This is a genomic window from Stenotrophomonas sp. 62841_Sma (genome assembly GCF_056482945.1).
This window is the reverse complement of record NZ_CM151224.1, coordinates 1-115343: the sequence shown is the minus strand read 5'-3', so window position 1 is coordinate 115343 and position 115343 is coordinate 1. Positions and strand designations below refer to the sequence as shown.

At 66.5% G+C, this 115343-nt stretch carries 97 protein-coding genes (1 of these 97 running past the window's edge); 40 read left to right on the top strand and 57 right to left on the bottom strand.

Annotated elements, in window-relative coordinates:
• The 3 genes from ACZK5G_RS00485 to ACZK5G_RS00475 all read left to right on the top strand — a co-directional run.
• Positions 1–1391, top strand: the 3' end of a protein-coding gene (locus ACZK5G_RS00485) for an indolepyruvate ferredoxin oxidoreductase family protein (protein ID WP_478464953.1). Its footprint begins 2296 nt before the window's first position; 1391 of the gene's 3687 nt are visible here — the last part of the coding sequence; the start codon falls outside the window, past its left edge; the stop codon is at positions 1389–1391.
• A gap of 157 nt (positions 1392–1548) precedes the next feature.
• Positions 1549–1806 carry a helix-turn-helix domain-containing protein gene (locus ACZK5G_RS00480; protein WP_004134030.1) on the top strand — a complete coding sequence of 86 codons (258 nt, stop codon included), beginning with the start codon at positions 1549–1551 and terminating at the stop codon, positions 1804–1806.
• A gap of 3 nt (positions 1807–1809) precedes the next feature.
• Positions 1810–3132, top strand: a complete 1323-nt coding sequence (locus tag ACZK5G_RS00475) for a type II toxin-antitoxin system HipA family toxin (RefSeq protein ID WP_049462867.1) — start codon at positions 1810–1812, stop codon at positions 3130–3132.
• On the opposite strand, the gene ACZK5G_RS00470 is transcribed toward ACZK5G_RS00475, so the two are convergent.
• On the bottom strand, positions 3133–3747 hold the full coding sequence (locus ACZK5G_RS00470; protein ID WP_049462868.1) for a DUF938 domain-containing protein: 615 nt from the start codon (positions 3745–3747) through the stop codon (positions 3133–3135). It lies immediately after the preceding gene.
• Between the two features lie 692 nt (positions 3748–4439).
• Here ACZK5G_RS00470 and ACZK5G_RS00465 point away from each other — a divergent pair.
• The 9 genes from ACZK5G_RS00465 to ACZK5G_RS00425 are packed head-to-tail and all read left to right on the top strand — an operon-like array spanning position 4440 to position 16797.
• Entirely contained in the window at positions 4440–6071 is a 1632-nt protein-coding gene (locus ACZK5G_RS00465; protein ID WP_478464951.1) for a TldD/PmbA family protein, read from the top strand.
• A 30-nt stretch (positions 6072–6101) separates the two neighbouring features.
• Positions 6102–7736, top strand: a complete 1635-nt coding sequence (locus ACZK5G_RS00460) for a TldD/PmbA family protein (RefSeq protein ID WP_180844550.1) — start codon at positions 6102–6104, stop codon at positions 7734–7736.
• A 21-nt stretch (positions 7737–7757) separates the two neighbouring features.
• Positions 7758–9092, top strand: a complete 1335-nt coding sequence (locus tag ACZK5G_RS00455; RefSeq protein ID WP_019336350.1) for a TldD/PmbA family protein — start codon at positions 7758–7760, stop codon at positions 9090–9092.
• The gene (locus ACZK5G_RS00450) at positions 9092–9799 is read left to right on the top strand and encodes a DUF4159 domain-containing protein (protein WP_014035491.1); all 708 of its coding nucleotides are present in this window, start codon (positions 9092–9094) and stop codon (positions 9797–9799) included. The genes ACZK5G_RS00455 and ACZK5G_RS00450 overlap by 1 nt, the downstream gene beginning before the upstream one ends.
• Positions 9800–9815: 16 nt before the next feature.
• Positions 9816–10799: an AAA family ATPase gene (locus ACZK5G_RS00445; RefSeq protein ID WP_478464949.1), complete on the top strand. Its 984-nt coding sequence runs from the start codon at positions 9816–9818 to the stop codon at positions 10797–10799.
• Positions 10800–10806: 7 nt separating this feature from the next.
• A complete protein-coding gene (locus ACZK5G_RS00440; protein ID WP_182267002.1) occupies positions 10807–11703 on the top strand; it encodes a DUF58 domain-containing protein in 897 nt (298 codons plus the stop codon).
• Positions 11700–12821 (top strand): BatA domain-containing protein, encoded by a 1122-nt coding sequence (locus ACZK5G_RS00435; RefSeq protein WP_478464947.1) that lies wholly within the window; start codon positions 11700–11702, stop codon positions 12819–12821. Before ACZK5G_RS00440 ends, ACZK5G_RS00435 begins: the two co-directional genes overlap by 4 nt.
• Positions 12818–14992, top strand: a complete 2175-nt coding sequence (locus ACZK5G_RS00430) for a hypothetical protein (protein ID WP_478464945.1) — start codon at positions 12818–12820, stop codon at positions 14990–14992. The genes ACZK5G_RS00435 and ACZK5G_RS00430 overlap by 4 nt, the downstream gene beginning before the upstream one ends.
• Positions 14989–16797, top strand: a complete 1809-nt coding sequence (locus ACZK5G_RS00425; protein ID WP_478464943.1) for a hypothetical protein — start codon at positions 14989–14991, stop codon at positions 16795–16797. The genes ACZK5G_RS00430 and ACZK5G_RS00425 overlap by 4 nt, the downstream gene beginning before the upstream one ends.
• Before the next feature lie 99 nt (positions 16798–16896).
• On the opposite strand, the gene ACZK5G_RS00420 is transcribed toward ACZK5G_RS00425, so the two are convergent.
• Together ACZK5G_RS00420 and ACZK5G_RS00415 are read right to left on the bottom strand one after the other, a co-directional pair.
• The gene (locus tag ACZK5G_RS00420) at positions 16897–17571 is read right to left on the bottom strand and encodes a hypothetical protein (protein WP_478464942.1); all 675 of its coding nucleotides are present in this window, start codon (positions 17569–17571) and stop codon (positions 16897–16899) included.
• A 39-nt stretch (positions 17572–17610) separates the two neighbouring features.
• Positions 17611–18129 carry a hypothetical protein gene (locus ACZK5G_RS00415; RefSeq protein WP_012509660.1) on the bottom strand — a complete coding sequence of 173 codons (519 nt, stop codon included), beginning with the start codon at positions 18127–18129 and terminating at the stop codon, positions 17611–17613.
• 212 nt (positions 18130–18341) lie between these two features.
• On the opposite strand from ACZK5G_RS00415, the gene ACZK5G_RS00410 reads away from it, so the two are divergent.
• The 3 genes from ACZK5G_RS00410 (at position 18342) to ACZK5G_RS00400 (ending at position 22234) form a co-directional block, all read left to right on the top strand.
• Positions 18342–20831 (top strand): DEAD/DEAH box helicase, encoded by a 2490-nt coding sequence (locus ACZK5G_RS00410; RefSeq protein WP_049461564.1) that lies wholly within the window; start codon positions 18342–18344, stop codon positions 20829–20831.
• Positions 20828–21853 carry a ribonuclease H-like domain-containing protein gene (locus ACZK5G_RS00405; RefSeq protein WP_478464940.1) on the top strand — a complete coding sequence of 342 codons (1026 nt, stop codon included), beginning with the start codon at positions 20828–20830 and terminating at the stop codon, positions 21851–21853. The genes ACZK5G_RS00410 and ACZK5G_RS00405 overlap by 4 nt, the downstream gene beginning before the upstream one ends.
• A gap of 66 nt (positions 21854–21919) precedes the next feature.
• The gene (locus ACZK5G_RS00400; protein WP_049461562.1) at positions 21920–22234 is read left to right on the top strand and encodes an I78 family peptidase inhibitor; all 315 of its coding nucleotides are present in this window, start codon (positions 21920–21922) and stop codon (positions 22232–22234) included.
• Positions 22235–22301: 67 nt separating this feature from the next.
• Here the strand turns inward: ACZK5G_RS00400 and ACZK5G_RS00395 are convergent, their stop codons facing one another.
• The 5 genes from ACZK5G_RS00395 to ACZK5G_RS00375 form a co-directional block, all read right to left on the bottom strand.
• The gene (locus ACZK5G_RS00395) at positions 22302–24377 is read right to left on the bottom strand and encodes a M56 family metallopeptidase (RefSeq protein WP_478464938.1); all 2076 of its coding nucleotides are present in this window, start codon (positions 24375–24377) and stop codon (positions 22302–22304) included.
• A 3-nt stretch (positions 24378–24380) separates the two neighbouring features.
• Entirely contained in the window at positions 24381–24767 is a 387-nt protein-coding gene (locus ACZK5G_RS00390) for a BlaI/MecI/CopY family transcriptional regulator (protein WP_004133922.1), read from the bottom strand.
• Positions 24768–24871: 104 nt separating this feature from the next.
• Positions 24872–27127 (bottom strand): TonB-dependent receptor, encoded by a 2256-nt coding sequence (locus tag ACZK5G_RS00385; protein ID WP_478464937.1) that lies wholly within the window; start codon positions 27125–27127, stop codon positions 24872–24874.
• A 17-nt stretch (positions 27128–27144) separates the two neighbouring features.
• Positions 27145–28365, bottom strand: coding sequence for an MFS transporter (locus tag ACZK5G_RS00380; RefSeq protein ID WP_478464936.1), 1221 nt, complete (start codon positions 28363–28365; stop codon positions 27145–27147).
• Positions 28355–28747, bottom strand: a complete 393-nt coding sequence (locus tag ACZK5G_RS00375) for a hypothetical protein (RefSeq protein ID WP_478464934.1) — start codon at positions 28745–28747, stop codon at positions 28355–28357. The genes ACZK5G_RS00380 and ACZK5G_RS00375 overlap by 11 nt, the downstream gene beginning before the upstream one ends.
• A 127-nt stretch (positions 28748–28874) precedes the next feature.
• On the opposite strand from ACZK5G_RS00375, the gene ACZK5G_RS00370 reads away from it, so the two are divergent.
• Positions 28875–29822 (top strand): helix-turn-helix transcriptional regulator, encoded by a 948-nt coding sequence (locus tag ACZK5G_RS00370; RefSeq protein WP_478464932.1) that lies wholly within the window; start codon positions 28875–28877, stop codon positions 29820–29822.
• A gap of 144 nt (positions 29823–29966) precedes the next feature.
• Entirely contained in the window at positions 29967–31088 is a 1122-nt protein-coding gene (locus ACZK5G_RS00365) for a serine hydrolase domain-containing protein (RefSeq protein WP_478464931.1), read from the top strand.
• On the opposite strand, the gene ACZK5G_RS00360 is transcribed toward ACZK5G_RS00365, so the two are convergent.
• The 3 genes from ACZK5G_RS00360 to ACZK5G_RS00350 all read right to left on the bottom strand — a co-directional run bounded on the left by ACZK5G_RS00360 (position 31023) and on the right by ACZK5G_RS00350 (position 34480).
• Entirely contained in the window at positions 31023–31835 is an 813-nt protein-coding gene (locus tag ACZK5G_RS00360; RefSeq protein ID WP_478464930.1) for a hypothetical protein, read from the bottom strand. The genes ACZK5G_RS00365 and ACZK5G_RS00360 overlap by 66 nt on opposite strands.
• Positions 31836–31838: 3 nt before the next feature.
• The gene (locus ACZK5G_RS00355; protein WP_478464928.1) at positions 31839–33254 is read right to left on the bottom strand and encodes an XVIPCD domain-containing protein; all 1416 of its coding nucleotides are present in this window, start codon (positions 33252–33254) and stop codon (positions 31839–31841) included.
• Positions 33255–33373: 119 nt separating this feature from the next.
• The gene (locus ACZK5G_RS00350; RefSeq protein ID WP_478464926.1) at positions 33374–34480 is read right to left on the bottom strand and encodes an SDR family oxidoreductase; all 1107 of its coding nucleotides are present in this window, start codon (positions 34478–34480) and stop codon (positions 33374–33376) included.
• 195 nt (positions 34481–34675) lie between these two features.
• Between ACZK5G_RS00350 and ACZK5G_RS00345 the strand changes: the two genes are divergently transcribed.
• A complete protein-coding gene (locus tag ACZK5G_RS00345; protein ID WP_004153470.1) occupies positions 34676–34984 on the top strand; it encodes a hypothetical protein in 309 nt (102 codons plus the stop codon).
• Here ACZK5G_RS00345 and ACZK5G_RS00340 read toward each other — a convergent pair.
• Positions 34962–36017: a DNA topoisomerase IB gene (locus ACZK5G_RS00340; protein ID WP_478464924.1), complete on the bottom strand. Its 1056-nt coding sequence runs from the start codon at positions 36015–36017 to the stop codon at positions 34962–34964. The genes ACZK5G_RS00345 and ACZK5G_RS00340 overlap by 23 nt on opposite strands.
• Positions 36018–36128: 111 nt before the next feature.
• On the opposite strand from ACZK5G_RS00340, the gene ACZK5G_RS00335 reads away from it, so the two are divergent.
• From ACZK5G_RS00335 to ACZK5G_RS00325, 3 genes are all read left to right on the top strand, one after another.
• Positions 36129–36518 carry an I78 family peptidase inhibitor gene (locus ACZK5G_RS00335; RefSeq protein ID WP_004133799.1) on the top strand — a complete coding sequence of 130 codons (390 nt, stop codon included), beginning with the start codon at positions 36129–36131 and terminating at the stop codon, positions 36516–36518.
• A 175-nt stretch (positions 36519–36693) separates the two neighbouring features.
• Positions 36694–41148, top strand: coding sequence for a glutamate synthase large subunit (gene gltB / locus ACZK5G_RS00330; protein WP_478464923.1), 4455 nt, complete (start codon positions 36694–36696; stop codon positions 41146–41148).
• Between the two features lie 89 nt (positions 41149–41237).
• Entirely contained in the window at positions 41238–42683 is a 1446-nt protein-coding gene (locus tag ACZK5G_RS00325) for an FAD-dependent oxidoreductase (RefSeq protein WP_478464921.1), read from the top strand.
• Here the strand turns inward: ACZK5G_RS00325 and ACZK5G_RS00320 are convergent.
• Complete coding sequence (locus ACZK5G_RS00320) at positions 42669–45077, bottom strand: ATP-binding protein (protein ID WP_478466553.1); 2409 nt, start codon at positions 45075–45077, stop codon at positions 42669–42671. The genes ACZK5G_RS00325 and ACZK5G_RS00320 overlap by 15 nt on opposite strands.
• A gap of 167 nt (positions 45078–45244) precedes the next feature.
• Here ACZK5G_RS00320 and ACZK5G_RS00315 point away from each other — a divergent pair, with 167 nt between their 5' ends.
• Entirely contained in the window at positions 45245–46111 is an 867-nt protein-coding gene (locus tag ACZK5G_RS00315) for a methylglyoxal synthase (protein WP_032128693.1), read from the top strand.
• A 449-nt stretch (positions 46112–46560) separates the two neighbouring features.
• On the opposite strand, the gene ACZK5G_RS00310 is transcribed toward ACZK5G_RS00315, so the two are convergent.
• From ACZK5G_RS00310 to ttcA, 3 genes are read right to left on the bottom strand one after another with little or no spacing between them, the layout of a single operon-like run.
• Positions 46561–47340, bottom strand: coding sequence for a M48 family metallopeptidase (locus ACZK5G_RS00310; protein ID WP_032128692.1), 780 nt, complete (start codon positions 47338–47340; stop codon positions 46561–46563).
• Positions 47341–47399: 59 nt separating this feature from the next.
• Positions 47400–48305, bottom strand: coding sequence for a recombination-associated protein RdgC (locus ACZK5G_RS00305; protein WP_005411825.1), 906 nt, complete (start codon positions 48303–48305; stop codon positions 47400–47402).
• A 36-nt stretch (positions 48306–48341) separates the two neighbouring features.
• Positions 48342–49262 carry a tRNA 2-thiocytidine(32) synthetase TtcA gene (gene ttcA / locus ACZK5G_RS00300; RefSeq protein ID WP_180843176.1) on the bottom strand — a complete coding sequence of 307 codons (921 nt, stop codon included), beginning with the start codon at positions 49260–49262 and terminating at the stop codon, positions 48342–48344.
• 91 nt (positions 49263–49353) lie between these two features.
• Between ttcA and ACZK5G_RS00295 the strand changes: the two genes are divergently transcribed.
• The gene (locus tag ACZK5G_RS00295) at positions 49354–49557 is read left to right on the top strand and encodes a YdcH family protein (RefSeq protein WP_005421068.1); all 204 of its coding nucleotides are present in this window, start codon (positions 49354–49356) and stop codon (positions 49555–49557) included.
• 100 nt (positions 49558–49657) lie between these two features.
• Here the strand turns inward: ACZK5G_RS00295 and plsB are convergent, their stop codons facing one another.
• The 4 genes from plsB to ACZK5G_RS00275 form a co-directional block, all read right to left on the bottom strand.
• On the bottom strand, positions 49658–52294 hold the full coding sequence (gene plsB, locus ACZK5G_RS00290; protein ID WP_032128690.1) for a glycerol-3-phosphate 1-O-acyltransferase PlsB: 2637 nt from the start codon (positions 52292–52294) through the stop codon (positions 49658–49660).
• Complete coding sequence (locus ACZK5G_RS00285; RefSeq protein ID WP_478464919.1) at positions 52294–53247, bottom strand: hypothetical protein; 954 nt, start codon at positions 53245–53247, stop codon at positions 52294–52296. The genes plsB and ACZK5G_RS00285 overlap by 1 nt, the downstream gene beginning before the upstream one ends.
• A gap of 424 nt (positions 53248–53671) precedes the next feature.
• On the bottom strand, positions 53672–54397 hold the full coding sequence (gene pyrF, locus ACZK5G_RS00280; protein WP_071228639.1) for an orotidine-5'-phosphate decarboxylase: 726 nt from the start codon (positions 54395–54397) through the stop codon (positions 53672–53674).
• Positions 54394–55317 carry a 5'-nucleotidase, lipoprotein e(P4) family gene (locus ACZK5G_RS00275; RefSeq protein WP_032128687.1) on the bottom strand — a complete coding sequence of 308 codons (924 nt, stop codon included), beginning with the start codon at positions 55315–55317 and terminating at the stop codon, positions 54394–54396. Before ACZK5G_RS00275 ends, pyrF begins: the two co-directional genes overlap by 4 nt.
• 101 nt (positions 55318–55418) lie before the next feature.
• Between ACZK5G_RS00275 and ACZK5G_RS00270 the strand changes: the two genes are divergently transcribed.
• A complete protein-coding gene (locus ACZK5G_RS00270) occupies positions 55419–56069 on the top strand; it encodes a YceH family protein (RefSeq protein WP_478464918.1) in 651 nt (216 codons plus the stop codon).
• Positions 56070–56167: 98 nt separating this feature from the next.
• Here ACZK5G_RS00270 and ACZK5G_RS00265 read toward each other — a convergent pair whose 3' ends face one another.
• From ACZK5G_RS00265 to ACZK5G_RS00245, 5 genes are all read right to left on the bottom strand, one after another.
• On the bottom strand, positions 56168–56695 hold the full coding sequence (locus ACZK5G_RS00265; RefSeq protein WP_478464916.1) for a GNAT family N-acetyltransferase: 528 nt from the start codon (positions 56693–56695) through the stop codon (positions 56168–56170).
• 91 nt (positions 56696–56786) lie between these two features.
• The gene (locus ACZK5G_RS00260) at positions 56787–57035 is read right to left on the bottom strand and encodes a DUF3592 domain-containing protein (RefSeq protein WP_336684551.1); all 249 of its coding nucleotides are present in this window, start codon (positions 57033–57035) and stop codon (positions 56787–56789) included.
• Positions 57032–57253 (bottom strand): DUF3592 domain-containing protein, encoded by a 222-nt coding sequence (locus ACZK5G_RS00255; protein WP_336684552.1) that lies wholly within the window; start codon positions 57251–57253, stop codon positions 57032–57034. The genes ACZK5G_RS00260 and ACZK5G_RS00255 overlap by 4 nt, the downstream gene beginning before the upstream one ends.
• A gap of 37 nt (positions 57254–57290) precedes the next feature.
• Positions 57291–58055: a DUF3592 domain-containing protein gene (locus ACZK5G_RS00250; protein ID WP_071228643.1), complete on the bottom strand. Its 765-nt coding sequence runs from the start codon at positions 58053–58055 to the stop codon at positions 57291–57293.
• A gap of 83 nt (positions 58056–58138) precedes the next feature.
• Positions 58139–60115, bottom strand: coding sequence for a UvrD-helicase domain-containing protein (locus ACZK5G_RS00245; protein ID WP_110710649.1), 1977 nt, complete (start codon positions 60113–60115; stop codon positions 58139–58141).
• A gap of 101 nt (positions 60116–60216) precedes the next feature.
• On the opposite strand from ACZK5G_RS00245, the gene ACZK5G_RS00240 reads away from it, so the two are divergent.
• Both ACZK5G_RS00240 and ACZK5G_RS00235 read left to right on the top strand, forming a co-directional pair.
• The gene (locus ACZK5G_RS00240; protein ID WP_008264720.1) at positions 60217–60837 is read left to right on the top strand and encodes a thymidine kinase; all 621 of its coding nucleotides are present in this window, start codon (positions 60217–60219) and stop codon (positions 60835–60837) included.
• A 95-nt stretch (positions 60838–60932) separates the two neighbouring features.
• Complete coding sequence (locus ACZK5G_RS00235) at positions 60933–61637, top strand: SEL1-like repeat protein (protein WP_032128680.1); 705 nt, start codon at positions 60933–60935, stop codon at positions 61635–61637.
• 42 nt (positions 61638–61679) lie between these two features.
• Here the strand turns inward: ACZK5G_RS00235 and ACZK5G_RS00230 are convergent, their stop codons facing one another.
• The 4 genes from ACZK5G_RS00230 to ACZK5G_RS00215 form a co-directional block, all read right to left on the bottom strand.
• Positions 61680–63284 carry an OpgD/OpgG family glucan biosynthesis protein gene (locus tag ACZK5G_RS00230; protein WP_012509627.1) on the bottom strand — a complete coding sequence of 535 codons (1605 nt, stop codon included), beginning with the start codon at positions 63282–63284 and terminating at the stop codon, positions 61680–61682.
• A gap of 105 nt (positions 63285–63389) precedes the next feature.
• Positions 63390–64202: a bifunctional DNA-formamidopyrimidine glycosylase/DNA-(apurinic or apyrimidinic site) lyase gene (gene mutM / locus ACZK5G_RS00225; protein WP_049422377.1), complete on the bottom strand. Its 813-nt coding sequence runs from the start codon at positions 64200–64202 to the stop codon at positions 63390–63392.
• Positions 64203–64221: 19 nt separating this feature from the next.
• Entirely contained in the window at positions 64222–64554 is a 333-nt protein-coding gene (locus ACZK5G_RS00220) for an EF-hand domain-containing protein (RefSeq protein ID WP_478464913.1), read from the bottom strand.
• Entirely contained in the window at positions 64551–65753 is a 1203-nt protein-coding gene (locus tag ACZK5G_RS00215; RefSeq protein ID WP_197617053.1) for a DesA family fatty acid desaturase, read from the bottom strand. The genes ACZK5G_RS00220 and ACZK5G_RS00215 overlap by 4 nt, the downstream gene beginning before the upstream one ends.
• Positions 65754–65904: 151 nt before the next feature.
• On the opposite strand from ACZK5G_RS00215, the gene ACZK5G_RS00210 reads away from it, so the two are divergent.
• Positions 65905–66726, top strand: coding sequence for an ABC transporter ATP-binding protein (locus tag ACZK5G_RS00210; RefSeq protein WP_049398997.1), 822 nt, complete (start codon positions 65905–65907; stop codon positions 66724–66726).
• Between the two features lie 143 nt (positions 66727–66869).
• On the opposite strand, the gene ACZK5G_RS00205 is transcribed toward ACZK5G_RS00210, so the two are convergent.
• Entirely contained in the window at positions 66870–68072 is a 1203-nt protein-coding gene (locus ACZK5G_RS00205; RefSeq protein WP_478464911.1) for a DUF4785 domain-containing protein, read from the bottom strand.
• A gap of 11 nt (positions 68073–68083) precedes the next feature.
• Entirely contained in the window at positions 68084–68962 is an 879-nt protein-coding gene (locus ACZK5G_RS00200; RefSeq protein WP_478464909.1) for a hypothetical protein, read from the bottom strand.
• Between the two features lie 262 nt (positions 68963–69224).
• Between ACZK5G_RS00200 and ACZK5G_RS00195 the strand changes: the two genes are divergently transcribed.
• Positions 69225–70064 (top strand): acid phosphatase, encoded by an 840-nt coding sequence (locus ACZK5G_RS00195; RefSeq protein ID WP_049399001.1) that lies wholly within the window; start codon positions 69225–69227, stop codon positions 70062–70064.
• A 112-nt stretch (positions 70065–70176) separates the two neighbouring features.
• Here ACZK5G_RS00195 and ACZK5G_RS00190 read toward each other — a convergent pair whose 3' ends face one another.
• Complete coding sequence (locus tag ACZK5G_RS00190) at positions 70177–72450, bottom strand: TonB-dependent receptor (RefSeq protein ID WP_071228650.1); 2274 nt, start codon at positions 72448–72450, stop codon at positions 70177–70179.
• 159 nt (positions 72451–72609) lie between these two features.
• Here ACZK5G_RS00190 and ACZK5G_RS00185 point away from each other — a divergent pair, with 159 nt between their 5' ends.
• Together ACZK5G_RS00185 and ACZK5G_RS00180 are read left to right on the top strand one after the other, a co-directional pair.
• Entirely contained in the window at positions 72610–73626 is a 1017-nt protein-coding gene (locus ACZK5G_RS00185; protein ID WP_032129262.1) for a TIGR00266 family protein, read from the top strand.
• A 234-nt stretch (positions 73627–73860) separates the two neighbouring features.
• On the top strand, positions 73861–74853 hold the full coding sequence (locus ACZK5G_RS00180) for a patatin-like phospholipase family protein (protein WP_019337382.1): 993 nt from the start codon (positions 73861–73863) through the stop codon (positions 74851–74853).
• A 39-nt stretch (positions 74854–74892) separates the two neighbouring features.
• Here the strand turns inward: ACZK5G_RS00180 and ACZK5G_RS00175 are convergent, their stop codons facing one another.
• Positions 74893–76893, bottom strand: a complete 2001-nt coding sequence (locus tag ACZK5G_RS00175) for a hypothetical protein (RefSeq protein WP_478464907.1) — start codon at positions 76891–76893, stop codon at positions 74893–74895.
• 87 nt (positions 76894–76980) lie between these two features.
• On the bottom strand, positions 76981–77463 hold the full coding sequence (locus ACZK5G_RS00170; protein ID WP_004153377.1) for an Lrp/AsnC family transcriptional regulator: 483 nt from the start codon (positions 77461–77463) through the stop codon (positions 76981–76983).
• A gap of 125 nt (positions 77464–77588) precedes the next feature.
• Between ACZK5G_RS00170 and phhA the strand changes: the two genes are divergently transcribed.
• Positions 77589–78482: a phenylalanine 4-monooxygenase gene (gene phhA, locus ACZK5G_RS00165; RefSeq protein WP_478464906.1), complete on the top strand. Its 894-nt coding sequence runs from the start codon at positions 77589–77591 to the stop codon at positions 78480–78482.
• Positions 78483–78587: 105 nt separating this feature from the next.
• Here phhA and ACZK5G_RS00160 read toward each other — a convergent pair whose 3' ends face one another.
• Positions 78588–79643 carry a LacI family DNA-binding transcriptional regulator gene (locus ACZK5G_RS00160; RefSeq protein WP_032129266.1) on the bottom strand — a complete coding sequence of 352 codons (1056 nt, stop codon included), beginning with the start codon at positions 79641–79643 and terminating at the stop codon, positions 78588–78590.
• Positions 79644–79882: 239 nt separating this feature from the next.
• Here ACZK5G_RS00160 and ACZK5G_RS00155 point away from each other — a divergent pair, with 239 nt between their 5' ends.
• The 4 genes from ACZK5G_RS00155 (at position 79883) to ACZK5G_RS00140 (ending at position 82880) form a co-directional block, all read left to right on the top strand.
• On the top strand, positions 79883–80473 hold the full coding sequence (locus tag ACZK5G_RS00155) for a cysteine dioxygenase family protein (RefSeq protein ID WP_293799116.1): 591 nt from the start codon (positions 79883–79885) through the stop codon (positions 80471–80473).
• A gap of 116 nt (positions 80474–80589) precedes the next feature.
• Positions 80590–81228, top strand: coding sequence for a bifunctional 4-hydroxy-2-oxoglutarate aldolase/2-dehydro-3-deoxy-phosphogluconate aldolase (eda, locus tag ACZK5G_RS00150; protein ID WP_164079659.1), 639 nt, complete (start codon positions 80590–80592; stop codon positions 81226–81228).
• Positions 81229–81324: 96 nt separating this feature from the next.
• Positions 81325–82353 (top strand): alcohol dehydrogenase AdhP, encoded by a 1029-nt coding sequence (adhP, locus tag ACZK5G_RS00145; RefSeq protein WP_182266977.1) that lies wholly within the window; start codon positions 81325–81327, stop codon positions 82351–82353.
• Between the two features lie 128 nt (positions 82354–82481).
• On the top strand, positions 82482–82880 hold the full coding sequence (locus ACZK5G_RS00140; protein ID WP_478464904.1) for a hypothetical protein: 399 nt from the start codon (positions 82482–82484) through the stop codon (positions 82878–82880).
• Between the two features lie 54 nt (positions 82881–82934).
• Here the strand turns inward: ACZK5G_RS00140 and ACZK5G_RS00135 are convergent, their stop codons facing one another.
• Positions 82935–83333: a hypothetical protein gene (locus tag ACZK5G_RS00135; RefSeq protein ID WP_049399009.1), complete on the bottom strand. Its 399-nt coding sequence runs from the start codon at positions 83331–83333 to the stop codon at positions 82935–82937.
• Between the two features lie 146 nt (positions 83334–83479).
• Here ACZK5G_RS00135 and ACZK5G_RS00130 point away from each other — a divergent pair, with 146 nt between their 5' ends.
• Positions 83480–83824, top strand: a complete 345-nt coding sequence (locus ACZK5G_RS00130; RefSeq protein WP_032129273.1) for a hypothetical protein — start codon at positions 83480–83482, stop codon at positions 83822–83824.
• Positions 83825–84052: 228 nt separating this feature from the next.
• Here ACZK5G_RS00130 and ACZK5G_RS00125 read toward each other — a convergent pair whose 3' ends face one another.
• Complete coding sequence (locus ACZK5G_RS00125; RefSeq protein ID WP_478464903.1) at positions 84053–86143, bottom strand: TonB-dependent receptor family protein; 2091 nt, start codon at positions 86141–86143, stop codon at positions 84053–84055.
• A gap of 171 nt (positions 86144–86314) precedes the next feature.
• Between ACZK5G_RS00125 and ACZK5G_RS00120 the strand changes: the two genes are divergently transcribed.
• The 3 genes from ACZK5G_RS00120 (at position 86315) to ACZK5G_RS00110 (ending at position 89638) form a co-directional block, all read left to right on the top strand.
• Positions 86315–87517, top strand: coding sequence for an amino acid aminotransferase (locus tag ACZK5G_RS00120; RefSeq protein ID WP_478464901.1), 1203 nt, complete (start codon positions 86315–86317; stop codon positions 87515–87517).
• A gap of 286 nt (positions 87518–87803) precedes the next feature.
• Positions 87804–88820 carry a class 1 fructose-bisphosphatase gene (locus tag ACZK5G_RS00115; protein ID WP_014035428.1) on the top strand — a complete coding sequence of 339 codons (1017 nt, stop codon included), beginning with the start codon at positions 87804–87806 and terminating at the stop codon, positions 88818–88820.
• Between the two features lie 107 nt (positions 88821–88927).
• Complete coding sequence (locus ACZK5G_RS00110) at positions 88928–89638, top strand: 2OG-Fe(II) oxygenase (RefSeq protein ID WP_121504967.1); 711 nt, start codon at positions 88928–88930, stop codon at positions 89636–89638.
• A 62-nt stretch (positions 89639–89700) separates the two neighbouring features.
• Here the strand turns inward: ACZK5G_RS00110 and ACZK5G_RS00105 are convergent, their stop codons facing one another.
• The 8 genes from ACZK5G_RS00105 to cls all read right to left on the bottom strand — a co-directional run bounded on the left by ACZK5G_RS00105 (position 89701) and on the right by cls (position 100870).
• Positions 89701–90171, bottom strand: a complete 471-nt coding sequence (locus ACZK5G_RS00105) for a hypothetical protein (RefSeq protein WP_478464900.1) — start codon at positions 90169–90171, stop codon at positions 89701–89703.
• Positions 90168–90458 (bottom strand): hypothetical protein, encoded by a 291-nt coding sequence (locus ACZK5G_RS00100; protein ID WP_049399015.1) that lies wholly within the window; start codon positions 90456–90458, stop codon positions 90168–90170. The genes ACZK5G_RS00105 and ACZK5G_RS00100 overlap by 4 nt, the downstream gene beginning before the upstream one ends.
• 1040 nt (positions 90459–91498) lie before the next feature.
• Positions 91499–93730, bottom strand: coding sequence for an RHS repeat-associated core domain-containing protein (locus ACZK5G_RS00095; protein WP_478464899.1), 2232 nt, complete (start codon positions 93728–93730; stop codon positions 91499–91501).
• A 15-nt stretch (positions 93731–93745) separates the two neighbouring features.
• Complete coding sequence (locus tag ACZK5G_RS00090; protein ID WP_478464897.1) at positions 93746–96961, bottom strand: DUF6531 domain-containing protein; 3216 nt, start codon at positions 96959–96961, stop codon at positions 93746–93748.
• Positions 96962–97153: 192 nt separating this feature from the next.
• Positions 97154–98245, bottom strand: coding sequence for a PA0069 family radical SAM protein (locus ACZK5G_RS00085; protein ID WP_024958794.1), 1092 nt, complete (start codon positions 98243–98245; stop codon positions 97154–97156).
• 101 nt (positions 98246–98346) lie between these two features.
• Positions 98347–99090, bottom strand: coding sequence for a pyridoxine 5'-phosphate synthase (locus tag ACZK5G_RS00080; RefSeq protein ID WP_478464895.1), 744 nt, complete (start codon positions 99088–99090; stop codon positions 98347–98349).
• Between the two features lie 9 nt (positions 99091–99099).
• The gene (locus tag ACZK5G_RS00075) at positions 99100–99369 is read right to left on the bottom strand and encodes a hypothetical protein (protein WP_032129280.1); all 270 of its coding nucleotides are present in this window, start codon (positions 99367–99369) and stop codon (positions 99100–99102) included.
• Between the two features lie 40 nt (positions 99370–99409).
• Entirely contained in the window at positions 99410–100870 is a 1461-nt protein-coding gene (cls, locus tag ACZK5G_RS00070; RefSeq protein WP_032129285.1) for a cardiolipin synthase, read from the bottom strand.
• 139 nt (positions 100871–101009) lie between these two features.
• On the opposite strand from cls, the gene ACZK5G_RS00065 reads away from it, so the two are divergent.
• A complete protein-coding gene (locus ACZK5G_RS00065) occupies positions 101010–102212 on the top strand; it encodes an ISL3 family transposase (protein WP_049422456.1) in 1203 nt (400 codons plus the stop codon).
• A 75-nt stretch (positions 102213–102287) separates the two neighbouring features.
• On the opposite strand, the gene ACZK5G_RS00060 is transcribed toward ACZK5G_RS00065, so the two are convergent.
• The 12 genes from ACZK5G_RS00060 to dnaA all read right to left on the bottom strand — a co-directional run bounded on the left by ACZK5G_RS00060 (position 102288) and on the right by dnaA (position 115343).
• Positions 102288–102701: an ExbD/TolR family protein gene (locus ACZK5G_RS00060; protein ID WP_032129281.1), complete on the bottom strand. Its 414-nt coding sequence runs from the start codon at positions 102699–102701 to the stop codon at positions 102288–102290.
• 3 nt (positions 102702–102704) lie between these two features.
• Positions 102705–103130, bottom strand: a complete 426-nt coding sequence (locus ACZK5G_RS00055; RefSeq protein WP_012509603.1) for an ExbD/TolR family protein — start codon at positions 103128–103130, stop codon at positions 102705–102707.
• A gap of 57 nt (positions 103131–103187) precedes the next feature.
• Entirely contained in the window at positions 103188–103949 is a 762-nt protein-coding gene (gene exbB / locus ACZK5G_RS00050) for a TonB-system energizer ExbB (RefSeq protein ID WP_004132614.1), read from the bottom strand.
• A gap of 94 nt (positions 103950–104043) precedes the next feature.
• The gene (locus ACZK5G_RS00045) at positions 104044–104712 is read right to left on the bottom strand and encodes an energy transducer TonB (RefSeq protein ID WP_049399022.1); all 669 of its coding nucleotides are present in this window, start codon (positions 104710–104712) and stop codon (positions 104044–104046) included.
• Positions 104713–104855: 143 nt separating this feature from the next.
• Positions 104856–106043 (bottom strand): tetratricopeptide repeat protein, encoded by a 1188-nt coding sequence (locus ACZK5G_RS00040; protein ID WP_032128511.1) that lies wholly within the window; start codon positions 106041–106043, stop codon positions 104856–104858.
• The gene (locus ACZK5G_RS00035; RefSeq protein ID WP_279943429.1) at positions 106030–106179 is read right to left on the bottom strand and encodes a hypothetical protein; all 150 of its coding nucleotides are present in this window, start codon (positions 106177–106179) and stop codon (positions 106030–106032) included. The genes ACZK5G_RS00040 and ACZK5G_RS00035 overlap by 14 nt, the downstream gene beginning before the upstream one ends.
• Positions 106180–106185: 6 nt before the next feature.
• A complete protein-coding gene (locus tag ACZK5G_RS00030) occupies positions 106186–106992 on the bottom strand; it encodes a M48 family metallopeptidase (RefSeq protein WP_032128510.1) in 807 nt (268 codons plus the stop codon).
• A gap of 71 nt (positions 106993–107063) precedes the next feature.
• Positions 107064–107909 (bottom strand): lysostaphin resistance A-like protein, encoded by an 846-nt coding sequence (locus tag ACZK5G_RS00025; RefSeq protein ID WP_478464893.1) that lies wholly within the window; start codon positions 107907–107909, stop codon positions 107064–107066.
• Positions 107910–107976: 67 nt separating this feature from the next.
• A complete protein-coding gene (gyrB, locus tag ACZK5G_RS00020; RefSeq protein WP_032128508.1) occupies positions 107977–110436 on the bottom strand; it encodes a DNA topoisomerase (ATP-hydrolyzing) subunit B in 2460 nt (819 codons plus the stop codon).
• A 112-nt stretch (positions 110437–110548) separates the two neighbouring features.
• Complete coding sequence (recF, locus tag ACZK5G_RS00015; RefSeq protein ID WP_032128507.1) at positions 110549–111643, bottom strand: DNA replication/repair protein RecF; 1095 nt, start codon at positions 111641–111643, stop codon at positions 110549–110551.
• Between the two features lie 992 nt (positions 111644–112635).
• On the bottom strand, positions 112636–113736 hold the full coding sequence (dnaN, locus tag ACZK5G_RS00010) for a DNA polymerase III subunit beta (RefSeq protein WP_005411731.1): 1101 nt from the start codon (positions 113734–113736) through the stop codon (positions 112636–112638).
• A gap of 275 nt (positions 113737–114011) precedes the next feature.
• Positions 114012–115343: a chromosomal replication initiator protein DnaA gene (gene dnaA, locus ACZK5G_RS00005; RefSeq protein WP_005411730.1), complete on the bottom strand. Its 1332-nt coding sequence runs from the start codon at positions 115341–115343 to the stop codon at positions 114012–114014.

The window sequence follows — 115343 nt, the reverse complement described above, 5'->3', positions numbered from 1 at the left end:
TGCTCGACCAGACCGGCCTGGCACAGAAGGGCGGCGCGGTGACCACGCATATCCGCATTGCCCGTCGCCCTGAAGACATCCACGCCGTGCGCATCGCCGCCGGCGAAGCCGACCTGGTGGTGGGCTGCGACATGGTGGTGGTCAACGACTACTGGGCCCTGTCGAAGGTGCGTGCCGGCCGTTCGCAGGTGGTGCTGAACACCTACGAAGCGATGCCCGGAACCTTCACCACCCGCCCGGACATGCAGTTCCCCGCCGCCGACATCGTGGCCGGTGTGCGCGTGGCGCTGGGCGGCCAGGAGCCGTTGCTGCTGGATGCCACCCAGCTGGCCACCGCGCTGCTGGGCGATGCGATCGCCGCCAACCTGTTCATCCTCGGCTATGCCTGGCAGCAGGGCCTGGTGCCGCTGTCGTTCGAGTCGCTGATGCGCGCCATCGAGCTCAACGGTGCGGCCGTGGCGATGAACCAGCAGGCCTTCGCCTGGGGCCGCCTGGCCGTGGTCGACCCGCAGGCCGTGCAGCAGGCCGCCGGCCTGGTGCGCAACCGCCACACCGATACCGAATCCACTCCGGGCCCGCTGCACCCGCTGCCGCCGGGCGAGTGGGAGGGCAACGAATGGGGTGCCACCGCCGCACCGCGCAACACCGGCGACGAACGCGAACTGCGTGGCCTGCCCTCGCACGGTGGCGATGTTGCGTTCCTGCCGCTGGACGACGCCCGCCTGTCGCGCTCGCTGGATGAAATGATCGAGCGCCGCGCCGCGTTCCTGGTCGAGTACCAGGACGCTGCCTACGCCAACCGCTACCGCAGCCTGGTCGAGCGCGTGCGCGCCGCCGAAGCCGACCGCATCGGCGGTTCCACCGCGCTGACCGAGACCGTGGCCCGTTACCTGTTCAAGCTGATGGCCTACAAGGACGAGTACGAAGTGGCCCGCCTGTATACCAGTGGCGACTTCCAGCGCCGCCTGCAGCAGCAGTTCGAGGGCGATTACCAGCTGCGCTTCCACCTGGCACCGCCGCTGTTCGCCAGGAAGGACGAGCAGGGCCGGTTGCTGAAGAAGGAATACGGCCCGTGGATGTTCAAGGCCTTCGGCCTGCTGGCCAAGCTGAAGTTCCTTCGCGGCGGCCGGCTTGATGTGTTCGGCCGCACCGAGGAACGCCGCATGGAGCGCAAGCTGATCGGCGATTACGAGGCCACCGTGCAGCTGCTGCTGGACGGCCTGTATGACGACCGCCTGGCGCTGGCGGTGGAAATCGCCAGCGTGCCCGAGCACATCCGCGGCTTCGGCCACGTCAAGGAAGCGCATTTCGAGCAGGCCAAGGCGCGCGAAGCCGCCCTGCTGGCGCAGTGGCGGAACCCAAAGGCGCTGCACATCGTGCAGGTGGCTTGAGCACCGCTGACGGCACGAAAGCAACCTATTGATTGCATATTGAGATAGCAATCGATAGGTTGCCTCCAGCGAAGGAAAGAGATAGGTTGCTTGTCGTAATGCAACCTATCCTTTGCGTACACGTTCGCGTACGGTCACTTTCTAGGGGACTGCCGATATGGACAGGCCGCTGCACACGGTGAGGACACCTCAACAACTGGCACCGCTGATGCGTGCGTTCAGGCGCCAGGCGGGCCTGAGCCAGGCGCAGTTGGCGGCACAGCTCGGCATAAGCCGCCAGGCAGTAGGCGCATTGGAGCGCGACCCGGCATCGGCAAGCTTCGAACGGCTGATGCGGGTCTGGGCAGTGCTGGGTCTGGAAGTCAGATTGCAGCAGCGAAGCCCCCCGGAGACAACGTCAACGTTGGAGTGGTGAGCCATGGGTACGCTGCGGGTCTGGATGAATGGTGTCGAGGTCGCGCTCTGGGATGATGTCCGGAGCGGCTCTTCCCGGCTTTCGTACGTCGACTCGTGGATCAGCTCCGCCCAGTCCCGGCCGTTGTCACTCTCACTGCCCCTGCTCCCGGAGGGTGAGAGCCATCGGGGCGATGTCGTCAACAACTACTTCGACAACCTTCTTCCCGACAACGCCGTCATCCGCAACCGGATCCGCGACAGGTTCTCCACGCGCAGCAGCGACACATTCGATCTTCTCGAAGCCATTGGCCGGGATTGCGTCGGCGCAGTGCAACTGCTGCCGCTTTCGCATACACCGGGGGACATCCAGCAGATTACGTGCGAAGCGTTGGACGAATCAGGCGTCGCTGCGATCCTGCGTCAGGTGACGGCAGGGAATCTACCTGGCGCACCCACCAGTGATGATGCGTTCCGCATATCCATCGCCGGTGCGCAGGAGAAGACGGGACTTCTGCTGCATGCTGGCCAGTGGTGCATTCCCACCGGCAGTACCCCATCCACCCATATCTTCAAGCTGCCGCTTGGCATTGTGGGCAACATGCGGGCGGACATGCACCAATCCGTCGAGAACGAATGGCTGTGCATGCAACTGCTTTCCGCCTTTGGAATCCCCGTTGCGAATACGCAGATGGGACGCTTCAAGGACGAACGCGCGCTTATTGTGGAGCGATTCGACCGCCGCCTTTCTGCGGATCGCCGGTGGTGGCTGCGGCTGCCGCAGGAAGACATGTGCCAGGTCTTCGGTCTACCCGCTGCCAGGAAGTATGAATCCGATGGCGGCCCAGGCATCGTGACCATCATGGATCTGCTTCGACAATCCGAGCATTTCGAGGATCGGGCGACCTTCTTCAAGACGCAGATTCTTTTCTGGATGTTGGCTGCAACCGATGGACATGCCAAGAACTTCAGTGTTTACCTCGAAGCCGGTGGACGCTTCCGCCTGACACCCGTCTACGACGTATTGTCGGTGCATCCCATCCTGGGTAGGGGGCCAAACCAGCTCGACCCGCGGAATGCACAGCTCGCCATGTCCGTCCAGGGCAAGAATCGCCACCGGAAGCTGCACCTTGTGCGACGACGCCATTGGAACGAAACCGCACGCGCCTGTGGTGTCGCTGATGGTGCGGAGCCGTGGATCGAAGCGCTGATCGCAGCCGTCGAACCCGCCATCGAGCAGGTCGCGCGTCAGCTCCCAAGTGATTTCCCCGTAAACGTGTCCGAACCCATTTTCAACGGGCTGCGCGCTGCGGCGGCACGCCTTTCCAGCATGTCGCCGGACGCCTGATCACCCCAGCCGCCACAGCAGCAACCGGTTGTTGGCCGGCATCGCCACATCACCCAGGCGGGTGAAGCCGTTGTCCGCCGCCAGCGCCTGCACCGCTTCCACATCGCGGATGCCGCTGCGTGGATCACGCGCCTTAAGCCAGGCATCGAACTGCGCGTTGCTGTCGCTGGTGTAGCGGCCGCCGTAGTTGAACGGGCCGTACACCGCCAGCAGCGCACCATGCCGCAGCACCGACGGCAGCGCGGCGAACAGCGCCTGCACATGCTCCCAGCCCATGATGTGCAACGTGTTGGCACTGAATGCGGCATCGAACGTGCTGCCCTCGGGCAACGACAGGCCCGGCGCCGGGGGGAGTTCCACCTGCAGTGCCACCGGCGGCAGCAGATTCAGCAACGCCGCCTCCGCGCGCCAGGCCTCGATGCCCGGCAGATGGTCCGGATGATCGCTGGGCTGCCAGCGCAGCCAGGGCCAGCGCTCGGCGAAGAACGCCGCGTGCTGGCCGGTGCCACTGCCGATCTCCAGCAGCCGATGGCGGTCGCCCATCCACGGGTCGAGTGCGGTGGCGATGGGTTCGCGGTTGCGCTCGCAGGCTTCTGAATACGGCTTGCTCGACATCAGGGACGGTGTCCAGGCGGGGTCGGCCCCATTGTGCACGAGGGGGTGTTGCTCGGCAGGGCTTGCAGCCCTGCACCTGCTTCAGGCCAGGACAACGTCAACGTCAGAAGCGGGCATTCCGTGGGATGGCGGGGCGGTGTGGGTGGTCAGGACACGCCGTAAACCCATCCATGGGGGCTCGATGGCGCCATCCATGGCGCCAACGGTCCTGCCCACCCACACCGCCCCGCCTCTGACAGATTTCGTGTGCTGTTGGTAGGTGTCGACCGTTGGTCGACACATCTGTCAGATATCAATTTTTAAGACGTGATCCGACCGCGTGCCGACCAACGGTCGGCACCCACCAACAGCAGCAGGTTCCAACAGCTCGCAGGAAACCGTCGAAGGCGGGGTGGGTCCGGTTGCGGGGGCGTGAGCGCCATGGATGGCGCGACCGAGCCTCCATGGACGGATTTACGGCGTCCCCCGCAACCGGACCCACCCCGCCAACCCACGGATGGCCAGCTTTCGACGTTGACCTTGACGTTGCCTTGGCTTGTAGCCTCTGCGGGTGCAGGGCGCAGCCCTGCCGAAACCCACCCAACCATGACTGCAGTCACTTGCCCGGACGCGCCGCGCTGGCGAAAGTCGAGGAGTTGACGTGATCGGTCCGGCCCGTTGCCAACCGCACGCAAGCGAGAGAGAGAAACGCTGTGCAACGACGTGAGTTCCTGGCTTTTTCCGGTCTGGGCCTGGCGGGCCTGCTGCTGCCGCATTCCCGTGCCATCGCCGCCGAGCAGCTGCTCGCCCCGGTCGATACCGCCCAGCGCAGACGCCTGGCGGACGTTGCGCTCGCCGCCGCACGCAACGCCAAGGCCAGCTACTGCGACGTGCGCATCGGCCGCTATCTCAACCAGTCGGTCATCACCCGCGAGCACCAGGTCGGCAATGTGACCAACCGCGAATCGTCCGGTGTCGGCGTGCGGGTGATCGTCAACGGCGCCTGGGGCTTTGCCGCTACCCACCAGCAGACCGAGGCTGCCGTGCGCGCGGCGGTCGAGCAGGCCGCAGCGATCGCCCGCGCCAACGCCGGCATCCAGACCCGGCCGGTGCAGCTGGCACCGACGCCGTCGGTGGGCGAGGTGCGCTGGCAGACCCCGGTGCGCAGGAACGCGATGGCGGTGCCGATCCAGGACAAGGTCGAGCTGTTGCTGGCACTCAACGCCGCCGCGCTGAATGCGGGCGCCGACTACATCAATTCCACCCTGTTCCTGGTCAATGAACAGAAGTACTTCGCCTCCAGCGACGGCTCGTTCATCGACCAGGACATCCATCGCATCTGGCTGCCGTTCACTGCCACCGCCATCGACAAGGCCAGCGGCAGGTTCCGCACTCGTGCCGGCCTGTCCTCGCCGATGGGCATGGGCTACGAGTTCCTCGATGGCGATGCGCGCGGCAAGGTGCAGCTGCCCGGTGGCATCACCGCCTACCGCGATTCCTACGACCCGGTCGAGGACGCCATCGCCGCCGCCCGCCACGCGCGCGAGAAGCTGAAGGCGCCGTCGGTGAAGCCGGGCAAGTACGACCTGGTGCTGGACCCGTCCAACCTGTTCCTGACCATCCACGAGAACGTTGGCCACCCGCTGGAGCTGGACCGCGTGCTCGGCTACGAAGCCAACTACGCCGGCACCAGCTTCGCCACGCTGGACAAGCGCGATGCCGGTTTCCGCTGGGGCAGCGACATCGTCACCTTCTTCGCCGACAAGACCCAACCGGGCAGCCTCGGTGCGGTCGGCTACGACGACGAAGGCGTGAAGACCCAGCGCTGGGACCTGGTGCGCGACGGCATCCTGGTCGATTACCAGGCCACCCGCGATGAGGCCCACATCCTCGGCCGCGATGCATCGCATGGCTGCAGCTATGCCGATTCCTGGTCCAGTGTGCAGTTCCAGCGCATGGCCAATGTCTCGCTGGCGCCGGGCAAAAAGCCGCTCAGCGTCGAGGACATGATCAAGGACGTGGAGAACGGCATCTACATCCACGGCCGCGGGTCGTATTCGATCGACCAGCAGCGCTACAACGCGCAGTTCGGTGGTCAGCTGTATTACCAGATCAAGGACGGAAAGATCGCCGGCATGGTCGAGGATGCGGCCTACCAGATCCGCACGCCGGAGTTCTGGAACGCGTGCACCGCGATCTGCGATGAGCGTGACTTCCGCCTGGGTGGTTCGTTCTTCGACGGCAAGGGCCAGCCCGGCCAGGTCTCGGCGGTCTCGCACGGTTCGTCCACCACCCGCTTCAACGGCATCAACATCATCAACACCGCGCGCAGTCTCGGCGCTTGAGCCACCCATCCTTCGACATGGAGAGCAGCCTTGCAAAGACGTGACTTCCTGGCCCTGACCGGGCTTACCGCGGGCGGGCTGATCGTGCCTTCCTTCTTCGGCAAGGCGATTGCCGCCGAACAACTGCAGAGCACGCTGGACCTGGGGCTGAAGAAGCGCCTGGCCGATGCAGCGCTGGCCGCTGCCCGCCAGGCCGGTGCCACCTACTGCGACGTGCGCATCGGCCGCTACCTGCGGCAGTTCGTGATCACCCGCGAGGACAAGGTGCAGAACGTGGTGAACACCGAGTCCACCGGCGTGGGTATCCGCGTGATCGTCAACGGTGCGTGGGGCTTCGCCGCCACCAATGCGCTGGGTACGGCCGATGTAGCCAAGGCCGCGCAGCAGGCCGCAGCAATCGCCAAGGCCAATGCCGGCGTGCAGACCGCACCGGTACAGCTGGCCAAGGCGCCGGGCGTGGGTGAGGTGAGCTGGCGCACGCCGATCCGCAAGAATGCGATGGAAGTGCCGATCAAGGACAAGGTCGGCCTGCTGCTGGACGTCAACGCTGCGGCGATGGGCGCCGGCGCCAGCTTCGTCAATTCGATGCTGTTCCTGGTCAACGAGCAGAAGTACTTCGCCTCCACCGATGGTTCCTATATCGACCAGGACGTGCACCGCATCTGGGCACCGATGACGATCACCGCCATCGACAAGTCCAGCGGCAAGTTCCGTACCCGCGAAGGCCTGTCCTCGCCGATGGGCCTGGGCTACGAGTATCTGGACGGCGCGGCTGCCGGCAAGGTGGTCAGCCCGAATGGCGTGGTCAACTACAGCTCTTCCTACAACATGAAGGAAGATGCCATCGCCGCCGCCAAGCAGGCACAGGAAAAGCTGAAGGCCCCGTCGGTGAAGCCGGGCAAGTACGATCTGGTGCTCGACCCGTCGCACACCTGGCTGACCATCCATGAGTCGATCGGCCACCCGCTGGAGCTGGACCGCGTGCTCGGCTACGAAGCCAACTACGCCGGCACCAGCTTCGCCACCCTGGACAAGCGCGAACAGCATTTCCAGTACGGCAGCGAGCTGGTCAACATCTTCGCCGACAAGACCCAGCCGGGCAGCCTCGGTGCGGTGGCGTACGACGATGAAGGCGTGAAGTGCAAGCGCTGGGACCTGATCAGCAACGGCAAACTGGTGGATTACCAGACCATCCGCGACCAGGCCCACATCCTCGGCAAGACCGAGTCCGACGGCTGCTGCTACGCCGACTCGTGGTCCAGCGTGCAGTTCCAGCGCATGGCCAACGTGTCGATGGCACCGGGCAAGAAGCCGCTGAGCGTGCCGGACCTGATCAAGGACGTGGAGAACGGCATCTACATCATCGGTGATGGTTCGTTCTCGATCGACCAGCAGCGCTACAACGCGCAGTTCGGCGGCCAGCTGTTCTACGAGATCAAGAACGGCCAGATCACCCGCATGCTGGAAGACGTGGCCTACCAGATCCGCACACCGGAGTTCTGGAACGCCTGCACCGCCGTGGCCGACGAGAGTGACTACCGCCTGGGCGGTTCGTTCTTCGACGGCAAGGGCCAGCCGGGCCAGGTTTCGGCGGTCTCGCACGGTTCGTCGACCGCGCGCTTCAACGGCATCAACGTCATCAACACCGCACGCAGCCTCGGCTGATCGGTCAGGAGCCCTTACACCATGAGTATCTTCACCGAAGCCCAGGCCAAGGCCATCCTCGACAAGGTCATCGCCCTGTCCAAGGCCGACGAATGCACCGCCGTGCTGGCCGGCGCGATCAGCGGCAACATCCGTTTCGCGCTGAACAACGTCTCAACCAGCGGCATCGTCGACAACACCGAGCTGGCGGTCACCGTCGCCTTCGGCAAGCGCGTGGGTACCGCCTCGATCAACGAGTTCGACGATGCCGCGCTGGAGCGCGTGGTACGCCGCGCCGAAGACCTGGCGCGCCTGGCGCCGGAGAACCCGGAGTTCATGCCGGCCATCGGCAAGCAGAGCTATCGCGCCAGCCCGACCTTCAGCGAATCCACTGCAGCGATCGATCCGGCGTTCCGCGCCAAGGTCGCCGCCGATTCGATCGCCCCGTGCCGTGGCCACGGCCTGATCGCCGCCGGCTTCCTCGAGGACGGCCAGGGCTTCCAGGCCACCGCCAACAGCAACGGCAACTTCGCCTACCAGCGCACCACCAACTTCGACTACACCTGCACCGTGCGTACCGAAGATGGCCGCGGTTCGGGCTGGGTCGGCCGCAACCTGAAGGATGCCGCCGACTTCAAGGCTGACCAGGACATCCGCATCGCCATGCGCAAGGCCACCGAATCGGCCGAAGCCAAGGCGCTGGAGCCGGGCAAGTACACGGTGATCCTGGAACCGGCCGCGGCCGCGGGCCTGATCAGCTTCATGATGAACTTCTTCAGCGCACGCTCGGCCGATGAAGGCCGCAGCTTCCTGTCGAAGAAGGGCGGTGGCAACAAACTGGGCGAGCAGGTCTACGACCCGCGCGTGACCATGATTGCCGATCCGTGGCACCCGGACGCACCGGTGCTGCCGTGGGACGGCGAAGGCATGCCACGCGAGCGCATGGCGATCATCGAGAACGGCAAGATCGCCAACCTGGACTACTCGCGCTTCTGGGCGCAGAAGCAGGGCAAGACCGCCAAGGCAACGCCGGGCAACCTGCTGATGAGCGGTGGTGACAAGAGCACCGCCGAGCTGGTGCGCGGCACCCAGAAGGGCATCCTGGTCACCCGTACCTGGTACATCCGCATGGTCGATCCGCAGACCGTGCTGCTGACCGGCCTCACCCGCGACGGCACCTTCTACATCGAGAACGGCCAGATCAAGCACCCGGTGAAGAACTTCCGCTTCAACGAGTCGCCGGTGATCATGCTCAACAACATCGAAGAGCTGGGCAAGCCGGTGCGCGTGGCCGGTGATGAATCCAGCTACGTGATGATGATCCCGCCGATGAAGCTGCGCGATTTCACCTTCACCTCGCTGTCCGACGCGGTCTGATGGATCGCCGGGCCTGCCTGCGCTGGTTGGCCGCTGCCGCTTCGGCGGCGGCGCTGCCAGCCTGGGCGCAGTCAGGCCCGCGCAGTTCGCGCTACGACTTCTGGTTCACCCGCCTGCAGTACGACTCCGGTGACTGGGACGTGGACGCGCGCATGCCGTCCAACCTGATCACCTCGCTGATCGACTACACCTCGCTGCGCGTGGATCCGCAGGAGCATGTGGTGGCGCTGGCCGACCCGCGCATGCTGGAAGCGCCGTTCTGCTACCTGGCCGGGCACACACTGGTGGAGTTCAACGCCGCCGAGCGGCAGAACTTCGTGCGCTACGTGCGCAATGGCGGCTTCGTCTTCGTCGACGACTGCAACCATGATATCGACGGGCTGTTCGCCACCTCGTTCGAGGCACAGATGGGTCGCCTGTTCGGTCCCAAGGCATTGCAGAAGCTGCCTAACAGCCACGCGCTGTACCGCAGTTTCTTCCGCTTCCCCGACGGGCCACCGGCCACCAGTTTCGAGCTCAACGGCTGGGGCGACGACCTGGTGCACGACTATCTGAAGGGCATCGAGGTCGATGGCCGCCTGGGCCTGCTCTACAGCAACAAGGACTACGGCTGCGAGTGGGACTACGACTGGCGCAACAAGCGCTTCCTGGCCGAAGACAACACCCGCTTCGGCGTCAACATCGTGATGTACGCGTTGAACAATTGATAGGACCTGCACGCCCATGACCACCGCTGACCTCGACTCCCTGCTGCCGCGCCTGCACGATCTGCGCGCTGCGCTCGCACGCGCGGTGGTGGGCCAGAACACCGTGGTCGAACAGCTGCTGATCGGCCTGCTGGCCGGCGGCCACTGCCTGCTGGAAGGCGCCCCGGGGCTGGGCAAGACCCTGCTGGTGCGCTCGCTCGGGCAGGCGCTGGAGCTGCAGTTCCGGCGCGTGCAGTTCACCCCGGACCTGATGCCCAGCGACATCCTCGGCACCGAGCTGCTGGAGGAAGACCACGGCACCGGCCATCGCCACTTCCGTTTCCAGCAGGGCCCGATCTTCACCAACCTGCTGCTGGCCGACGAACTCAACCGCACCCCGCCCAAGACCCAGGCCGCGCTGCTGGAAGCGATGCAGGAACGCACGGTCAGCTACGCCGGCACCACCTACGCATTGCCCGCGCCATTCTTCGTGCTGGCTACGCAGAACCCGATCGAGCAGGCCGGTACCTACCCGCTGCCGGAGGCACAGCTCGACCGCTTCCTGCTGCACGTGCTGGTGGATTACCCGAGCGAGGACGAAGAGCGGCAGATCCTGGAACAGACCACCGGCGGTGCCACCGACGCGGTGCCGAAGGTGATGGATGCCGAAGCGGTGATCGCGCTGCAGGCCGCAGTACGCCAGGTGCATGTCAGCCCTGATGTGCTGGCCTGGATCACCCGCCTGGTACGCGCCAGCCGCCCAGGCGAAGGCGCACCGGCGGCGATCAACCAGTGGGTGAAATGGGGTGCCGGCCCGCGCGCCGGGCAGTCGCTGGTGCTGGCGGCGAAGGCACGCGCATTGCTGCAGGGCCGCTTCGCCGCCACCCGCGAGGATGTGCAGGCACTGGCCGCACCGGTGATGCGCCATCGCCTGCTGCTGTCGTTCGCCGCCGAGGCCGAGCAGAAGCGTGCCGACGACGTGGTCGCCACCCTGCTGCAGGCCGTGCCGTTCCCGGGTTGAGCCACGCGTGAACGCAGGTGCCCCGCTGACGTTGCCACCGGAACTGCGTGCGCGCCTGCGCCTGCTGCGGTTGCGGCCGCGCCTGGCCAGCGGTGCGAGCGGCATTGGCCAGCACGCCAGCCGCAGCCGTGGTGCCGGCCTGGAGTTCGCCCAGTACCGGGCCTACGAGCCGGGCGACGAACTGCGCCAGATCGACTGGAAGCTGTATGCACGCTCGGACCGCTTCTTCGTGCGCGAATCCGAACGCGAAAGCCCGATCACGGTCTGGCTGCTGCTCGATGCCACCGCCTCGGCCGGCCAGGCCGATCGCGCGGCACCACAGCGCACGCGCCTGGACCACATGCGCGGCGTGGCCGCCTGCGTGGTCGAACTGGCCCTGCAGCAGGGCGACCGTTTCGGCCTGCTGGCGATCAACGGCGATGGACTGCAACTGGTGCCCGCAGCGAACGGCGCACGCCAGCGTGACCGCGTGCATCTGCAACTTCATGCGCTGCAGGCGCGCGGTGGCTGGCCTGCGGCCGATCGCCTGCGCCCGCTGTGGGAACGCGTACGCCCCGGCGACATGCTGCTGGCCATTGGCGATGGCTTTGATGAAGCCGGCATCGTGCTGCTGGAACAACTGGCCAGCGCGCGCCGTGAAGTGGCCCTGCTGCAGATCCTGACTGCCGACGAACGCGACTTCCCATTCGACGCCAGCCACCGCTTCCGCGATCCGGAGACCGGCGAGGAACTGCTGGGCGATGGCGCGGCGATCCGCGCCGACTACCTGCAACGCTTCGCCGACGCACGTACCGCATTGCAGTCGCGGCTGCAGGCCAGCGGGATTGCCAGCGCAGCCGGCTGGCTCGACCAACCGCTGGACCAGCCGCTGCAGGCGCTGTTTGGCCGTGGGGGCGGTGCATGACCCTGCTGTTCCCATTGGGTCTGGCCGCGCTGGCCGCGTGGCTGCTGCCACTGCTGATCCACCTCGCCCGCCGCCATCCGTACACACCGCTGGATTTCGCCGCGCTGCGCTGGCTGCGCGCACAGATCCGGCCACGCCAGCGCATCCGCTTCGATGACTGGCCATTGCTGCTGGTGCGCCTGCTGTTGCTGGCCGCGCTGGCCTTGTTGCTGGCACGGCCTGCGTTGACCGGCCCCGTGCCGGCCCCCAGTGCGTGGACGGTGGTGGCCCCAGGACTGGATGCCACGGCGCTGCGTGGCACGGCCAAGGATGGCAACTGGCATTGGCTGGCGCCCGGCTTCCCGGCCATTGATCAGGCGCCACCTGCAGCCAGCGCATCCCTGCCCAGCCTGCTGCGCGAACTGGACGCGCAGCTGCCCGTTGGCACCGCATTGACCGTGCACGTTCCCGATCCCCTGCCCGGCCTGGATGGCGCCCGCCTGCAGCTGTCGCGTGAGGTGCAGTGGCGCCCGCAGCCGATGCCGGTCACTGCGCAACCGCGTGCCGCAACGTCGCCGCACCTGCGCGTGCACAGCGATGCTTCGGCCGCTGCCCAGCACTGGTTGAATGCACTGCAGCGCGCGTGGGGCGTACAGGCGCCGCTCGCTCCTCTGGTGGCGGATGCCCTGCCCGAACGCGGCGAGATCGGCGTATGGAGCCGCAACGACGCACTGCCGGCGAACTGGCAGGCGTGGCTGCGCGACGGCGGCAGTGTGCTGATCGCCGCCAAGCCCGCCACGGAAGCCCAGGTCCTGCTGCGCAGCGCCGAAGGCGTGCCGCTGTTGTGGCAGCAACGTGTCGGCCTTGGCCGCCTGCTGTCACTACCGGGTGATTGGGATGCCGCCAGCAACACCGCGCTGCGCGATCCACAGCTGCCGCGTGCCCTGCTGCTGGCCCTGCAACCGCCTCCGCTGCCACGCCTCGGCGATGCCCAGGATCAGGCACCTCACCATGCAGCACTGCCTGCGGCAACGCCGCCACTGCGCGAGCTCACACCATGGTTGCTGCTGGCAATCGTGCTGCTGTTCGCACTGGAACGCTGGATGGCCAGCAGCGCGCGGCGCAGGGCGATCGCATGAAGACGCTGCAGCATGCCTGGCAACGTGCGCGTCGTCGCCGCGCCGCCATCACCCTGCTGCTGGGCCTGCCGTGGGCGCTGGCTGCGACGGCGCTCGCACTGCGGCTGTCCGGTTTCGATATCGCCTGCGTGGTCGCCACGGTCAGCCTGCTCGCCTGCGCGGCCTTCGCCACTGCACGTGCCCGCCAGCTGGACCGCCAGTGGCTGCAGCGCCAACTCGATGGCAGCGGTACGAGCGAAGACAGCGCCGATCTGCTGTTCGCCGACGCCACCACGCTCAATCCGCTGCAGCAGCGCCAGCGTGTGCATGTGCTGGCCACGCTGGAACGCGCGATGCCGGAACTGCGTCCGCGCTGGCCGCGTGGGGCATTGGCGCTGTGCTGGATCGCAGGCCTGGCCATCGTTGCGCTGGCACTCGGCTGGCCGCGTTCGAATCCCGGTTCCGCGCCTGCTCGCACGTCGGCGCCAGGCAGTACGGCTGCCGCGGGCCCACTGCACCTGCAGTCCACCCGCCTGCGCATCGACGCACCGGCTTATACCGGCCAGTCCACGCTCACCCAGAACGCACTGGATGCCAAGGTCGCCGCCGACAGCCGGCTGTCGTGGTCGTTGCGCTTCGACCACGCACCGGCCAAGGCATGGCTGCAGTTCCACGATGGTCGACGGCTGCCGCTGAGCGAGCGCGATGGGCAGTGGCAGGCACAGGATGTGGCGCGCACGCCGGTGCTGTACCGCGTGGTGAGCGAACCGGCGCTGGCCGAAACCCGCCTGTACCGGCTGGATGTAGTGGCCGACCGCGCGCCCAGCGTGCGCGTGCTGGAGCCGGCCGCCAGCCTGGTGCTGGGCACGCCCGGGCAACGGCAATGGGCGCTGCGCTTCGAGGCCAGCGACGATTACGGTGTCGCGGCGCAGGCAACGCTGTCGATCACCACCACCCAGGGCAGCGGTGAGAACATCACCTTCGTGAAGCGCAGCGTCACGCTTGCCGGCAGCGGCGAAGCCACCGCGCGGCGTTTCGCCCATACCCTTGATCTTGCTGCGCTGGGCGCACAGCCCGGCAACGATGTCATCGCCCAGCTGGAAGTGCGCGACAACCATGCGCCCACGCCGCAGACCGGGCGCAGCAGCAGCGTGATCCTGCGCCTGCCCAGCACCGAAGTCGCACTCGGTGCAGAGCTGGAAGGCCGCATCAAGAAGACCCTGCCGGCCTACTTCCGCAGCCAGCGGCAGATCATCATCGATGCCGAAACGCTGATCCGACAGCGCCGCACTCTTGCCGCCGAGGACTTCGTGAAGCGCAGTGATGCGATCGGTGTCGACCAGCGCATCCTGCGCCTGCGCTACGGTCAGTTCCTGGGTGAGGAAAGCGAAGGTGCGCCGAAGCCACCGCCGACCAGCGACCTGCCCACCAGCGATACGCCCGCCGCAGACGACCACGATCACGACGACGATCACGATCACGACCATGGCGCCGAGGCCGGAGCGCACGATGAGCATGGCCACGATCACGGCGGCAAGGCGTCCAATGCCGATACGCCACCGGTGTTCGGCAGCGCCACCGACGTGCTCTCGGAATACGGACACACCCATGACCACGCCGAGGCGGCCACCCTGCTCGATCCGCAGACCCGCGCCACGCTGAAGGCCGCGCTGGACCAGATGTGGTCGGCCGAAGGCGAGCTGCGCCAGGGCCGTCCGGAGCAGGCATTGCCCTTCGCCTACAAGGCATTGGGCTTCATCAAGCAGGTGCAGCAGGCCGAACGCATCTATCTGGCACGTGTCGGACCGGAGCTGCCACCGATCGATGAAGGCCGCCGCCTCGGCGGTGACCGTGCCGGGCTGGCCAGTCGTGAACTGCCGCTGGCCGCCCGCACCCCGCCCGATCCGGCCATCGTCGAAGCCTGGCAGCGTCTCGGCGACGACACCGGCGCGCCGGATCTGGACGCGCTCGCGACCTGGCAGCAGCGCAACGCGGCCTACCTGCCCGATGCACTCGATCTGGCTGCGGCCATCGAGCAGCTGCGCATCGAGCCCGGTTGCCAAGACTGTCGCCAGCGCCTGCGTGCACAGTTGTGGCGGGCGCTGCAGCGTCCGCTGCCGCAGGCGATGCGGCGCAGTGCCGCCGATGCGATGGGCCAGCGCTACCTCGACGCGCTGGAGGCGCAGCCATGAACGCCTCCGCTGTGAACCTGTGGATTGCGCTGGCACTCGCCCTGATCGTGGTCATCGCCAGCGTGCGCCAGCTGCGTGGAGACACCGCGCACCCCGGCCGCCGGTGGATCGTGATCGCACTGCAGATCATCGTCGCCGCGCTGCTGTATTTCTGCCTGGTACCGCCCACCCGCCAGCAACCTGCAGGCGGGCTGGTGGTGCTCGGAACCGATGCCGGCAAGGCCGGCGCACTCCCGGGCAGCGAAGGCCCGCTGTTGCTGTTGCCGGAAGCTGCCGATGTGCCCGGCGCACAGCGCGTACCCGACCTGGCCACCGCGCTGCGCCAGCATCCGGCCGCCACGCTGACGCTGGTCGGTGCTGGCCTCGCCGCACGTGATCGCGACGCGGTGTTGCCGCCGGATGTACGTTGGCAGGCCGCACCGGAGCCGCGCGGCTGGATCGCACTGCAACCACCGGCCGATGTCGCTCCCGGTGCTCGTTTTGACGTCCAGGCACAGGCGCGTGGCGCGGCCAAAGCGAAAGCAGTGCTGCTTGACCCCGCCGACAGCGTGGTTGATCGCACGGACGTTGCCGAGGACGGGCGCGTGAAGCTCAGCGGCATCGCCCGCGCCGAGGGCCGCAGCGTGTTCCAGCTGCGCCTGCTCGATGCCGACGGCCATGTGGTGGACAGCGTACCGGTGCCGCAGCAGACCCTGCCGGCCGCACCGCTGCGCCTGCTGGTGCGCGCCAGTGCGCCGGGTCCAGAGCTGAAGTACCTGCGGCGTTGGGCGGCCGATGCCGGCATCCGCGTGCAGGTGCAGGCCGATACCGGGGCGGGTGTCAGCGTGGGAGATGGCGCGGTCGCGCTGGATGCGGCGTCACTCGCGCGCAGCGATCTGCTGTTGCTGGACGAGCGCAGCCTGGCCGCATTGAGTGCCGGCCAGCTGGCTGCCGTGCGGCAGGCGTTGCGCGAGGGACTGGGCGTGCTGGTACGCAGTGCGGGCGCACCTTCGGCCAGCGCGCGCCAGCGCCTGCAGGATCTTGGTCTACCGGTGCAAGGCGATGGCAGCAGCCACGCCCTCGAACTTCCCGGCGACGGCGACAGCGCGGTCCTCGCCGCACGACGTGGCCCGCTCGCCGCGGGTACGCTGCCGACCGGCTACGGCGAAGAGGCTGACCGCAGCTCGCACAATGCTCCCCTGCCTGCGCTGGAAGCACTCGCGCTGCAGGCACCGGGCAGCACCGCCCTGCTGCAGGATGGCACGGGCAAGGCTGTCGGTGGCTGGCGCGCTGCCGGCAAGGGCCGCATCGGCCTGCTGCCGCTGACCGACAGCTGGCGCTGGGTACTGGCCGGGCGCGACGACCGCCACGGCGAACTGTGGAGCGGCGTGGTGGCCACGCTGGCACGTGCACAGGGCAGCGCTGATGCGCTTTGGTCACCGCAACCGATCGGCTGGGCAGGCGAACGACAGACGCTGTGCGGTGTGCAGGCGCCGCTGCAGGTCTTCAACAGGCGTGGCGACGATGTACCCCTGATCGTCGATGGCGCGACGTCGGCGCTGCGCTGCGCTGGCTGGTGGCCCCGCGAACCGGGCTGGCAGCGCCTGCAGCACGGCGACATCGTTGTCTGGCGCTATGTGTTCGATCCGAAGGATGCACCGACGCTGCATCGGCAGACGATGATCGATGCGACCACACGTGCACTGGCTGCCAGCACGCCGGCAGATGCGTCAGTGATGCAACCCGTGGCAGGCCTACGCTGGCCGTGGTGGCTGGCATTCGTGTTGTGCGCATCGCTGCTGTGGTGGCTGGAACGGCGACGCTGAGCCCATCGATTGGATCGCGGACAGCATCCACGCATGGCGTGGATCTACTGGCCGGTTGCCCTGGTAGATGCCAACCTTGGTTGGCGCCTTTCCGCGAGGTCAACGCGTGCCCGCGCGCCGGTACACGCCGTTGAAGCGCACGTTCATGCCACCGCATTCGCTGTTGTCGGCCACGATCAGCACCTCCCCCAGCGAATGCACGCGCACCTTGCAGGTGTCCTCTGCAAACTCGACATCGGCACCACGCGGCGCCGCGCGCGCTTCCACCTGGCCCATGTTCGGCCCGTAGGGGCGCTGCTCCGGCGTGGGGTTGGCGGAGGGCCAGTAGGCGTCACCCTCCACATGTAGTTGCCCGCCCTGCATGGTGATGCGCAGGCCGTTGTCGCCGTCCTTCCAGTGGCCCGCCCAATCCTGCAGCGACGGCACGACCACCGGCAACGCCTGCAGCTTGCTGCGGTCCACCCAGCCAGCACTGCCACCCACCTTGTTCGGGAAGAACGCGCAGCGGTAGCGGCCAAGATCACGCCCGGTCACCACGGTATCGCCATTGACCACATAGCTGCGCTGTCGGCAGGCCGGTTCGCCCTTCGCCGGGCAGCCGTCCATGTCGCCAAGCAGGTACAGACGGGGCGCATCGACCACCCGCGCCAGAGCGAACCGGCTCTGTTCAGAGGGAAACGCGCCATTGCGGCAGGCGCCATCACCGGCGATGCCATCGGCGAAGGCGGACGCCGGCAGCAATGCGGCCAGCAGGCAGATCGAACGCAGGAACATGGCAGCACTAGCGGTGGGGAGCCGGCAGGATATACCGGCCTACTTCACCGGCGGTGCATCGCCGGCATCCTGCTCCTGGGAGAACCGCAGCGCACGCTGCTGCTGTTCGGCACTGAGCTCCGGCGGTGGCCGCGCCACGGCGGCCTGGATCTGCGCCGGTCCGCCGGTGAGTTTGTTGATCCCCTTGGCCGCCGCCATCACACCCTTGACCACGCCCATCATGATGTAACCACCGCCCATGCTGACCTGCTCCGGCGACGGCGGTTCGCTCCAGTCGCGACTGAAGCGGTTGTCGCCGAACTTCACCGGGTTCTTGAAACGGTACAGATCCAGCGGCTCGTCTTCGGGCTTGAGCGCACGCACTTCGCCAAGGGTGGTGACGTTGTCCTGCGGCAGGGTGGTGGAGATCGGCGCGGTGGTTGCCGCCGGCGCATCTGCAGGAGGTTCGGGCGCTGGGTCGGGCACCGCTACCGGCGTGGCCTGCTGCGCCTGCGCGATACCGGCCAGCAGCATGCTGGCCAGGACGGCTCCCTGCGTTCCACGTCGTGCCACAGCCATCCACCCTGTTGGTTGCGTCCAGCGCCCAAGGATACGGATACCGGCTTCAGATTTCGTTGCTGCACTGGCAGCTGTTCAGCCAGGGGAGATGCGGCGACGCCACGGGACGCGAGCACTGAACGGTTCATGCCCTTGGTGTGCGGTGTCTCACATCCTGAGACGTGAGTGTGGTGCCATGTGACCCCTCGCAATCCGTCCCGGCTCCACTTTCCATGGCTTACGAACTCGCCAAGCGCACCGCCGATGCCGAGCAGAAGCTCGCCACCCGCGATGGCCTGCCCGCCCGCGACGGCGCACTGCTCAGCGCGCGCCTGCAGCGCCGCTACCAGGACCGCATCACCGGCAGCTTTGCCATTCCCGGCCGCGAAGGCCGCTATGCGCCCATTCCCGATTCGGTTCCGCCGGCCCTGGCTGCCGCCCTGAAGGCGCGTGGCATCGAACAGCTCTACAGCCACCAGGCCGAGGCCTGGAACGCCAGCCAGCGCGGCGAGCACGTGGCCATCGTCACCCCCACCGCCAGCGGCAAGTCGCTGTGCTACACCCTGCCGGTGGTCAGCGCGGCGATGCAGGACAAGGCCAAGGCGCTGTACCTGTTCCCGACCAAGGCACTGGCCCAGGACCAGGTGGCCGAGCTGCTGGAACTCAACCGCGCCGGCGACCTCGGCGTGAAGGCCTTCACCTTCGATGGCGACACTCCCGGCGATGCGCGCCAGGCCATCCGCCTGCACGGCGACATCGTGGTGTCCAACCCGGACATGCTGCACCAGGCGATCCTGCCGCATCACACCAAGTGGGCGCAGTTCTTCGAGAACCTGCGCTACATCGTCATCGACGAAGTGCACACCTACCGTGGCGTGTTCGGCAGCCACGTCACCAACGTGCTGCGCCGGCTCAAGCGCATCTGCGCGTTCTACGGCGTGCAACCGCAGTTCATCCTGTGCTCGGCCACCATCGGCAACCCGCAGGCGCATGCCGAGGCGCTGATCGAGGCACCGGTCACCGCCATCACCGAATCCGGCGCGCCCAGCGGGCCCAAGCAGGTGCTGCTGTGGAACCCGCCGGTGATCAATCCGGACCTGGGCCTGCGCGCCTCGGCACGCTCGCAGAGCAACCGCATCGCACGCATTGCGATCAAGTCCGGGCTGAAGACCCTGGTGTTCGCGCAGACCCGCTTGATGGTCGAGGTGCTGACCAAGTACCTGAAGGACATCTTCGACCACGACCCGCGCAAGCCGCCGCGCATCCGCGCCTACCGTGGCGGCTACCTGCCCACCGAACGCCGCGAGACCGAGCGTGCGATGCGCGCGGGCAACATCGACGGCATCGTCAGCACCTCGGCACTGGAGCTGGGCGTGGATATCGGCAGCCTGGACGTGGTCATCCTCAACGGCTACCCCGGCAGCGTGGCCGCCACCTGGCAGCGCTTCGGCCGTGCCGGCCGCCGTCAGCAGCCGGCGCTTGGGGTGATGGTGGCTAGTTCGCAGCCGCTGGACCAGTACGTGGTGCGGCATCCGGACTTCTTCGCCGAGGCCTCGCCCGAGCACGCGCGCATCGCGCCGGACCAGCCGCTGATCCTGTTCGACCATATCCGCTGCGCGGCCTTCGAGCTGCCGTTCCGGGTTGGCGATGGCTTCGGCCCGATCGACCCGGAAGTGTTCCTGGAAGCGCTGGCAGAGACAGAAGTGATCCACCGCGAAGGCGAGCGCTGGGAATGGATCGCCGACAGTTACCCGGCCAACGCAGTGAGCCTGCGTGCGGTGGCCGATGGCAACTTCGTGGTGGTCGATCGCAGCGATGGCCGCCAGCAGATCATCGCCGAGGTCGACTATTCCGCTGCCGCACTCACCCTGTACGAGGGTGCCATCCACATGGTGCAGTCCACGCCCTACCAGGTGGAGACGCTCGACTGGGACGGCCGCAAGGCCTATGTCACCCGTACGCATGTGGATTACTACACCGACAGCATCGACTTCACCAAGCTCAAGGTGCTGGACCGCTTCGACGGCGGCGTGGCCGGGCGGGGTGATTCGCATCATGGCGAGGTGCACGTGGTGCGCCGCGTGGCCGGCTACAAGAAGATCCGCTACTACACCCACGAGAACATCGGCTACGGCCCGGTGAACCTGCCCGACCAGGAACTGCACACCACTGCGGTGTGGTGGCAGCTACCGCAGGCACTGCTGCTGCGCGCGTTCGCCAGCAAGCAGGATGCGCTGGATGGCTTCCTCGGCGCCGCGTATGCGCTGCACATCGTCGCCACCGTGGCGGTGATGGCCGATGCGCGTGACCTGCAGAAGTCCGTGGGCAACGGCGATGGTTCCTGGTTCGCGATTGCCGACCAGAGCGGCCGTGGCCAGCTGCGCGGCAGCGAGGGCGATCCCGGTGTGGTGGAACTGCTGCAGGAGTTCGTGCCCACCGTGTATCTGTACGACAACTTCCCCGGCGGCGTCGGCCTCAGCGAACCGCTGTGGCAGCGCCAGGCCGAGCTGGTGCAGCGCGCGCGCGAACTGGTGCAGCGCTGCGACTGCAAGGCCGGCTGCCCGGCCTGCGTGGGCCCGGTGCTGGCCGCGCAGGAAGAGGATGACACCTCGCCGCGCGCGCTGGCGCTGCGTGTGCTGGACCTGTTCGATGCCGAGGCCTGCCAGCACGTGCCCGACGTGGTGGTGACCACCCGCGACCCGATGGAGCTGCTGGCCCCGTGAGCCTGAGCCTGGACAAGCTGCGCCTGCTGCGGAAGCAGGCCGGTGACCCGAAGGCAGTCACGCCGGCTGCGCCCGAGCCGCCGCCCGCAGCACCTGCGGCACCGGTTGCCGCCAACGATGCGCGGCAACCACCGGCCGAGCGTTCGGTGTTCGCCTGGGTCGAGCAGGAGATCCGCCACAAGCCGACCGGCGCTGCCGCCTCCACACCGGCACCCGCGCCGCTGCGTCGGCCGGAAGTGGGCAGCCTGCATCGCCTGCTCGGCCTGCGTTCGCGGGGTGGAGCCGCGCCGGCACGCGCCAGCGCGCAGGATCGCCAGCTGCCCGGCGAGGAAATCGCACCGGGCCTGTTCCTGATCGAGTCGCTGCAGCCACAGCCGATTCCGTCGCAGCCGCTGTCGCTGGATTTCGCCCGCCGCGAAGGCGAACACGTATCCCCGCTCGACCTGCTGTTCTTCGATACCGAAACCACCGGCCTGGCCGGCGGCACCGGCACCCGCGCCTTCATGATCGGGGCCGCCGACTGGCATGTGTGCCCGCAACGCGGCGAAGGCCTGCGCATCCGCCAGCTGCTGATGGCGACGATGGCCGCCGAGGACGCGATGCTGGCCACCTTCGCCCGCTGGCTGCAGCCGTCCACCGTGTTCTGCAGCTACAACGGCCGCAGCTACGATGCGCCGCTGCTGAAGGCGCGCTACCGGCTGGCCCGCCAGTGCTGCCCGATCAGCGCGTTGGATCACGTCGACCTGCTCTATCCGACCCGCCGCCGCTATCGCGGCACGTGGGAGAACTGCAAGCTGTCCACCATCGAACGCCAGCTGCTGCGCGTGGTGCGCGAGGACGACCTGCCCGGTTCTGAAGCGCCGGGCGCATGGCTGCGCTTCCTGCGCGGCGGCGACGCGGTGAACCTGCGCCGGGTGGCCGACCACAACCACCAGGACGTGGTGACCCTGGCCCTGCTGCTGCAGCGGCTGGTACGGGAAGAACAACGTGAGCGCGAAACCCTGGCGCTGGTCGGGCAGTAGGCGTTGACGCAGCCTGACGGTGGCAGCGGTGACACTGCCGCCACCATCCACGCCTGGAGCCCGACGATGCGCCTCAACCCTCTGGTCCTGCTCGCCATCCTGCCCTTGGCCGCCTGCAGTCACGCCGGCAGCAGCACCACCCACGATCCCGCGCCGGCACCCGTGGCCGATGCTGCGCACGAATGCAGGCCGGAGGCGCTGGAGGCCTTCACCGGCAAGACCGCCGACGAAGCCACGATCAAGAAACTGGTGGCTGACAGCGGCGCGCGCGGTGCACGGGTAGTCAAACCCGGCATGGCGGTGACCATGGACTTCCGCCAGGACCGCGTGACCGTGCAGGTGGATGCGCAGAACCGCATCGAGCGCGCCAGCTGCGGTTGATCGCCTCAGGGTAGTGCCGGCCGCTGGCCGGCACCCCACATTGCCGGCCAGCGGCCGGCACTACCGCTCAGAGGCGCTCGGCCTTGCCGCTGGCCAGTGCGCGCGCGATCACCTGCTGTGCCTGCTGCGATGCCTGCGCATGCACGCGTGCCTGACGCTCGCCCAACGCGGCCTGTTGGCTGCCCAGTGCCGCCTGTCGGCTGGCCAGTTCAGACTGCTGGCTGGCCAGGCGCTGCATGTCACGGGTGCGGCCGGATTGCGCGGCCTCGCTGCGGGCTTCCTGCATTGCACGACGTGCCTCGGCGGCGGCCTCGCGTGCGCCCGCCATGTCGTTGGTCACGCTGCGCGCCGCCTCACGCACACCGGCCACGTCTACGGTCAAGCCACGCACCGCCTTCACCGCTTCCGCGGCAGCAGCCGCATCGTGGGCCGCACCGCGCGCCGCCTTCGCCGCTTCCGCCGCCGCTTCGCGGTTGATGTCATGCGCGGCCATCGCGCTGCGCGCAGCCTCGGTGGCGGCCAGTGCGATGCGACGCGCCTCCTCGCCCTGCAGGCGGCCCATCTCGCCCATCTGCCTGCCGAGTTCGCCCTGCTGGCGACCCAGCACACTCTGCTGGCGGCCCAGTTCGCTCTGCTGGCGGCCCAGATCCACCGCGCCGCTGTAGGCACGCTGCAGGGTCTGGATCATCATCGGGTCACGCACCACGTAGCGCTTGTTGCCCTGGCGGAACCACAGCGCCGGCCCCTTGCCGAGCTGCCTGCGGGCCACCGTTACATCGTCGATGCCGCCATTGGCGAAGGTCGAATCACCATCGACCAGCACGTAGGCCTGCAACGGCGACTTGCCGAGATCCAGGCGCCCGTAGGTGGTGATGGAGGTGGTGTGGGAAGTCGAATGTTCACTGTGCATGTCGGTATCCACATCGACATCCACGTCGACCGCCACATCGGCATCGTCCGGGCCTGACAGCGCTTCGACATCGGCCGGCTCGGCAGGCGGCGCGGGCGCCACCGGCACGGCCGGAACGCGCGCGGCCGAAGGCGCTGCGGGCGGCGCGTTCGGAGCCTTCGGCGGCGGCGGCACCACGGCCTTCGGTGCGGCCGGCGGCGCGGGCGGGGCCGGCGGCACCGGCGCAGCGACCAGTCGCATCGGCGCCACGCCCACCAGCACCACCACAGCGGTCAACGCCATCGCCAGGATGCGCGGGCAAGACCGGCGCGACTGCAGCGAGAGCAGGCGACGCTTGAGGCTGGTGGTGTTCGGCGCGGCGCTGGCCACGCCCAGGTGTGGCTGCGGTGCCACGCCAAGCTGCAACAGCAGGCGACCGTAGGCTTGACGGCTCGCGCCATGCTGGCCAACCACGGCCGCATCCACCGCTTCTTCGCGGGCCTGTGCGTATTCGCGCACCGACAGGCGCAGCAGCGGGTGGAAGAAGAACAGGTGCTGGGCCAGTGCGGGCAGCAGGCCCCACTGCAGGTCACGCCGCTGCAGGTGTTGCAGTTCGTGGGTCAGTGCCAGGTCCAGCGCATCACCCTGCAGGGCGTTGTCGCCGGCCGGCAGCAGCAGCACCGGGCGGAACGGCCCGACCAGCTGCGGTGCGTCCACCTGCGTGCTCATCCACAACCGCGGCGCAGGACGCACGCCGTGCGCATCGGAGGCCAGTTGCAGGGCCTGCACCAGCGCTTCGTCCTCGCAGGGATAGGCGGCGGCCAGCAGCGCCCGGCAACGGCGCCACTCACCAAAGGTGCGCAGGGCCATCAGCAGCACACCGGATGCCCACAGCGCAGCCAGTGCAACGGCCCACCACGCCACTGCCGGCACGTCCGCTGCAGGCACCGGCATCGTCGCCAGCAGCTGCGCCGAGGCTTCCGGCGCCAGCGGGTAGACCAGATCTGCGGCAACGTCAGTGGCGGTCATCGCCACCGCCTGCGGTGCCGGCAGCCAGGCCAGCTGCAACGGCTGGCTCCAGAACAGGCCGAGCACGGCCTGCAGCGATACCAGCCACCACAGGCGGCAGCGGGTGGCCGCCGACAGCGACGGCAGTGCGCGGCACACGCCGTACACCAGGGCCACCAGCAGCACGGTCTGCAGGCTGGTCCAGCCCAGCCGTTCCAACAACGGGATCAGCATCGTGGTGTCCATGGCTCAGCCCTCGTGGCGGCGCGATTGGAGTTCGGCGACCAGCGCTTCCAGCTCGGCCAGCTCGTTGTCGCTGACCTGCTGGCGCTGCGACAGGTAGGCCACGAACGGCGACACCGAGCCCTGCAGGGTGTTGTCGACGAACTGGGCCACTGCACCCTGCAGCACGCTTTCCGGGCCACGCGTGGCCTGGTAGCGGTAGACGCCGTCCTGCTGCTGGCGACGAAGATACCCCTTCGCCCGCAGCCGCTCCATCATCGTCAGCACGGTGGACCGGGCCAGGCCACGGGCCTCGCCGTAGCCACTGGCGACCTCACCGACGCTGGCCGGCGCATGTTCATCGATGTACTGCAGCAGGGCCAGTTCCTGGTCCCCGATCGTCTTGCCACGCATGACACCACTCCCTTGACTACACGTGTCGCCACTTTCTGCGTGACGACAACTGTAGTCAACCCCCCGGAAGTCATGGGCCGACGAACGGTAGGGGGGCGTGCCCCTCAGTACTCCACCCGATACCCGATCGAGAAGGTGCGCCCTGCCGCGGGCAGGCTGGACATCTTCCCGTAGGTCGCCTCGGCCTGCTGGCCATAGACCGTGCGGTAGTCACGATCAGCCAGGTTGTAGATGCCGACACTGAAGCGGCCGCCTGCCAGCGGCAGCTCGCCGATCAGGTCGAACACCGCATAGCCGTGGATCTTCGCCGCCGGGGTAGCGCGGATGCTGGGACTGATCGCTGCGAGTGGCGCATCGCGCCAGGCACGATCGGTGCCGCCCACCACTTGTCCCTGCAAGCGCAGCAGGCTGTCATTGGCGAAGCGCCACTGCCCATGCACACCCGCCTTCAAGGGTGAAACGCGGAACGCATTGAGCTCACGCCAACGCCCGGCAGCATCGCGGTACTGGCCCCGGGTGCTGGCAAGGCTCGCACCCAGCTCCAGCTGCGCCGTCGGCGTGTAGCGCAGGTTGGCCTCCACGCCCCACACGCGCTCGTCGGTGTCGGCCACCGACACGCTGTAGTCGCGGTTGAACTGCACGGTCTTGTCCGAGCGGTTGTAGAACGCGGTCACCGCGCTCTGCAGCGATGCATCGCTGCGGCGCCAGCCCAGCTCATAGCTGTCGACCTTGATCGGGCCGACGTTGCGGCTGTCGATGACGAAGCTTGCCGGTACATCGCGCAGCATGCGCTGGGTGTCGGGCAGGCTGAAACCCTGCGAGACGTTGGCGAACAGCTGTTGCGATGCATCCATCCGGTACACCACGCCGGCATTGAACAGGGTCTGCGAGTGGCGCACACGGCCCCCCCGCAGCAGGCGCGGCGTGTACCCCGCAACGGCATCGGCGGTGATCGCTTCGGTGTAGGGAAGCGAGTCTTCTACGCGGTTGCGCAGGATCTGGTGGCGCACGCCGGCCTGCACGCTGAAGCGCTCACTCAGCGAATGGTCGGCCTGCAGGAACAGGCCGGTGGTATCCACGCGCACGTCCGGCCCCATCGCGTACTGCGCGGTGGGCTGGTAATCGAGACCGTTGCTGGCGATGAAGCGGTTGATGTCATACATCTGCCCACGCTGGCTGTCCTGCTCGCGCTCGTGGTCCACGCCGTACGACAGCTGCAGGCTGCGGCCCGCCACGTCGAAACCCTTGTGCAGCGCTGTGCGCAGGCCCCACACATCGATATCGGTATTGGACTGCATCGCCACATAGGCGAAGCCACCGCGCAGTGCCGGGTGCACCAGCGTCGACACCGACGGGAACCAGCGCCCCTGCTCGTTGCGGTAATAGGCTTCCACGCTCAGTTCCTGCCCGCCCAGTACATCGCGGTTGCGGTACTGCGCATTCACTCCCTGGTGCCGGGTACGTGGCTGCGCCTCCAGCTGCAGGCCGGGCAGCGCCTGGTGGCTGGGCGTGAATGCAGGGTTGAACAGCGCAGCCAGGCGCGGGCCATAGTCGGGGCCATGATCACTGTCCTGCTGATCGTCGAACCAGCGCACGCCCACGCTCAACTGCTGGCTGTCCGTCGGGGTCCAGTCGAAGCGCGCATTGAGTTCGCGGGTCTCGGTGTCCTGCCGATCGGTCTGCGCGATCTCCGGACCGATACGGCGGCCATGCGCATCCAGCGATGCGCCCTGCCGGCCATAGGCGAAGCCGAACGCGCCACTGAACTGATCGCCGCGCACGGTCATGGTCTGCGCGGCGTTCCAGGCCAGCGTGTCACTGGACAGATGCGAGGGGCTGCGCAGGCCGAACTGGCTGGCCAGCTGCACCGGCTGCTCACCGGGCTGCAGGGTGATGATGTTGATGATGCCGCCACTGGCACCGGCGCCATACAGCGCGGTGGCGCCGGAGATCACCTCGATGCGCTCGATCATGGTCGGCGAGATGCTGTTGAGCTGGCGCGACCCATCGCGTGCGCCGGTCAATGGCACGCCATCGATCATCACCTGCACGCTGCGGCCACGCATGGTCATGCCGTAGTTGCTGGTGGTCCCGCTGGCCGGCGCCAGCGACGGCACCAACTGGCCGAGGATGTCGGCGGTGCTGCGCCCGGCGGTGATCTGCTGGGCAATCTGCTCGCGCTCGATGGCATACACGGTGCCGGCGATCTCGGCCACGCTGCGTGCGCCTCGCACGGCGGTGACACTCACCGCATCCAGTTGCCGGGTGCCAGCCGTAGCGGACGTACTCTGCGCCGCCAGCTGGCCACTGATGGCCAACGCCAGCATCGCCAGCGGAAAGGTTGCTGCGGTATGCCGCATGGTGTCCTCGTTGCGTATCAGGGGGAGTTCGTGGGTGCTGCGAAGCGGCGCATCAGCGGCCGGCACAGCAGCAACCCGAGCGCCGAAACTGCCGCCAGCGCGATGTAGTAGATGGGGTAGCCCAGTCCCTTGGCGAGGAAGCCGGACAGTGCACCGCCGATGAAATTGACCAGCAGCTCGAAGCACACCAGCAAGGTGAAGTCAGTGCCGGCCTGGGCACGCGAACTGACCCGCATGAACAGGGCATACAGGCTGGTCATCGCCACATAGCGCAGCGCCAGCAGCGCGATCACCAGCGCGCCCAGGCCCCACCGTGACGACGCCATCGCACCGCTGTAAAGCATCAACGCCAGCAGTACATACAACACGGTGCGCCACCAGCCAGCGTGCATCAGCAACTGCTCGGCCCGGCGCTGCTTGAGCAGCCAGGCGGCGCCCACCGCAGCCAGCATGCCGGTACCGGCGCCGCCCACCGAGATCAGCAACCCGATCTCGGTCAGGCTGAACTGCTGGTCGACCAGCAGCGGGTTGATCATCGCCATGGCCGGCGCTTCCACCAGCCGGTACAGCACGATCAGCAGCAGCGCCCAGCGCAGTTCGGGGCGACGCAGCGCACGCAGGATGCTCGGCCGCGGCGCGTCGGGCCTGGCAGGCGTTTCATTGATCTGCTGAACTGCCAGCAGGGTCAGTGCGCTCATTGCCGCCAGGCTCAGCAGGGCCACGCTCCAGCCGCGGGTTTCATACAGCCACAGCACACCGGCACCACCGATCATGCTGCCCAGGGCCACGCCCACGCTCTGCGCCATGCTGCCCAGCCGGTGCTCGGCCGGCGCCAGCGCCTCCACGGTATAGCCGTCGATGGCGATGTCCTGGGTGGCGGCAATGGTCGAGATCCACATGCCGACCAGCACGAACACGACCAGGCCATGATCCAGGCCGGTGAACGCCAGCACCAGGATGCCTGCCAGCAGCAACAGCTGGGTCAGCCACAGCCAGCTGCGGCGGCGACCGAGGGCCGGCAGATGCCAGCGGTCGACCAGTGGTGCCCACAGGAACTTCAGCGCCCACGGCAGGTAAAGCAGCGACAACATGCCGATCCAGCGCAGATCCACGCCCTGGCTGCGCAGGATGGCCGGTACCGCCACGTTGTAGAAATACAGGGGCAAGGCATGTGCCATGTACAGCGCGACGATCACACCCAGGCCAAAGGGCGACGCGGCAGAACGATCAGTGCGCATCGGCCTGCTCCAGCCGTTCGCCGATCCAGCGCATTCCGGCGCCGGCATCGGTAGTGACGAAGTACGGCACGGCCCAGGCCGCGTGCAGCGCCGGGGTGTCCAGCCGTTGCTGCTCGGCGGCATCGCTGGCGATGCGCACCAGGCCCCGGCAGTACTGCCGGAAAGCGGCCTTGTACTGCTTGTACCAGACCGCCTGCAGGGCACGGTAATCGTCGCAGAAGATGGCACCGGGCGCGGTGCTGGCAACGAAGTAGAAGGGACGGTGGGCATCGATCAGCGCCTGCACACGGTCCAGCCAGTACCGGATCTGGTGCGCATCCACCGCGCCATGGAAGACGGCACGCAGCACCACCGCCTCGTTGATCACCAGACCCATCGCCATCGACCTTCTTGCTGAACAGGGGAAAGGGGCAGCGAGCCCCCGCAAATGAGAATAATTTGCAATACCATTGAAAGTTTAGGCGCGACGAAAGAAAATTTAGGCACGACAGCATTCGCGGGTGCCTTGCATGCAGGTCTATTCCTGCGCCGAACTGATGAGCGCCGCCCACGCGCTGGGCGGCCGGGTCGACTTTGAATCGGGCCTCCCCGATGCGCTGCCGGTGCTGGCCGGCTGGCAGCAGGTGCAGTCGATGGACAGCGGCCTGGTGCTCTACCTCAGCCGCAGCCAGGACATGGTCGGCGGCCGCAGCCAGAACTGCCTGCCTGCGGGTCTCACCGCCAGCTTCCTGCTGCAGGGGCAGGCCGAAGTGGTCATCGCCAACCAGCGCCTGCAGATGGACAGCCGCCGGACCGGGAGCCCGGCGATGCTGGTCCACCTTCGTGAGGAGGAAGCGTTCCAGCGCCATTGGCAGGCGGGTCGTGAGGAAACCAAGGTCAGCCTGCACCTCGGCCAGGACTGGTTGTCGCGCCAGCTCGATGGTATTGCATCGGCCGGACTCACCCGCCTGCGACTGAGCCACGCACGCAACCAGGCGTGGCAACCGCCTGCGCCACTGCTGCGGCGGGCCGCAGCGTTGTTCGGGGCGGAAACGGCGGAGCCGCCTCTGCTGGCCAACCTGCAACGCGAGAGCTTTGCGCTGGAAGTCGCGGCCAGCGTGGTTCGATCCGTGATCGCCGAACGCGAGGCGCCTGCCCCCAGCGCACATCTGCGGCGTTGCGTGGACCAGTTGCAACAGTGGCTGCAGAGCGGCGAAGCCGATGGCCTGACCATCAACCAGATGGCGCGCAGGCTGGGTACCAACGCCGTCGACCTGCAAAGCACCTTCCAGCAGCTGCACGGCATCAGCATCGCCGCCTGGCTGCGTGCACTGCGCCTGCAACGGGCGCACGATGCCCTGCTGCAACGACGGGTGTCAGTGGACGTGGCGGCCAGCGTGGCCGGGTACGCCCATACCAGCAGCTTCAGTGCCGCGTTCAAGCGGCAGTTCGGAAGGTCTCCTTCCCGGATCCGCTAGCCGCAGCAGGCACGTCCCGCGCACACAACCAGTACCTGCCTCGCAGCGCAGGTACTGCTTAAACCTTTTGCGCACCCGCTGCATCCGATCCTCGACGCCCCGCCGGAATCCCGCATGTTCCGCCCAACGCTTCGAGTCGTGCTCATGCTCATCACTGCCCTGCCCTTCGCCGCCATCTCCGCCAGCCAGGACCAGGCCAACGACCAGACCCGCCGCCTGATCCGCCAGATCATGCTGGAGCAGCGCATTCCCGGGCTGCAGGTCGCGGTGATCAAAGACGGGCAGATCGTGTTGTCCGAGGCCTACGGCCTGGCCAATGTCGAGAACGGTGTGCTTGCCTCGCGCGACACCCGCTTTCCGCTCAATTCGGCCACCAAGGCGTTTACCGGCGTGGCTGCCGCGCAGCTGGCCCAGCAGGGGCAGCTGGATCTGGACGCGCCGGCCTCGCGTTACCTGGATGATCTTCCACCAGCGTGGAGAGACGTACGCGTACGCCAGTTGCTTGCGCATACCTCAGGCCTTCCGGACATCCTTGATGCGAATGGGCTGTTGGGCGGTGGCTCCGAAGCGCAGGCGTGGACAGCCGTCACTGCGCGGCCGGTCGAAGCCGTACCCGGGCAGCGCTTCGCCTACAACCAGACCAACTACGTACTGCTGGCACGGATCATCGCGCAGCAATCCGGCATGCCCTACGAACGTTTCCTCGCCACCGGCCAGTTCAGCAGCGCGCGCATGGCCCGCACCACCTTCGGCGACAGCTACGACCTGATTCCGGATGCGGCGACGATGTACAGCTTGGCCCCGCGTGCCACCGACGCTGCGGATGCACCGTCCCGCCTGTCGCATTGGTTCTACGACATGCCGCCTTCGCTGTGGGCCGGCGGCGGCATCCTCACCACCGCCGACGACACCGCGCGCTGGCTGGTCGCGCTGACCGACGGGCGCCTGCTTCAGGATGCAGCTCGGAAGAGGATGTGGACCGCAGAGCGCCTCACCGATGGCCGTGCCGGCCCATGGGCGGGTGGCTGGCCGGTGCTGCGCGCATCGCCCGACCTGCAGGTGGCCGGCATCGGTGGCGCGCGATCGGCCTTCATCGTCTACCCCGACCGCGGCGTGGCGGTGGTGGTGCTGACCAATCTGGTCGGTGCCAATCCACAGCAGTTCATTCCGCGCATTGCCGATTTCTATGCGCGCGCGGCCTCAACGCCCGCTCACGAACGGGTCGCCCTTGCACGGCAGCAACGGGCTGTCATCGCAGGGCCATAGCGCGGCGGGTACGGTCCTGGCCACTTCGAAGTGATCCTGGTTCCAGCGCAGGAAACCGCCGTGGATGGCATTGCCATGGTCGAAGCTGCGCGCATCGGCGGCCAGTGGCTGTTCGGGGTCTGCTTCGGCCACCCAGCGCAGCACCGGCACCTTGTCCAGCGCCCCGATGAAGGCGAACAGATCACCCGCGCCCTTGTCCTGGTAAGCCGTCATGGTCGCCGCGTCGGGCAGCTCGGCCTGCGCCAGCAACGACGCGGTGACATCCTGCAGCGGTGCGGCTCCCTGTGCGATGTAGGCGCGCATGCCCGTGGTGGTTGCCGGGCAGTCCTGCAGCTGCACCAGATACCCGGTGGTACCGCCACGGCCGGAGAACGACCGCATCCAGTAGCGGAAGCGCGGCCCGCTGCGATCGGTGACCATGAAATCCTGCTGGCCATCCTGCGCGGGAGTGGAAAGCACCTGCACCTTGCTGGCGCCCTCCACGTTGCACTTCAACTGCGCCAGCACCTGCCTGGCAGGTTCGGGCAGCGCAGCGTAGCGACCGCCGGGATGGGCGCTGCCGGAGGCATCTGGCAGTGCGGGCAATCCCCGATCAGTGGGCAGGGTCTGCGCAGGCAAGGTCTCCGGTTTCGCCGACGAGCTGGCGGTGGGTGCTACCGGCGCGACGCGCTCTCCAGCGGGCGCGCAGGCGCTGCAGGCCAGCAACAGCATCAACGAAACGCCCGGCATCAGGTGTGATCGGATCATCGCTCAACGCCCTCCCATCGCCGGCGCTTCCTGCAGGTGTGCAGGCGCGGGTGTGGGTGCCGCCTGTTCGCGCGATTGCTGCTGCAGCTGGCGCAGGCTGGATTCCAACGAAGTTTCGCGCACCTCGGCTGCATTGACCCCTGCGCGCAGCGCCGCAGGATCGCCCGGACTGCCCTGCACAAGGAACAGCGTCTCACCGGCTGCACGACCCGCGCTGGGGTTGCTGGCCACGATCTGGTCGACATGGGTGATGCCTGCGGCCTTCGCTTCGCGCAGCATCACCAAGCTGTAGGCATCGGCATGCTCGGCGTAGCGTCCGCCCAACGCCTGCAGGCGCGTACTGATCTGCTGCTGCAGGGCATGGTCGCGATGCTGGGGCTGGCGGGGGTCGTCATTGGCAGCAAGCGGGGCGTCCTGCCCCAGCTCACGCGCCTGCCCCGGTGCGACCGAGGTCAGCACGTACTGCCAGCGGTTCTGCCCGGGCGTGCCGCGCACCGTCGCCACGAAGTCGTCGTACTCGCCGCCACCGATGGTCTGGCAACCTGCCGAATCGGTGTTTGCCCGGCTGCCGCGGTGGATCTTGAAGGTGTCGTTGAGGTCCTGCACGCCCTGGGTATCGCGCGCGTCGAACCAGCCATCGCCATTGCTGTCCCGCTCCACCCGGCCGGCACCGGCGGTTACCGCGTCCTGCGAGGGACGCAGCGCGAACTCATCGGCGTGGCCGTGGCGCGGGTGGGTGGTCGCGCGCATTTCGGTGGTGCCTTCGCCCAGTCGCCCCAGATCCTTGACCCGGTCGCCATTGACGTCCTCGCCCTCGGTCTTGGTACGCGGTGCCACGTTGCCGAAGCCCGGGCTGCGCGGCGTGGTCTTGGCATGGCCGTCGTACTGCGCGGTCGGCTCGGTCGTGGCCTGGTTGAACTCGCGCACATGGCCTTGGCCCTGCGCATCCTTCCACAGCACCACGATGCGGTCGTCGTAGACACCACGCCCGCGCGCCTCCGTGGTGCGGTTCTCGTCGCGCAGCCCCAGCACCACGCGGTCCTGCGTCGCCATTGCTTCGTTCGCTGCCGTGTTGCCGCGCTGGGCCACGATGCTGCCGTAGACGTCGTACTGCTGGGCCTGGCTCAAGCCCGCGGTCTCTGCCGCCTCGGGCATCCGCGGTGGGCGCGTCGCCTCACCCAGGCGATCCAGCATCGGGTTCACTGTGGCCGCATCTGCTGCGGCAACACCACCATTCCGGCGCAACGCCTCAAGCTCGGTGGCGGCACGCGCCGAGATGTAGCGATCCAGCGATTCCTGCACCACAACACTCTGGCCGTCGTGCAGGGCCTCCAGGCGGGCGGCGGCACCGCGCACGTCGTTCTGCCGCAACAGGGCGACGACTTCGTTGGCCGCCGCATTGATATCCATCTCGGGCATGGTCGGTCCTTGAACGTGATCGGTTGGGAGTCAGCCTACCCCAGCTGCCCGACGGAGCTTTTGACACAGCGCACACCCCAGCACCTGCCCCATTCAGGCGGCACATGCCGCGCCCGGCCTCACCCCCACGGCCCGCCCATCACCGGCAGGATCACCCCGCTGATGTAACTGGCACAGACCGGCGAAGCCAGAAACACATAGGCCGGCGACAGTTCTTCAGGCTGTGCGGGCCGCCCCATGTCGCTGTCCTTGCCGAACTCCGCCACGTCCTCCGCCGGCTTGTCGGCCGGGTTCAGCGGCGTCCACACCGGTCCCGGCGCCACGCAGTTGACCCGGATGCCACGTGGTAGCAATTGGCTCGCCAGCGATTTGGTGAACGCATGGATCGCGCCCTTGGTGGCCGAGTAATCGATCAGCGCCTTGCTGCCGAAGATTCCCGTTTCCGATCCTGTGTTGATGATGCTGGCACCCTCGCCCAGATGCGGCAGTACCGCGCGCGCCATCTGTATGTAACCGCCGATGTTGGTCTGCAGGGTTTCCTGCAGATGCGCGTCTTCCAGGTCTTCCAGCCGCTCGCAATGCAGCTGGAACGCGGCGTTGTTGACCAGGATGTCGATGCCGCCGAACGCCTTGGCCACCTGCTTGACCGCCTTGTTGCAGAAGCGCGGATCGCGCACGTCACCGGCGATCACCACGCAGCGACCGCCTTCGCGCTCCACGTGCTGGCGGGTGATGTCCGCGTCCTCGGCCTCGTCCAAATGCAGTACCGCCACATCGGCGCCTTCGCGTGCGAACAGTACTGCCACCGCACGGCCGATACCAGAATCGCCACCGGTGATGATCGCGCGCATGCCCTGCAGCTTGCCGCTGCCGGCGTAGTCCGGTGCAAGGAAACGCGGCGCCAGCTCCAGTTCGTGTTCATGCCCAGGCTTGGCCAGCTGCTGCGCCGGCATCGCCTCCGGCTGACGGCGTGCGCCTGCCTGGGTCGCGGTCTTCTTTGTCGCCTTCTTCGCCGCGCGCACATCCTTGGCCTTTTCCTGGTCCTGCAGGCGCCGCTGCCGGGCCGCGACGCGCGCTGCGCGTGGATCGCTGGCGGCCGCCTTACGGGTGGCGGTCTTCACCACGCGCGGGCGATCGGGGTCGGCGACGGTCTTGGTTGCGGTGCTGCCTTTGCGCACCTTCGGCGATGCCTTGAGGCGAACGGGGGATTTCTTGGTGGTGGCCATGCAGGTCTCCTCGGGAGGGAAGGGGGCTGCCGGCCAGCGGCCGGCACTACCGGGGGCGGCGCACGCCGCTCCTGCAGTGTCTCCACCTATGCTGTTGGCGGCAGTGAGCGCACCGTGTCCACGATGTGCACGGTATTCATTCCGCCACCACGTGCGGCGTCGCACGCTGCACGCAACCACACAAGGAACGCCACCATGAAACATGCCATCGCCACCACCGCCGTCTGCTTCGCCCTCGCCGCCTGCAGCAGCACACCGATGGCCCAGGTGCAGCCGATCGACGGCGTGATTTCCGGACAGTGCCACAGCGACATGGTGCGCGGCGCACTGGGCTTGGCCGCTTCGGACGCCACCGTGGCCCGCGCACGCGTGGACAGCGACAGCCTGCATGTGCGGGTGCTGCGCCATGACGGTCCGCGGGTACCGCCGGCCAGCGAAGGCGGCGACCGCCTGACCATCGAAAAGGGCCGCACCAACAACATCACCGCGATCTACTGCGGCTGAGCCTGCGCGCCCTGCGCAGCACGCGCAGGGTGGCCTGTTCCCACTGGCGCGGCCCACGCAGGCCGGCCAGCTTGGCCAGTTCACCGCGCTCCCAGCCGGCGAACACGCACGGGTCGATGTAGGCCTTGCGGCACACCGCCGGAGTGTTGCCCAGCAGCGATGCCACTTCGCACACCACCGCGCGCTGCGCCTGCGCCAGCGCGCGCTGACTGGCCGGTTCCGGCAGTTCGGTGGCGGCAAACGCCTGCACCGCCGCCACCGTGCCACCCCAGGTGCGGAAATCCTTGGCAGTGAAGTCCTCGCCCATCACCTCGCGCAGGTAGTCGTTCACCGCGCCGGAATCCACCGGCTGCAGCGCACCGTCGTCATCGCGGTACTGGAACAGCGCCTGCCCCGGCAGCTGCTGCAGGCGCCGCACCAGCAGCCCCAGCTTGCGGTCGCCCACGGTCACCTCCTGCAGCTGCCCGGACTTGCCGCGGAAGCGCATGCGCACCCGGCCGCCGCGCAGCAGCTCCAGGTGGCGGTTGCGCAGTGTGGTCAGTCCGAACGAACGGTTCTGTTGTGCATAGGTTTCATTGCCGACCCGCACCAGGGTGTCCGCCAACAGCGCCACCACCATGGCCAGCACCTTCTCCTGCGGAAACCCAGGTCGCTTGAGATCCCGCGACAACCGCCGCCGCAGCGTAGGCAAGGCCTCGCCAAAGGCGATGATGCGGTCGAACTTGCCGGCGTCGCGCTCCCTGGCCCAGTCGGCGTGGTAGCGGTACTGCTTGCGTCCGCGTGCATCGCGGCCGGTGGCCTGCAGGTGGCCGGTGGCGTGGGCGCAGATCCATACGGCGGTATACGCCGGCGGAATCGCCAGCGCACGGATGCGTTGCAGGGTGGTGGCGTCGCGTATCGCGTGACCATCGGCATCGCGGTAGCTGAAACCCTTGCCGGCGCGGCGCCGGCTGATGCCCGGCTGGGTGTCGTCGACATAGCGCAGGCCGGCCGCGCGTGCGGCCTGTCGTTCGGGAGTAGAGGGGGTTGGCATGTCGGTAGTGTCGCCGTCGCCATGCCGCGATCCTGTCGATAACACAAGACAAACACGTGAGGGCCGGTTCGCCGCTATGCTCGGGTCTTCACAACCCCTTCCGGAGTCATGATGTCGTTCCCGATTCGCGCCCGTTCGCTCTCCGCCCTGTTGCTGCCGGCCGTGCTGGCGCTGACCGCCTGCCAGGCACCGGCGCTGGATGAACAGGATTCGGCCACGGCCCACGCCCAGCAGGCCGCCGAAGCCGCCAAGGCGCCGGCCGACGAAGCCGGCAAGGCCACCGAGGCTCCGCCGGTCGGCACCTGCGATGCCAGCCAGGTGCAGAGCCTGGTCGGCCAGACCTACACCGACGCGCTGGGCAAGCAGGCGCAGGAAGATGCCGGCGCCAACCAGGTGCGCGTGCTCAAGCCCAACGACGTGGCCACGATGGAGTTCCTCGGCGACCGCCTGAACATCGAAGTGGACGCCAAGGGCGCCGTCAGCGGCGCGCGCTGCGGCTGAGTCCGGCCCCGCGCCGGCACTGGGTTGCCGGCGCGTTCTGTTGCACCTGCAACCGTGTATTGCGGCGTTGCAGCAACCTGTGATCTAGTCGAGGCATCCGGTGGCCTCACGATGCGCTCCAGGGATTGAGCGGGCTTGAGTGTCCCCGTTCAATTCATTCCGCATCGAGGTAGAGATGGCCCCCCGCAACCGCCAAGGGCTTTACGACCCGCGCTCCGAGCGCGATGCCTGTGGATTTGGCATGGTCGCCCAGCTCGACGATCAACCATCGCGCCTGTTGGTTGATACCGCCATCGCAGCGCTTTCGCGCATGACCCACCGTGGCGGTGTCGCCGCAGATGGCCTGACCGGCGATGGCTGCGGCCTGCTGCTGCGCCGCCCCGATGCGTTCCTGAAACTGCTGGCCAGCGAAGCCGGCATCGCGGTCGCTGCGCGTTTCGCCGCCGGCCTGGTGTTCCTGCCGCACGACGCCGACGCGGCGCAGGCCTGCCGCGCGCAGCTGCAGGCGCAGGTGGAAGCGGTGGGCTGCAAGGTCGCCGGCTGGCGTGAGGTGCCCACCGATGACAGCGTCTGCGGCCAACTGGCGCGCGACACGCTGCCGGGCATCGAGCAGGTGTTCGTCGACGCCGGCATCGGCCAGGACGATGTCGGCTTCGCGCTGGCGCTGTTCCTGGCCCGTCGCCGCAGCGAACAGCAGCTGCGCGAACACGCCGACTTCTACGTCACCACCCTCACCCCGGATGCGATCAGCTACAAGGGCATGGTGCTGCCGGACAAGCTCAGCCGTTTCTTCCCGGACCTGCAGCGCCGCGAGCTGGCCTCCAGCGCGATCGTGTTCCACCAGCGCTTCTCCACCAACACGCTGCCGCGCTGGCCGCTGGCGCACCCGTTCCGCATGCTCGCCCACAACGGCGAGATCAACACCATTGAAGGCAACCGGCGTTGGGCGCAGGCGCGCAGCAAGGTGTGGAAGACACCGCGCTTCGACATCGGTGAATTCGACCCGGTCATCTCCATGCATGGCTCCGATTCGCAGAGCCTGGACAACATGCTGGAGCTGATGGTGGCCGGTGGCATGGAGCTGATCCAGGCGCTGCGCATCCTGGTGCCGCCGGCCACCCAGTCGCTGGAATTCAAGGACCCGGACCTGGCCGCGTTCTACGAATTCCACGGCCTCAACAGCGAGCCGTGGGACGGCCCGGCCGGCATCGTTGCCTGTGACAGCCGCTACGCCGTATGTACCCTCGACCGCAACGGCCTGCGCCCGGCGCGCTGGATGCTGACCGCCGACCGCCATTTCCTAGTCGCCTCCGAAGCGGGCGTATGGGAAGTGCCGACCGAGCGCGTGGTGCGCAAGGGCAAGCTCGGCCCCGGCGAAATGGTGGCCATCGATCTCAAGCGCGGTGACCTGCTCGACTCCGATGCGGTGGATCGCATCAACCGCGGTCGTGCGCCGTACAAGCAATGGCTGCAGCAGGGCGTGACCTACCTGCAGACCGAACTGATCGATCCCTCGCTGGTGGAGGAACCCTTCGACGAAGGCACGCTGCGCAGCTACCACAAGCTCTACCAGCTCAGCAGCGAGGAAGTGGAACAGGTGCTGCGGCCGCTGGCCGAGACCGAGCAGGAAGCCACCGGCTCGATGGGCGACGACACGCCGATGGCGGTGCTGAGCCAGCGCAGCCGCCCGCTGTACGACTATTTCCGCCAGGCGTTCGCGCAGGTCACCAACCCGCCGATCGATCCGCTGCGCGAAGACTGTGCGATGTCGCTGTCCACCCAGCTCGGCAGGGAGACCAACATCTTCCACGCCGGCCCGGAGACGGTGAACCACGTCATCCTCAACTCGCCGGTACTGAGCCAGCGCAAGCTGCGCCAGCTGCTGAAGATGGACCAGTACGTGCAGGCCAACCGCCTGCTGGACCTGTCCTACAGCGAAGACGAGGGCCTGCGCGCCGGCATCGAGCGTATCTGTGCCGAGGCCGAACAGGCCGCGCGCGAGGGTATGGTGATGCTGCTGCTGTCCGACCGCTACCCGGTGGCCGGGCGGCCGATGGTGCATGCCCTGCTCGCCACCAGCGCCATCCACCACCACCTCTCGCGGCTGGGCCTGCGCTGCGACGTGAATCTCATCGTCGAGACCGGCACCGCGCGCGACCCGCACCACATGGCCTGCCTGCTCGGCTTCGGCGCTACCGCGGTGTACCCGTACCTGGCCTACCAGACCCTGTTCGACCTGGGCCGACGCGGCATCCTCAAGCTCAGCAAGGGCGGTGAGCAGTCGCAGATCGGCCGCCGCTACCGCAAGGGCGTCTACAAGGGCCTGTCGAAGATCATCTCGAAGATGGGCATCTGTACCGTGGCCAGCTACCGCGGCGCGCAGCTGTTCGAGATCATCGGCCTGGAACCGGAAGTCGTGGACCTGTGCTTCCCGGATACCGCTTCGCGCATCGGTGGTGCCGGTTTCGCGCGCCTGGATGCCGACGCACGCGAGCTGTGCGCGCAGGCCTGGGACGCGCAGCAGGACGTGGATGTCGGCGGCCTGCTGAAGTACGTGCACGGCGGCGAGTACCACATGTACAACCCGGACGTGGTGACCACCCTGCAGCGCGCGGCGCGCAGCGGTGACCCGCGTGCCTGGCAGCAGTACTGCGATGCCGTGCATGCACGGCCGCCGTCGGCGCTGCGCGACCTGCTGGAACTGGTGCCGGCGGCCACGCCGGTAGCGCTGGACGAGGTGGCTCCGGCCAGTACCCTGTTCCCGCGCTTCGATACCGCGGCGATCAGCCTGGGCGCACTGTCGCCGGAAGCACATGAAGCATTGGCCATTGCCATGAACCGCCTCGGCGGCCGCAGCAATTCCGGCGAAGGCGGTGAGGATCCCGCCCGCTATGGCACCGCAAAGCGCAGCAAGATCAAGCAGGTCGCCTCGGGCCGCTTCGGCGTCACCGCCGAATACCTGGTCAACGCCGAAGTGCTGCAGATCAAGGTCGCGCAGGGCGCCAAGCCCGGCGAGGGCGGCCAGTTGCCGGGCCACAAGGTGAACGAACTGATCGCGCGCCTGCGCTATGCCCGGCCTGGGATCGGCCTGATCTCGCCGCCGCCGCACCACGACATCTATTCGATCGAAGACCTGGCGCAGCTGATCTACGACCTCAAGCAGGTCAACCCGACCGCGCTGGTGTCGGTGAAGCTGGTCAGCCATGCCGGCGTGGGTACGATCGCCGCGGGCGTGGTCAAGGCCGGTGCGGACCTGATCACCATCTCCGGCCATGACGGCGGCACCGGCGCGTCGCCGGTCAGCTCGATCCGTTATGCCGGCGTGCCGTGGGAACTGGGCGTGGCCGAAGCGCACCAGGCGCTGCTGGCCAACGACCTGCGTGGGCGTACCCTGCTGCAGACCGACGGCGGCCTGAAGACCGGCCTGGACGTAGTCAAGGCCGCGCTGCTGGGCGCGGACAGCTTCGGCTTCGGCACCGCGCCGATGATCGTGCTGGGCTGCAAGTACCTGCGCATCTGCCACCTCAACAACTGCGCCACCGGCGTTGCCACCCAGGATGAGCGCCTGCGCGAGAACCACTTCACCGGCCAGCCCGAGCGCGTGGAGAACTTCTTCCGCCTGCTGGCCGAGGAAGTGCGTGGCTGGCTGTCGTACCTGGGTGCGCGTTCGCTGGAGGAGATCGTAGGCCGCACCGACCTGCTGCGACAGATCGAGGCGGCGCCGCGCGACGGCGTGCGCGTGGACCTGTCACGCCTGCTGGCCGATGCCCGCTACGAGGGCAGTCACTGTGCCGCGCAGCGCCTGTACGAATCGCCGGACAGCCTGGCCACGCAGATGGACGGCCTGCTGGCCCCGGCCATCGAACACAAGCGCGGTGGCGAACACCGCTTCCTGATCCACAACACCGACCGCAGCATCGGCACCCGCCTGGCCGGTGCGGTGGCACGCGCACACGGCAACCAGGGCATGGCCGAGGCGCCGCTGGAACTGCGTTTCCGCGGCAGTGCCGGGCAGAGCTTCGGCGCGTTCAACGTCGGTGGCCTGCACCTGGAAGTGGAAGGCGAAGCCAACGACTACGTGGGCAAGGGCATGGCTGGCGGCCGCCTGGTGGTGCGTCCGCCGCGCGGCGCCCGCTTCGAGGCACGCAGCACCGCGATCATCGGCAACACCTGCCTGTACGGTGCCACCGGCGGTGAACTGTTCGCTGCCGGTCGTGCCGGCGAACGTTTCGCCGTGCGCAATTCCGGCGCGCTGGCGGTGGTGGAAGGCGCCGGTGACCACTGCTGCGAGTACATGACTGATGGCGTGGTGCTGGTGCTGGGCAAGGTCGGCCTGAACTTCGGTGCCGGTTTCACCGGTGGCCTGGCCTACGTGCTGGACGTCGACCGCGATTTCGTCGACCGCTACAACCACGAGCTGATCGACATCCATCGCGTCTCCGCCGAAGGCTTCGAGAACTACCGCCAGCACCTGCACCGCCTGATCGGCCGCCATCGCGAGCTGACCGGCAGCATCTGGGCGCAGCAGATCCTGGACGAGTTCCGCGACTACATCGGCAAGTTCTGGCTGGTCAAACCGAAGGCCGCCAGCATCGAGTCGCTGACCGAAACCCTGCGACGCGCCGCGTAACGGTAGTGCCGGCCGCTGGCCGGCATCCCAGGATCACGTAGTGCCGGCCGCTGGCCGGCAACGTTCCCCCCCGCATTCCAGAGCCCGCCATGAGCCGCAAGCACGCCTTCCAGTTCCTCGACCTGCCCCGCACCATGCCGCAGCGCATTCCGGTGGAACTGCGTACGTCCGGCGACTGGGGCGAGCTGTATGGCAAGTTCGGCAAGGAGGACGCCCAGTACCAGGCCGGCCGCTGCCTGGACTGCGGCAACCCCTACTGCAGCTGGAAGTGCCCGGTGCACAACGCCATTCCGCAGTGGCTGCAGCTGGTGCAGGAGAACCGCATCCATGAAGCCGCCACGCTGTGCCACAGCACCAACCCGCTGCCGGAAGTGTGCGGCCGGGTCTGCCCGCAGGATCGCCTGTGCGAGGGCAGCTGCACGCTGGAGGAGTTCGGCGCGGTCACCATCGGTGCGGTGGAGAAGTACATCGTCGATACCGCGCTGGCCAGCGGCTGGCGCCCGGATCTGGGCGCGGTGCAGTCCAGCGGCCACAGCGTAGCGGTGATCGGCGCCGGTCCGGCCGGCCTGGCCTGCGCCGATCGCCTCGCCCGCGCCGGCATTGCCGCGGTGGTCTACGACCGCTATGAGCAGATCGGCGGCCTGCTGCAGTTCGGCATTCCCAGCTTCAAGCTGGACAAGGACGTGATCCACCGCCGCCGCGAAGTGCTGGAGGGCATGGGCGTGCAGTTCCGCCTCGGCGTGGAGATCGGCCGTGACCTGAGCGTGCAGCAGCTGCTGGACAGCCACGACGCGGTGTTCGTCGGCACCGGCGCCTACCGCTACACCGATGGTGGCCTCGACGGCCAGGACCTGAAGGGCGTGCTGCCGGCCCTGCCGTTCCTGGTGCAGAACAGCCGCATCGTTGGCGGCGATGATCCGAAGGGCCGGCCGATTGCCGGCTGGGAAGACACCATTGCCCTGCCCGACCTCAACGGCAAGCGCGTGGTGGTGCTCGGTGGCGGCGATACCGGCATGGACTGCGTGCGCAGCGCGGTGCGCCTGGGCGCGGCCAAGGTCACCTGTGCCTATCGCCGCGACGAAGCCAACATGCCCGGCAGCGCGCGCGAAGTGGCCAATGCCCGCGAAGAAGGCGTGCGCTTCCTGTTCAACCGGCAGCCGCTGTCGATCGAAGCCGGCGCCGACGATGAAGTGATCGGCGTGACCGTGGTGGAAACCCGGCTGGGCGAGCCCGATGCCAACGGCCGCCAGAACGCCGTGCCGATCGAAGGCAGTGAATCGCTGCTGGAAGCGGACGTGGTGATCATCGCCTTCGGCTTCTCGCCGAGCGTGCCGGCGTGGCTGGCCGAGCTGGGCGTGGAAGGCCAGTCCAACGGCCGCATCGTGGCCGGCGGCAAGGACCGCCTGCCGTTCCAGACCGCGCATCCACGCCTGTTCGCCGGTGGCGACGCGGTACGCGGTGCAGACCTGGTGGTGACCGCCGTGGCCGAAGGCCGCGATGCCGCCGCCAGCATCGTGCGGCTACTGGCCCACTGAGTCCGGTACCAGCAGTGCCGCCAGCAGTGCCCGCAGTGCGTGCGGCTCTACGGGCTTGGCCAGGAAGTGGTCGATGCCAGCCGCACGACAGGCTTCGCGGGTGCTTTCCATCACGCTGGCGGTGAGCGCGATGATCGGCGCCTGCGCACGCGCCGGGCAGGCATCGGCACGGATCGCCCGTGCCAGCGCGAAGCCATCCATGCCCGGCATGTGGCAGTCGGTGATGACCAGGTCGAACGGCTGCGCCTGCCATGCTTCAAGCGCCGACCGTCCATCGGTACAGGCGTGGACCTGCAGCCCGAGCGCACACAGGTGCTGCTCCAGCAGATGCAGGTTGGTGGGATGGTCTTCAGCCATCAGCACGCGCGCCGCCGGCAATGGACGCTCGTCCGCAACCGCCGCCGCGGGCGCGGCCACGGGTGCCTCACAGGCATCCAGGTCCAGATCCAGCCACACCGTGGTGCCCTTCCCGGGTGAGCTGCGCAGCTGCAGCTCCGCCCCCATCGAGATCGCCAGCTCGCGGCAGATCGCCAGGCCCAGCCCACTGCCGCCGAAGCGCCGCGTGGTCGAGCGCTCCGCCTGGGTATAGGCAGCGAACACCGCCTGCTGGCGCTCCTCGCTGATGCCCACGCCGCTGTCGCTTACCTGCAGGCGCAGCCGCTGGCCCCAGTCGCGTTGCTGCAGTACCTGCACCTGCAGTTCCACGTGGCCGTGCCGGGTGAACTTCAACGCGTTGCCGGCCAGGTTGAACAGGATCTGGCGCAGGCGCAGGCCATCGGCCAGCGATCCCGGCTGCATCTCCGGATCAAGCACCACCTGCAGGTGCAGGCCTCGGCTGGCGGCCACCGGCATCAGCAGCTGCTGCACCGCGCGCACCAGTGCCGCCAGGTCGGTGGGCCGCAGCTGCAGTGGTGCGCCCTCCAGGCGTTGGCTGTGCAGTACATCGTCGAGGATCTGCCGCAGCATCCGCGCGGCATCATCGACGGTGGCCAGCACCTGCTGCTGGCGCGCCTCCAGCCTGCTGCCCGCCAGCCGTTCAAGCATGCCCAGCAGCGTGCTCATCGGGGTGCGGATCTCGTGGCTCATCGTTGCCAGGAAGTGCGCCTTGGCCTGTGCCGCCTGCTCGGCCTCGCGGCGCGCTTCGGCCAGCGCGCGGGTACGTGACTGCACCTCACTGACGTCGATCCAGTAGCCGCTCCACTCGACGTCGCTGTCGTCGCAGGACAACGGCCGCCCATGCGAGCGCACCCATCGCCAGCCCTGTGGCGAGCGGGTGCGGAAGGTGACATCGATCGGGCCACGCGCCAATGCAGCCATCTCGACGCAGGCCATCACCTGGTTGCGGTCATCCGGGTGGACCGCGGCCAACAACCGCTGGTGATCGATCCGCGCGGTCTCCACGCTGATTCCGAACAGGGCCTGCACGTCCCCGGCGATCTGCGGAAAGCTGTAGTGGCCGCCCGCCGAACGACGCGCCTGGTAGACCACCGCCGGCAGGTTCGCGGTCACCTCCTGCAGGCGCTGCTCCACCCCTCGGCGGCGCACGCTCTCGCGATGGACCCGCCAGTAGCCGAAGGCATGGACCAGCGCCAGGGCGAGCAGGATCAGCGAGGCCGGCACCAGCCAGCGCAGGGGCGACGATGACGGAGCGTTGCGCGGCCGGTCCGGCAGCCAGGCCGCGCGGATCTGATCGCGCTCGGTATCGGTCAGCTGCGACAGCGCCTGTTCGAAGCCGGCGATGACATCGGCGCAGGCGGGCGTGGTCGCCAGCACCAGGGCATCATCGAAACCGGCCGGCGCGGCGATCAGCAGTGCATCGCCCTGGTAGCGGCGCAACGCCGCCTCGACGTCGCCGAGGTTGGCGACCACCGCATCGATCAATCCGGTGCCCAGCAGCGGGAGTGCATCGTCCAGCGCTGCCGGTGGCAGCAGCTGTGCACCCGCTGCCTGCTCGGCCAGCAGCCCCTGCAGCGGCACCCGGCTGGGGCTGGCCACAATGCGTCCACGTAGATCTTCCAGGCCCAGCACCGGCGGCGCATCCTCCCGGCGCACGATCACCTGTGGCAGCTGCAGGTAGGGCGTGCTGACCACCCATCCGGCAGGCAGTTGCGAGCGTGGCCATCCCAGCAGCGCCTGGGTGCCGGCCGGCAGCTCGTCCCGGTCCACGCTGGTGGCCGGCACGGGCAACAGCTGCAGTGGCCGTTGCCCGCCCAGCAGCTTCAGGTACGCCGCGCCAAGCCCCCGGGCTTCGCCCTGTTCGCTGGACGACAAAGGAGCACGGTCGGACGGCCAGGCGATGCGCAGCGGTGTGCTGCAGCCCGTGGCGGAGGCCGCGGCAGGCAGCAGCAGGCTGGCCATGACAGCAATGGCTGCCGGGAAGCCGGCGACATTCACGGTAGGCATCCTCATCTCGCGGGCGGAAGGAACGGCCGCGCTGCGGTACCGCTGCCTGCCACGCTATCGACGCGCGGGCCGACGGCAATGAAGAAAGTTGTAAAAGCATCCAGATGGGGGAATGCCGACATACACTGCCGCCTTCACCCGTACCTGCGGAGCGTTCGATGCGCATCGGCCTGGCTGCCAACCGTCTTCATCACCACGACGCGCGCGCTGCGCTGTTCCGTTGGCTGCGCAGCAGCGAGGCCGGCCTGCGCGAGCTGGGCGTGTCGCTGCATGCGGTCGGCCGCACCCATGACGCGATCGAACGGCAGGGCTTCCTGACCGGGTACGCGGGCCTGCACCGTTATCCCTACGGACGCGAGGGTGGCCTGATGAAGCTGGTCGCCGAAGTCGTTGGCATGGGTCCGGATCGGACACTGGATGGCGCGATCTACCTGATCGACCCGGTCGATCCATCCTCGGTGTTTCCGGAAGCAACCGCGCTCAAGCGGCAGTGCGTGATCCACGGCAAGCCGTTCATTTCGACCGTAGCCACCGCACGCGACTGGGTGGAGGTGGAGCGCGTCCACGCCGGGCTGGCAGCTGATGCCGGCGCCGACGACCTGCATGCGTTCGAAGGCCAGACGCTGGCGCTGATCGCGCACGATGCGATGAAGCCGGCGATGCTGGCCTTCGCCGATGAGCACTTCGATGTGCTGGCCCGGTTCGGTGAGCGGGTGGCCACCGGGACCACCGGCCAGCGTTTGAACGAGCTGGCCTGGAGCCGGGGCTGGCCGCGTGATACGCCGTGGGTGACGCGCTACCAGAGCGGTCCGATGGGCGGTGATGCGCAGATTGCCGACCGGGTGCTGGAGGGGCGTTGCCAGCGCGCGATCTTCTTCGAGGATCCGCATGTGGCGCGCCAGCATGAGGCGGATATCCAGCTGCTGGAGCGCGCGGTGACGACAGTGACCGATCAGGCGGTGTGCATCACGGCGCCGCGGGTGGCGGCGCGGTGGGCGACCGCGGCGGCGCTGCGGGCGGGATGAGGGTTTCGGCCAACGGCTGAGCCCCTCGTGGTGGGTCGTTCAGATCAGAAGCCGTGCTTGGCCGGGTGGGGTGGATTGCGCAGGGGTCGCTGCAAGTCCCCCTCCGGGGCCCGGCCCAGCCGCTGGCGGCTGTGCGTTCAGGCGCTTGCGAAGCAGTGCTTCGCAAGCAAAGCGCCTTCACCCTTGTAAGCTCGATGGCGCCCTCCATGGCGCCAACGCCCCTGCATGGCTCACCCGCCCGGCCTCAGACAGTTTCCGTGCGTGTCCAGCCACGGAAGAGAGAAAGAAGAGCAAGAGCGGAAGCGGGTCGCGCGCTGTGTGCGCTTCTGTAGCGTCGAGCTTGCTCGACTGCTCAGCACGCGGTCTGGAGTGAAGCCCCTTCTGTTGAAGGGGCGCGCCGAAGGCGGGGGTAGAGGAAGAATGCGTGGGCAACTGCTGTAGCGCTGGCGCTACAGCAGTTGCCGAAGCATAGCTTTCAAGCGGCGCCCTTCGAGCTGGAAGTAATCGCGCTGTTCGCGCCAGGCGGGGAAGCGTTGTTCCACTTCATGCCAGAACGCGGGTGAGTGATTCGGCTGGATCAGGTGGCAGAGTTCGTGCACCAGCACGTACTCGAACGCCTCGGATCGGCCCAGCACCAGGGCCAGGTCCAGTGCCATGCTGCCGTCCGGGGCAAGTGAGCCCCATTGCGAGGACATCACCTTCAGACGCAGGCGGCTGGGTGCGCGCGGCAGGGTGGGCAGGTACTTCGGCAGCCAGCGGCCGACGTCGGCGCGGGTCTGGGCTTCGTAGAACTCGCGCAGCAGGCGGCGCAGGGTGGCATCACCGCCGCGGGTCGGCCACTGCACGCAGGCGCCGTGCGCGTCGATCTCCAGCCGCGCGTAGCGGCCTTCCTGCCAGCGCAGCGGCAGCAGTTCGCCGCGCAGTGGCAGCACACCGTCTTCGCCGGGCTGCAGCGGTGCCGGCAGGCCCTGGCCCTGGTACTGGCGCAGCTGCAATGCCAGCCAGTCGCGGTGCTGTTCCAGGAAGCGTTCGCCCATCACCAGGCTTGCGCGCGGCGGCAGGGTCAAGCGTGCGCCGCGCTCGTCCACGCTCAGCTTGATGCGGCGCGCACGTGGATCGCGCACGCGCAGCACCTCGATCTCGGCATCCTCCAGGCGCAGGCGAACGGTGTCGCGCTGTACGGTGGCGGGCGGGGTCGGGCTGATCAGGCGGCGCAGCAGACGGCTCATGCGCCCAGCATAGCGCCGCTTCGGGCCGCCGGATGACCGGCGGCCGTCGGGCTGCCTGTTCAGTCAGCCTTGCTGAGCTTGAAGGCTTCTTCCAGCAACAGGAACAGGCGGCGGATCTCGGCGCTCTGCAGGGCGAAGCGGGCGTCGAACTCGGCGCGGCGGCCGTCTTCGTCGGCATGCTCCAGCTGGTCCAGGGCGCCGTCGAGGAACTTCAGCTTGCGCACGATCAGGTCGTCGCCGATCACGAAGGACAGGTTGTCTTCGAAGATCAGCGCCAGCTTGGTCACCTGCTTGCCGGCGTCCAGGTGCTTGTCGATCTCGTCGCAGCGCAGTTCCTGGTGCTGGCACTTGACCACCGCGCCACCTTCCACCGGGTCCTTCATCTCGCACTCTTCGCCCAGGCTCAGCCCGGTCGGCAGCGGCTCGCCGGCGATCCAGCCGGTCAGGATCGAACGCGGTGCGACTTCGGCATTCAGCGGCATCGCCGGGAAGCTGCCGAGCAGGCCGCGGATGTCGGACATGAAGTACTCGCCGGTCTTGCGGCTGGAGGTATCCACCGCCACGTAGCCGTGCTGCAGGTCGATGAAGGCGTCGTTGCGCGAGGACTTCACGAAGGCGCGCGGCAGCAGTTCATGCAGCAGGTCGTCCTTCATGCGCTTGCGCTCGCGGCCACCCGGGCGGCGGCCTTCCTTCTCCTCGATCTCCTCCAGCTTGCGCTCGAGCAGGTCGTTGACCACCGCCGCCGGCAGGATCTTGTCCTCGCCGCCCACGGTCAGCCACAGATGTTCGGCGATGCGGTGGGAGAGCAGTTCCTTCTCCTCGCGGCCGAACGGCGAGATGAAGCCGCGCGAATTCATTTCCAGTGCGCCGACCGGCTTCAGCAGGGCGTGCGGCAGCAGGGTGTCGACTTCGGAAAAATCGGTGGTGGTCGGGAAACGGAAGAACGTCAGGTTGCGAAAGAACATGGAATTCCGGATGGCAAAGAGGAAGGGCGACCGACCTTAAACGGTGGGCGTCTCGGGATCTGCGTCGGCGTCGGCCGGGGAACCGGCCAGCCAGGCATGGGCGTCGGGCAGCGGCGCGTCGTCGCGACGGCCCAGCGCCATGAAGTCGAACAGGGTGGTGTCGGCCAGCTGCGAGGGCCGGACTTCGCCCATGGCACGCGCGATCTGCTCGATGCGGCCCGGGTGGTCCTTTTCCCACTGCTTCAGCATCAGGCCGACCTGGCGGCGCTGCAGGTTCTCCTGGCTGCCGCACAGGTTGCAGGGAATGATCGGGAACTGGCGGGCCTGTGCGTACTCGACGATGTCGCTTTCGCGCACGTAGGCCAGCGGCCGGATCACCACGTGCTTGCCGTCATCGCTGCGCAGCTTCGGCGGCATGCCCGACAGCTTGGCGTGGTGGAACAGGTTCATGAAGAACGTGGCCACCATGTCGTCACGGTGATGGCCCAGCGCGATCTTGGTGAAACCGTGGGTCTCGGCGTAGTTGTACAGCGCGCCACGACGCAACCGCGAGCACAGCGAACACATGGTCTTGCCTTCCGGAATGACCCGGCTGACCACCGAATAGGTGTCCTGCTCGATGATGTGGTACGGCACGCCCAGCCCGGCCAGATACTCCGGCAGCACGTGCTCGGGGAAGTCCGGCTGCTTCTGGTCCAGGTTCACCGCCACCAGCTCGAACGGCACCGGCGCCTTCTTCTGCAGCTGCAGCAGCACGTCCAGCAGGGTGTAGCTGTCCTTGCCGCCGGACAGGCAGACCATGACCTTGTCGCCGGCCTCGATCATGCCGAAGTCGGCAATCGCCTCGCCGACCTGGCGGCGCAGGCGCTTGGCCAGCTTGTGCTGCTCGCGCTCGGCCACGCGCGGATCACGGGCGGCGCGCGGCTGGGGATCGGGAAGGGAAATCACGGCACTCATGGGTTCCATTCTAACGGCTCGGAGCGGCCACGGCCGGGGGTCGGGATTCCCCTCTCCCGGCAGTCATCATCGCTGTGTATGCTCGGAGGCTGTGGACACCTACAGCCCCGCCGAGATCGTCGAGCACCTCGCCGCCCTGCGCGCCGAGCACCGCCTGCTGGATGAACAGATCACCCGCATGGCCGCCAATGGCGAGGACGAGCTGGAAGCCAAGCGCCTGAAGCGGCGCAAGCTGCAGCTGAAGGACTGCATCGCCAGGCTGGAAAGCCTGCAGATTCCCGACGAACCGGCCTGAGCGGTGGTCCATCCACGCATGGCGTGGATCTACTGCTTAGCCCCGGTAGATGCCAACCTTGGTTGGCATGCCGTTCGCCGGGCATCGCCGGGCGCTGCCTTCAATCCTGCGGCGCAGGCTCGTCCGGGCGGGCCGCTTCCGGGCTGACCCTTTCGATGGTGTGGCGCAGCTCGCGGCCGAGGATGAACTTGGCATCCTTGGCCCAGGCGTCCAGGCGTTCGTCGAACAGCAGCTTGCTGTTCTCGTCCGGCCACACCAGGCGCAGCTCGCGCAGCTTCTGGATGAAACCACGGAACAGGGACTTGTCGAAGAACTCCGGTGCCGCCGGTGCGTAGAGCAGGCTCAGCCGCTGCGCGGCCTGCTGGCACAGGCTTTCCAGCTCGGCCGCGCCGAGCACGCCCGGGCCGTTCTTCACCAGCACCGAGATGGCGATGTAATAGCGCTCGAACGCCTGCTGCAGCGAATGGCCGATCGCACGCAGGCGGAACACCTCGTCGGTCTGCCCGGTGTTGCGCGCCAGGATGCCGCCATCGTCATCGTTGACGTTCTGCAGCAGGCCTTCGCGCACGAACACGTCGATGGTCCGGTCGATGCGCTGGGCGAACTCGTCCTCGCTCCACGGCAGGAACAGCTCCGCCTGCAGGAACGGGTACACCGTACGGCCCAGCTGGACCAGGCCGGTGCGGCTCATGCGGCGGTTGTTCTGGAAGCAGCAGGCCACCCACGACGAGGCGGTGAACAGGTGCACCACGTTGTTGCGGAAGTAGCTGAGCAGCACCGCGGTGTCGCCGCTGACGCTGAGCACATCGCCCAGCGGGTGCTTGATGCGGGTGAGGACGTTGATTTCCTCGGCGTGGGCGATGATCCGCTCCGGCGAGTGCGGGGTCACCGTCACCCGGTCCGAGTACGGCATCTCGACCAGCAGGGTCTTGCACAGCTCGATCTGCGCGATCAGGTCGGCCTCGCCCATCGCATGCTTCGGCGTGGACAGCAGGGCCAGCGCCAGCAGGTTGATCGGGTTGACGTCGGCGGCGCCGTTGATGCGCACCTGGATGCGTTCGGCCAGCGTATCCACCGTGGTCGACAGCCACGCCGGCTTCTCGTCCTCGGAGACGGCCTCACCCTTCCACTCCGGCGCCTTCTCGGCGAGCACGTCGTTCAGTGCGATAGGTTCGCCGAAGTTCACCACCACCTGGCCGTAGTTCTGCTTGAGCACCTTGGGGATGCCCCACAGCAGCGACCAGATCGATTCCTTTTCCTTCGGCCGGCCGGACAGTTCGTCCAGGTAGCTGCCGCCCTCCATCAGCTTCTCGTAGCCAATGTAGATGGGCTGGAACAGCACCGGCTTGCGCGGCTGGCGCAGGAACGCGCGCAGCGTCATCGAGATCATGCCGCCCTTGGGCTGCAGCAGTCGGCCGGTACGCGAGCGGCCGCCTTCGACGAAGTACTCCAGCGAGTAGCCACCGGCCACCAGCTGCGCGACGTATTCGCTGAGCACCGCCGAGTACAGCGCGTTGCCACGGATCGAGCGGCGGATGAAGAACGCACCGCCCTTGCGCAGCAGGGTGCCGACCACCGGCAGGTTCAGGTTGATGCCGGCCACGATGTGCGGCGGCACGATGCCACGGTCGTACAGCAGGTAGGACAGCAGCAGGTAGTCCATGTGGCTGCGGTGGCTGGGCACGTAGACCACTTCGTGGCCCGGCGCGGCGGCCTTGAACTTGTCCAGGTGGTGCACCAGCACGCCCGCATAGATGCGGTTCCACACGTGGCTGAGCATGAAGCTGGCCGAACGCACCACCGGGCTGGAATAGTCCGCGGCGATTTCCCAGGCGTAGGCGTGCGCCTTCTTCCAGGCATCGGCCGGCTTCGAATTGTCGCGCTTGGCCTGTGCGGCGATCGCTTCGCGCACCGGTTCGGCCGCCAGCACCTGGTCGACCAGCAGGCGCCGCGTCGACAGGTCGGGGCCGATCACCGATTCACGGATGCGGCGGAAATGGGTACGCAGCACGCGCTGCAGCTTGCGCACCGTACGCTCCGGCTCCAGGCCTTCGTCCACGGTGCTGCGCAGCGAGATCGGCGGGGCAAAGCGGACGATGGTGCTGCGGCCGTTGAGCAGCACCGCCAGCAGGCGGCGGAAGCGGCCGACCAGCGCCCAGTTTTCCGAGAACAGCACGGCGAACCAGCCGCTCTGCTTGTCTGGCGCGCGACCGACGAAGATCGACACCGGCACCAGGTGCACGTCCAGGTCATCGCGCACGCGATGTGCCTGCAGGACCTTGGCCAGCGAATCGGAGTGGGTCTTGGCGCCGCGCTGCTCGGGGATCAGCGAATTGCTGGAGCTGCGCCGCGACAGCGCCAGGTAGGCGCGCTTGCGCCCGGTCGGGTCACCGGCCAGCGGCACCAGCGGCGATGGCAGGCCGGCCTGGCGGCAGGCCTTGTCCAGGATCAGCGCATTGGACAGGCCGTAGTCTTCCAGCACGTACATGACCGGGCGGCCATCGTTGTACTGGCCCGGGTCTTCCGGTTCGATCTTCAGCGACAGCCACGGCTCGACCAGGCGGCCGAGCAGGCGAGCCCACAGCGGGCGGCGGCCAGCCGGACGCGCGTGCGCGGGCGGCGGTACCGGGTTCGGGCCGGTACCGGTCGAGGGGGACGCCGGCACCGTATCGGCGGGCGTCGACTGGGATTCTTCGCCGGGGAACGGCAGCGGGTTCTGTTTCGACATCGGCGCCATTATGGCTTAGGCGGCGGCGTTGCCGCTTCCCCACCCTCGGCGGGGGCTTCAGCCGGTGACGGCGACGCAGCGGCGCGGGCCGCATCGGCCTTGCGCAGCAGCGCGTCGGTATCGGCCAGGGTGCGGGTCAGGTACCAATGGCCCTCGCGGCGGCTCAGCGGCAGCTGCAGGGTCATCTCGCGACCGGCGAGGTCGTAGTGCAGGCGTACCAGGGCGTTGTCACCTTCCACCGACAGCAGTTCGCCCCGCACGCTGCGCAGCGCGTCATCCACGCCCAACCCGTAGCTGCCCAGCACCGCCTTGAGGGTGTGGATGAACGGCGCCAGCTGCTGCAGGCTGCCTTCCATGCCCGCGGCCTGCAGGCCGGCCTCGTCATCGAAGCCGACCTTGCCGGCGGCGCCCACCAGCGCGGCGATCGTGCTGCGTGCACGCGCACGGTCACTGATCGGCGCGCCCTGCGCCCAGCTGGCGAGGGTTTCGACCAGGGCGATGTAATGGGCCTGCTGGCCGGGCGTATAGCCCTTCTGGTGGCGCAGGTACTGCACGCCGAAGTTGCCCATCGACTGCGCGGCCTGGCGTACGGCGCTGGCCTGACCAGCCAGCTGGCGATCGAAGCTGCGCTGCAGTTCGGCACCGGCATTGGGCGTGCGCAGTGCGGCCAGCATCGGCAGCAGCTGGTCGCCCAGTGGCAGTTCAGTCAGCGGCCACTGGCTATGGCCCTCGGCCCAGGCCTGCTGCAGGCGCTGGTACTGGCTGGGGGGAACCGACAGCTTTGCATAGCCGACCAGATCGTCCTCGGCCAGGCGCAGGGCCATCGCCTGCACCGCCGCGACCGGCTCGGCCGCCGGCTTGGCCGGATCGTTGACCGATTCACGGCAGGCGGCCACGGCCAGCAACAGCATGGCTGCCAGCCCCCATCCACGCGCAGACCTTCCTCGCACTGCCACGCTCATGCACTCGGACTCCCCGGACCGGTCCGCATCTTGCGGCCTGCAAGGTGACAGCGGCAAGCCGGGACGTCACGGTTTCCGCGGTTGCTTGTGCAAGTCACTGATCGGAATAAAAAAAGAGCCGGGATCACGAGGATCACAGGCTCTTCAAGCCGGCGCAGGGCCGGTGGACAGTGTTGTGGCACATGTCCGGTCCGAGGACCGGATGGCGGCGATCCTACGCTGCCGCTCAAGTTAAGGCAACACTTCACGTAATGTCATATAAATCATTGATTTTATTGATTAGCCTGATGCCTTGCGCCGGGGCCATGAAATCTACGGCAGGTTTTGCGGCGATTCGGGCACAACCGGTCCTTCGGCGGATGCAAAAACGCCATCCCGCGCGGGTCGGGATGGCGTTCGGGCCTGCAGACTGCACAGCGGAATCTCAGCGTGCAGCCAACGCCGACGCGATTTCCTGCTGGATGGCCCGCGCCGCGGCCTGCGGATCGGCGGCCAGGCGGATCGGGCGACCGACCACGATGGCATCGGCGCCATCGGCAAAGGCCTGGGCCACGCCAACGGTACGCTTCTGGTCATCGCCGACCGGGCCACCGGGGCGGATGCCCGGGCAGACGATCGAGAACCCGGCGCCGGTAGCGGCGCGGATCGGGCCGGCTTCCTGGCCCGAGGCGATCACGCCATCGATACCGGCCGCCTGCGCGGCCAGCGCGCGCTCGACCACCACGTCCACCGGCTCACGGTCGATGCCCATCTGCGCCAGGTCCGGGCGGCCCATCGAGGTCAGCACGGTCACCGCCAGCAGGCGCATGTCGCTGCTGTTGGCGGCGGCGCAGGCTTCCATCATCGCCGGGTGCCAGCCGTGGATGGTGGCGTAGCTGACCGGCCACTGCGACAGGCGCTTGATCACCGCCGCGGCGGTGGCCGGGATGTCGAAGAACTTCAGGTCGACGAACACGCGCTTGTCGCGGCGGGCCAGCTCGTCCAGCACCTGGAAGTACTCGCCGGAGGCGAGCAGTTCCATGCCGATCTTGTAGAACGCCACGCTGTCGCCGAGGCGGTCGACCCACTCCAGCGCCTGCACGCGGTCAGGCACGTCCAGCGCGAAGATCAGGCGCTCGTCATCGCGCAGCGGCAGCGGCGCGCGGCTCACGGTGCGTAGTCCAGCGCAGCGCGCTTGGCGTCGTGACGGGCCTGGCGCGACTGGCTGTAGTCGTTGTTGAACTGCGCCGGCTCGAAGCCGCCGTAGGTCGGGTTCGGCAGCATCCACCAGCGCTCGCCGAACCAGTCGTGGTACTGCTGCAGCAGCGCGTCACGACCGTCGTTGGTGTTGGCGGTCACTTCGACGAAATCGCCCAGCTGGTCGCCGAACTGCATCAGCACGCGGTATTTCTGCCCGGCCAGGCGGCGGCGGCAGTTCTTCTCGCTGCCGGCCTGCTCGCAGCCTTCGACCACGGTGCCCAGGCCCAGGAACACGCTGTCATCGGCCACCGGCAGGCCCTGCTCGCGCAGGTTGGCCAGGGTTGCGTCCTTCAGGTGCACGGCGCGGTTGGAGATGTACAGCAGGGTCACGCCCTTGGCGTTGGCGGCCTTGGCGAAATCAACCACGCCCGGAATGGCCTTGGCCTTCTTTTCGGCCACCCACTGGTCCCAGGTCAGCTCGTCGTATTCCTTGCCGTCGCGCACCAGGCGCGCCTGGTAGGGCGAGTTGTCCAGCACGGTCTCATCCACGTCCAGCACCACGGCCGGCTTCAGGCCCTTGGCCTCGTTGCCGCGTTCTTCCGGCACCAGCGCATCCCAGTGGGCTTCCTTCAGCGCGGCATCCAGGTGGTCGGCGGCGGCACGGTAGGTCTGTTCGGTGATCGCCTTGTACTCCTGCGCGCGCTGCATCCACAGCACCGCATTGAGATTGTCGTTGGCAGTGGCATCGAGCGCGCCGTCGGCCTTGGCAGCGGCGGCCGGGGCCTCCGGTGCAGCGGCTTCGGCGGCAGGCGCATCCACGCGCTTGCAGGCGGACAGGCCCAGTGCCGCGGTGGCGAGCAGGGTCAGGGACAGGGAAACGGGACGACGCATGGATTCACCGGCAATCAGATATACCGGCGCATTTTACCGGCAAAGGCGGTCCCGGGACGGCTATGCTTGGCGGTTGACCCGTTGCCCTTCCGGAGGCCGCCATGACCGATTCCACCCAGACCCCCGACGTCCCCCTGCTCGACGCCGTGCAGGCCCGCCTGCTGGGCTGCCTGGTGGAGAAGGAGGCAACCACCCCGGACACCTATCCGCTGACGGTCAACGCCGCCCAATCGGCCGCCAACCAGAAGACCGCCCGCGAGCCGGTGATGAACGTCGATGCCGGCAGCGTGCAGCACGCGCTGCGCCAGCTGGAAACACTGGGCCTGGCCCGCCAGCACTTCTCCTCCCGTGCAGACCGTTACGAGCACCGCCTGCAGGCCGCGCTGGACCTGACCCGGCAGCAGACCGTTCTGCTGGCGATGCTGCTGCTGCGTGGGCCGCAGACCCTGGGCGAACTGGTCACGCGCAGCGAGCGCCTGCACCGCTTCGCCGACATCGACGAGGCCCGCCATGCCATCGAGCGCCTGCAGCAGCGCGCGCTGCTGGTGGTGCTGCCGCGCGCCAGCGGCCAGCGCGAAGACCGCTACATGCACCTGCTGTGCGGTGAAGTGGACGGCGCGGCGCTCGCGGCCAAATACGCCAGCAGCGGCGGTGGCAGCGACGCGGCCGATCCGGGCCTGGCCGAGCGCGTGGCCCAGCTGGAAGCGGCCGTGGCCGAGCTGCAGGCGCAGCTGGCCGAACTGCGCGGCTGATGGTGGGTGCCGACCGTTGGTCGGCACTGCATCTGGATCCTGCCGACCAACGGTCGGCACCCACCGTCAGCTGCTGCTGTGCCGGCCAGCGGCCGGCACTACCCGACGTCAGCCGCACCCAAGGTGGCGTACAGCCGGCTGGGCGTTTCGATGCCCGGCAACTGGATCACCCCGCGCTCCTGCATGCCCAGGCCCAGCAGGATCTTCCCGGACACCACGTTGTCCAGATCGGTGATGCCGTACAGATCCTGCAGGCCCAGCTCAGCGCGCGCATGCGCGAACACCGCCCGCGCCGCCTCACCGGCATAGCCCTGCCCGGCGAATTCGGACAGCACCGCATAACCAATATCCGGCCCCGGCAGGCCATCACGCCACACCAGCCCGGCATTGCCCAGCCACGCGCCATCGGCCAAACGCTCGATGGCATACATGCCGAACCCGTTCAACGCGTAGCTGTGCAGCACCCGCAGCGCGATGTACTCACGCGCCTGCTCCTCGCTGCGCACGTTGCGGTCCCCAATGAAGCGCACGAAGCCTGGATCATTGAGCAATGCCAGCATCGGCGCAGCATCCCGGTCTGGTTCCAGGCGGCGCAGCCGCAGGCGTTCGCTTTCGATGGGATGCATGGGTGGGCTCCGGAAGGAATACCTCGATTTTGCAACGCCAGCGCCCGCCGTGCAGCACGCTCAGGCCAAGTGGGCCACTACGATGCCCAGCCTAGCCACATGCCCCGTCACGCTGGCCGAACAGGATCGGCCAGTAGCGCACGCACAGGCGATGGACGCATGCGGCGATCAGGCAGAACCCCATGCCCATCAGCGCCAACAGCAGCGGTGCGCCCCAGCGCAATCCCGGGTGCTGGATACGAGCCTTGGAAGGCATGCCGCCGGGATATAGCACCTGTACCTGTTCGCCGACCACGTACAGTGGTGCCCCGGTAGCAAAGGACGCGGTGAACTGAATCATCTGCCCTGTGCGGTCTGGAACCTCACCACCGGGCGATGCAGGGTGATGTCACGTGCGGGCATCCCCTCCATTTCCGACCGGGCATCCTCTGCCTGGACGGCCACCACCGTTCCGGTTACGGAAACGGCCTTGCGCGCGAAACGCTGGACGTCCACGAACAGCCAGGCGGCGGCCAGAAGGATCAGCAGGCCCACGGCAAAGAAAACAGCAAAAAACATCTGAGGAGGGTGGCATGGTGCTGGCCGGGTTGATCGATCAGCGTGCAGGTGCCGGCGCTGATCGAATGAAGGAGATATCGACATGGTAGTAGCGCGGATTGCCCGGCATGACATGGACATCCAGTTCACGCCCACTCACCTGTGCACGGGGATCGGCCCAGAGATACGCGCTGTGGAAGACATGCCATCGAGTGGTTTCAGGATCGCGCCAGGCGCAGACGATGACGAACGGATGCCTTCCCCCCGAAAATACTCCGCGATCGCGCTTGATCGCCCGGACCTTGGCTTGCACCCGTGTCCCGTGGCGAAGGAGCTGCCTGCGCCGCCATGCCCTCGCCGCCTGCGGCAGGTGCAGAAGTCCCACCCCCAGCAAGAATGGGCCGCCGGTCACTCCCAGTATGACGCTCAGGCCCCAGGGTGATGAGAGCGAACGCACCAGGGCCTTGTCCGGGCGGTCCGGCAGGTACAGCACATCTACATGATCGCCCGTCATGTAGGCACGATGGCGGGTACGACCTGCGAAGAACCGCATCACTTGCCCGCTGCTGGTAGTGAAGTCCACCCAGTACAGGAACTTCACCCCTGAAGTGCGCGAACCACCGCGATCTACGCTGACGGCATCCACATGGGTGATCCTGCCATCGGCAATGACCGCCGCATCGAGGAAGCGCCTGGCCCCAACGTAGGCCAGAAGCGCTGAAACAAGCAGGACCAGGCCCAGCCCGAGGAAGGTACGGGTGAGAACAGCAGGGATATCGTTGGACACTATGAAGGACACGGCGCGCACTTCGGGTGCGCTCACACTAGGCCTTAACCTGATGCAGGCTCAAGGCCAGAAGCGTCAATCGGACGGATTGGAATACCACTTTAGTGGCTTTTCGATCCTCAATCGAACAGCGCCTCGATCGCCGCCAACCCCGCACTCGCCCGTTCCTTCTTGCGCACCGCATCGGCCACCGGATCAGCACCATCGCGCTGGATCTCCTCCGCCGGAATCTCCTCGAAGAACCGGCTCGGCTTCAACCGCACGTGCTCGCCGAACTTGCGGGTCAGCTTGCTGTAGCTCATCCACAGCTGGATCTTGGCGCGGGTGATGCCCACGTACAGCAGGCGCCGCTCTTCCTGCAGGTTGCCCTCGTCCAGGCTGACCTGGTGCGGCAGCACGCCATCCTCGCAGCCGACGATGAACACGTACGGGAATTCCAGGCCCTTGGAAGCATGCATGGTCATCATGCGCACCTGGTTGCCGCCCTCGTCCTTGTCGCTGCGCGACAGCAGCGCCAGCTGGCCGGCCAGGTCGGCGGCGGTAGCACCACGTGGGCCACCCTCGAACCACTGCGCCAGTTCCTCGATGTTGTTGGCGCGACGCTGGTAGCTGGCCTCTTCCTTGGCCTGCTGGCGCAGCTCGCTGAGCAGGCCGGATTCCTTGGCGACCTTGCGGATCATGTCGCCGGAAGTGACCTGCCGGGTCTGTGCACGCAGGTCACGCAGGATGTCGGTGAAGCGCGCCAGGCTGTTGGCCGCGCGCGGCGGCAACTGCTGCAGGGCGCCGATCGCCTCGGCGGCCTGTGCCATCGGCATGTCCTTTTCCTGCGCCAGCTCGGCCAGCTTGGCCAGCGTGCCGGCACCGACGTCGCGCTTGGGCGACTGCACCGCACGCATGAACGCGGTGTCGTCGTCGGGGTTCACCAGCAGCCGCAACCAGGCCAGCGTGTCCTTCACTTCCTGGCGTTCCAGGAACATGGTGCCGCCGGTCAGGTGGTAGGGAATGCGCAGCAGCTGCATCGCCTTTTCCAGCGGGCGCGACTGGAAGTTGCCGCGGAACAGGATGCAGAAATCACTCCACGGCACATTGCGCGACTGCGCCACGAAGGCGATCTCGGCAGCGACCTTTTCCGCTTCGTGCTCGCTGTTGCGGCACTCCCACACGCGGATGCGCTCGCCGTCGGCCTGGTCGCTCCACAGCTTCTTCAGATGCTCGTGCGGATTGTTGGCGATCAGCGCATTGGCCGCGCGCAGCACGCGGTTGGAGCAGCGGTAGTTCTGCTCCAGCTTGATGATCTCCAGCGTGGGATAGTCGCGCCCCATCTGCTGCAGGTTTTCCGGATTGGCGCCGCGCCAGGCATAGATCGACTGGTCATCGTCACCCACGCAGGTGAAGTTGCCCTTGTCGCCGGCCAGCTGCTTGAGCAGCCGGTACTGCGCATCGTTGGTGTCCTGGCATTCGTCCACCAGCAGGTAGCCGATGCGCTCGCGCCAGGCCAGCGCGATCTCCGGATTTTCTTCCAGGATCTGCACCGGCAGACGGATCAGATCATCGAAGTCGACCGCATTGAACGCGGTCAGGCGCAGCTGGTAGCGCTCGTAGACGCTGGCCGCTTCCTTCTCGCGATTGCTGCGCGCGGCGGCCATCGCCTGTTCGGGCGACAGGCCGGCGTTCTTCGCGCGCGACACCAGGTTCTTCATGTCCTCGATGTCATCAGGCTTGGCCCCGTACATCAGGTCCTTGATCTGCGCAGCGGCATCGTCGGCATCGAAGATCGAGAAGCCGCGCTTCAGGCCAACGGCCGCGTGCTCGATCTGCAGGAACTTCAGGCCCAGCGCATGGAAGGTGCAGATGGTCACCTCGTCGGCGTCCTGCTCGCGCAGGCGCTTGGCCACGCGCTCGCGCATTTCCTTGGCCGACTTGTTGGTGAAGGTGATCGCCGCGATGCGGCGCGCCGGATAGCGGCCGCAGCCGATCAGGTGGGCGATCTTTTCCACGATCACACGCGTCTTGCCGCTGCCCGCGCCGGCGAGCACCAGCAATGGACCTTCGATGTGCAGGACGGCGGCGGCTTGGGGGGGATTGAGACCGTGCATGGGATGGGGATTGTAGCGGGGCCGGGTGACGACCACAGCGGGCCGCCGGTGGGGTTGCTGAACGGCTTCGGCGAAGCGGGGCTGCGGCGTACAATCCGTCGATGGCCAAGCTCTACTTCTACTATTCGGCGATGAACGCCGGCAAGACCACCACCCTGCTGCAGAGCGCCCACAACTACCGCGAGCGCGGCATGCGGGTGGCGATCCTGACCCCGCGCCTGGACGATCGTGCCGGCGCCGGCGTGGTCGCCTCGCGGATCGGCCTGCGTGCGGACGGCATGGCCTTCGACCGCGATACCGACCTGCAGCGCTGGGTCGAGCAGGATCTGGCAGCCAACGGCCCGATGGGCTGCGTGCTGGTGGACGAGGCGCAGTTCCTGACCCGCGCCCAGGTCTGGCAGCTCAGCGAAGTGGTCGACCAGTTGCGCATTCCGGTGCTGTGCTACGGTCTGCGCACCGACTTCCGCGGCGAGCTGTTCGAAGGCAGCCAGTACCTGCTGGCCTGGGCCGATGAGATGCAGGAGATCAAGACCATCTGCCACAGCGGCAAGAAGGCGACGATGACGGTGCGTGTGGACGAGCATGGGCACGCGGTGCAGGACGGCCCGCAGGTGGAGATCGGCGGCAACGACCGCTACGTGTCGGTCAGCCGCGCCGAGTTCAAGAAGATCACCCGCGGCGAAGGGCGGATCGATCCGGCGCAGGCGCCGCTGCCGCTGTAGCAGGCGCGCCGGTGCGCCATGACCTCCAGCGGTTTACAAGCACGCGCTGTCGCGCCTAGGCTGCGGCTCCCCTGCTGCCGAACTGGACGTCCGACATGCGCTCTGCCCTCCTGCTGCTGCCGCTGCTGTTGCTGCCCCTGCTGGCCACCGCGGCCGAGCGCCCGTCAGGTGAAGACGATGCGGCGGTGATCGGCGCCGGTTTCATGGACAGCCACCCGGACATGATGTACCGGCAATGGGGCGTCAACGCGCTGCGTCGCAACGATGTCAACGGCGCGATGGACAACTTCCGGCTGGCCGCGCGGTATGCGGACAAGCCTGCCCAGGGCTACCTCGGCGAGATGTACTGGTACGGGGTAGAGCAGCCGCGCAATCCGGTCATGGCCTATGCCTGGATGGAGGTGGCGGCCGAACGTGGCTATCCGTTGTTCGTCGAGCTGCGCAACGAGTACTGGGCCACGCTGCCGCTGGAGCAGCATGATGCGGCGCGCGCGCAGGCAAGCGCGCTGCGCGCCGAGTATGGTGACGAAGTCGCGCGCCCACGCATGGCCGAAGTGCTCAGAAAGGGGCGCCGCGAGATGACCGGCAGCCGCGTCGGCTCGATGTCCAACAACGTCGACATCGTGTACATGGACGGCGGAATCTCCCGCACCATCAAGGCCGATCGCCTCTACGACCCGAAGTACTGGGACCCGAAGCAGTACGAACGCTGGCAGGACGAAACCTGGATGAAGATCCGCCGGGGCACGGTGGAAGTGGGTGTGCCGACCCAGTCGCACGCCACCGACAGCAAGCCTTGAAACAACGGTGCCGGCATGTAGCCGGCACCGGGCCGCATCCATTCAGTACAGCGTGCGCTCCGGCGCACCTGCCGGCGGCGGGGTGTACTGGTACAGCCAGGTCTCGGTGAGGGTCTTGCCGCCACTGCGCAGGAACAGGCGGATGTCGATCTGCTCGGTGCTGCCTTCCGGCGGCACCAGGTCGAACATCGCGCGGTAGCCGTTGATCTCGCGCAGCGGGCGCGCCGACACGATCTCGACCCGGCCACGGCTGGCTTCCACCACGGCCTCGACCTCGCCCTTGTCGATCAGCCTGGCCAGTTCGCCGCCTTCGAAGTCCACCGCGAAGCGCCAGCTGAAATACTCGCGCTTCTTGCCGACCACGCCACCCAGGCCGGTGCGGCTGGCCACGCAGTGCGCCAGCGGCGGCCGTGCCGGCGGTTCGGCGCCCCAGTACAGGCGGTAGCCGACCAGCAGCTCCTGGCCCGGCTGCGGCTTTTCCTTCGGGTTCCAGAACGCCACGATGTTGTCGAAGGTCTCGTCCACGGTGGGAATCTCCACCAGCTGCACCGAGCCCTCGCCCCATTCGCCCTTCGGCTCCACCCACAGGCAGGGGCGCTTCTCGTAGAACACGCCGTCGTCCTGGTAGTGGTCGAAGTTGCGGTCGCGCTGCAGCAGGCCGAAACCACGCGGGTTGCGGTCGACGAACATGTTGAAGCGCAGGTTGCGCGGATTCAGCAGCGGTCGCCAGATCCATTCGCCGGCACCGGTCCACAGCGACAGGCCGTCGGTGTCGTGGATCTCCGGGCGCCAGTCCCATGCCATGCGGCGGTCGTTCTCGCCCACCTGGTACATGCTGGTGCACGGGGCGATGCCCAGCCGCTCGATCGCCTTGCGCGGGTACAGCGCGCTGTCGATATCCATCAGCAGCACGTCGCCATTGGTGATGGCGAAGCGGTACGCACCAGCCACGCTGGGCGAATCCAGCAGGCCGTAGACCACGATCGTCTCCGAATCGGCCGACGGCTGCTCCAGGTAGTAGGCGATGAAGTCCGGGAATTCCTCCGGCTTGCCCATGCCGGTGTCGATCGCCAGGCCACGCGCGGACTGGCCGTACTGGCCTTCCTTGCCGACCGCGCGGAAGTAGCTGGCGCCGAGGAAGGCCGCGAAGTCGCGGTCGGTGTCCTTGCGGGTGTTCAGGCGGAAGCCGGCGAAGCCCAGATCGGCCGGCAGCTCGCCGTCCTTGATGCCGCTCTTGCCGTAGTTGAACGCCGCGCCGTCATAGGCCAGCTCCTGCGCCTTGCCGTCGACCACGTCGAACATGCGCACCGGCGAATGGAAGTACAGGCCCAGGTGGAAGAACTTGGCCTGGAACTTGCCCGGCTGGTCAGCCCACAGCGCATGGTCCTGGCGGTAGCCGATCGACTGGTACTGGTCCCAGTCCAGGCCTTCCAGGCGGCCCGGCAGCACCCGCTTGTGGCTCTTGTAGGGTGCCTGTGCCAGCGCGCGCGCCTGGCCCTTCAGGGTGGCGAAGTCGAACGGCTGCGGCTGGCCGAGGCGGCGCAGGCCCATCTGGCCGCTCTTGCTGGCCGCGCACGCGGGCAGGGACGGCAGGCCGAATGCAGCCAGGGCGAGGGAGGCATTGCGGATGAAGTCGCGTCGTTGCATGCAGGCGCGTCAGGCACAGAGGGAAGGTCGGCCATCATAGGCAGAGAAACGTTAACGGGCAGCGGAGACGTGCCCTGCCCGTTCAGCTGCCGCTGGCCGCCCGGCTCAGCGCTGGCAGTGGCTGCACCAGACGCTGGCGCGCTGGCCGATGGTGGCGTGCTTCAGCGCGCGGCCACAGTTCGGGCAGGGCAGCCCATCGCGGCCGTACACCAGCAGTTCCTGTTCGAAGTAGCCCGGTGCGCCGTCAGGGCTGATGAAATCGCGCAGCGTGGTGCCGCCACGGGTGATGGCGTAGCCGAGGATTTCCTTCACCGCGTCGGCCAGCCGCTGATAGCGCCCGCGCGAGATCTTGCCGGCCTCGCGCAGTGGACTGATGCCGGCCTTGAACAGGCTCTCGGCGGCGTAGATGTTGCCCACGCCCACCACCACCGCCTGGTCCATCAGGAAGGTCTTCACCGGCGCGCTGCGGCCACGGCTGCGGGCGAACAGGTAGTCGCCGTCGAACGCGTCGTCCAGCGGCTCCGGGCCCAGCCCCTGCAGCAGCGGATGGATCTCACCGGCCGGCTGCCAGAGCAGGCTGCCGAAGCGGCGCGGGTCGTTGAAGCGCAGCAGGCGGCCGTTGTCCAGGCTGATGTCGACGTGGTCGTGGGCGCGTACCGGCGTATCACCGGGCAGCACGCGCAGGCTGCCGGACATGCCCAGGTGCAGCACCGCGCTGCCGATGGCGGTATCCAGCAGCAGGTACTTGGCGCGACGGCGGATCTCCTCGATGCGCTGCCCCGGCAGCAGCTCGGCCACTTCCGGCGGAATCGGCCAGCGCAGGTCGGCGCGGCGCAGGATCACGCCATGCACGCGGCGACCCTGCAGGTGCGGCGCCAGGCCGCGGCGGGTGGTTTCGACTTCGGGCAGTTCAGGCATGAACCGATTCTACGCCCGCTCAGCGTGGCGGTGCCGCCAGTTCACGGGCATCCAGGACGCCATCACCGTTGGCATCCTGCTTGTGGAAACGCTGCACGATCACCTGCCGCTGCTGCTCGCGGCTGATCGCGCTGCCCTTGCCGCCGGGCAGCTCGTCTGCGCTCAGCACGCCATCGCCATTGCGGTCCATGCGATCGAAGGCATACAGCATCCACTGCACGTACTCGGATTCACTCACCCGGCCGTCGCCATCGCTGTCCATCCGCTGCAGGTAGCTGGTGGTGTCGGTGACCTGGGCCAGCGCCACGCCCGGCAACAGCACCGCCAGCAGAAGCCCGTACCCTGCCCTCACGCGCCCACCAGGCTGTAGCCCTTCAACCGTGCGGCATAGGCCTGCAGCGCGGCGATCCCGCTTTCCTCGGCCTCACGGCACCACGCCTGCAACTGATGCAGGCGCTCGGCGGCATCGTGGCCGCGGGCCTCGAGCAGCGCCGCCAGCCGCGCGCGGTACTCGACCAGGGTGCGGATGCGCGGGCGCTGCGCCACCCATTCGCTGAGCTGGGCACGACTGTCCGGCTTCAGCCAGCGGCCATCGTTGACCAGGCCACGGCGCAGCCGGCGTGGCAGCAGGCGGCGCAGCTTGGCCCCGGCCTGCACGGCTTCCTCGCGCAGGGCCGGCATGAACACATTGCGCTGGTAATCGGTCATCGCCTGGAAGCGGTGCGACAGCAGCGCCTTCAGGGTTTCGGCATCGGGCACCGCGATGTTCGGGCGCACGTCCATGGCCGGCGCCACCCGCAGCACCTTGGCCAGGCGCAGCGCCTGCAGCAGGCGGATCGCACTCCAGCCGATATCGAACTCCCAGCGCCGCATCGCGAAGCGCGCCGAACTGGGGAAGGCATGATGGTTGTTGTGCAGCTCCTCGCCACCGATCCAGAACCCCCACGGCGTGAGATTGGTGGAGGTGTCGGCGGACTCGTAGTTGCGGTAGCCCCACCAGTGCCCCAGGCCATTGACCACGCCCGCGGCCCAGAACGGGATCCATGCCATCTGGATCGCCCACAGGGCCACGCCCGGCAGGCCAAACAACACGGTATTGATCGCGAACAGCAGCACCGGCCCCAACGTGGCATGCGGGGTATACAGGCGGCGCTCGATCGCATCATCCGGGGTGCCGCGCCCGTACTGCTCGATGTCCGCGCGCTGGCCGCGGGCTTCGCGGTACAGCTCCACGCCATGCCAGAACACCTTGCCGATGCCACGGGTGACCGGGCTGTGCGGGTCGTCCTCGGTCTCCACCTTGGCGTGGTGCTTGCGGTGGATGGCCACCCACTCGCGGGTGATCATCGAGGTGGTCAGCCACAGCCAGAAGCGGAACACATGGGCCAGCGCCGGGTGGAAATCGACCCCACGATGGGCCTGGCTGCGGTGCAGGTACAGGGTCACCGAGAAGATGGTGATCTGAGTGAAGACCAGCAGCACCGCCAGCATGGCCCACCAGCCCAGGCCGAGCACACCACCGGTCAACAGGGACATCAGGGCATCTGGCATGACGGCTCTCCGGGTCGACGCGGGGATGGCAGACATCATGGGCGCTTGCGTTGCAAACTGCATCCCTGCGGCGATGCTTTGCATCGCCATCCGAGGCACCGTTCACAGTTGGGGACCTGAGTTGTCGAGCCTTGATCCACGCGCCAGCGCCATGACCGCCGCCCCGCCCCTGGCGGAGCAGCCCCCCTTGATCGAACTGGACCGCGCCACCGTGGTACGCGGCCAGGTGAAGGTGCTGCACGGGCTCAGCCTGCGCATCGCGCAGGGCCAGCACACCGCCCTGCTCGGCCCCAACGGCTGCGGCAAGTCCACCTTCATCAAGCTGATCACCCGCGAGCTGTACCCGCTGGCCCAGGGCGACGGCGCGGTGGCGGTGAAGGTGCTGGGCCAGAACCGCTGGCAGGTGGACCGGCTGCGCTCGCAGCTGGGCATCGTCACCGGCGACCTCAGCAGCAACCTGGCCGACATGCCCGGGCTGACCGTGGAACAGGCGGTGCTGTCCGGCTTCTTCGCCAGCTACGTGGTGCCGGCCTTCCGCGAGGTGACCGCCGACATGCGTGCACGCGTCGGCGAGACACTGGCGATGACCGGCGCGCTGTCGCTGCGCGACCGCGCCTACGCCGAGTTGTCCGCCGGCGAGACCCGCCGCGTGCTGATCGCCCGCGCGCTGGTCAATCGGCCGCAGGCACTCCTGCTGGACGAACCTTCCACCGGGCTGGACCTGGTTGCCCGCGAACAGCTGGTGGCAACCATGCGGGTGCTGGCACAGCAGGGCATCACCCTGGTGCTGGTGACCCATCACATCGAAGAGATCATTCCCGAGATCGAGCGGGTGGTGCTGCTGCGCGACGGCCGCGTACTGGCCGATGGCACCCGCGCCGAGCTGCTGCGCAACGAACCGCTGTCGGCGGTGTTCGGCGGCGCGATCACGGTGGTCGAACAGGAAGGCCGACTGACCGCGTACGCGGGATAGACAGATGCATCGCTCTCCGTAACCGTCTGTAGAGTCGAGCCATGCTCGACTGCCGTTCGCCGCGAGCAGAAGCAGCCGAGCATGGCTCGGCTCTACAGAAGGCGGGGCAGCGGGCCGGATGTTCCGGCCCGCCACCGCTTTGCTCAGAACCGCAACGCCAGTGCGCGCGACTCGATCGGTGCCATCCGGCTCTGGTCCTGCAGCTGCAGGTCGCGCAGCTCGTACGGTGCGCCGAAGCCGGCCGGCAATGCGGCCTGGTCGAACGGCAGCACCAGCTGGCCTGCGCCCGGGCCATCGAACCACGCGGCCGCATGTGCCTGTGCGACCGGCTTCAACTGGCCATCGCGGGCCGTGGCATACAGCGTGCCCCGCGCCTCATAGCGTCCGGCCGCTGCCACCTGCAGCGGCAGCGCCACCTGGCGGCTGGCCGGGTCCGGTGCCGCCTGGCCACTGAAACGGGCAGTCGGCCGTGCCACCGCAAAGGCCACCTTGCCATCGCGCAGCACACCATCGGCCTGGGCGAACACCTGCAGCTCCCATAGCCCCTGCACGCTGCCGACATCGGCGGGGATCCTCACCTGCGCGCGCAGGCTGCCATCGGTGGTGCGCAGCAGCCGCTGCGGCCAGCTGCGGCCATCCGGTGCGACCAGCAGGGCTTCACCGCCCAGCCCACCACGACGCGATGCCAGCTGCGCGGTGGTGGCGCCGTCTTCCAGCAGGCGTGCCTGCAGCTGCATGTTACCGCCGGCCAGCACCTGGGCCTGGTTGGCCTGCACCTCCAGCCGCAGCGGGCTGTTCGGCTCCAGCACCTGCACCACGTAGCGGCCCTGGGCCTGCGCGCTCTGCAGCGTGTACGCACCGACGGCACTGGTCGCGCCGGTACGCAGCATGCTGCTGCCATCGCTGACCGGCATGCCGGCGTCCTGCAGCGCGCGCGCATCAACACTGCGCGCCACGCTGCTGCGGCCGGCCGGGTCGCGCACCTGTAGCGTGTTGGCCGGCAGCGCGCGGGCACCTGCGGTCGGGCTCAGCTGGATCACCGCATCCGGCGCCGTCAGTGGCAGGTCGAGGCCTCGCTGCAGCTGCGTGCCATCAACCTGCTGCCAGTAGCTGCGGCTGACCGAGGCATACGGCGTGGCCGCCTGCAGCGGTTGTGCGGGGTCCAGCGCCCAGGCAAAGGCCAGTGGCGCGTGTTCGCTCTCATCGGTGGGAAGCGGCGCGGCTACCAGGGCGGCAGGCACCTGATCGCCCGCACGGGCGGCCTGCAGCGGCTGCGCGGCCTGCGCTACGGAAAGGGACAGCACTGCCAGGGTGGCGCCGGCCAGCAGGGTGGATTGAATCGTCATGGTCGTCTCCCTCACTGGATCAGGTCGTTGCGCAGCAGGGTGCCGAGGCCGAAGCACTCGCGGCGGCTCTGGTTGTGGCTGAGCGGTTCTGCACCCTGGGTACGCGCCTTGTCGGTGAACCAGGTGGTGCCGGCGGCCTTCTGGCTGCTGCACTCCAGGAAGCCATCGGAGCAGGACGACAGCCAGTTCTGGGTGAACTCCAGGCCGACGTTGGCGGCATAGCCACCGCAGTAGCTGTTGCTGTCCCACACCGCCGATTCCACATCGCTGCCCACCACCGCGCGGAACGGTTTGGGCAGCGCCGGGCGGCCAGCGGTGCCGTAGAGGTTCTGCGCGTTGTAGGTGGCCATGCTCGCCACCTGCTGCTGGCGCACGGCGTCGTTCTTGTAGCCCAGCAGCCAGCCCAGCGAGGTTTCAAAGGTGTTGCCGTTGAGCACCGCATCGGCCAACGGCGTGCCGGCCGAAGACGGTGCCAGCGCGTTGACCTTGCGCACCGTGCGGATGATCTTCGGATAGCGGCTGTCATAGGTCGGGTTGGACAGGATCCAGCGCATCACGTTGCCGCCGTTGGAGTGGGTGATCACCACCAGCTGGGTGATGCCACGGCTGTCGATGAAGCCGGTCAGCTGATTGGCCAGGCAGCCGGCCGCTTCCGGCTTCCACATGTACTGGGTGAAGTCACAGTTGATGACGACGTAGTTGCTGCTGTTCGGCAGGCCCTGGCGCACGGTGTCGATGATCGCCGGCTGCCAGTAGTCCTGGGTGGCGTTGGTCTGTGCGCCGGTGCCATGCACAAAGGCCACACCGACCACGTCGGCCGCCTGTGCCGGCGCGGTTGCCAGCCCGAGGAGCAGGGCCAGGACGGTACTTCCTGTTGCGGTGCTGCGCATCGCTTCTCTCCCTCTGTCAACGGATCCCCCCGACCCGGCTGGAACTGGACGGCCCCTGGTGCTTGCCGTTGTGCCGATGCTCGCGGCGAGGCCGCGTGAAAGTCCGTGCGCTGCGCCCGGATTCAGGAGACTGACGTCACTCGATGACGCTTTTCATATCGCCGGGATGACCATGCCGGTTCTGGCCGTATGACCGATGGCCACTGCGGTGTCGTATACGGGCTGCGATCATGGCGCGATGTTTTTCCTCCGGAGCCTGTCCATGTCGCTGATTTCCCACCCTGCCCGCCCGCTGCTCGGCCTTGCCGTCATCGCGGCCCTGGCCGGTTGTGCCGCCACCGCCGCCAAGCCGACCGCCGTCGAAGCCAACATCACCACCAAGGCGGTGGGCTATCTGGACAAGAGCGCGGTACCGGCCAGCCTCGACCTGGTGCCAGCACCGCCGGTGGCCGGTTCGGCCGCCCTCGCCCTCGACGAACAGGTCAGCCGTGAAGCCCGCGCGCTGCGTGGCAGCCCGCGCTTCGCCCAGGCCGGTGTCGATGCGGAACTCGGCTTCCCAGAAGGCGCCAACCACTTCTCCTGCGCCGCCGACATCGACGTCGATGCGGTGAAGACCCCGGCGCTGTACCGCCTGCTGGAGCGCAGCCGGATCGACGCCAGCGCCGCCACCAAGGCCGCCAAGAACCACTACCAGCGCCCGCGCCCGTTCATGGTCAACGGTGAACCGACCTGCTCGCCGAAGGACGAGGAAGGCCTGCGCAAGAACGGTTCCTACCCGTCCGGCCACACCTCGATCGGCTGGGCCTGGGCCCTGATCCTGTCGGAGATCGCACCGGATCGCGCCGATGCCATCCAGGCGCGCGGCCGCAACTACGGCGAGAGCCGCCTGGTCTGCAACGTGCACTGGCAGAGCGACATCCTCGAAGGCCGCTTCATGGGCGCCGCCGCCGTGGCCCGCCTGCACGACAACGCCGCGTTCAACAAGGACCTGCTGGCCGCACGCAAGGAGATCGCTGCCGCGCGCAAGGCCGGCCTGCACTCCAGCCGCGACTGCGCGGCCGAGGAAGCGGTGCTGAAGGTGCGCCCGCAGAGCGCGCTGTAAGCGCCTGGCGGTTCAATTGTTGCCGGCCAGCGGCCGGCACTACCGATGGGTGTAAAGCAGAAGGGCCGGCATTGCGCCGGCCCTTCTTCATTGCATCAACGCAGCCACCACATCAGAACTTCGCGGTGAACTCCACGCCCCAGGTACGCGGCTCGTTGAGGAAGCCGGTCAGGTTGTTGAAGTCGATCGCGCCGACCACGCGGGTCTGGTTGGTCAGGTTGCGGCCGAACACGGCCACGTCGTACTGGCCGTAATCCCAGTTGTAGCCCAGGCGCAGGCCGCCTTCCAGCGAACTACGGCCGCGGAATTCCGGCGACTCGTAGATGAAGAAGTTCACCGCGCTGCGGTAGGCCCAGTCGGTGTAGGCATACAGCTCGCTGCCATCGCTGAGCGGGAAGCCGACACGCAGGGTCGCGTTGTGGATCCACTTCGGCGCCTGCGGCAGCGGGTTGCCGTTCACCAGCGCATAGGTGCCACCGTTGATGACGGTGGTCGGGTCGTTGATGGTGCAGCCACCGCCGCAGATCGCTACCGCCAGATCCTTGTCCTTGATCTCGGTGTCGTTGTAGCTGCTGCCGAAGGTCAGCAGCACGTTGTCAGCCAGATAGGCTTCCAGGTCCAGCTCCACGCCCTGGCCGATGGTCTTGTCAGCGTTGAGCAGGGTGGCGGTGTTGTTGGTGCCGCCCACGGCGATCAACTGCTGGCCGTCAACGTTGTAGCGGAACACGCTCAGGCCCAGGCGCGCACGGCGCTCGAACAGGTCGGCCTTGATGCCGGCTTCGTACGAGATCACCTTCTCCGAATCGGCCTGCGACAGGCCCGGCGCGAAGGCCAGGCGGCCCTGGATCGACGGCGCACGGAAGCCCTTGGCCACGCGGGCGTAGGCATTCACGTTGTCGGTCAGCTTGTACACGCCGCTGACATCCCAGCTGACGTCGTTGACGTCGGTGTTGGCCAGGTACGGGCCACTGACCGGGGTGCCGAACGGAAGGACGGCCTGCAGCACGCTGGCGTTGAAGTCCTTCTTGTCCTGGGTGTAGCGCACGCCGGCACGCAGCTTGAAGCGGTCGGTGACATCGAAGTCACCCGAGGCGAACACCGCCCAGGCCTTGTTGCGCTGGTTCTGCACCACGTGGCCGGTCTGCGGATTGCCAGGCTTCAACGAGTTGTAGTTGAAGTTGTTGATGGTCACGTCTTCGTCGAAATAGAAGACGCCGGCCTGCCAGTCGAAGCGGCCCCATTCGTTGGATTCAACGCGGAATTCCTGCGTCCACTGGCGATGGTGCGGCAGGCCGTCGGCCGACTCCGACGAGAACGGGATGAAGCCCGGCCCATAGTTGCCAGCGCCCAGCGATGCGTCGCCGTAGCCACCGTCGATGTCACCACGATTGAGCGATTCGGCGGTTTCATAACCGGTGATCGAGTGCAGGGTCACCGAACCGAGGTTCCACTGCAGGCGCGCACTGCCGCCCCAGGTCTCCAGGTCGGAGAAGTTGACGCCATCGTTGGCCACCTTGTCGCGATCGAAGTTCTCGACCAGGCCGTTGCCACCCTTCTGGATGATGTTGGCGCGGAACAGGCGCGCGGTACCGTTGAGCTTGCGCTTGTGCAGGTTGAACAGCGCTTCGAAGTCGTCGCCTTCGTACAGGAACTGCACGCGGCCGGCGGCTTCGTCATAACCTTCGAAACCGCTGTTGGGCGCACCGGCGCGGGTGTTGTCGACCCAGTCGTCACGGCGCTGGTAGATGGCCGAGACGCGTGCCGACCAGCGGTCGGTCAGCGGGCCGCCATAGGCGCCCTGCACGTTCCAGCTGTTGTAGCTGCCATAGCCCACGCGCACGTAGCCGTCGGCATCCTGCGACGGGCGCGCCGAGTCGAACTTGACCACGCCGGCCGGGGTATTGCGACCGAACAGCGTGCCCTGCGGGCCGCGCAGCACTTCCACATTGGCCAGGTCGAACAGCGGGAAGCCCTTCAGCAGCGGGCTTTCCTGCACCACGTCGTCGTACACCAGCGACACCGGCTGCGACGCATTGAGGTCGAAGTCGGTGTTGCCCAGGCCACGGATGTAGAAGCGCGGGAAGGCACGGCCGTAGGACGACTCGATGTTGAGGCTGGGCACGCGCGCGGCCAGGAAGCGGATGTCATCGCCCGCCGAACCCAGCACATCGAGCTTCTCGCCTTGGATCGCGCTGATCGCGACCGGCACGTCCTTGGCGTTCTCGACGCGGCGCTGCGCGGTCACCTGCAGGGCATCAAGGGCAACCGGATCCTTGGCAGCGGGAGTTTCCTGGGCGGCTGCTACCAGCGGCAACAGGGCGGAAAGAGCGGCAACGAGGGGGCGCGCGACCGGAAGGCGGCCACGGGAAGTGCGGGTCGGAGACATGGCGGTAGGCTGTGTTTGGAGGGGTGGTAAAACGGCGCTACCAGATAATTGTTGCAATACAGCACCTGCCCCGCAAATGCCTGCCGTTCATGGCCGCGTCGCCCCGGCCCCCGCGCCCTCGCTAGACTCGGGGTTTTCCAGCCCTGCAGAGCCGCCGCGATGACCCAGTGGTACTTCCATGCCTCCGCCCAGGCCGAGCGTATCGGCCCGCTTGATGACGAGGCCGCGCGCCGTTATGCGCAGGCCAACCCGCGCGCCCTGGCCTGGTGCCAGGGCATGAGCGGGTGGACCTCGATTGCCGAGGTGCCCGAACTGCAGTCCGCGGCCCCGGGCATGCCGAACACCCCGCCGCCGGTCCCCGCCGCGGCCAGCGGCCGCGCCGACGACATCGAGTTCCGCATCGTCGGCCATGAAATGCAGTTCGTGGAGATCGAGCTCGACCCCGGTGAGAGCGCCATTGCCGAGGCCGGCGCATTGATGTTCAAGGATGCCACCGTGCAGATGGACACGGTGTTCGGCGCCGCCAACGGCGACCAGGGCGGCGGCTTCATGGGCAAGGTGATGGCCGCCGGCAAGCGCGTGCTGACCGGCGAGAGCCTGTTCGCCACCGTCTACACCCAGAGCGGCCACGGCAAGGGCAAGGTCGCCTTCGCCGCGCCCTACCCCGGCACCGTGCTGGCAATGAAGCTGGACCAGCATGGCGGCCGCCTGATCTGCCAGAAGGACAGCTTCCTGGCCGGCGCGCGCGGCGTGCAGATCGGCGTGCAGTTCCAGCGCAAGATCATGACCGGCCTGTTCGGCGGCGAAGGTTTCATCATGCAGAAGCTGGAAGGCGACGGCTGGGTGTTCATCCATGCCGGCGGTTGCGTGGTGGAGCGCGAGCTGGCCGCGGGCGAGCGCCTGGACGTGGATACCGGCTGCGTGGTGGCCTACCACCCGACCGTAGACATGGATGTGCGCCGGGTGGCCGGCATCAAGAGCATGCTGTTCGGTGGCGAAGGCGTGTTCCTGGCCACGCTGACCGGTCCGGGCAAGGTCTGGCTGCAGTCGCTGCCGTTCTCACGCCTGGCCGGCCGCATGTGGATGGCCGCGCCGCAGGGCGGTGGCCAGAACCGCGGCGAAGGCTCGGTGCTGGGCGGCCTGGGCCGGATGCTGGACGGCGACAACCGGTTCTGACCGCCCCCGGTCGTGCCGGCCGCTGGCCCGCAACCTCATGGACATTGGTGCGCATCCCGGTAGTGCCGGCCGCTGGCCGGCAGCCTCATGAACCGCTGCCAGGTTCCCAATGATTGCCGGCCAGCGGCCGGCACTACCTTTATGAATGGGCGATGTTTCCTACCCTGCCCGCCCCGCCACGGCTTCGGTATGCTGGCGCCCTTTCCTGAATCCGGCGCCGCGAGCGCACTGCCGATGAGCCTGTTCCGCCCCCGCATGCTGCTGTCCGTCGCCCTGATCGGCCTGCTGGCCGGCTGCGGTGGCGACCCGGTCCGCCCCACACCGCCGCCGGCGCCGACCGTGGTGCCGCAGGCCAAGCCGGTGAAGATCGGCATCGCCCTCGGTGGCGGCGCAGCCAAGGGCTTCGCGCACATCGGCGTGATCAAGATGCTGGAGGCCAACGGCTTCGAACCGGCCGTGGTGTCCGGCACCAGCGCCGGCAGCGTGGTCGGTGCGCTGTACGCCAGCGGCATGGACGCGTTCCAGATGCAGAGCAAGGCAGTCGCCCTGGACGAAGCCAGCATCCGCGACGTGCGCCTGTTCTCCGGCGGCCTGGTGCAGGGCCAGAAGCTGCAGGACTACGTCAACGAGCAGGTCGCCAACCGTCCTGCCGAGCGACTGAAGAAGCCGTTCGCCGCCGTCGCCACCCAGCTCGAAACCGGCGAGCGTGCGATCTTCGTGCGCGGCAACGTCGGCCAGGCGGTGCGCGCGTCCAGCAGCATTCCCGGCGTGTTCGAACCGGTGAAGATCGGTGGCCGCAACTACATCGATGGCGGCGTGGTCAGCCCGGTACCGGTGGATGCCGCGCGCCAGCTCGGCGCCGACTTCGTGATCGCCGTGGACATCTCCAGCAAGGCCAGCGGCAAGGCGCCGACCGACATGCTGGGCATCGTCAACCAGTCCATCTCGATCATGGGCCAACGCCTGGGCGAGCAGGAACTGGCGCGCGCCGACATCGTCATCCGCCCGAAGGTGCTGGACATCGGCGCCGCCGATTTCAGCCAGCGTGGCACCGCAATCCTGGAAGGCGAAAAGGCCGCGATGGCAGCCATGCCGCAGATCCGCGCGAAGATCCAGCAGCTGCAGCGCGCACGTGCCGCGGCGGCCGCACCGGCACCGGTGGCCGCGCCGAAGTGCGAGGAAGCCTCGCGCCTGGGCAAGCTGATGGGCCGCAAGGACAAGTGCTGACCTGAGCCAGCGTGTCGCTGCCAGACAGCGACGCGCGTGCTAGCGCGCGGGCCGGTAACCGCTGGCCTGCTGCCGCTCGCGCCTGCGCATCTGGCGGGCCTGCTCCTGCAGTGTCGCCGTGTGCTGCAGCTGTTCCATGCCATCGCCCGGTACGTGCAGCTGGCGTCGCGCACGGGTCAGCGCCAGATAGACCGCGCGCACCGGGTTGTGCCAGATGCGCCCGCCCTGCCCCGCACTGAAGCAACCGGGCGACAGCGAGACCACGTCGAACTGCAGGTTCTTCGCGTGTTCGGCCAGGCACAGCGCCACCCGCCCTTCAGCGGGCGTGTCCTGGTCATCAAGCGCCAGCAGCAGTGACTGCACCCGATCGGCAGACGCAAACAGTTCGACCAGCGCGCCCTGCCCTTCATCGGCCTGCGTGGCCAGGAAGCGCTCCCATTCCTGGTCCGATGCGCTGTCGCGGCGCCGGCGCCACGCATCCAGTGGCCGCTGCAGCACGCTGCGCAGCGCGCGCAGCGATGCCGGATGCAGGTAGGGCCGCAGCCCGAGTGCGTGCAGCTGTGCCGCGTCCAGGGCCAGATCGGCGACGCTGCCATGGATGCGCAGGCCCTCGCTCGGCACCTGCGCCCAGTCGCGGTAATGCAGCACACCGGTGGCGCGGTCGGTGGCACCGACGAACGGCCCACTTTCCTGGCCCAGTCCATCCAGTGCCAGGGTCTGGTTGACCAGGCCCTCGACCTGGTTGCCCTGGCGCACCGACTGGTGCATTTCCAGCACCTTCGACGCGGCCCAGCGCGGCACCGTACCGGTCAGGCACTGGTGCGGATCACCCAGGCTGACCACGCCAGGCGCATGGCCGGCCAGCACCTGCTTCCACGACGGGCTCAGGTCGTGCGCCTCGTCCACCAGCAGCGTGCCCATGTCCTGCGGCGGGGTGACGCCGCGCAGCGCCAGCCACTTGCCGATGTGCGCCGGGCTGAGACTCAGCAGCGTGCCCCGCTGCAGCTCGGCGTCGAACATGCAGCGCCAGACGTGCTCGGCGGCCGCCATGTACGGCGACACATCGAGCATTGCAGCGGGCACCGAACGGTCGAAATGCTGGAACGCCAAGCCCGGGGCCGACGACGCGCACCAACGGTTGATGGCCTCGAACGCGGTCAGCAGCACCTGCTCCGGGCTGCGCCCACCGATGCCCTGCAGTCCGATGCGGCCGGCAATCTCGCGCGGCGTACGGGTGCTGCGCCGGTAGCTGGCAACGAAGCCACCGGTCTGGCCGCTGCGCGCGGCGTGCTGGGCCACGCGGTTGGCGAACTCGATCTGGGTCAGCAGGCGCACCGCAGTGCTGGTCGGCACGCGGGCGCGGAAGGCTTCCACCTGCCCACGCGAGGGCGCCACGTAGGTGTAGCGGCCCGGCCGCGCATCCATCAGCGCCAGCACCAGGTGGCCCTTGCCGGTGCCGGCATAGCCATCGAGGTCGATCAGCTCATCGGGGTTGGCGGCGATGGCGCGCAGCACGCGGGCCTGCTCGGAGGTGTACAGGCCATGGTGTTCGACCGACCGTGCATCCTCGGCGACAACCTCATCCTGCGTGGCCTCGTCATCGTCACTGGAAAAGGTGGCGGGAAAGCGGATCTCATGTTCGACCAGGGTTTCCTGACAGGCCTGCTGCAGGGCCAGGCCCGGATACTCCCGTGGCGACTGCGCGATGACGTCCTGCAGGATCTCCGCCGGCGCCAGCAGCACGCCGTGGGCGGCCAAAGCGGTCAGCCAGGCATCCAGTTCCGGTTGGCCACCGCCACCGGGCCCGGCCAGCTGTGCAGCCGCGCCTTCGTTGCCGGCAAACAACGCGCAGGCATCATGCAGCAGGCGCTCGATCTCGGCCGCCGGATGCAGGCGCGTCCGGCACAGCTGCGCGGCCATCAGCCCGGCCTGCTCCACTGCGGTCTGCGGTGGCGTGCCATGGGCAACGTAGCGCGCCAGCGACTTGCGCTGCAGCGGCAGGAACGTGGTGGTAAGCACCGGGTGCTGGAGTTCGGGCATGCGTGGAACCGGAAAGGAACACTGCGACGCGCGCAGGGCGGAGATGCTCGGCTACCCGCCCGGCGCCGTCAAATCGCGGCGGCGCGTTTATTCCAGCTGCGAAAGCGGCAATGCCTGGAAGCCCTTCACCGTGCGCAGCACGAAGCTGGAATTGGCATCGGCCACGCCGCCGGCATTGAGCAGCCGGTCCAGCAGGAAGTGCGAGAAGTGCTCCAGGTCGCGCACGTAGACGTGCAGCAGGTAGTCCATGTCGCCGGTCAGTGCATGGCAGGCCACCACTTCATCCCAGCCCTGCACGCTGTCCACGAAGTGGCCGATGGCGGCCTGGTCGTGCTTTTCCAGCTGCACGCGCACGAAGGCCTGCAGGCCCAGCCGCAGCTGCCGTGGCTCCAGCCGCGCGCCATAGCCGACGATCACGCCCTCGCTTTCCAACCGCTGCAGGCGACGCAGGCAGGCCGAGGGCGAGAGGTTCACCCGCGTCGCCAGCTCGGCGTTGGTGGCGCGCCCATCCCGCTGGATTTCAGCCAGCAGACGTATATCCGTGCGATCGAACTGGACTTCTCCGGCCATTGTTGCCCCGCAACATGGTGAGTACGCAAGGATATTGCGCCAACAAGGCCAATCGGCGCAACTTTTGCAACCCTGTTGCGCGCGCCCTGCCCTAGCATCGTGGGTATCCCGTCAAGGAGTGCCCCATGGACCTCGCCCAGCCCCGCCGCGTCGAACACCAGCAGACCGACAAGGGCTACGTGCCGGTGTATACCACCGCGCTCGTCGAGCAGCCGTGGGACACCTACAGCGCCGACGACCACGCCACCTGGAGCACGCTGTACCAGCGCCAGCGCGAACTGCTGGTCGGCCGCGCCTGCCAGGAATTCCTGGATGCACAGGACGAGATGGGCATGAACGCGCACATGATTCCGCGCTTCGACCAGCTCAACGAAGTACTGGGCGCGGCCACCGGCTGGACCCTGGTCGGCGTGGAAGGCCTGCTGCCGGAACTGGATTTCTTCGACCACCTGGCCAACCGCCGTTTCCCGGTGACCTGGTGGATCCGTCGCCCGGACCAGATCGATTACATCGCCGAACCGGACCTGTTCCACGATCTGTTCGGCCATGTGCCGCTGCTGATGAACCCTGTGTTCGCCGACTACATGGAGGCGTACGGCCGTGGCGGCGTCAAAGCCCACGCGATCGGCCCGGATGCGCTGCAGAACCTGACCCGCCTGTACTGGTACACGGTGGAGTTCGGCCTGATCGATACGCCCGACGGCCTGCGCATCTACGGCGCCGGCATCGTGTCGTCGAAGGGCGAATCGCTGTACTCGCTGGAGTCGGCTGCGCCCAACCGCATCGGTTTCGACCTGCAGCGGATCATGCGCACGAAGTACCGCATCGACACCTTCCAGAAGACCTACTTCGTCATCGACAGCTTCGAACAGCTGATGCAGGCGACGTCGCCGGACTTCACCCCGATCTACGCGGCGCTGTCTGATCAGGCGCATCTGCCGGCGGGCGATGTGCAGGCCGATGACCGCGTGTTCCAGAAGGGCACCGGCGAAGGCTGGGCCGACGGCGGCGATGTGTAGGCGAACGGCACACACCGCTTCGTACTGAAAACGGCGCACCTGGATGCGCCGTTTTCGTTGCTGCCTGCCTGCACCGTTACGGCGGTGCAGGCGAGGGCAGGGCAATCAGGCGTCCACGGCCCGGCAGGAACCGCGCACCATCAGCTGCGGGTGCACGCTGGTTGCGGTCGGCGCATCCGGCACGTCGGCCTGCACCAACATCGCCGCCGCCATGCGCCCGATGTCGGACACATGGCGGCGCACCGAGGTCAGCGGCGGCCACAGCCGCGACGCCAGCGGGCTGTCGTCGTAGCTGACGATCGACAACTGCTGCGGCACCGCGATGCCCGCACGCAACGCCACCTGGTACACGCCGGCAGCCATTTCGTCGTTGCCGGCAAAGATCGCACTGGGGCGTTGTCCGCCCATCAGCAGCCGTTCGGCGGCATGCACGCCCGACTCGAACGTATCGCCTGCTTCCAGCACGCGTTCACCCGGCAGGGTCAGGCCCACCTGCGCCAGCCGGTCGAGGAAGCCATGGGTGCGCTCGCGTGCGGTACGGCGGTCACCCGGACCGGCAATCACCGCGATGTCGCGGTGGCCGAGCGAGAGCAGGTAGCCCGCTGCCGCGGCTGCACCGTCGCGATCATGGGTGACCACGGCCTGTGCCTCGTCATCCGACACATGCGCGTTGATGCGGACGTAGCGGCATTCAATGCCGTCGAGCATCTCCGTCAACGCAGCCGACTCGGAGGCACGCGGGCCCAGGATCACGCCGTGCAGCTTCTGCTGCTGCACGAAGCGCCGCACGCCGTACGCACAGTCCGGAGCCAAGCTGTCGCAGGGATGCACGACCAGTTCATAGCCGGTGCCGCGCAGCGCTTCCAGCGCGCCGTGCTGCAGGTCGACGATGCATTGGGCGCCCGGGTCGTCATACACCAGGCCGATCAGGAAGGAGCGGCGGAACGCGAGGCCGCGCGCCAGGGGGTCGGGCACGTAACCGACCTCGCGCATCAACGCCTCGACCTTGTCGCGGGTGTCTTTGCGCACCAGCGGCGAGTTGTTGATGATTCTTGAAACCGTTTTCTTGGAAACTCCCGACAGTCGTGCGATGTCGTTGATCGTGGCAGCCTTGCCCTTCGATGCCGGCAACGCGGCATCGCTAATAATTCGCACTGACATGTATAGAACCAGGTAAGTCGGAGAATTCTAGCCTTGCGCCCGTGGGGCGCGAAGTTGCGGAATGTCGCAGCGAAGATGGATCGCGTCGTGTTCGACCGCTTCTGCTGCGCGAGGTTCCATTGTGATCGCTCTACTTGATGTCCATCTGAACCGTTCTTCCGCGCGTGTTCACCTTGAATGCGGGCGCGACGCGCGCGAACGCCAACATTCCCTTAACCAGGCTCCGCTACAGTCGGGGCATGGACCTGCAGACTTCTCCGTTTCCGGTGTTCCGTGGCCGCGACAGGTTGATCGCTGCGGTCGACGCAGCGATGACCTCCGGTGACCCCGAGCGCATCACCGCCGACCTGCAGCTGGCGCTGCAGGAAGCCATCGCGGACAGCCGCATCGAATTGCCCGAGTGCGTACACCGTCCGGTCAGTGATCATTACGCGCGACGCCCGCTGTACCACAGCCGCGAACACGGCTACAGCGTGATTGCCATGAGCTGGGGCCCAGGGCAGGGCACGCCGCTGCACGACCACGATGCCATGTGGTGTGTGGAGGGAGTGTGGTCAGGCGAGCTGGAGATCACCCGCTATGAACTGCTGGAGCGCAACGGTGAGCGCTGCCGCTTCCGCCGCCACGCCGTGCTGCGCGGGGGCTGCGGCAGTGCCGGCAGCCTGATTCCGCCGCACGAGTACCACACCCTGCGCAACGCCAGCAACGAAGCGCTGGCGATCTCGGTACACGTGTACGAGGCGCAGATGGAGCGCTCGGCGGTGTTCGATCCGCTCGGTGGTGACTGGTACCAACGCCGCATCCAGGCATTGCAGGCCGACCCGGCCTGAGCCGGGGGCAGGGCGGGGCACCACCAGCACCGTCGTGATCCACGTGGCATCATGCGCCGCTGCGCTGCCGGACCCGGCGGCGATCCGCGATGCCCGGTCGGGCAAGGAGCAAGACGATGTCCAGCGCTGATCCGCGCCTGCGCGCGCTGTTGAAGCTGGCACCGGTGATTCCGGTGTACACCCCCGAAGATGTGAATGAAGCGGTCGAAGTGGCCCAGGCGCTGTTCCGCGGCGGCCTGCCGGTGATCGAGGTGACGCTGCGCACGCCGCAGGCGCTGGATGCGATCAAGGCGATGGTCGAGGCCGTGCCCGATGCCGTGATCGGTGCCGGCACCGTACTCAACGCCGCGCAGATGCAGGCAGCGAAGCAGGCCGGTGCGCGCTTCGCGGTGTCCCCGGGTGCAACACCGGCGCTGTATGCGGCCGCGCGTGATGCCGACCTGCCGTACCTGCCCGGTGCGGCCACCGCCTCGGACCTGATCCTGGGCCTGGAGCATGGCCACGACACCTTCAAGTTCTTCCCGGCGGTGCAGGCCGGTGGCGCTGCGCTGCTGGCGGCCTGGCACGGCCCGTTCGCCGATATGCGCTTCTGCCCGACCGGCGGCATCAGCGCGCAGACCGCGCCGCAGTTCCTGCACCTGCCCAACGTGCTGTGCGTGGGCGGCTCGTGGCTGACCACCCCGGCGTTGCTGCAGACCCGCGACTGGGATGCGATCGAGCGTCTGGCCCGCGAGGCGTCAGTGCTGGCCAGCTGAACCTGCTGCACGAATCGTCAAAGGTTTGATCGTGATCAAAGCGCCGGCCTCGAGCCGGCGTCATTCTGTGGGCAAGCGCACTACGGAGATCCGAACATGAATTCGACCATGAAGGCCGCCGTGGTGCGTGAGTTCGGCAAGCCACTGGTGATCGAGGAAGTCCAGGTACCGCGCCCGGGGGCGGGCGAAGTACTGGTCAAGATCGAGGCCTGTGGCGTCTGCCACACCGACCTGCACGCCGCCGAGGGCGACTGGCCGGTGAAACCGAACCCGCCGTTCATCCCCGGTCACGAGGGCGTGGGGCACATCGTGGCCGTGGGAGGCGGGGTAGGGCACGTCAAGGAAGGCGACAGGGTCGGCATCCCCTGGTTGTACTCGGCGTGTGGCCATTGCGAACACTGCCTGGGTGGCTGGGAAACGCTGTGCGAGACACAGCGCAACACCGGTTACTCGGTCAACGGCGGCTTCGCCGAGTACGCACTGGCCGATGCCAACTATGTCGGCCTGCTTCCGAAGGACGTGGGCTTCGTCGAGATCGCGCCGGTGCTGTGCGCCGGCGTGACCGTCTACAAGGGCCTGAAGGTCACCGACACCAAACCCGGTGACTGGGTGGCGATTTCCGGCATCGGTGGCCTGGGCCACATGGCGGTGCAGTACGCCCGCGCGATGGGTCTGAACGTGGCTGCGGTGGATGTGGACGACAACAAGCTGGCATTGGCCCGGCAGCTCGGCGCGCAGATCACCGTCAACGCGCGTACCACCGATCCGGCCGCCTTCCTGAAGAAGGAAATCGGCGGCGCGCACGGCGCCCTGGTCACCGCGGTGTCGCCGAAGGCGTTCGAGCAGGCGCTGGGCATGGTCCGCCGTGGCGGCACCGTCTCGCTCAACGGACTGCCGCCGGGCAACTTCCCGCTGGACATCTTCGGCATGGTGCTCAACGGCATCACCGTGCGCGGCTCGATCGTCGGCACCCGGCTGGACCTGCAGGAGTCGCTGCAGTTCGCCGCCGAAGGCAAGGTCGCGGCCACGGTCAGCACCGACCGCCTGGAAAACATCAACGACGTGTTCGCGCGCATGCACGCGGGCACCATTGAAGGCCGCGTGGTGCTCGACTTCGCCGCCTGACCGCCTGTGCATGGCCGCCGTCGCTCCGTCCCCCTCTCCCACGGACGCGGCGGCCATGCCTATCCATCGGTAGTGCCGGCCGCTGGCCGGCAAACCCCAGGCATTTCGCGCCGCCGTACAATGCGCGCATGCCCGACCTGCTCAAGACCCTGTTCCTGTCCCTCGTCGCCCTGATCGGCGGCGTGCTGTCGCTTGCGCTGGTCAGCAGCGTCGCCAGCTGGCTGCCCCCGCTGGTGGGCATGTCGCCGGACAACAACAGCGTGCAGCTGGGGTGGGACCTGGCCTTCAGCGTGCTCGGCGGCGTCGCTGGCATTTCCTTCGCCACCTACTACGCACCGTGCTGGCCGCGTTCGCATGGTTTTTCGATCTGGTCGTTGATCGCGCTCGGCTGCGCCTACGCGATGTGGAGCGCCGGCGCGGATTTCCCGCTGTGGTTCGTCATTTCGCTGCTGGCGTCACTGCCGCTGCAGCTGCTGGCCGGCTGGTGGTTCGGCCGCCGCGCGTCGCGCGACGCAAGGCCGGACTGACGCACGACATCACGTCGTTCACCGCGTTGCGCGCTCGACGGGCATGGCCCTTCGTTACTGCAGCAACGGCTTCACCGCCGCCGCCGGAATATGGTCCAGTGCGCGCCAGGCGTCCTCCACCACCGGCCTCGCCTGCGACCAGCTCAACCGCGACTGCCCGCGCATCTGCTCCCAGTGCTCGGCCAGTTCCTCGCAGGTATCGGCGGCGTCACCGCGTGGCCAATCCGCGGCGTGGGTAGTCAGCGCGAAGGCATACACCGGGCACAGATCGCGCCAGTTGCGGTGGCTCTGGCCTCGGCGCTCTTCGTAGTCACTGAGCATGTACTGCAGGTAGTCCTGCGCCACCGCCTGCGGATCTTCCTGGCGGCGCGTGCGGCGCTGCGCGGTGCGTTGGCCGAGCGGATCGAGCAGGGCGTTGAACACGGACGGTGCGGGTCGTTCAAGACGGGGCATGGCCGGCTCCTGCAGCGGGGGCGGGTGGGCAGGAATACGCGCGGTCCCGTTACCGGGGGGTGAGCGAGATGTTCATGACGCCAGGTTCGCAGCGGCTTTACCTGCAGGGCGGTGTAGTGGGAGCCCCCGAGTGCAGGTACCAGACCATGAGCCGAGAGACCTCACGAGACCCGCTGCGCGAAAACCACCCGCCCATTCCCGGCGAGCAGCGCGGCAAGCGCGATGCCGACAATGCCGACTACCGCGGCACCGGTGCACCGTTCTTCGATGCCGAGCATGCCGGAGAGCATCTGCCGGTGAAGCACGAGTCTGAACAGGCCGCGCTGGACCGCAAGGACGGCGGCGACCGCCATCGTGGCGGCCAGGAAAGCCCGCTCAAGCGGCGTGAGCGCAAGCAGCGCGCCAGCGACAACCAGGATGAGGCGCTGGAGGAGACCTTCCCGGCCAGCGACCCGACCTCGCCGTTCGTACCGGCCAAGGCCCCCGACTGACGGTAGCGCCGGCCGCTGGCCGGCAACCTCCTGACATCCTGCACAGCGCGATGCCAGCCAGGGCCCCGGACTGACCGGTAGTGCCGGCCGCTGGCCGGCAACCTCCTGGCGCCCTGCACGGCGCGATGCCGGCCACGGCCCCCGATTTACGGGTAGTGCCGGCCGCTGGCCGGCAACCTCCTGACGTCCTGCACGGCGCGATGCCGGCCAGCGGCCGGCACTACCACTTCAGCGCCACGACCACTGCAGGCCGACATTGGCCCGCCGTCCGGGTCCCGGCTCGTAGAAGCGGCCATTGCCGTCATTGACGATCACCGAGCCGATGTAGGCCTGGTCCAGCACGTTCTCCAACCGTGCGAAGGCCCGCAGCTCGCCACCCGGCAGGTTCCAGCGACGCCCGCCTTCCAGGTGCAGCAGGGCAAAGCCGGGCGCACGTTCGGTCGCCACGTCGTTGACCACGGTATCGCTACTGGCGGACGCCTCCAGCGCCCATTGCCAGTCGGCGGGGGTCCACTGCAGCCTGGCGAAGGCCTGTTGGCGCGGCACACCTGGCAGGCGGCTGCCCGCGGCGACCACGCTGTTCGAGGTCAGGTACGGCGAGCGCACCTGCGCCTGCAGCCATGTCCATGCCAGCTGCAGTTCCAGCTGCTCGGCCAGCGGCTGTCGGTACTGAAGTTCCACACCCTGGCGGCGGGTGCGGCCGATGTTGCGATAGGTGCTGCGCCCACCAGAGTTGCTCGCAACTGCCAGCTCATCGTCGGTATCTGCGCGGAACAGGCTGATATCAAGCTGGATTCCGTCCTGTGCGTGCCACTTGCTGCCTATCTCCAGATTGCGGCTGCGCGCGGCCGCCAGATCCAGTGCCAATCCCGCCTGGCCGTCGGCGCGATAACCCAGCTCATTGAAGGTAGGCGTCTCAAAGCCCCGGCCCACGGCGGCGTGCAGCCGCCACTGCGGGCTGGCCTCGAAGCTCACACCTGCCACCGGCGTGGTTGCCTGATAGCAACGGTGGCCGCTGTCGTCCGGATTGCGCCCGGTGATGTAGCGGTCATTCGATTCGAATCGCACGGCGCTGTGGCGCAGCCCAGCCAGCAACGACCAGCGCGGGCTCCACTGCCACCAGGCCTGGGCGAACTGGTCCACGTTCTGCACGACGTCGATCTGGTCACGACGCAGGCGCCCACGCACGCCCAAGGTGCTGCCGATGAAGTTCTCGTAGCCGGTGCGGTGCTGGCGCTGGCGGTCCGCACTGAGCCCGGCCACCAGGTCCAACGGTCGGCCGGCGAGGTCGCCGTGCCAGCCCCAGCGCGCGTCCAGTCCGCCGTAGCCCGCGTCCAGATCGATCACGCCGCCCGCATGCAACGGGTTGGCCTGTGCGGTCGGCGGAATCGGCAGGTACTGGGTGACCTCACGCTGCCCGGCATAGCCCATCAGCTGCCAGCGCTGGGTGTCGGTTTCCCGGGTCCAACGCAACCCAGCCTGCTGCTGGTGCACCGATTTGCGGGTGTTGTACTGGTGAGCCACTGCCGTGGCCTGGCGCGGATCGGCCGCCACCTGGGAACGGCTCAGGCCCAGCGGATCCTGCGCATCGGGGGCATCGAGCGCGTTGAGCAGCAGCTCGAGCCGTCCACCGCCCAGATCACCACCAATACGTGCGTTGAGCGATTCACGGCGCGCGCGGCTATGGTCCCGCCAGCCATCGGTGCGGAAGTGATTGGCGGCGATGTTGTAGTCCAGCGCTTGGCCGGCACCCTTCAGTTGCGCGCCGACACTGAGCGTGTTGTCGGCGCCGGCGTTCACGCGCAGCCGCCACGGGTCGCCGGCCTGGCCCTGTGCGCTCCAGACCTGCAGCACGCCGCCGGAGGAATTGCCGTACAGCGCCGAGAACGGCCCGCGCAGCACCTCGATGCGTTCGGCGCCCAACAAGCTGGCGTGCGACAGCTGGCCCTGGCCATCGGGCATGGTCGCCGGCACCCCGTCGATCAGCACCCGCACCCCGCGCACACCGAAGGTCGAGCGCGCACCGAAGCCACGGATCGACAGCTGCGTATCCTGGGCGAAGTTCTGCCGGTCGCGCGCCACTAGTCCCGGTACGCCGGCCAGCGCCTCGGACAGCTGCGCGCCGGTGCCCGCGCGGCTGGCGTCGATCCAGACGGTGTCCAGGCTGGCCGGCAGCGCGAACGGGTCGATACCCGGCACCCGCGCGGCCTGTACCTGCACCGCAGGCAGGGCGGTGGGCGCAGGCTCGGCCATGGCCGCCCAGGGCGACAGCAGCAGGACGGACAGCGGCAGGCAACGGCGTCGTGCGGCAGGATTCATGATTCAGGTTGATGGATCGGGCGGCAACGCACGCCATGGTACGGGGCCGCGGATGACGATGGCGGCGGCCAGCCCCGGCAGGCTTTGTTACGATGGGCTGTTTCCGGCCGAAAAGCCGCAGACCGCGTGGCGCAATTCCTCCCCCTTTCCGTCTACCGAACGAGTACCGCCGTGTCCTTCTTTGCAAACGTGGAACTGGTCCCAGGCGACCCGATCCTGGGCCTGACCGAGGCGTACAACGCCGACAGCCGCCCGACCAAGGTCAACCTGGGTGTGGGCATCTACTACGACGAGAGCGGCCGCATTCCGCTGCTGCGCGCCGTCAAGCAGATCGAGCAGCAGCTCGCCGCTGAAGCCAAACCGCGCGGCTACCTGCCGATCGATGGCCTGCCGGCGTACACGCAGGCCACGCGCGAGCTGGTGTTCGGCAAGGACTCGCCGCTGCTGGCCGCCGGCCGCGTCACCACCGCACAGACCGTCGGTGGCAGCGGTGCGCTGCGCGTCGGCGCCGACGTGCTGAAGAAGCTGCTGCCGCACGCCACCGTTGCGCTGAGCAACCCGAGCTGGGAAAACCACCGCGCCGTGTTCAGCGCGGCCGGCTTCGAGGTGGTGGATTACACCTACTTCGACCCGACCACCCACGGCGTCAACTTCGACGGCCTGCTGGCCGACCTGGGCAAGCTGGAAGCCGGCACCGTGGTGCTGCTGCATGCCTGCTGCCACAACCCCACCGGCGCCGACCTCACGGTCACCCAGTGGAAGCAGGTCGCGCAGCTGCTGAAGGAAAGGCAGCTGTTCCCCTTCATCGACATGGCCTACCAGGGCTTCGACAAGGGCATCGAGCAGGACGGCGCCGCCGTGCGCATCATCGCCGAAGCCGGCATCGACAGCTTCATCGTCGCCAACTCGTACTCCAAGTCGTTCTCGCTGTATGGCGAGCGCGTGGGTGCGCTGTCGATGGTGGCGCCGACCGCCGCTGACGCCAAGGCCGTGCAGTCGCAGGTCAAGCGCGTGATCCGCACCATCTACTCCAGCCCGTCCACCCACGGTGCTGCGCTGGTGGCCGGCGTGCTGACCAACCCGGAACTGCGTGCGATGTGGGAGCAGGAGCTGACCGAGATGCGCGAGCGCATCCACGCCCTGCGCCACGGCCTGGTCGAGAAGCTGGCCGCTGCCGGTGCCCCGCAGTTCGGCTTCATCAACGAGCAGGCCGGCATGTTCTCCTACTCCGGCCTGAGCCGTGAGCAGGTCGAACGCCTGCGCGACGAGTTCGGCATCTACGCCGTCGGCACCGGCCGCATCTGCGTGGCCGCGCTGAACCAGAACAACCTGGAATACGTCGCCAAGGCCGTGGCCACCGTTGCCAAGGGCTGAAGCAACACTGCACTGGTTTGAGAACAAAGGCGCCGAAGGGCGCCTTTGTTTTTGCTCCTGCTTTGCCTTTGCCACACTCTCCGCGCTCGCGGCGAACCCTGAAGCGCAGGGCGAGGAACACCGTGGCCAGGACCGTGAGGCGCATGGATGCGCCGATCGAGCCCCCATGAAGGAGGGCGCCACGAGCGCAACGCATCTGGAAACGATTACGCCTTCCCGCGCTCACGCACGCCCCCGCCAGACGGGCGACAATAGGCGTTTTCCCGCTGCCGAGACCTGCCCGCTCATGTCCCGTACTTCGTTGACCCGCTTCCTGATCCAGGAACAGCACGCCGGCCGCATCAATGCCGACCTGCGCCAGCTGATCGCGGTCGTCGCCCGCGCCTGCACCAGCATCTCCATCGCCGTCAGCAAGGGCGCCCTCGGTGGCGTGCTCGGCGACGCCGGTACCGGCAACGTGCAGGGCGAAGCGCAGAAGAAGCTGGATGTGATCAGCAACGAGATCCTGCTCGAAGCCAACGCCTGGGGCGGCCATCTCGCCGCTTGTGCTTCGGAAGAAATGGACCACAGCCAGCCGGTGCCGGACATCTATCCGCGTGGTGACTTCCTGCTGCTGTTCGATCCCCTCGATGGCAGCTCCAACATCGACGTCAACGTCTCCGTCGGCACCATCTTCTCGGTGCTGCGCTGCCCGACCAACGTCGAACTGCCGGGCGATGACGCCTTCCTGCAGCCGGGCAGCAAGCAGATTGCCGCCGGCTACTGCATCTACGGGCCCAGCACCCAGCTGGTGCTGACCGTCGGCCACGGTACCCATGCCTTCACCCTGGACCGCGAGAAGGGCGAGTTCGTGCTGACCACCGAGAACATGCAGATTCCGGCGGCCACCCAGGAATTCGCCATCAACATGTCCAACCAGCGTCACTGGGAAGCGCCGATGCAGGCCTATGTCGGTGATCTGCTGGCGGGCAAGGAAGGCGCGCGCGGCAAGAACTTCAACATGCGCTGGATCGCCAGCATGGTCGCCGACGTGCACCGCATCCTGACCCGCGGCGGCATCTTCATCTATCCGTGGGACAAGAAGGATCCGTCCAAGGCCGGCAAGCTGCGCCTGATGTACGAAGCCAACCCGATGGGCCTGCTGGTCGAGCAGGCCGGTGGCGCTGCCTGGACCGGTCGCGAGCGCATCCTCGACATCCAGCCCGACCAACTGCACCAGCGCGTGCCGGTGTTCCTCGGCTCGCGCGAGGAAGTGGCCGAGGCCGTGCGCTACCACCACGCGCACGACGACGCGCAGGGCTGATGCAAGTCTCCCGACAACGGTAATGGCAGAACGATGACATGACCGTAGGGTGACACCGAGGGCGGCAAACGGCACCATCAAGCCATTGCCGCCTAAGGAATGCACGCATGCACGAGCAGGGCCCGGTCGATTTCATCGAAGTCATCCACAACGCCGTCCCCAGCGAGGTCTGCGCGGCGATCGTTGAGCGCCTGCGCGCCACGCGTGGCCTGCAACCCGGTGCCGTAGGCAGTGGCGTGTTCCCGGAACTCAAGCACAGCAAGGATCTGCGCATCAGTGGGCTGGATGGTTGGCAGGATGTCGATCAGCAGCTGCAGATCGCGGTGTTCAATGGCCTGCTGACTTATCTACGCCGTTATCCACAGGCGTTGATTGCGCCGCTGATGTTGCAGATCCAGGACAGCAACGGCCAACCGCGACGCCTGTCTGCCGAGGACTTCCCCGACATGCCGCAGCAGCAGCTGGCCGATCTGGCCCGCACCTGCCTGCGCCCAGGTGCAATCAACCTGCAGTGGTATGCGGCAGGCGAGGGCGGCTATCCCTACTGGCACTGTGAGCTGTACCCAAAGGATGCGCAGGCCGAGACCCTGCACCGGCACGTGCTGTGGACGCTGTACCTCAACGACGACTTCGAAGAGGGCGAAACCGAGTTCCTGTTCCAGGGGCGGAAGATCGCGCCGCGCACCGGCAGCCTGTTGATCGCGCCGACTGCGTTCACTCATACCCACCGTGGCAATCGGCCGCATGGCGGCGACAAGTTCATCGCGACCAGCTGGATCCTGTTCCAGAGTGCGCAGAAGTTGTTTGGGGGAGGGTGAGGTCATCGTACTCCTCCCGATTGGAGCCAGTATCCAGTTGAGTTCGCTATGCCGTCGGTGGATTACCGGGCGTCAGTAGAGCAATAGTAGTCGCCGTCCCTGTCCGAATCCCAGTAGGTTCCTCCATAGAGCTTCAACGTACTGCCTCTTGTCGTCAGCTCTACCGAGCGCGCCAGGCGTTCCTCGCAGAAGACCATCAATCGGTAATGGCGCTGCCGTTTGTCTTTCTGCAGTCGCCACCGCTTCTCTGCGGCTTGTTTGATGAAGAAGGCAGCGATCTGCTCTGGATCAGATTCGAGTTCGGCGTCGAAGACGGCCCCCATGAACGTGACCTTCGGTAAGAACTTCACGTTCGTGGGATGGACCCCTGAAGGAAGTTCAAAGGTCTCGGTAGCAGCGCGCAGTTCTGCTTCTGTTGGCTTTCCGGTCCAATCGCCATCTCCGATGGATCCAAACATTGAAAGATAGGTACCGCCTATCAGGGCCGCAATGACAGCGCACAGGAGCAGATGGCGCAACGGTACCTTTTTCATTGCCCATTCTCCGACTGCCGTTGTTCGCCGCTACTTGAATCCCGCAAGGCTTCAGCCGTCTTTGCACCGAGCACCGGATCATTGATGCTCGACGGACCGGGGCGCTTGCGAGGACGACGTCGATACAGGATCCCTCCCGCTGCCCCACCAAATACGGCCGTGCCGAGGCCGACGAGCTCTTCGCTGCCTAGCGGATCCGCTGACAGCAATTTGGCCACCGTCAGTAGAAGAAAGTTCAATGGGAGCATCCACAGGAACGCGATGCCCAGCCAGTAGATGATCTTCATTTCATGCGCTCATGGATCCGGAAACATCGACTTGAACCAGTAGGCGGATATGCTTCGCATCCATGATGCTGAACTCTTTCGTCTCTAGCTCGCGCAACTTGCGCATGTCTATTCCATGGTGTCGAAACATCGAAATCAGCTCTCTTACGCTGGCCTCATCCACAGCCGACCGACCCATGGAAACAATGCTCCTGCTGAGAGATCCTTGGACGGGAGCTACACCTTGCGCCCTCACCTCTGGAGAAAAATTCATCTTCGTCCAGACGCCGTAAATGAGACCTCAGGAATTTGATTTCCAACCTCAACATGTCCAGAGCACGGAAAATTTGCTGGGCGTAGACTGATTCACCCGACTATTGGGAGGGACAAGGGATAGCCTGGGATTGGAGACCCAGCCTTGCCATACACTTGGCCTTCTCGACAAAGATTTCCTTGCATCGACATGTGCACTGTAGATCGAATGATGTGTCCTCGATTCGAAGCAGCCTTTCGAATCGAGGACACATCGTCCCAACCCGCATTCGTCTCCGGCACTGCATGGCCACTCCCTCAGTAGCCTGATGCTGTGCTCCACTCTGTATAGAAATATGGGAATTGGCAGCGTCTAATGTTGATTGTTCCCGTCTGACCGGCACTTCCTAATAAATCCATCTCTGAACTCGTTGGGCCTTTGAGCACTGCCATTCGCCGTTAGGCGAACAAAAAGTGGCCCCTGGGGCTGTCCAGTTGCCATCGCGAACAGCGCACTCTGACCTTCTGGTCCATCGTGCACTGCAATCAGCGTAAACTCGCCTTTGGCGTACTCTCCACGGCGGCGCTCGCCGATTGTGAAGCCGGGATGTCCACCAATCAGTACGTCAATACGGCGCTTCCCGTCTACGAACACCCCGGTTTCAAAGTCAGGCCCAGGAGCGTCGGATTGAAAGCGCATGCCAGATTGAACCTCTGCGCATACGTTGAATCGCTTACTTATGGGGGCCAGCTCCTTAGCGTGGCAGCCCAGCATCATGTAAGCGACTAAACAGCACAGTATGGCGGTCCTATTTGCACCCACACCCTTTGATAATTGCCTCATTGCCCGCCTTCAATACGTCTTCTATGTTTTTTTCATTGACGGAGTTCATGTTAATCACTCTGCCCATGATTCCGGTTCCGTAGTCAGGCAATCCCATCAGATGCCCTGCTTCATGAGCGAAGGTGGCTGCGCCCCACTGTCCAGGCAGGTACCATACGCCCTCATTCATCCACACCCGATTTACCCAAGACTCATGATCGCCCTGGCGAATCGACACGGCATTGGTTCTGACAGGATCGTACTTGTCCATTTGCATGACAACCGTCGTGACCTGGTATTTCCCGAATCTCCCAGTCCATGCCTTTTCGATTGCACTGGCCATCGCAGCCGCCTGAGCATTGCTTCCATTCTGGAAATTGATTGGCAAAGCGATGCCAACATTATTTCCTGATTTGGTACATGCATATGCGATAAGCCCCAGAGGATCGACATTGCTCATGGGATTGCCACCAACATATGCGTAGGTGTTGGTTCCTCCTGCCAATCCAATCGGATCACTCTGCACATACCGGCCGATGCTCGCGTCATAGTCGCGGAAGCCGTTGTACCAGAGTCCGCTTTCCACATCGTAGTACTGGCCCGGGAAGCCAATGTTCAACCCTCCGATCTCATCCTTCTGGACGCTGCGGCCGTACGCATAGTTGTACGCCTTCCAGACGGTCTGCTGGCTCGGGCTGGTGACGAACTCCGGGCGTCCAAGATGATCGGTATGCACATAATTGTGCTGCCCGCTGCGAACCAAACCCACCAGTTCACCTTCGAACCAGAAATAGTTGGTCCACACGCCATTGTTCAGCTCGGTCATGAGCTGGTTCTGGCCAGCGTAGAAGTAGCGGCTGTTGATGTTCTTGTTGACCTTCGCAACGCGCTGCCCCTGCGCATTGAGCACATAGTCAGTCGCAGTGCCACCGATGTTGCTGCGGCTCATGCGATTGAAGGTGTCGTATTCGTAGGTGCTGATCCGGCTGCCTGCGGTCTCGCTGATACGATTTCCCAATGCGTCGTACTGGTACTGACGGCTGCCGTCCTGGTTGGTGTAGTTCAGCACCCGGTTGCTCCCCGGGTCGATGCTGTATTGGGTCAGCTGATTTCCTGCCTGATAGCGGTCGTGATTGCCGCCGGCATCGTAGGAAAGATTGTTGATGACACCGAAGCGGGTCAGCTTGGTCATACGACTCAACGCGTCGTAGCCGATCAACTGCGTCATGTTCGGGTCGACAGCGTCGACAATGGCGGTGATTTCGCCATCGCCGCTGTACTGATAGTCCCAATAGCTGACCTTGCTGCCATTGGGTCCCCAGACCGACATTGCGGTCAGCCGCCCCTCCTGATCGTGGTTGTAGCCCCGGGCAAGCCCGTTGCCGTAGGCCAGCCACTCATGCGCTCCCGTGACCTTCCAGTTGGCCTGGGAAATGATTGAACGCTGAGTCCCGTCGACCGTCGCCGTCAACGCACTTGGTTTTCCTTGGGAGCCATATGTGTAGGTCGCCTTGTCACCGTTGGGATAGGTGATCTGGCTCAGGCGATTGATGCCGTCGTATCCATAGGTGGTGCTGTAGTCCGTCTTCTGACCAGACAGATCGGTGAAGTCGCGCCGTATCTGCAGCTGACCGTTCGGTGTATAGGCAAAATGGGTGGCGGTTCCGGGCCCTGAAGTGCCGCACATCTGACCCTTACCGTTGCCGCACCAATCGTAGCTATAACCCATTGTTCGGCCTTCTGCGCTCGCAGAAGTCATTCGTCCCAGACCGTCGTAGCCGAAGGAGACGACGCTGCCATCGGCCCGCGTCGTCGATGTCCGCAGACCTGCAGCATCGTACTGGTGCTGTGTCGTTCCCGTATCCGGACTCACCTGTTTCCACATCTGGCCGAAGCCATCAAACTCATAGGTGGTGACCAGATTGCGGGGATCGCTCACTCGGATTGGACGATCTGCATGATCGTACGCAATCTGCGTCTTCCCTCCAGCAGCATCGATTGATTGGATCAAGCGACCGCGAGCGTCGTAGCTCATGCGGGTAACCCGATTCTGCGAGTCGGTGACCTGGGTGACGCGTCCCTCCGCGTCATAGGCATAACGCACGTTCTGTACGCCGTTTCCGCGCTCGACAATCACGCGACCCAGCTCGTCGTACTCATATGTATTGACGGAGACAACAGCGTTCAGCCCGATCAGGGCAAGCGTCAGTGCTGGCATATGGATAGTCCTTTCTTACCGAGGGCGTTCGCAGACGACGCGACCGCAACTTCCCTTGTTGTTCTCAACAGACAGGAAGACCTTTGCTTCCGCGCCCCAGGCAACGCCGCCGGACGCCATTCTCGCCACGTACGAGAACGTTCGATTCCCGCTGCCCGGATTATTCGGCCCCACGCTGCGGCTGAACCTGGCCACGCCACCGGGTGGCACCGGCGCAGAGAGTGCGATGTTCTCGTTGGGCTGATTGAGGCCGAACGCGAGGTAGGTATCGCCTGGATTCCAGACCACATTGCTTGTGTTGCGGAACTCGAAGATCAATGTTGAGGAGCCGCCATTGAAGATCTGGTACGGATAGGCTGACGCGCCAACGACTTCGGCGTTGCGCACTACCGCGGGAACTGTGAACGTACCCGAGCGATTGAGCAGCAGATGAGCCTGGCCCGAGGGCGAGATGCCGTGGACGTAGATGGGCTTTCCGCCATGTGCGTTGCGCATATTGGAATCCAACGTGAAGCCAAACCAGTACGCCCCTTGCGATTGGCATGCGGCCTTTACGTCGTCGTTCGGAACCAGCGTGCCGGTAACGCTCCCAAGATACGTACCAGCGCCTGCCGGCCCTCCCGCATAGATGTGTACGGTGGTGGCCGCGTTGACGCCCACGGAGCATGCCCATCCTTGTACGGAGAAGTTCCAGTTCGCGTCGTTCGTAACCCCTGCGACGTCTCCGATGATCGTTGCCGTGGGAATGGCGAAGTTGCCGGAGTTGCCCAGCGCTTGGTTGTGCTGTGCTCCCTTCGGAGATACACCGTAGATGGAGAACTTGCGGCCACCCAGCTGCTGCCTCTGGGCCAGCGATATCGGCAGCTGGTATCTATAGCCATTGCCTGAGGTTTGGCAGGCGGCAGCAACCCCTGGCTCGCTGGCGAGGTTTGCCTGGGTGCTTCCCAGGTAGACGTTGCCTTCGGCGTAGCCATCCACCTGGATGGATCCGGCCGATCCGGTGGAGCAGGCCCAGCCTCGAGCGAACCAGTTCCACTGCCCGTCATGGGTGATTTCGTCAATCATTCCCTTGACTGCCGTATCGATCGGATAGTCGGTCTGTGAAACCTCGGTACGCGTGCGGTTGGAAGCGTTGTTGTAGCTATGACGGGTCCACGCCCACGTACCGTCTCCCAGCGAGCGGACTTCATGCGTCAGGCGGCGTCCTGCATCGTAGCCGTAGCGTACCGTCACGCCATCGGGCTGGGTGAGCGAGGCGATGTCGCCTGCGGAGGTGTAGCCAATGGCTGTGGTCGCCCAGCCGGTTCCCGAGCTGGTTCTGTCGGACACAACGCGGCCACGACCGTCATACGTCAGCTCCCGCACACCACCGTTCGCATTGACGATACGTCCCGGCAATCCCAAGCCGTTGAAGTTGGAATAGCTGATCGTATGACCGAGAGCGTTGGTGGTGCTGGTCAGATCGCCCTGGTTGTTGAAGGTCGAGGTGACGTCATCCTGCGGAAGCGGGCCATCGATGTTGATCGAGGCCTTCAATCCATTGGCGTGATAGCTATAGGTGGTGCGGGTTACCCGCGTCTGGCTGGGCACCCCACGTGCCGTCAGATTGCGCTCAGTCACGCTGGCCACGTTTCCGCGATCGTCATAGGTGTAGGCGACTTCAAGATCACCCACCACCGTTGTCTTGAGCAGCCGGTTACGCGCGGTATCCCACTCCTGCAACGTCGTACGTTCGGCCGTGCTGCCGACCGCTTCCACCCGCTTCAGCAGGTAGCCCTGTGCGCTGTAGTCGAAGTTGGTCAGATTGTCCTGGAAATCATGGACCAGATCAGGGTACCCATTGGCGTCGTAGCTCTGCTCCTTGTAGCTGGCAGGGCAGTTCGGCGACGGATCACCCTTGGTCGACACCATCTTTCCGTCCTTGAACGTGTAGGTGGTGCTGCGGCCAAGAGGGTTGATCACAGTGACATCGATATCGACGGGCCGCGTAAGGCTCGGCGCAGCGGCGGCGGTCATGCCGAGAGCGCTCTCCATCGGCAGCGAATCGACAGGCAGCGAGCGCGGCTGGTAGCAGATGCGTGAGCCTCCGGGGCGCTGCTCGCACCATCCACGCTCTTCGTCGGCGCGGACACCGCCCGGTCGAGCCGGGGCGGGGGGCGGAAGCACCGGTTCGGTGCTGCGCACGGCGTAGTTGAAGCGGAATCGTTCGATGCCGCCATTGTGCTCGGTGCTGATGGCGCGCCGCTCCGCGTCGTAGGCAAACGTGGAATAGCGCACGCCGTCAAAGGACTTGCCGGTCAGGGCACCCGGGAAGCGGCCGTCTTCGTAGTGGTAGCTGATCGTCGTTGCAGGAGCGCCTGGCAATGTCGTGCTGGCGAGCCGCCCACGCCCATTCCCGAACACGTTGGGGGTATAGGTGTAGCGGTAGATGTTGCCGGCCGGGTCGGTCACCTGGGAGACCTGTCCATTGGTCCAGCCAAAGCTGATACTGCGTCCCGAGGAGTGGGTGACCTTCTGCAGGTAGCGATCGGTATAGGAGAACGTCCAGCTCACACCTTGCTCATTGCTGAGCCGGGTGATGTAGCCCTCGGCGTTGTAGATTTCCGTCCCGTTGTTTTCGTTTCGAAGCGTGAACGTGCCGTCTCCGTTCGCGGCGAGATACGCGATGGGCTGGGCCTTGTCCTCGTACCAGCGGCCGCTGGCTGGATCCTTGAGATACTTGATGCGGCGACCGTCGGGCCGTTGTACCCACGCCAGCTGGTTTGCATCGGTGAACGCGAGCGAATAGTCGAAGTTGCTCAGCCAGTGATTGCCGAACAGACCGGTCGCGCTCCAGTAATGATGGTAGTTGCGCTGCAGGAACAGGCCCATTTCGCCCTGGCTGGCGAAATCGAGTTCCGGCTCGACCTTGTTGCCGCTGTAGAGCACGACGGGATTGCCCTTACGACCATTGCAGTCCTTCTCTTTGTCATCGGTCGGCTGCTCCTTCGCGGTTTCGGTCGGAATTGCACCGCCGCCGCCGCCATTGTCCATTTGAGACTCGGACAGGTGGACACCACTGCCGCCGCCAAATCCAAAACCACCTACACCGCCACCTCCAGCAGGGCGTTTGGCGGTGACTTGAACGGTTTCGAGGGTGTTTGCCGCAGTTGCCAATGTCATCGGCAGGGAAAGCAGCGGCAGAAGAAGAAGTCGGGACTGCAAGGTGTTCCGTGTTGCAACGTGCGTCATGCGCTTGCCTAGCTCCTCATCCGAGACCGACTCATTCAGTCATCGGGAATTCATGTTTGTGACGAGTGTATGACGGCACGCTGCAACGGTGCAATGGAGGCACGTAATGTTTCTCGTGCATTGCCCATCAATGAGCTGGGCACAGCACAGCGCGACGAATCGCTGGTGCATACGCCAGCAGATGTACACACCTCAGAAGAGCGAACCCTGTGGCGAATCCTTCTTCGGCGGCAGCGGCTTCTGGAACCGGCTGCAATCCAGCTTCGGCCAATGGCTGTTCTGCGCATTGAAGCCGAGACGCTTTCGCGCCAGCTTGAAGCGGTTGTTCAACAGATCGGCATACACGCCCTGGCCACGCATGCGGGTGCCGAACTGGCTGTCGTAATCCTTGCCGCCGCGCAGCTGCTGGATGGTGCTCATCACGTGCGCGGCGCGATCGGGATGATGGGTGTCCAACCAATCGCGGAACAGCGGGGCCACTTCCAGCGGCAGGCGCAGCAGCACGTAGCCTGCGGTGCTGGCGCCAGCATCGTGCGCGGCCTCCAGCACGGCTTCCAGTTCGCTGTCGTTGATCCACGGGATCACCGGCGCCACCATCACACCCACCGGAATGCCCGCTTCATGCAGGCGCTTCATCGCACGCAGCCGTGCATGCGGCGCCGACGCGCGTGGCTCCAGCTTTGCGGAGAGATGCGGGTCCAGCGAGGTCACCGAGAAATGCACGCTGACCAGGTTCTCCGCCGCCAGCGGTGCGAGCAGATCGATGTCACGTTCGACCAGTGCGTTCTTGGTGATCAGCGAGAACGGATGCTTGGTTTCCAGCATCACTTCGATCAGCTGGCGGGTGAGCTTGAACTTGCGTTCGATCGGCTGGTACGCATCGGTGTTGATGCCCAGCGCGATCGGTTGCGGCACGTAGCCCGGCTTCGACAACTCCTTGCGCAGCAGCTGCGGCGCATTGGTCTTGGCGAACAGCTTGGTCTCGAAGTCCAGGCCTGGCGACAGGTTCAGATAGGCGTGCGAGGGGCGCGCGAAGCAGTAGGAGCAACCATGCTCACAACCGCGGTACGGATTCACCGATTGGCTGAAGCCGACGTCCGGTGAGGTGTTGCGGCTGATGATGCTGCGTGCGGTCTCGGCACGTACTTCAGTGCGCAGACGTGGGGCGAGGAATTCCTCGCTCTCATCGACCGCCCAGCCGTCGTCCACCGCCTCGCTGACGGTGCTTTCAAAGCGCCCGGCAAGGTGGGACGTGGAACCTCGGCCCTTGATCGCGATACCCATTGCGGCAGGTTACGCCGCAGCCGTCTCAATGGCTGCGACGGCTGCCTGAAGGGTTCAGCGCGGTGCTGCGTCGAGCATGGCTCAACGCTACAGGAGAGCGGTCAGAGCAACGCCAGGTACCCGCGCACCGTGGCGTCCAGCCCGTCGTACAGCGCCTCACCGATCAGCGCGTGGCCGATCGACACCTCCAGCACGTCCGGCACGTTGGCCAGGAAATCGCGCAGGTTGTCCTGCGACAGATCGTGGCCGGCGTTCACGCCCAGGCCAACGGCCTGTGCACGGCGTGCGGCAGTGGCGAACAGCGCCAGCATCCCGTCAGCATCACCAGCCGCATGCGCCTCCGCATAGGGCCCGGTATACAGCTCGATGCGGTCCGCACCCACTTCGGCCGCCTGCTCCAGCAACGGGTTGCCGGCATCGACGAACAGGCTGACCCGGCAACCCATCGCTTTCAGTTCGGTGATCAGCGGGCGCAGTCGTTCGGCATCCCGCTCGAAGTCGAAACCATGATCGGAGGTGATCTGGCCGTCGCTGTCAGGCACCAGGGTAGCCTGCGCCGGACGGGTCTGTGCACACAGCGGCAGCAGCCCCGGATAACCCTCGCGCGGCGGTGCGAACGGATTGCCTTCGATGTTGAACTCCACCCCACGTGCGCGGGTCAGCGTGGACAGGGCCAGCACGTCCTCGGCGGTGATATGACGGCGGTCCGGTCGCGGGTGCACGGTGATGCCATGCGCGCCGGCATCCAGGCAGGCCTGGGCGGCGCGTACCACGTCCGGTTCGGCACCGCCGCGCGAATTGCGCAGGACGGCGATCTTGTTGACGTTGACGCTGAGCTGGGTCATGGAACGAAACTACTTGGAAAGAGGGGATGGATCGTGATCGTTGGGGTCGTCACCGCGGCGGGCCTGGGCCTGTTCGCGCAGGCGGCGCAGTTCTTCGGCATCGACCAGTGTGGACGGATCGCGCTGTGGATCACCGAAACGGGCCACATAGCGGCCGCGTACCCAGGCCAGCAGGAAGGCGAGGGCGGCCAGCAGGCACAGGGTCATCAGCCCGGGGCTGGGGGTCTTCAGCGCGAAGGCGAAACAGCCCAGCGCCAGCAACAGGTACAACCAGTACATAGTCGGGCTCCCCGGATGATCGGCGCAGTGTAGCGCTGCGTCAGAGCAGCGGCGAGGCCAGCCGGGCGAAGGCCTCGGGCAGGCGGTGCAGCCACAGCGAACGACCGGCCTGATCGTGCACCCGCGTGGAACGGTCGAATTCGCCCTGCAGCAGTTCGGCCAGCGCAGCCACCCGGTCACGGTCGCTGATCATCATCGACAGCTCGAAGTTCAGCCGGAAGCTGCGGTGATCGAAGTTGGCACTGCCGACGATGCAGACGTCGTCATCGGCGATGAAGGCCTTGGTATGCAGCATGCGTGGGCCGTACTCGTAGATCTTCACCCCGGCATGCAGCAGCTCGTCGAAGTAGGAGCGGGCGGCCTGGGTGACGAACCAGGAATCGCTCATCTTCGGCACCAGCAGGCGCACGTCCAGCCCGCCCAGCGCTGCCGAGGTCAGTGCCATCCGCGCCGCTTCGCCCGGCACGAAGTAGGGCGTGACCAGCCAGACGCGCTCGTGCGCTTCCTGGATCGCCGCCACATGCAGGCGATGGATCGTTTCCCAGCCCGAGTCCGGGCCGGAGACCAGCACCTGGGCGTTGATCGCACCATCGCCGCGCAGCGGCATGTCAGCTGGCCACAGACGCGCGATGTCCATGCGCGAGGGATCCTGTCCACTGGCGTAGAGCCAGTCCTCGGCGAACACCAGCTGCAGGCTGCGCACCACGTGGCCGCGGATGCGCATGTGCAGGTCGCGGTAGGCATCCGCCCTGCGGCTTTCATCCTCGTCGTCGGTGATGTTGATGCCGCCGGTGAAGGCGAGGCGGCCGTCGACGATCACCAGCTTGCGGTGGGTACGCAGGTTCAACCACGGGCGCTTGAATGGCTTCAGCAGCTGCCGTGGGTGGAACCAGATCGCTTCGCCACCGGCGTCGAGCAGCGGCTGCAGGAAGCGGCGGGGCAGGGCCGACGAACCCACCGCGTCGAGCAGCAGGCGCACCTGCACACCCGCGCGGGCGCGCTCGACCAGGGCATCGCGCAGCGCGGTGCCGGCATGGTCCGGGTTGAAGATGTAGTACTCCAGGTGCACGTGATCGCGGGCCTGCGCGATGGCGTCCAGCAGGGCCGCGTAGGTTGCCGCGCCATCCACCAGCCAGGTGACTTCGGTGGCGCTGCTCGGCGCGAGCCCGGTCGTGGCCTGTGCGACCTTGGCCAGCTCGGTGCAGTCGGCGTCGGGTGGGCAGACATCGCTGTAGTGCTCCATCCCCGAGCGGGCACGGCCACGGCGCAGGCGCTGCCGCTTCACCTTCTGCGGGCCCAGCAGGTAGTAGATGAAGAGACCCAGGTAGGGCAGCAGCGCCAGCGACAGGATCCAGCTCAGCGTGGCCACCGGCTCGCGCTTCTGCAGCATGATCCAGCCCGCCAGCGCGAACAGGTACAGCAGATAGGCGACCGCCAGGATCGTGCCAAGGTGGGCGATGCCGTCGAGCCAGTGGCGCAGGGAGTCGAAGAGGGCGAGCATCCGCCGATCATAACGGTCCAGACCGTCAGGCATAAAAAAGGGTTCTTCTCCCATGTGAGGGGAGAGGCTCACGGCCGACCCGCTAGATTGTGGTTGTCGAGACTACAAACTGGGGCCGGCCGTGGCCAAGCTGGATTGTATGCCGTTGTTGGGGGACTGGGCGGGGTATCGCCTGGATGGTTGGAGACGCGAGGTTCGTCATGGGGTCTCGTGGCTGGTACTTTCGCTGCTTCCCGATGGACGCCGCAGGCACCGCTGCAGCGGCTGTTCCAAGTGGGTTACCTCCATCCACGACCATGTGATCCGGCGTATCCGTGATCTGCCTGTTTTCGATGAGCCGGTCGAGCTGGAGGTGCAGCGGCAGCGCGTGGCCTGCCCTCGTTGCGGGCCGAAGCTGGAGCATCTGGACTGGCTGGATCGGCACTGCCGGGTCACGCAACGACTCGCAAAGAGCGTTGCACAGATGTGTGCTACCACGTCGATCCATGCCACAGCCAGATGGCACGGACTGGACTGGAAAACCGTCAAGGCGCTTGATTTCAGGCACTTGCAGCAGACGTTGGGACCGGTGGACCTCTCCGGAATCCGTATTCTTGCAATGGACGAATTCGCGATCCAGAAGGGCCATCGCTACGCCACGGTGATAGTAGAGCCGTCCCGCAAACGAGTGCTATGGGTTGGGCGTGGTCGTAGCCGAGCGGATGTTCGCCCCTTTTTCGAGCTGTTGGGCCGGGAGGGCTGCGAACGTATCCAAGCGGTCGCCATGGACATGAATTCGGCATTCGACCTAGAAGTGAAAGCCCAATGCCCAAATGCCGAAGTGGTCTACGACCTGTTCCATGTGGTGGCCAAATACGGCCGGGAGGTCATCGACAGGGTCCGCGTGGATGAAGCCAACAGGCTGCGCCAGGACAAACCTGCTCGGCGTGTGGTGAAGACCTCTCGCTGGCTCTTGCTGCGCAACCGGCAGAATGTCCCGGCAGATCAACGAGTGAAGCTCAAGGAGCTGCTGGCTGCCAACAAGGCACTACTGACGGCCTATGTGCTGAAAGACGACTTGAAGCAGCTCTGGCGCTACCGTAGCCAGGCTTGGGCAGCAAAAGCGTGGAAGAGCTGGCGACAGCGCGCATTGCGTAGCCGCCTGGAGCCCCTGCGAACGTTTGTCCGTCGCCTACAGCCCTATCTGGCAGGCATTCTGGCTCATTGCCGGTGGCCCCTCGGAACGAATCTGGTCGAGGGGATCAACAACAAGATAAAGGTCATAAAGCGCGTCGCCTACGGATACCGGGACGACGCCTATTTCTTCCTCAAAATCCGAGCCGCCTTCCCCGGAGTTGGGTGAAGAACCTAAAAAAGACGCCCCTGTTTCCAGGGGCGTCTGCAGTCGCGTCATGACTGTTGTATTGCGGTGTAGCAGTTACTGCTGCACAAAACCGATCTTCTTCATCTGAGCGTTCTTCGCGGCAGCCAGAACCTTGGCCATCACGTCGTACTCGGAATCCGGGCTCGCGTCGATGCGCAGTTCCGGCTGGTTGGTCGGGTCCTTCTGGACCTCGTTCTCCATCCGCTGCTGCAGCTCGCTCGCATTGATCGGGCTGTTGTTCCACGAGACCTGGTTGCTGGCGTCGATCTTGAGTTCGATCGGCGGCGGCGGTTCGACCAGCTGCGGCGGTGGGTTGAGCACGCGCTGCGGCAGGTCCACGGCGATCGGGTACGTCATGATCGGCGCGGTCACGATGAAGATGATCAGCAGAACCAGCATCACGTCCACGAGGGGCGTGACGTTGATGTCTGCCATGGGGCCTTTGCCACCACCACTACTGAATGCCATGGCTTACTGCCCCTTCTCTTTGGTCGCGACGAAGCCGACGTCCAGCATGCCCTGTTCCTGCGCGATCTTGGTCATCTCGTTGATGACACGCATCTTGGTGGTGCGGTCACCACGCAGGTTCAACGGCGGCTGCGGGGTCTGCTGGGCGGCGGTCGCCAAGCGCGACTCGAGAGTCTGCTTGTTGATTTCTTCGTCGTTCCAGTAGATCGAGCCATCTTCCTTGACTGCCAGGGTGATGGGGCCCTTGCGGTCGTTGGTGTCGTCCGGCTTCTGGACCAGGTTGGCCTCCGGCAGATCCACCTTGACCTTGTGGGACATCAGGGGCGCCGTGATGATGAAGATGATCAGCAGCACCAGCATCACGTCCACGAGGGGCGTAACGTTGATGTCGGCCATGGGGCCGCCGCTGTTACCACTACTGAAAGCCATAACGGGCTCCGTCTAGATCGTGTTGACTACGTTCTCGCTGGGTACAGCGCGTCGCAATTAGCGGACGCGCGAACCGGTGGCGAAGAAGTCGTGCAGGTCGTGCGCGAAGGTATCGAACTTGCTGATGGTCGCGCTGTTGATCTTGCTGAAGAAGTTGAAGGCGAACACGGCCGGGATCGCGACGAACAGACCGATCGCGGTCATGATCAGCGCTTCACCCACCGGGCCGGCAACGGCGTCGATCGAAGCGGAGCCGGTGGCACCGATCTTGATCAGCGCGCCGTAGATGCCCCACACGGTACCCAGCAGACCGACGAACGGAGCGGTCGCGCCGACGGTGGCCAGCAGGGTCATGCCCGACTGCAGCTTGTTGCTTTCGCGGGTCACGGCCTGACGCAGAGCGCGGTCGACGAACTCCGAACGGCTCAGGTTCTCACCCACGCCGCCGGTGGCGCCGCCTTCAGCGCGCTGGTGGTGGGCAGCCGCCTGGGCAGCGTCCAGGGCGATCTTGGAGAACGGCTCGGAAGCCGGCTGTTCTTCCATCGCACGGATGGCGTCCTGCGCGTTCGGGGTATCCCAGAACAGGCTGACGACGCGATCAGCGGCGCTCTTCAGGCGGGTGGCGCGGAAGATGTTGATGACGGTCCAGTACCAGGACATGGCCGACATGACGACCAGGGTCAGCAGCACGACCCAGGAAACCGCGAAATCACCCGGCTTGGTGGTCATTTCGTGGATCAGGTGCTCGAAGCCCATCTGCGACAGGGCGTTGGACGGATTGCCCCCGGCAGCAGCGGCGATGAAAATTTCCTGCAGCATGACGCTTACCTTTGTTGTGTGTGGTGATAAAGGGTGTAGCTAAGCTAAACAATCGAACTGGGAGCGGGGGTGGCCAGGCGGCCACCCGGACGCATCAGTTCAGCGCAAAGTTGACCGGGACGCGAACGCGACCTGCCGCCTTCTTACCGCCAGATTCAGCGGCGTTGAAGCGCCACTTGCGAGCTGCTTCCATCGCAGCACGGTCCAGGTCGCGGTTACGGCTGGACTTTTCCACCGTGACATTGGTGACGTTGCCGCTGGCATCGACATCAATGATCAGGATCACTTCGCCCTGGATACCCGCGCGGAAGGCTGCCGGCGGGTAGCGCGGCGGGTTCATGGCCTTCGACGAGATGTCCACGCTGGCCTCGATCGAGGTCGGCGGAGCCGGCGGCGACGGAGGCGACGGCGGGGTGACGATATCGCTCGGGCGCGGTTCCGGCACGTCCACGACCGGCGCCTGCGGCGGCGGCGGGACCGGCGACGGCTTCGGCGGCGACAGGTTCTTCACCGGCGGCGGCGGAGTATCCGTCGGCGGCGGCGGCGGCGGCGGCGGTGGCGGCGGCGGCGGGGCGTCGACGATCGTCACCATGACGTTGCGCTCCTTCTCAGCCACGGCCTTGGGAGCCACGGCGGGGATCAGGAGCATCATGAACGCGGCCAGATGCAGGGCAATTACAAACGCGATGCCGACGATGCGAGGCCAGCTCAGCCCCTTGTCATCGGGTTGTTCGTACCGGTGAACGACTAGTTGTTCCGTCATGCGCCAAGAGCTCAATAGTGGGGCCGGGATGCCGGGGGCGGAATCCCTGATCAGCGGTGCATGACACCGCAGGAACCTCCAAGCTTATACCAATCCTGAGCGCCTGCGCATCAACTGTGCAGGCATTCAGGCGTTATTCCTACTTACTTCAGGTTGATGATTTTTTTGGCATCAGCCTGGTTCTTCACACCCTTCGCCAGCGCCTGCTGGGCGGCCTGCTTGGCCTCCGGGATGCGACCTTCGGCATGCAGGACGCGTGCCAGGTTCAGGTAGGTCTCACCGTCCTTGGACAGCGGGGCAGCCTTCTGCCACGCATCGATCGCCTGCGGCACCTGGTCGGAGTAGTAGTAGGACTGGGCCAGCGCCAGGTAGACCTGGTAATCCGGCTTCAGGATGCCCTTCTGCAACCCTTCGTTGATGACCGCGATGACGTCCTTTTCCTTGTGTTCGGTGTTGGCATAGATCGAGTACAGCTGCTTGTACTCGCGCTCTTCGGTGAGCTGGCCGCTGCTGCGCAGCTTGTCCATCACCGCGGCAGCCTTCTCCATCTGATCGGCCTGCATGTACATGCTGGCCAGGTTCAGCTGGGCCTTCTTGTCGTTCGGGTTCTTGGCGGCCAGCGCCTCGGCTTCCTTCACCGCTTCACCGGACTGGCCGGCTTCGGAGAGGGCCGCCATCAGCAGCTGGTTCCAGTTGTCCTTCGGTTCGGTGGCGCCGGCGATGGCCTGCTTCAGTACCGGGATCGCTTCCTGGTAGCGCTCCAGCTGGTACAGCGCCTGGCCCTTGGCGATCAGCTCTTCCGGCTTGGTCGACTTGCTCTCGGCGAAGTACTTGTCCAGGGTCGCCAGGCCTTCGGCGGTCTGGTCTTCCTGCAGCTGCAGCTGGCCCAGCATCAGCATCGACTGGAAGTGGCCGTTGTTGTCCAGGCCGTTGAACTGCAGGACCTGCTTCAGGTAGGCCACGGCAGCCGGGGTGTCGTCGGTCTGGTAGGCGGCCTGCGAGGCCAGCTGCGCGGCCAGCGACTTGTCGTACTCGTTCGCGGCGCTGTCAGCCAGGATCGCGTCGGCCTGCGTGCGCGTCTCCGGGAACTTTTCCTTGTTGTAGCTGTCGATCATCTTCTGCAGCTTGCTGCCCAGCTTGGCCGATGCCTTGACGGTCGGCTCCTCGCGGGTCGCGTTCGGGTACAGCGCTTCGGCCTTGGCCTGCTTGCCGCCGCGGTTGCCACGCTCGGAGGAACGCGAGGACTGCGCGAAGGCATCGGTGACCACGGCGCCGGTCAGGGCGGTCGCGACGAGGACGGAAAGCACAGCTTTGTGGTTACGGAAAATCATCGTTCACCTCGATCGAACCGCCGGATAGCGGCAAAGTCGGACTGTCAGAAAAATCTGAGCCGCCAAACGTATCAGAAACAGATGGCGTGAGAAATCGTTTTATGTGCTGCAATACAGCATAGAACTGCGCACTCATCCGCACTCATCCGCACTTTGGCCGCAGCCCGGCCGCCTGCGCCTGCTGATAGACCGGCGTCAGTCCCGGTGCATCGCGTCGCAGTTCCTGGATACGGTTGGCTGGATCGGGGTGGGTGGACAGCCATTGCGGGCTGCGGCCGCCACTGGCGGCCATCATGTTCTGCCACAGGTCGACCGCCTGCGCCGGGTTGAAACCGGCCTGGGCCATCAGTCGCTGGCCGATCACGTCGGCCTCGCTTTCCTGGGTCCGTGAACCGGGCAGCAGGAAGGCGGTCTGCGCGCCCATGCCCCCGAGCTGGTTGACGGTGCTGGCAGCGCCTTCTCCGTAGGCCGCGCCGGCCAGCGCACCGAGCACGGCCAGCCCGGTCTGCGCACCCATCTGCCGGGTGATGCGCTCTTCGTGGTGGCGGGCGATGACGTGGCCGATTTCATGGCCGATTACGGCAGCCAGCTGATCCTGGTTCTTGGCGACGGTGAAGATGCCGGTGTTCACGCCGACCTTGCCGCCGGGCAGGGCGAAGGCGTTGGGCTCCTTGTCGACGAACACGGCCGTCTCCCACCGTACGCCACGGTATTGAGGCGGCAGCTGCGCGACCAGGGCGTTGACCACGCACTGCACGTAACCGTTCTGGCGGCCGTCGGTGCTGATCTTTTCCTTCTGCTTGGTTTCGGCGAACGCCTGTGCGCCGAGCTGGTCCAGCTGCGCCTGTGACACCCCGCCCACCATCTGCCGACGGCCGGTAGGAGAGGTCGTGGTCGCGCAGGCGCTGACCAGGGTGGTGATGACAAGGGCCAGCAGCAGTTGTTTCATGGATCCACCCCCGTGTTCATATGCGCAGTGTGTAGCGTAGCGGCTTAATCTTTCGTCAAGCGGACACGGCGTTACGTTGCCCCGAAGAACACAAGCGCGGCAAGCGCCACGCCGTTGTTCAGCGCGTGCGCGGTGATCGCGGCCCAGAGCGTGCCGGTGCGCTGGTACAGCCAGCAGAACGCGGCCCCCATGCCGCCATAGACCAGCCACAGCTGCGCGATCTCGGCCGGGCCGTTGGCACTGGTGCCAGGGATTTCATGGATCAGGGCGAAAGCAAGGCTGCTCAGTACCACGCCCAGCCACGGGCGTCCGGCCTTCCACAGGCGGCCAAACAGCACGCGGCGGAACAGCAGCTCCTCGTAGGCCGGTGCCAGTACCACCGCGAACAGCACCAGGAACAACGGGAAGCGCGCGATCGCACTCTGCATCAGCGCCAGATTGGTGGGAACCGGCTCGATGCCGAACTGCTTGGCCAGGAAGGCGATGCCATTGCTGCCGAGCACGATCAGGGTCGCCACCAGCAGGGTCCAGCCCCAGGTGGAGGGACGGCGCAGCGCCTGGCGCGACGCGTGGCGCTCGGCGGCATTGGCCGGCCGTCGCCAGAAGTACAGCAGCAGCGCGGCGCCGCCGGTGGCAAACAGCGCCATGAGAATCTGCGCAAGCGCGCCCGGCTGGCCCAGTGACGCCGCTACCGAACTGGCGTCGGGGGCACCAGCGCCGGCCTGCGCGTTCGCGTAACCGACCACCACGCCACGGTACAGGCCCCATAGCAGGCCGCTGATCAGGCTCAGGCCGAACAGGGTGACAGCGGCGATACCCAGGTCGATGAAAAACCCCGCCAACGGCGAAACGACACGCGGCGCGGCAGAAGCCGGCGGAACCGGGGGCGGAGCGGAAACCGGGGCGGATGCGGACATCAGGTACCTGCGTTCAAGAGTCGAAGGCCGGCGCGCCTCCCCGCGCACCGGCCGTGTCCCGATTGTGTCAGATATCCAGGTTTGCGACCTTCAGCGCGTTGTCTTCGATGAAGTCGCGACGCGGTTCGACGACATCGCCCATCAGCGTGCTGAAAATCTGGTCGGCAGCGACAGCATCTTCGATGCGCACCTGCAGCAGTCGACGGGTTTCCGGATTCACCGTGGTGTCCCACAACTGCTCCGGATTCATTTCACCCAGACCCTTGAATCGCTGGATCTGACGGCCGCGCTTGGCCTCCTCGAGCAGCCAGTTCTGTGCCTTGGCAAAGCTGTCGACTTCGATCGACTTGGCACCGCGGGAAATGGTCGCGCCTTCGCGGACCAGACCGTGCAGCAGCTTCGATGCCTGGTGGATCGCGCGCAGTTCGCCGCTTTCGAAGGCCGACATCGGCAGCACCTGGATGTGCTGTTCGCCCATGTGGCGACGGGTCACCAGCACAGCGGCCGGGCGCTCATCGTTGGCGTCCTGCAGTTCCAGCGTGAAACGCGGGCTGCCCAGGCTGCCCTGGTTGAGACGCTTGGCCAGTGCATCCAGGCCCTCGCCTTCGCCGGCAGCGCGCAGGCTTTCCAGGTCCATCGGGACGAAGTCGACCAGCGCTTCAAGCAGGTTGCGGTCGTAGCGGTGTGCGTTGCGCTCGATCGAATCCAGCGCCGCCGCGTAGGCCAGCAGCAGCTTCTCCAGCGCCAGGCCTTCGATGCCGGGCTCGCCGGTGGCCGGCACCAGTGCAGCGTTTTCCACTGCGCTGCTGGCCAGGTAGCTGTCCAGCGCCGGGTCGTCCTTCAGGTACAGCTCCTGCTTGCCCTGCTTGATCTTGTACAGCGGCGGCAGGCCGATGTAGACGTAACCGCGCTCGATCAGCTCCGGCATCTGACGGTAGAAGAACGTCAGCAGCAGGGTGCGGATGTGGGCGCCGTCGACGTCGGCGTCGGTCATGATGATGATCTTGTGGTAACGCAGCTTGTCCGGGTTGTACTCGTCACGGCCGATGCCGGTGCCCAGCGCGGTGATCAGCGTACCCACCTGGTCGGAGGACAGCATGCGGTCGAAACGCGCGCGTTCCACGTTGAGGATCTTGCCGCGCAGCGGCAGCACCGCCTGGTTCTTGCGGTTGCGGCCCTGCTTGGCCGAACCACCTGCCGAGTCACCCTCGACGATGAACAGTTCGGACAGCGCCGGATCCTTTTCCTGGCAGTCGGCCAGCTTGCCCGGCAGGCCAGCGATGTCCAGCGCGCCCTTGCGGCGGGTCAGGTCGCGGGCCTTGCGCGCGGCTTCACGTGCACGTGCGGCATCGACGATCTTGCCGGCGATCGCCTTGGCTTCGTTCGGGTTTTCCTGCAGGAACTCTTCCAGGCGCGCACCGAAGGCGTTTTCCACCGCCGGGCGCACGTCGGAGCTGACCAGCTTTTCCTTGGTCTGGCTGGAGAAGCTCGGGTCCGGCACCTTCACCGACAGCACTGCGATCATGCCTTCGCGCATGTCATCGCCGGTCAGGTTGATCTTGGCCTGCTTGGCGATGCCGTTCTGCTCGATGTAGTTGTTGAGCACACGGGTCAGCGCACCGCGGAAACCGGCCAGGTGGGTACCGCCGTCCTTCTGCGGAATGTTGTTGGTGAAGCAGTACATCGTCTCCTGGTAGGAGTCGGTCCACTGCAGCGCCACGTCGACGACGATGCCGTTGTGCTCGCCGGTGACTGAAATGACGTTCGGGTGCAGCGGGGTCTTCAGCTGGGCCAGATGCTCCACGAAGCTGCGGATGCCGCCTTCGTAGTGGAAGTCATCGCGACGGCCATCGCCACGCTCGTCGGCAAGGACGATCTTGACGCCGGAGTTCAGGAACGACAGCTCGCGCAGGCGGCGGGCCAGGATGTCGTAGTGGAATTCCACGTTGTCGTGGAAGGCGACGGTCGACGGCCAGAAGCGCACGGTGGTACCGCGCTTGGTGGTGGCTTCCAGCTTGGCCAGCGCAGTCACGGCTGCGCCGTTGCTGAATTCCTGCTGGTAGTGGGAGCCATTCTGGAACACGTCCACCAGCAGCTTCTGCGACAGCGCGTTGACCACGCTGACGCCGACGCCGTGCAGGCCGCCCGAAACCTTGTAGCTGTTGTCGTCGAACTTGCCGCCTGCGTGCAGGACGGTCATGACGACTTCGGCCGCAGACACTTCGCGACCGAGCTTGGCGCTCATCTGCTCGTGCTTGCCGGTCGGAATACCACGGCCGTTGTCGGACACCGAGACCGAGCCGTCGGCGTGGATCGTCACTGCAACGTGGTCGGCGTGGCCGGCCAACGCTTCGTCGATCGAGTTGTCGACGACCTCGAACACCATGTGGTGCAGACCGGTGCCGTCATGCACGTCGCCGATGTACATGCCGGGACGCTTGCGGACAGCCTCCAGGCCTTCCAGGGCGGTAATGCTGTTGGCGTCGTAATTGCCGTTGTTTGCCGGGGTGTTCTGTTCGTCGCTCATTGCGCTTGCCGTAGGCTCCGCAGGTCGGGCACCGCTTGGGGCGATGCGCCGAGAATGAAAGGATTCCAACCCGAATTATACCAGCCGGGGTCGAGCGGCCCTGGTGTGCCCACTATGGCACAGCCACGATCTGTGCATGTTCCACGTGGAACCGGGCGATGTGGGTCAGTTCCTGCAGCGCCGCCGGGGTTTCGGTGGCGGTGATGAAGATTTGTGCCGGTCCGTTGAGCAGGCGCTCCAGAACCCGCGCCTGATGGGTGCGATCCAGCTCCGAGGCCAGATCATCCAGCGCGATCACGGGCCATTCGCCGCGTTGTTCCGCATAGTCCTCGGCCTGCGCCAGCAGGCAGGCCAATGCCGTCAGCTTGGCCTGGCCGCGGGACAACGCATCACGTCCCGGGATACTGTGGAAATCCACACTCCAGTCCGCCCGGTGGGGGCCGACCGAGGTATACCCGGCCTGCCGGTCACGTTCCCGGGCCAGAAGCAGGGCATCGGCCAAGGGAAGCTCGTGCCGCCGCCAACCGGGGCTCAGCTCCAATCCCTGGATACCGAGCTGTGGAGCGAGGCTGGCGGCCAAGGCGACCGTGCGCTGCTGCAGACGCTCCAGGTAGTGCTGGCGGCGGCTGGTCAGTGGTTCCCCTGCCTCGGCCAGCTCGTGATCCCAGGTATCGAGCATCCGCGACGGCCCGCCCTGCTTGAGCAGGGCATTGCGCTGCTTCAGCGCCCGGGAGTAGCGACGCCACAGTGACAGAAAATCCGGTTCCACGTGGAACAAGCCCCAATCGAGGAAGCGGCGGCGGGGTTCACCACCACCACTGACCAGTGCATGGCTCCCGGGCTCGAACGTCACCACGGCCAGCGCTGCGCAGAGATTACCCAGCTGTGCGACATCCTCGCCGTCCAGTCGCCCCTTCCAGTCCTGACCACTGTGGCGCAGGCCGGCTTTTCGGCGGTGGGGCGGGTGATGGGCACGCTGTTCGTCCCATTCCACGAAGATTTCCAGCGCTTCCTGGCCCTGGCGTACCAGACCGTCGCGCACCCGGCCACGGAAGCTGCGGCCATAGGCCATCAAGTGCAGGGCTTCGAGCACGCTGGTCTTGCCGGCACCGTTGTCGCCGGTCAGCAGGTTCAATCCCGGCTGGGGCGACAGGTCCACCGCACTGAAGCGACGCAGTTGATGCAAGGCGAGGCGGCGGATCTGCATGGGGCGCGAAAGACCATCCGCACAAGGCGGTAGAGGGGCAGGGAATCCATCAGCTTACTGCATCGGTCAAGCCAGCCGTGCCGCGCCAGACATCGTCACTGTGCTGAAGCCTCCGCCTGGCAGCCCTACGCGTGTTCCACGTGGTGGCGCTCCCTCACCTGGGCTCGCCTGGGTCTGGATACGCCCGGGAATCCTTGAATTCTGAGCGGCGGCGCAGGGTACCAGCCCTCAGATTTCAGCGATTTCAGCCTCATTCCGCGAGCATCGCCAGGTGCCCCGACGGTGGTTTGCGCGAACACCGCGCAGATTTCTTGAAATCTACGATGCGATGCCCTGGAGGGTTCCACAGATTTCAAGGAATTCGAGCCCGCCGTTTCACGCTGTCCACAGCAGGTCTGTATGACTTATACACAAGGTATGGGCAAACTGTGGATAAAAAAGCCCTTTTGCCCGGCCTGCGAAACTATCCACAGGTTCCCCCCCAGCCTGAGGGGCCTCTATACAGGGGGTTTCAGGTGCATAAATCTCTTCAAAATCAAATAGATAATGCATTTCTCCACGAAATCTGGGCCTACCATCACCACCATGCTTTAGATTTATACCCAGATTTAGAAGCTAGGCTGGCCCCGATCCGACCCCAACGAGACCTGTGGACAGTGGCGTCTGCAGATGAAGCAACCGCAGCGTTGCGACCCACGATCTGCTTCACCCCTCCGGCAAGTTCGGGGAACGTGCATCAGGCTGAAGACCCAGAACGACATACTCGATCGAAAGCGGCTGGACAGCGCCCAAGCTCACAACCTGGATTCCAATCGCTCAGCACCGATTGCATCGGAAGGGCAGCCAGGATCAATCGGCAACCAGCGATCTCAAGGAAGCCATTCACCCACACCTGGAGATCCGCCCATCGCGATGCTCCACGTGGAACCTGCAAAAAAAAACGCCCGGGAAGATCCCGGGCGTCGTTCGGTTCCACGTGGAACAGGCTGCCGTCAGAGACGCAGCGGCATCACCACATGGCGCGACTTCTCGCTGCTGGATTCACGCACCAGCGCCGAGGAGTTGGAGTCGCGCAGCTGGATGATGACCTCCTCGTCGCGCAGGGCGGAAAGGGCGTCCAGCAGGTAGTTCACGTTGAAGCCGATGGCCAGATCGCTGACCGTGGTGTCGGCTTCGATCTCTTCCTGGGCTTCTTCCTGTTCCGGGTTGTGCGCGCTGATCTTCAGGTTGCCCGGCGAGACTTCCACGCGGATGCCGCGGTACTTCTCGTTGGACAGGATCGCGGCGCGCTGCAGCGAGGCACGCAGTGCTTCGCGATCAACCTTCACTTCGCGGTCGGCACCGATCGGGATCACCGCTTCATAGTCCGGGAAACGGCCGTCGATCAGCTTCGAGGTGAAGGTGACATCGTCGCGCTTGACGCGGACGTGGCTGCGGCCGACTTCCAGCTCGATCTCGCGATCGCCGCTCTCCAGCAGGCGCTGCAGTTCGGTCACGCCCTTGCGCGGCACGATGATCTGGCGCTTGGAACCACTGGGCTTGGCCAGGTCGGTTTCACACAGCGCCAGGCGGTGGCCGTCGGTGGCGACGGTACGCAGGGCATCGCCGCGCAGATCGAACAGCAGGCCGTTGAGGTAGTAGCGCACGTCCTGCTGGGCCATCGCGAACGCGGTGCGCTCGATCAGTTCCTTCAGGGTCGCTTCGCCGATGGCCACGCGCTCGGTGGCTTCCACTTCGTCAACCGACGGGAAGTCGTTGGAGGGCAGGGTGGCCAGGGTGAAGCGGCTGCGGCCGGCCTGCACGGTGATCTTGTCACCGGTCTGCGAGACGGTGATCCGGCTGCCGTCGGGCAGAGCACGGATGATCTCGAACAGCTTGCGGGCGGGGATGGTGGTTTCGCCGTCCTGGGCATCTTCAACCGCGATCCGCGACACCATCTCCACTTCCAGGTCGGTACCGGTCAGCGACAGCTGGCCGTTCTGCACCTGGACCAGGAAATTGGCCAGAACCGGAAGGGTCTGGCGGCGTTCGACCACGTTGACGACCTGTGCCAACGGCTTGAGAAAGGCTTCGCGCTGCAGTGTGAAACGCATGTGGTTCCGTGCCCCTATGCTTTAAAAAATGTGGAATAAATCAAAAGCTTGGTGGTGCTGGTAGAGACAGAATCGCTGGAAAACAACGCTAAGTCTTTGTAAATAAAAGAATTTCAGACATCGAAACCCTCTGTATTACCGACCCCCAGGGGGTGGGGAAAGCTGTGGATAAATCCAGCGCGATTTCAGACGCCATTTTTATCCACAACGTGTCCCGCGCTTGCTACCGGATTCTGCACCGTTTTGTGCGATGACGCCTCATCGGCATCCGTGCATCATTCGCTCAACTTCCGGATCAGCTTGTCCCAGTCCTCGCGGAGCTTGCCGTCGGTTTCCATCAGGGTCCGGATCTGGCGGCAGGCATGCAGCACCGTGGTGTGGTCGCGACCGGCAAAGGCGTCGCCGATCTCGGGCAGGCTGTGCTCGGTCAGTTCCTTGGTCAGGGCCATGGCGACCTGGCGGGGGCGGGCCAGCGAGCGGGTCCGACGCTTCGACAGCAGATCCTTGATCTGCAGGCCGTAGTAGTCGGCAACGGTTTTCTGGATGTTGGGAATGCTGATCGCCTGCTGCTGGGCGCGCAGCAGATCGCGCAGGGTTTCCTGGGCGAACTCGGTGGTGATCGCGCGGCCGGTGAAATTGGCGCGGGCGGTCAGGGTATTGAGCGCACCTTCGAGGTCGCGCACGTTGGAGCGCATCTTCTTGGCGATCAGGAACGCAACATCATCGGGAATCTCTGCACCGCGTTCGCGTGCCTTGGCCAGCACGATCGCAGCGCGGGTCTCGAAGTCCGGCGGTTCGATCGCGACCGACAGGCCCCAGGCAAGCCGCGATTTCAGGCGCGCTTCCAGGCCTTCGACCTCGCGCGGATAGCGGTCGCAGGTCAGGATGATCTGCTGCTTGCCATCGAACAACGCGTTGAAGGTGTGGAAGAACTCTTCCTGGGTGCGGTCCTTGCCGGCGAAGAACTGGATGTCATCGATCAGCAGCGCGTCCACCTGCTGGAACTGGCGCTTGAACTGATCCATGGTCTTTTCCTGCAGAGCCCGGATCATCGCGCTGAAGAACTGTTCCGAACGCAGGTACAGCACCTTCGCACCCGGATTGGCCTGGCGCATGGCATTGCCGGCGGCGAACATCAGGTGGGTCTTGCCCAGGCCCGTGCCTCCGTACAGCAGCAGCGGGTTGTGCGCGCGGTCGCCCGGCTTCTGCGCTGCCTGGAAGGCGGCGGCCAGGCCCAGCTGGTTGCTGCGGCCTTCGACGAAGTTGGCGAACGTGTAGTGATTGTCCAGGTTGCCGGCAAACGGCACCTGCGGTTCGCTGGACACATGCGCCGACGGCGTGGAAACCGGCGCGTTCTGCGCCTCCACGGGACGCGGGCGCGAGCCGATTTCAAGAAAAACGTCGCTGAAACCGGCGAAATGCGCCAGCAGTTCGCGGATCCGGGCCAGGTACAGCTCGCGGACCTGGTCGACGATGAAGGCATTCGGTGCATACAGCACCAGGCTGTCCACGCGCAGATCGGCCTGCAGCGGCTTCAACCAGGTATGAACGTCTTCCGGCGGGAACTCCGCTTCGAGGCGCTCGAGACTACGGGACCAGGCATCCAT

Coding starts and splice junctions, on each gene's coding strand:
- ACZK5G_RS00480 (WP_004134030.1), top strand. CDS start 1,549: ATGGACAGGCCGCTGCACACGGTGAGGACACCTCAACAACTGGCACCG.
- ACZK5G_RS00475 (WP_049462867.1), top strand. CDS start 1,810: ATGGGTACGCTGCGGGTCTGGATGAATGGTGTCGAGGTCGCGCTCTGG.
- ACZK5G_RS00470 (WP_049462868.1), bottom strand. CDS start 3,747: ATGTCGAGCAAGCCGTATTCAGAAGCCTGCGAGCGCAACCGCGAACCC.
- ACZK5G_RS00455 (WP_019336350.1), top strand. CDS start 7,758: ATGAGTATCTTCACCGAAGCCCAGGCCAAGGCCATCCTCGACAAGGTC.
- ACZK5G_RS00450 (WP_014035491.1), top strand. CDS start 9,092: ATGGATCGCCGGGCCTGCCTGCGCTGGTTGGCCGCTGCCGCTTCGGCG.
- ACZK5G_RS00445 (WP_478464949.1), top strand. CDS start 9,816: ATGACCACCGCTGACCTCGACTCCCTGCTGCCGCGCCTGCACGATCTG.
- ACZK5G_RS00435 (WP_478464947.1), top strand. CDS start 11,700: ATGACCCTGCTGTTCCCATTGGGTCTGGCCGCGCTGGCCGCGTGGCTG.
- ACZK5G_RS00430 (WP_478464945.1), top strand. CDS start 12,818: ATGAAGACGCTGCAGCATGCCTGGCAACGTGCGCGTCGTCGCCGCGCC.
- ACZK5G_RS00425 (WP_478464943.1), top strand. CDS start 14,989: ATGAACGCCTCCGCTGTGAACCTGTGGATTGCGCTGGCACTCGCCCTG.
- ACZK5G_RS00420 (WP_478464942.1), bottom strand. CDS start 17,571: ATGTTCCTGCGTTCGATCTGCCTGCTGGCCGCATTGCTGCCGGCGTCC.
- ACZK5G_RS00415 (WP_012509660.1), bottom strand. CDS start 18,129: ATGGCTGTGGCACGACGTGGAACGCAGGGAGCCGTCCTGGCCAGCATG.
- ACZK5G_RS00410 (WP_049461564.1), top strand. CDS start 18,342: ATGGCTTACGAACTCGCCAAGCGCACCGCCGATGCCGAGCAGAAGCTC.
- ACZK5G_RS00400 (WP_049461562.1), top strand. CDS start 21,920: ATGCGCCTCAACCCTCTGGTCCTGCTCGCCATCCTGCCCTTGGCCGCC.
- ACZK5G_RS00395 (WP_478464938.1), bottom strand. CDS start 24,377: ATGGACACCACGATGCTGATCCCGTTGTTGGAACGGCTGGGCTGGACC.
- ACZK5G_RS00390 (WP_004133922.1), bottom strand. CDS start 24,767: ATGCGTGGCAAGACGATCGGGGACCAGGAACTGGCCCTGCTGCAGTAC.
- ACZK5G_RS00385 (WP_478464937.1), bottom strand. CDS start 27,127: ATGCGGCATACCGCAGCAACCTTTCCGCTGGCGATGCTGGCGTTGGCC.
- ACZK5G_RS00380 (WP_478464936.1), bottom strand. CDS start 28,365: ATGCGCACTGATCGTTCTGCCGCGTCGCCCTTTGGCCTGGGTGTGATC.
- ACZK5G_RS00375 (WP_478464934.1), bottom strand. CDS start 28,747: ATGGCGATGGGTCTGGTGATCAACGAGGCGGTGGTGCTGCGTGCCGTC.
- ACZK5G_RS00370 (WP_478464932.1), top strand. CDS start 28,875: ATGCAGGTCTATTCCTGCGCCGAACTGATGAGCGCCGCCCACGCGCTG.
- ACZK5G_RS00365 (WP_478464931.1), top strand. CDS start 29,967: ATGCTCATCACTGCCCTGCCCTTCGCCGCCATCTCCGCCAGCCAGGAC.
- ACZK5G_RS00360 (WP_478464930.1), bottom strand. CDS start 31,835: ATGATCCGATCACACCTGATGCCGGGCGTTTCGTTGATGCTGTTGCTG.
- ACZK5G_RS00355 (WP_478464928.1), bottom strand. CDS start 33,254: ATGCCCGAGATGGATATCAATGCGGCGGCCAACGAAGTCGTCGCCCTG.
- ACZK5G_RS00350 (WP_478464926.1), bottom strand. CDS start 34,480: ATGGCCACCACCAAGAAATCCCCCGTTCGCCTCAAGGCATCGCCGAAG.
- ACZK5G_RS00345 (WP_004153470.1), top strand. CDS start 34,676: ATGAAACATGCCATCGCCACCACCGCCGTCTGCTTCGCCCTCGCCGCC.
- ACZK5G_RS00340 (WP_478464924.1), bottom strand. CDS start 36,017: ATGCCAACCCCCTCTACTCCCGAACGACAGGCCGCACGCGCGGCCGGC.
- ACZK5G_RS00335 (WP_004133799.1), top strand. CDS start 36,129: ATGTCGTTCCCGATTCGCGCCCGTTCGCTCTCCGCCCTGTTGCTGCCG.
- gltB (WP_478464923.1), top strand. CDS start 36,694: ATGGCCCCCCGCAACCGCCAAGGGCTTTACGACCCGCGCTCCGAGCGC.
- ACZK5G_RS00325 (WP_478464921.1), top strand. CDS start 41,238: ATGAGCCGCAAGCACGCCTTCCAGTTCCTCGACCTGCCCCGCACCATG.
- ACZK5G_RS00315 (WP_032128693.1), top strand. CDS start 45,245: ATGCGCATCGGCCTGGCTGCCAACCGTCTTCATCACCACGACGCGCGC.
- ACZK5G_RS00310 (WP_032128692.1), bottom strand. CDS start 47,340: ATGAGCCGTCTGCTGCGCCGCCTGATCAGCCCGACCCCGCCCGCCACC.
- ACZK5G_RS00305 (WP_005411825.1), bottom strand. CDS start 48,305: ATGTTCTTTCGCAACCTGACGTTCTTCCGTTTCCCGACCACCACCGAT.
- ttcA (WP_180843176.1), bottom strand. CDS start 49,262: ATGAGTGCCGTGATTTCCCTTCCCGATCCCCAGCCGCGCGCCGCCCGT.
- plsB (WP_032128690.1), bottom strand. CDS start 52,294: ATGGCGCCGATGTCGAAACAGAACCCGCTGCCGTTCCCCGGCGAAGAA.
- ACZK5G_RS00285 (WP_478464919.1), bottom strand. CDS start 53,247: ATGAGCGTGGCAGTGCGAGGAAGGTCTGCGCGTGGATGGGGGCTGGCA.
- ACZK5G_RS00275 (WP_032128687.1), bottom strand. CDS start 55,317: ATGCGTCGTCCCGTTTCCCTGTCCCTGACCCTGCTCGCCACCGCGGCA.
- ACZK5G_RS00270 (WP_478464918.1), top strand. CDS start 55,419: ATGACCGATTCCACCCAGACCCCCGACGTCCCCCTGCTCGACGCCGTG.
- ACZK5G_RS00265 (WP_478464916.1), bottom strand. CDS start 56,695: ATGCATCCCATCGAAAGCGAACGCCTGCGGCTGCGCCGCCTGGAACCA.
- ACZK5G_RS00260 (WP_336684551.1), bottom strand. CDS start 57,035: ATGATTCAGTTCACCGCGTCCTTTGCTACCGGGGCACCACTGTACGTG.
- ACZK5G_RS00255 (WP_336684552.1), bottom strand. CDS start 57,253: ATGTTTTTTGCTGTTTTCTTTGCCGTGGGCCTGCTGATCCTTCTGGCC.
- ACZK5G_RS00245 (WP_110710649.1), bottom strand. CDS start 60,115: ATGCACGGTCTCAATCCCCCCCAAGCCGCCGCCGTCCTGCACATCGAA.
- ACZK5G_RS00240 (WP_008264720.1), top strand. CDS start 60,217: ATGGCCAAGCTCTACTTCTACTATTCGGCGATGAACGCCGGCAAGACC.
- ACZK5G_RS00235 (WP_032128680.1), top strand. CDS start 60,933: ATGCGCTCTGCCCTCCTGCTGCTGCCGCTGCTGTTGCTGCCCCTGCTG.
- ACZK5G_RS00230 (WP_012509627.1), bottom strand. CDS start 63,284: ATGCAACGACGCGACTTCATCCGCAATGCCTCCCTCGCCCTGGCTGCA.
- mutM (WP_049422377.1), bottom strand. CDS start 64,202: ATGCCTGAACTGCCCGAAGTCGAAACCACCCGCCGCGGCCTGGCGCCG.
- ACZK5G_RS00215 (WP_197617053.1), bottom strand. CDS start 65,753: ATGCCAGATGCCCTGATGTCCCTGTTGACCGGTGGTGTGCTCGGCCTG.
- ACZK5G_RS00210 (WP_049398997.1), top strand. CDS start 65,905: ATGACCGCCGCCCCGCCCCTGGCGGAGCAGCCCCCCTTGATCGAACTG.
- ACZK5G_RS00205 (WP_478464911.1), bottom strand. CDS start 68,072: ATGACGATTCAATCCACCCTGCTGGCCGGCGCCACCCTGGCAGTGCTG.
- ACZK5G_RS00200 (WP_478464909.1), bottom strand. CDS start 68,962: ATGCGCAGCACCGCAACAGGAAGTACCGTCCTGGCCCTGCTCCTCGGG.
- ACZK5G_RS00195 (WP_049399001.1), top strand. CDS start 69,225: ATGTCGCTGATTTCCCACCCTGCCCGCCCGCTGCTCGGCCTTGCCGTC.
- ACZK5G_RS00190 (WP_071228650.1), bottom strand. CDS start 72,450: ATGTCTCCGACCCGCACTTCCCGTGGCCGCCTTCCGGTCGCGCGCCCC.
- ACZK5G_RS00185 (WP_032129262.1), top strand. CDS start 72,610: ATGACCCAGTGGTACTTCCATGCCTCCGCCCAGGCCGAGCGTATCGGC.
- ACZK5G_RS00180 (WP_019337382.1), top strand. CDS start 73,861: ATGAGCCTGTTCCGCCCCCGCATGCTGCTGTCCGTCGCCCTGATCGGC.
- ACZK5G_RS00175 (WP_478464907.1), bottom strand. CDS start 76,893: ATGCCCGAACTCCAGCACCCGGTGCTTACCACCACGTTCCTGCCGCTG.
- ACZK5G_RS00170 (WP_004153377.1), bottom strand. CDS start 77,463: ATGGCCGGAGAAGTCCAGTTCGATCGCACGGATATACGTCTGCTGGCT.
- phhA (WP_478464906.1), top strand. CDS start 77,589: ATGGACCTCGCCCAGCCCCGCCGCGTCGAACACCAGCAGACCGACAAG.
- ACZK5G_RS00160 (WP_032129266.1), bottom strand. CDS start 79,643: ATGTCAGTGCGAATTATTAGCGATGCCGCGTTGCCGGCATCGAAGGGC.
- ACZK5G_RS00155 (WP_293799116.1), top strand. CDS start 79,883: ATGGACCTGCAGACTTCTCCGTTTCCGGTGTTCCGTGGCCGCGACAGG.
- eda (WP_164079659.1), top strand. CDS start 80,590: ATGTCCAGCGCTGATCCGCGCCTGCGCGCGCTGTTGAAGCTGGCACCG.
- adhP (WP_182266977.1), top strand. CDS start 81,325: ATGAATTCGACCATGAAGGCCGCCGTGGTGCGTGAGTTCGGCAAGCCA.
- ACZK5G_RS00140 (WP_478464904.1), top strand. CDS start 82,482: ATGCCCGACCTGCTCAAGACCCTGTTCCTGTCCCTCGTCGCCCTGATC.
- ACZK5G_RS00135 (WP_049399009.1), bottom strand. CDS start 83,333: ATGCCCCGTCTTGAACGACCCGCACCGTCCGTGTTCAACGCCCTGCTC.
- ACZK5G_RS00130 (WP_032129273.1), top strand. CDS start 83,480: ATGAGCCGAGAGACCTCACGAGACCCGCTGCGCGAAAACCACCCGCCC.
- ACZK5G_RS00125 (WP_478464903.1), bottom strand. CDS start 86,143: ATGAATCCTGCCGCACGACGCCGTTGCCTGCCGCTGTCCGTCCTGCTG.
- ACZK5G_RS00115 (WP_014035428.1), top strand. CDS start 87,804: ATGTCCCGTACTTCGTTGACCCGCTTCCTGATCCAGGAACAGCACGCC.
- ACZK5G_RS00110 (WP_121504967.1), top strand. CDS start 88,928: ATGCACGAGCAGGGCCCGGTCGATTTCATCGAAGTCATCCACAACGCC.
- ACZK5G_RS00105 (WP_478464900.1), bottom strand. CDS start 90,171: ATGAAAAAGGTACCGTTGCGCCATCTGCTCCTGTGCGCTGTCATTGCG.
- ACZK5G_RS00100 (WP_049399015.1), bottom strand. CDS start 90,458: ATGAAGATCATCTACTGGCTGGGCATCGCGTTCCTGTGGATGCTCCCA.
- ACZK5G_RS00095 (WP_478464899.1), bottom strand. CDS start 93,730: ATGCCAGCACTGACGCTTGCCCTGATCGGGCTGAACGCTGTTGTCTCC.
- ACZK5G_RS00090 (WP_478464897.1), bottom strand. CDS start 96,961: ATGACGCACGTTGCAACACGGAACACCTTGCAGTCCCGACTTCTTCTT.
- ACZK5G_RS00085 (WP_024958794.1), bottom strand. CDS start 98,245: ATGGGTATCGCGATCAAGGGCCGAGGTTCCACGTCCCACCTTGCCGGG.
- ACZK5G_RS00080 (WP_478464895.1), bottom strand. CDS start 99,090: ATGACCCAGCTCAGCGTCAACGTCAACAAGATCGCCGTCCTGCGCAAT.
- ACZK5G_RS00075 (WP_032129280.1), bottom strand. CDS start 99,369: ATGTACTGGTTGTACCTGTTGCTGGCGCTGGGCTGTTTCGCCTTCGCG.
- cls (WP_032129285.1), bottom strand. CDS start 100,870: ATGCTCGCCCTCTTCGACTCCCTGCGCCACTGGCTCGACGGCATCGCC.
- ACZK5G_RS00065 (WP_049422456.1), top strand. CDS start 101,010: ATGCCGTTGTTGGGGGACTGGGCGGGGTATCGCCTGGATGGTTGGAGA.
- ACZK5G_RS00060 (WP_032129281.1), bottom strand. CDS start 102,701: ATGGCATTCAGTAGTGGTGGTGGCAAAGGCCCCATGGCAGACATCAAC.
- ACZK5G_RS00055 (WP_012509603.1), bottom strand. CDS start 103,130: ATGGCTTTCAGTAGTGGTAACAGCGGCGGCCCCATGGCCGACATCAAC.
- exbB (WP_004132614.1), bottom strand. CDS start 103,949: ATGCTGCAGGAAATTTTCATCGCCGCTGCTGCCGGGGGCAATCCGTCC.
- ACZK5G_RS00045 (WP_049399022.1), bottom strand. CDS start 104,712: ATGACGGAACAACTAGTCGTTCACCGGTACGAACAACCCGATGACAAG.
- ACZK5G_RS00040 (WP_032128511.1), bottom strand. CDS start 106,043: ATGATTTTCCGTAACCACAAAGCTGTGCTTTCCGTCCTCGTCGCGACC.
- ACZK5G_RS00035 (WP_279943429.1), bottom strand. CDS start 106,179: ATGAGTGCGCAGTTCTATGCTGTATTGCAGCACATAAAACGATTTCTC.
- ACZK5G_RS00030 (WP_032128510.1), bottom strand. CDS start 106,992: ATGAAACAACTGCTGCTGGCCCTTGTCATCACCACCCTGGTCAGCGCC.
- ACZK5G_RS00025 (WP_478464893.1), bottom strand. CDS start 107,909: ATGTCCGCATCCGCCCCGGTTTCCGCTCCGCCCCCGGTTCCGCCGGCT.
- gyrB (WP_032128508.1), bottom strand. CDS start 110,436: ATGAGCGACGAACAGAACACCCCGGCAAACAACGGCAATTACGACGCC.
- recF (WP_032128507.1), bottom strand. CDS start 111,643: ATGCAGATCCGCCGCCTCGCCTTGCATCAACTGCGTCGCTTCAGTGCG.
- dnaN (WP_005411731.1), bottom strand. CDS start 113,736: ATGCGTTTCACACTGCAGCGCGAAGCCTTTCTCAAGCCGTTGGCACAG.
- dnaA (WP_005411730.1), bottom strand. CDS start 115,343: ATGGATGCCTGGTCCCGTAGTCTCGAGCGCCTCGAAGCGGAGTTCCCG.